The organism is Okeania sp. KiyG1, from assembly GCF_014132355.1.
Classification (GTDB): Bacteria; Cyanobacteriota; Cyanobacteriia; order Cyanobacteriales; family Microcoleaceae; genus Okeania.
On record NZ_BLZO01000121.1, the window covers coordinates 1 to 115,343 of the forward strand.

General features: G+C 36.9%; 89 protein-coding genes and 5 pseudogenes. 47 read left to right on the forward strand and 47 right to left on the reverse strand.

Annotation, left to right across the window (positions count from 1 at the left end; all coding sequences use genetic code 11):
• Window positions 1-84: 84 nt before the first annotated feature.
• The 3 genes from SAGCYANO_RS48180 to SAGCYANO_RS28990 all read right to left on the reverse strand — a co-directional run bounded on the left by SAGCYANO_RS48180 (window position 85) and on the right by SAGCYANO_RS28990 (window position 2,543).
• Entirely contained in the window at window positions 85-267 is a 183-nt protein-coding gene (locus tag SAGCYANO_RS48180; protein WP_255502751.1) for an HNH endonuclease, read from the reverse strand.
• Complete coding sequence (ltrA, locus tag SAGCYANO_RS28985; protein WP_237396818.1) at window positions 268-1,773, reverse strand: group II intron reverse transcriptase/maturase; 1,506 nt, start codon at window positions 1,771-1,773, stop codon at window positions 268-270.
• Between the two features lie 608 nt (window positions 1,774-2,381).
• Window positions 2,382-2,543, reverse strand: a complete 162-nt coding sequence (locus SAGCYANO_RS28990) for a pentapeptide repeat-containing protein (RefSeq protein WP_202223240.1) — start codon at window positions 2,541-2,543, stop codon at window positions 2,382-2,384.
• Window positions 2,544-3,476: 933 nt separating this feature from the next.
• On the opposite strand from SAGCYANO_RS28990, the gene SAGCYANO_RS28995 reads away from it, so the two are divergent.
• The 3 genes from SAGCYANO_RS28995 to SAGCYANO_RS29005 all read left to right on the forward strand — a co-directional run bounded on the left by SAGCYANO_RS28995 (window position 3,477) and on the right by SAGCYANO_RS29005 (window position 12,749).
• Complete coding sequence (locus SAGCYANO_RS28995; protein WP_202223241.1) at window positions 3,477-5,216, forward strand: HlyD family secretion protein; 1,740 nt, start codon at window positions 3,477-3,479, stop codon at window positions 5,214-5,216.
• Between the two features lie 550 nt (window positions 5,217-5,766).
• Complete coding sequence (locus SAGCYANO_RS29000) at window positions 5,767-9,228, forward strand: CHAT domain-containing tetratricopeptide repeat protein (protein WP_237396819.1); 3,462 nt, start codon at window positions 5,767-5,769, stop codon at window positions 9,226-9,228.
• Window positions 9,229-9,638: 410 nt separating this feature from the next.
• On the forward strand, window positions 9,639-12,749 hold the full coding sequence (locus SAGCYANO_RS29005; protein ID WP_202223242.1) for an efflux RND transporter permease subunit: 3,111 nt from the start codon (window positions 9,639-9,641) through the stop codon (window positions 12,747-12,749).
• A gap of 631 nt (window positions 12,750-13,380) precedes the next feature.
• Here the strand turns inward: SAGCYANO_RS29005 and SAGCYANO_RS50765 are convergent.
• The 4 genes from SAGCYANO_RS50765 to SAGCYANO_RS29020 all read right to left on the reverse strand — a co-directional run bounded on the left by SAGCYANO_RS50765 (window position 13,381) and on the right by SAGCYANO_RS29020 (window position 15,907).
• The gene (locus SAGCYANO_RS50765) at window positions 13,381-13,641 is read right to left on the reverse strand and encodes a HEPN domain-containing protein (RefSeq protein WP_375340015.1); all 261 of its coding nucleotides are present in this window, start codon (window positions 13,639-13,641) and stop codon (window positions 13,381-13,383) included.
• Window positions 13,560-14,987 (reverse strand): HEPN domain-containing protein, encoded by a 1,428-nt coding sequence (locus SAGCYANO_RS29010; protein WP_202223243.1) that lies wholly within the window; start codon window positions 14,985-14,987, stop codon window positions 13,560-13,562. The genes SAGCYANO_RS50765 and SAGCYANO_RS29010 overlap by 82 nt, the downstream gene beginning before the upstream one ends.
• A 176-nt stretch (window positions 14,988-15,163) precedes the next feature.
• Window positions 15,164-15,454: a PIN domain-containing protein gene (locus SAGCYANO_RS29015; protein ID WP_202223244.1), complete on the reverse strand. Its 291-nt coding sequence runs from the start codon at window positions 15,452-15,454 to the stop codon at window positions 15,164-15,166.
• Between the two features lie 234 nt (window positions 15,455-15,688).
• Window positions 15,689-15,907, reverse strand: coding sequence for a CopG family transcriptional regulator (locus tag SAGCYANO_RS29020; RefSeq protein ID WP_202223245.1), 219 nt, complete (start codon window positions 15,905-15,907; stop codon window positions 15,689-15,691).
• 801 nt (window positions 15,908-16,708) lie between these two features.
• Here SAGCYANO_RS29020 and SAGCYANO_RS29025 point away from each other — a divergent pair.
• On the forward strand, window positions 16,709-19,819 hold the full coding sequence (locus SAGCYANO_RS29025) for an efflux RND transporter permease subunit (RefSeq protein WP_202223246.1): 3,111 nt from the start codon (window positions 16,709-16,711) through the stop codon (window positions 19,817-19,819).
• 1,109 nt (window positions 19,820-20,928) lie between these two features.
• Here SAGCYANO_RS29025 and SAGCYANO_RS29030 read toward each other — a convergent pair.
• The 5 genes from SAGCYANO_RS29030 to SAGCYANO_RS45885 form a co-directional block, all read right to left on the reverse strand.
• Complete coding sequence (locus SAGCYANO_RS29030) at window positions 20,929-21,576, reverse strand: peroxiredoxin-like family protein (protein ID WP_202223247.1); 648 nt, start codon at window positions 21,574-21,576, stop codon at window positions 20,929-20,931.
• A gap of 446 nt (window positions 21,577-22,022) precedes the next feature.
• On the reverse strand, window positions 22,023-22,601 hold the full coding sequence (locus tag SAGCYANO_RS29035) for a TetR/AcrR family transcriptional regulator (RefSeq protein WP_202223248.1): 579 nt from the start codon (window positions 22,599-22,601) through the stop codon (window positions 22,023-22,025).
• Between the two features lie 685 nt (window positions 22,602-23,286).
• Window positions 23,287-24,387, reverse strand: coding sequence for an aldo/keto reductase (locus SAGCYANO_RS29040; protein ID WP_202223249.1), 1,101 nt, complete (start codon window positions 24,385-24,387; stop codon window positions 23,287-23,289).
• A gap of 614 nt (window positions 24,388-25,001) precedes the next feature.
• Window positions 25,002-25,199, reverse strand: coding sequence for a DUF3768 domain-containing protein (locus SAGCYANO_RS29045; protein ID WP_237396834.1), 198 nt, complete (start codon window positions 25,197-25,199; stop codon window positions 25,002-25,004).
• Window positions 25,118-25,942, reverse strand: a complete 825-nt coding sequence (locus tag SAGCYANO_RS45885) for a hypothetical protein (protein ID WP_237396820.1) — start codon at window positions 25,940-25,942, stop codon at window positions 25,118-25,120. The genes SAGCYANO_RS29045 and SAGCYANO_RS45885 overlap by 82 nt, the downstream gene beginning before the upstream one ends.
• Before the next feature lie 818 nt (window positions 25,943-26,760).
• Between SAGCYANO_RS45885 and SAGCYANO_RS29050 the strand changes: the two genes are divergently transcribed.
• A complete protein-coding gene (locus SAGCYANO_RS29050; RefSeq protein ID WP_202223250.1) occupies window positions 26,761-27,132 on the forward strand; it encodes a hypothetical protein in 372 nt (123 codons plus the stop codon).
• A 191-nt stretch (window positions 27,133-27,323) separates the two neighbouring features.
• Here SAGCYANO_RS29050 and SAGCYANO_RS29055 read toward each other — a convergent pair whose 3' ends face one another.
• Entirely contained in the window at window positions 27,324-28,529 is a 1,206-nt protein-coding gene (locus SAGCYANO_RS29055) for an RNA-guided endonuclease TnpB family protein (RefSeq protein WP_202223251.1), read from the reverse strand.
• 1,115 nt (window positions 28,530-29,644) lie between these two features.
• Between SAGCYANO_RS29055 and SAGCYANO_RS29060 the strand changes: the two genes are divergently transcribed.
• From SAGCYANO_RS29060 to SAGCYANO_RS45890, 4 genes and pseudogenes are all read left to right on the forward strand, one after another.
• Window positions 29,645-30,052 (forward strand): PleD family two-component system response regulator, encoded by a 408-nt coding sequence (locus SAGCYANO_RS29060; protein WP_237396821.1) that lies wholly within the window; start codon window positions 29,645-29,647, stop codon window positions 30,050-30,052.
• A 99-nt stretch (window positions 30,053-30,151) separates the two neighbouring features.
• Entirely contained in the window at window positions 30,152-30,313 is a 162-nt protein-coding gene (locus tag SAGCYANO_RS29065; protein ID WP_202223253.1) for a hypothetical protein, read from the forward strand.
• Window positions 30,314-30,984: 671 nt separating this feature from the next.
• Window positions 30,985-32,006: pseudogene (locus SAGCYANO_RS29070) on the forward strand (transposase).
• Between the two features lie 852 nt (window positions 32,007-32,858).
• On the forward strand, window positions 32,859-33,119 hold the full coding sequence (locus SAGCYANO_RS45890; RefSeq protein ID WP_237396822.1) for a hypothetical protein: 261 nt from the start codon (window positions 32,859-32,861) through the stop codon (window positions 33,117-33,119).
• A gap of 16 nt (window positions 33,120-33,135) precedes the next feature.
• Here SAGCYANO_RS45890 and nadB read toward each other — a convergent pair whose 3' ends face one another.
• Window positions 33,136-34,845: an L-aspartate oxidase gene (gene nadB / locus SAGCYANO_RS29080; protein ID WP_202223255.1), complete on the reverse strand. Its 1,710-nt coding sequence runs from the start codon at window positions 34,843-34,845 to the stop codon at window positions 33,136-33,138.
• A 106-nt stretch (window positions 34,846-34,951) separates the two neighbouring features.
• Entirely contained in the window at window positions 34,952-36,469 is a 1,518-nt protein-coding gene (locus tag SAGCYANO_RS29085; protein ID WP_202223256.1) for a transposase, read from the reverse strand.
• A 93-nt stretch (window positions 36,470-36,562) separates the two neighbouring features.
• On the opposite strand from SAGCYANO_RS29085, the gene tnpA reads away from it, so the two are divergent.
• Entirely contained in the window at window positions 36,563-36,958 is a 396-nt protein-coding gene (tnpA, locus tag SAGCYANO_RS29090) for an IS200/IS605 family transposase (RefSeq protein ID WP_202223257.1), read from the forward strand.
• Window positions 36,959-37,684: 726 nt separating this feature from the next.
• Here tnpA and SAGCYANO_RS29095 read toward each other — a convergent pair.
• Window positions 37,685-38,428 (reverse strand): isochorismatase family protein, encoded by a 744-nt coding sequence (locus SAGCYANO_RS29095; RefSeq protein WP_202223258.1) that lies wholly within the window; start codon window positions 38,426-38,428, stop codon window positions 37,685-37,687.
• 759 nt (window positions 38,429-39,187) lie between these two features.
• Window positions 39,188-40,159, reverse strand: coding sequence for a quinolinate synthase NadA (gene nadA, locus SAGCYANO_RS29100; protein ID WP_202223332.1), 972 nt, complete (start codon window positions 40,157-40,159; stop codon window positions 39,188-39,190).
• 402 nt (window positions 40,160-40,561) lie between these two features.
• Between nadA and SAGCYANO_RS50770 the strand changes: the two genes are divergently transcribed.
• The 5 genes from SAGCYANO_RS50770 (at window position 40,562) to SAGCYANO_RS29130 (ending at window position 43,230) form a co-directional block, all read left to right on the forward strand.
• Window positions 40,562-40,747 (forward strand): transposase, encoded by a 186-nt coding sequence (locus tag SAGCYANO_RS50770; protein WP_375340016.1) that lies wholly within the window; start codon window positions 40,562-40,564, stop codon window positions 40,745-40,747.
• Window positions 40,668-41,402, forward strand: a complete 735-nt coding sequence (locus tag SAGCYANO_RS29110; protein WP_375340014.1) for a transposase — start codon at window positions 40,668-40,670, stop codon at window positions 41,400-41,402. Before SAGCYANO_RS50770 ends, SAGCYANO_RS29110 begins: the two co-directional genes overlap by 80 nt.
• A 665-nt stretch (window positions 41,403-42,067) precedes the next feature.
• Complete coding sequence (locus SAGCYANO_RS48845; protein WP_305081058.1) at window positions 42,068-42,346, forward strand: transposase family protein; 279 nt, start codon at window positions 42,068-42,070, stop codon at window positions 42,344-42,346.
• 241 nt (window positions 42,347-42,587) lie between these two features.
• Window positions 42,588-42,761, forward strand: a complete 174-nt coding sequence (locus SAGCYANO_RS29125; protein WP_202223338.1) for a hypothetical protein — start codon at window positions 42,588-42,590, stop codon at window positions 42,759-42,761.
• 307 nt (window positions 42,762-43,068) lie between these two features.
• The gene (locus tag SAGCYANO_RS29130; RefSeq protein WP_202223261.1) at window positions 43,069-43,230 is read left to right on the forward strand and encodes a hypothetical protein; all 162 of its coding nucleotides are present in this window, start codon (window positions 43,069-43,071) and stop codon (window positions 43,228-43,230) included.
• A 944-nt stretch (window positions 43,231-44,174) separates the two neighbouring features.
• Here SAGCYANO_RS29130 and SAGCYANO_RS45900 read toward each other — a convergent pair.
• From SAGCYANO_RS45900 to SAGCYANO_RS45910, 4 genes and pseudogenes are all read right to left on the reverse strand, one after another.
• Window positions 44,175-44,483, reverse strand: coding sequence for a transposase (locus SAGCYANO_RS45900; protein WP_307785986.1), 309 nt, complete (start codon window positions 44,481-44,483; stop codon window positions 44,175-44,177).
• A gap of 43 nt (window positions 44,484-44,526) precedes the next feature.
• Window positions 44,527-44,748: pseudogene (locus SAGCYANO_RS50775) on the reverse strand (hypothetical protein); the annotation flags it as partial.
• A 128-nt stretch (window positions 44,749-44,876) separates the two neighbouring features.
• Window positions 44,877-45,122, reverse strand: coding sequence for a hypothetical protein (locus SAGCYANO_RS45905; protein WP_237396825.1), 246 nt, complete (start codon window positions 45,120-45,122; stop codon window positions 44,877-44,879).
• Between the two features lie 4 nt (window positions 45,123-45,126).
• Entirely contained in the window at window positions 45,127-45,423 is a 297-nt protein-coding gene (locus SAGCYANO_RS45910; protein ID WP_237396826.1) for a helix-turn-helix domain-containing protein, read from the reverse strand.
• A 114-nt stretch (window positions 45,424-45,537) separates the two neighbouring features.
• Here SAGCYANO_RS45910 and nadC point away from each other — a divergent pair, with 114 nt between their 5' ends.
• Entirely contained in the window at window positions 45,538-46,437 is a 900-nt protein-coding gene (gene nadC / locus SAGCYANO_RS29140) for a carboxylating nicotinate-nucleotide diphosphorylase (protein ID WP_202223262.1), read from the forward strand.
• Window positions 46,438-47,260: 823 nt separating this feature from the next.
• Here the strand turns inward: nadC and SAGCYANO_RS29145 are convergent.
• Window positions 47,261-47,617 carry a hypothetical protein gene (locus tag SAGCYANO_RS29145; RefSeq protein WP_202223263.1) on the reverse strand — a complete coding sequence of 119 codons (357 nt, stop codon included), beginning with the start codon at window positions 47,615-47,617 and terminating at the stop codon, window positions 47,261-47,263.
• Here SAGCYANO_RS29145 and SAGCYANO_RS50780 point away from each other — a divergent pair.
• A complete protein-coding gene (locus tag SAGCYANO_RS50780) occupies window positions 47,608-47,739 on the forward strand; it encodes a DUF3134 family protein (protein WP_202223264.1) in 132 nt (43 codons plus the stop codon). The two genes, SAGCYANO_RS29145 and SAGCYANO_RS50780, sit on opposite strands and share 10 nt — an antisense overlap.
• Before the next feature lie 558 nt (window positions 47,740-48,297).
• Window positions 48,298-48,519 carry a hypothetical protein gene (locus tag SAGCYANO_RS29155; RefSeq protein ID WP_202223265.1) on the forward strand — a complete coding sequence of 74 codons (222 nt, stop codon included), beginning with the start codon at window positions 48,298-48,300 and terminating at the stop codon, window positions 48,517-48,519.
• 821 nt (window positions 48,520-49,340) lie between these two features.
• Here SAGCYANO_RS29155 and SAGCYANO_RS29160 read toward each other — a convergent pair.
• The 5 genes from SAGCYANO_RS29160 to SAGCYANO_RS49540 form a co-directional block, all read right to left on the reverse strand.
• Window positions 49,341-49,829 carry a DNA-binding protein gene (locus SAGCYANO_RS29160; RefSeq protein WP_202223266.1) on the reverse strand — a complete coding sequence of 163 codons (489 nt, stop codon included), beginning with the start codon at window positions 49,827-49,829 and terminating at the stop codon, window positions 49,341-49,343.
• Between the two features lie 244 nt (window positions 49,830-50,073).
• Window positions 50,074-50,226: a zinc ribbon domain-containing protein gene (locus SAGCYANO_RS49525; protein WP_202220076.1), complete on the reverse strand. Its 153-nt coding sequence runs from the start codon at window positions 50,224-50,226 to the stop codon at window positions 50,074-50,076.
• A gap of 58 nt (window positions 50,227-50,284) precedes the next feature.
• Window positions 50,285-50,581 (reverse strand): transposase, encoded by a 297-nt coding sequence (locus SAGCYANO_RS49530; protein WP_307785987.1) that lies wholly within the window; start codon window positions 50,579-50,581, stop codon window positions 50,285-50,287.
• Complete coding sequence (locus tag SAGCYANO_RS49535) at window positions 50,565-51,197, reverse strand: transposase (protein WP_307785865.1); 633 nt, start codon at window positions 51,195-51,197, stop codon at window positions 50,565-50,567. The genes SAGCYANO_RS49530 and SAGCYANO_RS49535 overlap by 17 nt, the downstream gene beginning before the upstream one ends.
• Window positions 51,190-51,297 (reverse strand): helix-turn-helix domain-containing protein, encoded by a 108-nt coding sequence (locus tag SAGCYANO_RS49540; RefSeq protein WP_202220519.1) that lies wholly within the window; start codon window positions 51,295-51,297, stop codon window positions 51,190-51,192. Before SAGCYANO_RS49540 ends, SAGCYANO_RS49535 begins: the two co-directional genes overlap by 8 nt.
• A gap of 346 nt (window positions 51,298-51,643) precedes the next feature.
• Here SAGCYANO_RS49540 and SAGCYANO_RS29180 point away from each other — a divergent pair, with 346 nt between their 5' ends.
• Window positions 51,644-52,012 carry a GAF domain-containing protein gene (locus SAGCYANO_RS29180; protein WP_307785988.1) on the forward strand — a complete coding sequence of 123 codons (369 nt, stop codon included), beginning with the start codon at window positions 51,644-51,646 and terminating at the stop codon, window positions 52,010-52,012.
• A gap of 1,391 nt (window positions 52,013-53,403) precedes the next feature.
• Here the strand turns inward: SAGCYANO_RS29180 and SAGCYANO_RS29185 are convergent.
• From SAGCYANO_RS29185 to SAGCYANO_RS29210, 7 genes are all read right to left on the reverse strand, one after another.
• On the reverse strand, window positions 53,404-54,528 hold the full coding sequence (locus SAGCYANO_RS29185; protein ID WP_202223268.1) for a Gfo/Idh/MocA family protein: 1,125 nt from the start codon (window positions 54,526-54,528) through the stop codon (window positions 53,404-53,406).
• Between the two features lie 647 nt (window positions 54,529-55,175).
• Entirely contained in the window at window positions 55,176-55,310 is a 135-nt protein-coding gene (locus SAGCYANO_RS48185; protein WP_255502745.1) for a hypothetical protein, read from the reverse strand.
• 62 nt (window positions 55,311-55,372) lie between these two features.
• Window positions 55,373-56,389 carry a glutathione synthase gene (gene gshB / locus SAGCYANO_RS29190; protein WP_202223269.1) on the reverse strand — a complete coding sequence of 339 codons (1,017 nt, stop codon included), beginning with the start codon at window positions 56,387-56,389 and terminating at the stop codon, window positions 55,373-55,375.
• A 292-nt stretch (window positions 56,390-56,681) separates the two neighbouring features.
• Entirely contained in the window at window positions 56,682-56,942 is a 261-nt protein-coding gene (gene grxC, locus SAGCYANO_RS29195; RefSeq protein ID WP_202223270.1) for a glutaredoxin 3, read from the reverse strand.
• A gap of 946 nt (window positions 56,943-57,888) precedes the next feature.
• Window positions 57,889-59,610, reverse strand: a complete 1,722-nt coding sequence (gene hflX / locus SAGCYANO_RS29200; RefSeq protein ID WP_202223271.1) for a GTPase HflX — start codon at window positions 59,608-59,610, stop codon at window positions 57,889-57,891.
• An 821-nt stretch (window positions 59,611-60,431) separates the two neighbouring features.
• The gene (locus SAGCYANO_RS29205; RefSeq protein ID WP_202223272.1) at window positions 60,432-61,187 is read right to left on the reverse strand and encodes a HEAT repeat domain-containing protein; all 756 of its coding nucleotides are present in this window, start codon (window positions 61,185-61,187) and stop codon (window positions 60,432-60,434) included.
• 11 nt (window positions 61,188-61,198) lie between these two features.
• Complete coding sequence (locus SAGCYANO_RS29210) at window positions 61,199-61,654, reverse strand: hypothetical protein (RefSeq protein ID WP_202223273.1); 456 nt, start codon at window positions 61,652-61,654, stop codon at window positions 61,199-61,201.
• A gap of 597 nt (window positions 61,655-62,251) precedes the next feature.
• Between SAGCYANO_RS29210 and SAGCYANO_RS50785 the strand changes: the two genes are divergently transcribed.
• The 6 genes from SAGCYANO_RS50785 to SAGCYANO_RS29240 all read left to right on the forward strand — a co-directional run bounded on the left by SAGCYANO_RS50785 (window position 62,252) and on the right by SAGCYANO_RS29240 (window position 67,018).
• Complete coding sequence (locus SAGCYANO_RS50785; protein WP_202223274.1) at window positions 62,252-62,476, forward strand: helix-turn-helix domain-containing protein; 225 nt, start codon at window positions 62,252-62,254, stop codon at window positions 62,474-62,476.
• Entirely contained in the window at window positions 62,463-62,894 is a 432-nt protein-coding gene (locus SAGCYANO_RS29220; RefSeq protein WP_202223275.1) for a hypothetical protein, read from the forward strand. The genes SAGCYANO_RS50785 and SAGCYANO_RS29220 overlap by 14 nt, the downstream gene beginning before the upstream one ends.
• Before the next feature lie 521 nt (window positions 62,895-63,415).
• Window positions 63,416-63,961: a transposase gene (locus tag SAGCYANO_RS29225; protein ID WP_202223276.1), complete on the forward strand. Its 546-nt coding sequence runs from the start codon at window positions 63,416-63,418 to the stop codon at window positions 63,959-63,961.
• Window positions 63,954-64,118: a transposase gene (locus SAGCYANO_RS29230; protein ID WP_202223277.1), complete on the forward strand. Its 165-nt coding sequence runs from the start codon at window positions 63,954-63,956 to the stop codon at window positions 64,116-64,118. Before SAGCYANO_RS29225 ends, SAGCYANO_RS29230 begins: the two co-directional genes overlap by 8 nt.
• A gap of 213 nt (window positions 64,119-64,331) precedes the next feature.
• Window positions 64,332-64,739, forward strand: a complete 408-nt coding sequence (locus SAGCYANO_RS29235) for a transposase (RefSeq protein ID WP_202223278.1) — start codon at window positions 64,332-64,334, stop codon at window positions 64,737-64,739.
• A gap of 1,070 nt (window positions 64,740-65,809) precedes the next feature.
• Entirely contained in the window at window positions 65,810-67,018 is a 1,209-nt protein-coding gene (locus SAGCYANO_RS29240) for a WD40 repeat domain-containing protein (protein ID WP_237396827.1), read from the forward strand.
• A 4,571-nt stretch (window positions 67,019-71,589) separates the two neighbouring features.
• Here SAGCYANO_RS29240 and SAGCYANO_RS29245 read toward each other — a convergent pair.
• Window positions 71,590-74,106, reverse strand: a complete 2,517-nt coding sequence (locus SAGCYANO_RS29245) for a hypothetical protein (protein WP_202223280.1) — start codon at window positions 74,104-74,106, stop codon at window positions 71,590-71,592.
• 864 nt (window positions 74,107-74,970) lie between these two features.
• Here SAGCYANO_RS29245 and SAGCYANO_RS29250 point away from each other — a divergent pair.
• From SAGCYANO_RS29250 to SAGCYANO_RS29280, 7 genes are all read left to right on the forward strand, one after another.
• Complete coding sequence (locus SAGCYANO_RS29250; RefSeq protein WP_202223281.1) at window positions 74,971-75,579, forward strand: PEP-CTERM sorting domain-containing protein; 609 nt, start codon at window positions 74,971-74,973, stop codon at window positions 75,577-75,579.
• Between the two features lie 962 nt (window positions 75,580-76,541).
• Entirely contained in the window at window positions 76,542-77,279 is a 738-nt protein-coding gene (locus SAGCYANO_RS29255; protein ID WP_202223282.1) for a hypothetical protein, read from the forward strand.
• Window positions 77,280-77,333: 54 nt separating this feature from the next.
• Window positions 77,334-78,563: an ISAzo13 family transposase gene (locus SAGCYANO_RS29260; RefSeq protein ID WP_202218595.1), complete on the forward strand. Its 1,230-nt coding sequence runs from the start codon at window positions 77,334-77,336 to the stop codon at window positions 78,561-78,563.
• A gap of 674 nt (window positions 78,564-79,237) precedes the next feature.
• Window positions 79,238-79,972 carry a PEP-CTERM sorting domain-containing protein gene (locus tag SAGCYANO_RS29265; RefSeq protein WP_202223283.1) on the forward strand — a complete coding sequence of 245 codons (735 nt, stop codon included), beginning with the start codon at window positions 79,238-79,240 and terminating at the stop codon, window positions 79,970-79,972.
• Window positions 79,973-80,083: 111 nt separating this feature from the next.
• A complete protein-coding gene (locus SAGCYANO_RS29270) occupies window positions 80,084-80,296 on the forward strand; it encodes a hypothetical protein (protein WP_202223284.1) in 213 nt (70 codons plus the stop codon).
• A gap of 4 nt (window positions 80,297-80,300) precedes the next feature.
• Window positions 80,301-81,137 (forward strand): PEP-CTERM sorting domain-containing protein, encoded by an 837-nt coding sequence (locus SAGCYANO_RS29275; protein ID WP_202223285.1) that lies wholly within the window; start codon window positions 80,301-80,303, stop codon window positions 81,135-81,137.
• An 18-nt stretch (window positions 81,138-81,155) separates the two neighbouring features.
• A complete protein-coding gene (locus tag SAGCYANO_RS29280) occupies window positions 81,156-81,731 on the forward strand; it encodes a hypothetical protein (RefSeq protein WP_202223286.1) in 576 nt (191 codons plus the stop codon).
• A gap of 113 nt (window positions 81,732-81,844) precedes the next feature.
• On the opposite strand, the gene SAGCYANO_RS29285 is transcribed toward SAGCYANO_RS29280, so the two are convergent.
• Window positions 81,845-82,015: a DUF29 family protein gene (locus SAGCYANO_RS29285; protein WP_202223287.1), complete on the reverse strand. Its 171-nt coding sequence runs from the start codon at window positions 82,013-82,015 to the stop codon at window positions 81,845-81,847.
• 256 nt (window positions 82,016-82,271) lie between these two features.
• Window positions 82,272-82,373, reverse strand: coding sequence for a cytochrome b6-f complex subunit PetL (locus tag SAGCYANO_RS29290; RefSeq protein WP_202223288.1), 102 nt, complete (start codon window positions 82,371-82,373; stop codon window positions 82,272-82,274).
• A gap of 80 nt (window positions 82,374-82,453) precedes the next feature.
• Between SAGCYANO_RS29290 and aroB the strand changes: the two are divergent.
• The 4 genes and pseudogenes from aroB (at window position 82,454) to SAGCYANO_RS29310 (ending at window position 86,204) form a co-directional block, all read left to right on the forward strand.
• A pseudogene (gene aroB / locus SAGCYANO_RS29295) lies at window positions 82,454-83,544 on the forward strand (3-dehydroquinate synthase).
• Window positions 83,545-83,561: 17 nt separating this feature from the next.
• Window positions 83,562-84,270, forward strand: a pseudogene (locus tag SAGCYANO_RS29300) (RNA-guided endonuclease InsQ/TnpB family protein); the annotation flags it as partial.
• A 380-nt stretch (window positions 84,271-84,650) separates the two neighbouring features.
• The gene (locus SAGCYANO_RS29305; protein WP_202223289.1) at window positions 84,651-85,466 is read left to right on the forward strand and encodes a KilA-N domain-containing protein; all 816 of its coding nucleotides are present in this window, start codon (window positions 84,651-84,653) and stop codon (window positions 85,464-85,466) included.
• 504 nt (window positions 85,467-85,970) lie between these two features.
• Window positions 85,971-86,204 carry a hypothetical protein gene (locus SAGCYANO_RS29310; RefSeq protein WP_202223290.1) on the forward strand — a complete coding sequence of 78 codons (234 nt, stop codon included), beginning with the start codon at window positions 85,971-85,973 and terminating at the stop codon, window positions 86,202-86,204.
• Between the two features lie 325 nt (window positions 86,205-86,529).
• Here the strand turns inward: SAGCYANO_RS29310 and SAGCYANO_RS29315 are convergent, their stop codons facing one another.
• The 5 genes from SAGCYANO_RS29315 to SAGCYANO_RS29335 all read right to left on the reverse strand — a co-directional run bounded on the left by SAGCYANO_RS29315 (window position 86,530) and on the right by SAGCYANO_RS29335 (window position 93,400).
• The gene (locus tag SAGCYANO_RS29315; RefSeq protein ID WP_237396828.1) at window positions 86,530-87,630 is read right to left on the reverse strand and encodes an NB-ARC domain-containing protein; all 1,101 of its coding nucleotides are present in this window, start codon (window positions 87,628-87,630) and stop codon (window positions 86,530-86,532) included.
• 141 nt (window positions 87,631-87,771) lie between these two features.
• A complete protein-coding gene (locus SAGCYANO_RS48190; RefSeq protein WP_255502748.1) occupies window positions 87,772-87,906 on the reverse strand; it encodes a hypothetical protein in 135 nt (44 codons plus the stop codon).
• Window positions 87,907-89,970: 2,064 nt separating this feature from the next.
• Window positions 89,971-90,282, reverse strand: a complete 312-nt coding sequence (locus tag SAGCYANO_RS49545) for a hypothetical protein (protein ID WP_307785989.1) — start codon at window positions 90,280-90,282, stop codon at window positions 89,971-89,973.
• A 1,411-nt stretch (window positions 90,283-91,693) separates the two neighbouring features.
• Window positions 91,694-92,095, reverse strand: a complete 402-nt coding sequence (locus tag SAGCYANO_RS29330) for an alr0857 family protein (protein ID WP_202223292.1) — start codon at window positions 92,093-92,095, stop codon at window positions 91,694-91,696.
• A gap of 798 nt (window positions 92,096-92,893) precedes the next feature.
• Entirely contained in the window at window positions 92,894-93,400 is a 507-nt protein-coding gene (locus tag SAGCYANO_RS29335; protein ID WP_375340017.1) for an HNH endonuclease, read from the reverse strand.
• A gap of 666 nt (window positions 93,401-94,066) precedes the next feature.
• Between SAGCYANO_RS29335 and SAGCYANO_RS29340 the strand changes: the two genes are divergently transcribed.
• From SAGCYANO_RS29340 to SAGCYANO_RS29365, 6 genes and pseudogenes are all read left to right on the forward strand, one after another.
• A complete protein-coding gene (locus SAGCYANO_RS29340) occupies window positions 94,067-94,402 on the forward strand; it encodes a ribbon-helix-helix domain-containing protein (RefSeq protein ID WP_124144708.1) in 336 nt (111 codons plus the stop codon).
• Between the two features lie 845 nt (window positions 94,403-95,247).
• Entirely contained in the window at window positions 95,248-99,348 is a 4,101-nt protein-coding gene (locus tag SAGCYANO_RS29345; protein WP_202223334.1) for a CHAT domain-containing protein, read from the forward strand.
• Between the two features lie 151 nt (window positions 99,349-99,499).
• Window positions 99,500-99,868, forward strand: coding sequence for a hypothetical protein (locus SAGCYANO_RS29350; RefSeq protein WP_202223294.1), 369 nt, complete (start codon window positions 99,500-99,502; stop codon window positions 99,866-99,868).
• A 478-nt stretch (window positions 99,869-100,346) separates the two neighbouring features.
• Window positions 100,347-101,930 carry a hypothetical protein gene (locus SAGCYANO_RS29355; RefSeq protein ID WP_202223295.1) on the forward strand — a complete coding sequence of 528 codons (1,584 nt, stop codon included), beginning with the start codon at window positions 100,347-100,349 and terminating at the stop codon, window positions 101,928-101,930.
• A 1,096-nt stretch (window positions 101,931-103,026) separates the two neighbouring features.
• A complete protein-coding gene (locus SAGCYANO_RS29360; RefSeq protein WP_202223296.1) occupies window positions 103,027-104,130 on the forward strand; it encodes a DNA polymerase beta superfamily protein in 1,104 nt (367 codons plus the stop codon).
• A 266-nt stretch (window positions 104,131-104,396) separates the two neighbouring features.
• Window positions 104,397-105,572, forward strand: a pseudogene (locus tag SAGCYANO_RS29365) (RNA-guided endonuclease InsQ/TnpB family protein).
• A gap of 87 nt (window positions 105,573-105,659) precedes the next feature.
• Here the strand turns inward: SAGCYANO_RS29365 and SAGCYANO_RS29370 are convergent.
• The 4 genes from SAGCYANO_RS29370 to SAGCYANO_RS29385 all read right to left on the reverse strand — a co-directional run bounded on the left by SAGCYANO_RS29370 (window position 105,660) and on the right by SAGCYANO_RS29385 (window position 108,707).
• Window positions 105,660-105,866: a hypothetical protein gene (locus tag SAGCYANO_RS29370; RefSeq protein ID WP_202223297.1), complete on the reverse strand. Its 207-nt coding sequence runs from the start codon at window positions 105,864-105,866 to the stop codon at window positions 105,660-105,662.
• A gap of 370 nt (window positions 105,867-106,236) precedes the next feature.
• Window positions 106,237-106,575, reverse strand: coding sequence for a hypothetical protein (locus SAGCYANO_RS29375; protein ID WP_202223298.1), 339 nt, complete (start codon window positions 106,573-106,575; stop codon window positions 106,237-106,239).
• Window positions 106,572-107,342, reverse strand: a complete 771-nt coding sequence (locus tag SAGCYANO_RS29380; RefSeq protein ID WP_202223299.1) for a glycoside hydrolase family protein — start codon at window positions 107,340-107,342, stop codon at window positions 106,572-106,574. The genes SAGCYANO_RS29375 and SAGCYANO_RS29380 overlap by 4 nt, the downstream gene beginning before the upstream one ends.
• A 702-nt stretch (window positions 107,343-108,044) precedes the next feature.
• A complete protein-coding gene (locus SAGCYANO_RS29385) occupies window positions 108,045-108,707 on the reverse strand; it encodes an NAD(P)H-binding protein (RefSeq protein WP_202223300.1) in 663 nt (220 codons plus the stop codon).
• Window positions 108,708-109,131: 424 nt separating this feature from the next.
• Between SAGCYANO_RS29385 and SAGCYANO_RS29390 the strand changes: the two genes are divergently transcribed.
• Together SAGCYANO_RS29390 and SAGCYANO_RS29395 are read left to right on the forward strand one after the other, a co-directional pair.
• A complete protein-coding gene (locus SAGCYANO_RS29390; protein WP_202223301.1) occupies window positions 109,132-109,311 on the forward strand; it encodes a hypothetical protein in 180 nt (59 codons plus the stop codon).
• 664 nt (window positions 109,312-109,975) lie between these two features.
• Window positions 109,976-110,674 (forward strand): DUF1997 domain-containing protein, encoded by a 699-nt coding sequence (locus SAGCYANO_RS29395; RefSeq protein WP_202223302.1) that lies wholly within the window; start codon window positions 109,976-109,978, stop codon window positions 110,672-110,674.
• Between the two features lie 56 nt (window positions 110,675-110,730).
• On the opposite strand, the gene SAGCYANO_RS29400 is transcribed toward SAGCYANO_RS29395, so the two are convergent.
• The gene (locus SAGCYANO_RS29400; protein ID WP_202223303.1) at window positions 110,731-111,198 is read right to left on the reverse strand and encodes a DUF4079 domain-containing protein; all 468 of its coding nucleotides are present in this window, start codon (window positions 111,196-111,198) and stop codon (window positions 110,731-110,733) included.
• A gap of 102 nt (window positions 111,199-111,300) precedes the next feature.
• Between SAGCYANO_RS29400 and SAGCYANO_RS29405 the strand changes: the two genes are divergently transcribed.
• The 3 genes from SAGCYANO_RS29405 (at window position 111,301) to SAGCYANO_RS29415 (ending at window position 115,330) form a co-directional block, all read left to right on the forward strand.
• Window positions 111,301-112,779 (forward strand): ankyrin repeat domain-containing protein, encoded by a 1,479-nt coding sequence (locus tag SAGCYANO_RS29405; RefSeq protein WP_202223335.1) that lies wholly within the window; start codon window positions 111,301-111,303, stop codon window positions 112,777-112,779.
• 1,139 nt (window positions 112,780-113,918) lie between these two features.
• The gene (gene cpeB / locus SAGCYANO_RS29410) at window positions 113,919-114,479 is read left to right on the forward strand and encodes a C-phycoerythrin subunit beta (protein ID WP_202223304.1); all 561 of its coding nucleotides are present in this window, start codon (window positions 113,919-113,921) and stop codon (window positions 114,477-114,479) included.
• A 356-nt stretch (window positions 114,480-114,835) separates the two neighbouring features.
• Window positions 114,836-115,330, forward strand: a complete 495-nt coding sequence (locus SAGCYANO_RS29415) for a bleomycin hydrolase (RefSeq protein ID WP_202223305.1) — start codon at window positions 114,836-114,838, stop codon at window positions 115,328-115,330.
• The last annotated feature ends 13 nt before the right edge of the window (window positions 115,331-115,343 follow it).

The following is a 115,343-nucleotide window of genomic DNA, read 5'->3' on the forward strand; positions in this document are numbered from 1 at the left end:
TCGGGTAGGATTAGACTGTTACCAGTCCTCACCCCCCTAAGAACCGTCCGTGACTGTCTCCAATCACACGGCTCAAGCCACACTTCAAGCCTTATTTACTCGTTGTCCATGTACCTGCTTATGACACCCTTTATGAAGATGCTCAAGGTTGTCCATGTCGTCTGAACCACCTTGTTTGACAGGTACAATATGATGGATTTCTAGTTCTTCCCCGTTGAATAGGAAATCACCACAGTTGGGGCATTTATATAATTGTCTCTTGGCTATTTATTCATATTTAGAACCTTTTGCCCAGACGACTTTACCCTCTTTAATTCTGCGGTTTTCCCAGTATTCATGTAATTCCGGGTCATAGGGGGAATGACTCCCTTTGACTTTTATGTGTCTGACGATAGGGGTTTTGGCAATGTCGTAAAGGATGACCTCTTTTTCTTGCCTTTTAAGATCGAGTTTCGTACACATAAATTTCCATTCTTGCCCTTTATATTTGGGGAAGTATTTGTTTTTGATCCATGTTTTTGACTTCATCGGATGCCGTCGTTTCGCCCATTTCCAGAGGTATTTCCACACTCGGTAATTAATGTAATTAAATGTTTCTTTGCTTACCACTCCTTTATAGTAGTTAGCAAAACCTCTGAGGATTGGATTTAATTTAGCGATTAGATTCTCTTGTGTCCATGTGGCACAACCCTTGATGGTTTTTCCGATTTCTTTACAGAATTGGAGAACCTTTTCTTTTTGAGGTTTGATGAGTAACTTTCCGTCGTATTGACGGAGGTTGAATCCTAGAAAATTAAACCCTTTCTCTATGTGGACGATTCGTGTTTTCTCCTCGCTTAATTCAAGTCCTCTTTCTTGTAGCCATTCTTTAATCAGGTATTTGGTTGACTCTAGGGTTTCCTTGTCTTTAGCTGTGACGATAAAATCGTCAGCGTATCGGATTATGCCTAGTTTTGGTCGGTTGTTCCACTTATCTCTTGGGAGTTTTATGGATTTGACGACTTCCTCTAGTCCATGTAATCCAATGTTGGCAAGCAGTGGACTAATTACCCCACCTTGGGGTGTTCCGGTAAAGGTTGGGTGATGTTGTCCTTTTTCCATGTATCCTGCCTCTAGCCATTGTTTAATCTGGTTTCGGGAAGGATGGGAGTCTATCAGTTCCATGACTGATTGATGGCTAATATTGTCAAAGAATCCTTTAATGTCAGCGTCTAGAACCCAGGTATCTCTACCTTGTTTGAGGTTAAGGAAGCATTGGGCGATAGCATCTTGACAACTTCTACCTGGTCTAAACCCATAAGAGTTGGGCTCAAACATGGCTTCCCATTCGGGTTCTAAGGAGTTTTTAACTATTGCTTGGTGTACTCTGTCCTTGATGGTTGGGATACCTAAAGGACGTTGTTTACCGTTGGCTTTGGGAATATAGACTCTCTTGGTAGGAAAGGCTGTTTCTTGTTGCCATTTTTGGACAAATTCAACTCTAGTAGAGGGAGTATTGACGATTTGTTGGTCAATACCTGGGGTTGATTTACCCCTGTTGGTTTGAGTGATTTGCCTAATAGCAAGCAATAGGTTGGCATAGGATTTGTTCATCAGCTTTTGCAGCCGTCTTAACTGCTTCCACTGACCGAGCTTTCTGGCACGAAATATCCGCTTTCTTAGGGAATTAATCAGCTTTTTGGCTTTCTTCCAGTTAATCTGGTTCCAGTCGATTAGCTGTTCTCTTTGTCCATTTACATCATTGTGATGTATCCAACTTCTCATTGAGTTCATTCCTTTCGTAAGGTTTCCTTTTCGTATGTGACCCAAGTGAAGTCTGCTGTTCCTTTCGGTTAGAGGCAAATTTTGTAGCCGAAGGCTTCTCGAAGAGTACCTCTATCCCATCTATTACCGATGGGCTTTCGCTTTTTCACTCATCCTTTACCCTCCAGAGGATTCGGCGTTGATTACTCGACCGCTTACCAGAAAGTTTCGACCTCTTTTCTGGACTCTGTAGGGCTTACCCTGTTGTGTTGGTTGAAGTTTACGAAGTAGTTAGGATGGCTACCTTTTCTGCGGGGGGACTGTGTTTCTACGTTCTTAAGAAAGCTAAACTTAAGAACCGCCCTTCCTTACCGTTTTGGTTTAGGCTTTTCAGGAGTAATTTAGCCTGTTCTCCAATGACGCAGTTTAATCAGTAACTTAGACTGTGTTCATCCTTCTTCTTCTCCCTCTTGCGCCTCGCCAATTAACTCCTATCAGTTTTGGCTACTTTTAGCGTCTGCATTCCATCGTTTTCGTTACCTACTCAGGTGTGACGTACCGTCCAGGGACGGATTACTCTATGAGGGTCTGGGGTAGAAATCCCAGAGAGACTTATTTTCTCAGTTCAACCGACCAGTTCAGGTCGCACTAGCTCCTTGAAGCTTAACTTCTGTTAATGTTGCATGACTGAGGTTAATACCTTTCAAATTAGCACCTCTTAGCTTGCTGCGTGTTAGTTTAATCCCACTAAAATCCCTTTCTCCGTCAGCATAACGTTTGAGTAATTCTTCAGCATCCATAGATTGTCTCCCAATGTAGTCCTACATTATTAACTGTAGTCAAAACTAATCACACAGGCTATCTATTAATATTCCATTTGTCACATTCCTCTGATCAAAAAACAACCCTACCAATGGATAATTGATAATTAATCGAATCTAGGTTTAAAGCCTCATATTCAATTCCGTAACGGTTAAAACCCGAGGTAATTATCCATTATCAATTAATGAACCACTTGCCTTCAGGCCAAAACCTAATTAGCTATCGTTGCAATTATTTCAAACGTATGTTTTAATGAAAATAAATCAAACGATTGTTTTAAATGTCCATTTGAATCTAACTTAAAGGAGCACTCAGCAGTCAGTAGAATCATTTTTTTTGACACCCTGGGAGAGCGGAGCATTCCGGACTGAAAGGGAATTTTCACCCCGACTCAACCATCCAGCGCTTAGGGTTGCTGGGGATTTAAGCCAGAGCTTTAACGCGCATCACCAAGTCAGAAGTCAGTAGGGGTGATTTCTGTTCCGGAATACTTTTGGTGTTCAGATGCTTTGCATAACGTAAACGCGTAATTAGGAGCAAGACAGATGGAAACCACCCGTACAAAAATAACTTCTGACTTCTGACTTGGGGACTTCTGACTTCGTTAAAGAAACCGGGGATTTAAACCCACAGTTGCTAAAAGCTGAAGTTCGCAGTTCCTCTGCAAGAGGCTAGCTGTTTGTGGAGCATTCCTGTACGGAAATGCTAAAAGCTGATAGCTATTTAACAAAAATTTTATAATAGAGTTGTTGGGAATTAAGCTAAAAACATGGCTGAAACCCTTATTAATCAAAGCTTATAGTGATTTTCAATCCTAAAATCCTGAAAACCTTATAGAGTAAGCTTTTGAGCATTTTAATTTTTTATTTCCCAACAACTCTAATATCTACTTAAAGCTAAATTTTAAAGCAATGAAAGAGAATAATTTGCTAGACTCTAAACCCCATGAAACTAATGGCAAAGTGGAAATCTTAACTGAGAAGATGGAAACTTTACCAATTCAGTCAGAAGTCACTAACTTCAAACCTAAAGTCAAGGATAGAAAATTTCTTCGCGTTGGCCTCGTGTTACTTACTTTAGGAATAGCTTTTGGCGGTCTAAAATTTATTCAGGAACGGAATATTTCTGCCAAACCAAACTTAGAAACTACTCTTCCCAATATTCTATCGGTTCAAGCTATCCCCATTAAATTAGTAAACTCCTATTCCGTTTCCCAGAGTTACACAGGAATTGTAGAAGCCAAAAGAACCAGTGAATTAGGTTTTGAACAATCTGGTTTACTCACATCTATATATATAGAAGAAGGAGAAGAAGTAACTAAAGGAACAGCGATCGCTCAACTGGACACTAGCCAAACAAAAGCTCAAAAAGCAGTATTAATAGCACAGAAAGATAGAGCGATCGCCACTCTCAGAGAACTAGAAAATGGAGCAAGGCCAGAAGTAATTGCAGCGACCCGTGCATCCCTGGCCCAAGAACAAGCAAAATTACGGGAGTTGCAAACCGGACCGAGACCAGAAGTAATTGCAGCGACTCGTGCATCCCTACTCCAAGAACAAGCAAAATTACAGGAGTTGCAAACCGGACCGAGACCAGAAGTAATTGCAGCGACTCGCGCATCCCTACTCCAAGAACAAGCAAAATTGCAGGAGTTGCAAACTGGACCGCGTAGTGAAGATATTGAAGTTGCTCGTTCGGGAGTTTTGGACTTAGAAGAACAATTAAATCTCGCTCGCCTTCAGGAAAAACGACGTGAAGAACTTTATAACGAAGGAGCAATTTCTCAAGAACAGTTTGACGAAGCTTCAACTCAAGCAGATACTTTACAAGCAAGACTGGAACAAGCAAAGAGCGAACTAGAGAAACTGGAAACAGGTACTCGTAGGGAACAGATAGAAGCTCAACAAGCGCGGGTAGGTCAGGTGCAAAGTCAGTTAGACGAACTTATTGCTGGAACTCGCAGGGAACAAATAGAGGCTCAACGAGCTAGGGTAGGTCAGGTGCAAAGTCAGTTAGACGAACTTATTGCTGGAACTCGCAGGGAACAAATAGAGGCTCAACGAGCTAGGGTAGGTCAGGTGCAAAGTCAGTTAGATGAACTTATTGCTGGAACTCGCAGCGAACAAATAGAGGCTCAACAAGCAGAAATTAGACGTATTGAGGCACAAATTTCTGAAATTGACGTTGTTCTGAGAAAGAGTACTCTATTTGCACCTTTTTCTGGTACTGTTTCAGTCCGACATTTAGATGAAGGAGTTGTGGTTAATGCTGGTCAGGGTGTTGTGCGTTTGGTTGAGGGTGGTGAAAGGAAGGTTAGGGTTGGGGTGCCGCCTGCGAATACTTCCAGTCTGAGAGTTGGTAGTCAGCAGGAGGTTAGGGTGGGAGAGAGAATTTATAATGCAAGAGTGCTGTCGATATTACCGGAAGTAGATTCTATGACTCGGACTCAAAGTGTGATTTTGGCACTACCTCAAATTATTGCTCCTGGTACTGTTGTTCGTCTGGGATTAAATCAGACTTATGAGATGGAAGGATATTGGTTGCCTACTTCTGCTTTAGTTTGGGGAGAGCGGGGGGTTGTTGGCAAGTTATGCTCTTGTACCCCCTTCGCAGTCAGATTTGGATTTACCTGCGGGAACTTATCAGACTGAAAAACGAATGGTGGAAGTGTTGCATACCGAGGGAGACCGGAGTCTGGTGCGGGGGGGTATTGCAACCGGGAGATTTGATTGTGACTAATGGAACAAACCAATTAACACCAGGGCAGTTAGTGAAGTCAGAAGTCAGAAGTCAGAAGTCAGAAGTTAGATGAAATTTAGGCAACTTTGTAGGTTGGGTTGACATAGGGAAACCCAACAAAGAGAAGTCAGAAGTTAGAAGTCAGAAGTCAGATGAAGTTTTGGTCACTTTGTAGGTTGGGTTGACAAAAGGAAACCCAACAAAAAGTTGGATAGTCCTGCTCGCGTAATGGTATACAGCAAAAAAGAATACCTAGTATGGGAGCAAGATGCTCCCACTGTTCTGGTAACAAATATTGCTGGATAATTCACAAGCATTATAATGCACCAACACAAAGAGTTGTAATTGTTGGGTTGCGCTGCCGCTTAACCCAACCTACTGGATACTCATCTGCATATCTTTCTTCAAACAAGAAGTATATTAATATGAAATTTTTTAGTTGCTTAGAAAGGGGTAATATCTATGGTTTCTCTGATGCGATGGTTGTCTATTCTGAGTGTTAATAGTCTGATGTTATTTAATGTCGGTTTTCCTGTATTAATGTTGCCAAGTATTTTGAATAAGGGAGAAGTTGCTGCTCAAACTAACCCTGATGCTGAAGCCAAAAAAGTCTTTGATGAAGGAATGAAACTGTATGAGGAAGGAACAGCAGAATCTAGGAGGGGAGCGATCGCTAAATGGGAAAAGGCACTATTACTATTTAGAAAAACGGGCAACTTAAGAGGGGAAGCAGTTATACTTACTGGTATTGGCAGTGTCTACGATCTCTTAGGAGAAAAACAAAAGGCACTCAATTACTACAATCAAGCTTTACCTCTATATCAGCAAGTAGGCGATCGCCGTGAAGAAGCAGTTGTTCTTAATAATATTGGTAGTGTCTACGATAGCTTAGGAGAAAAACAAACAGCACTCAATTACTACAATCAAGCTTTACCTCTATATCAGCAAGTAGGAGATAAAGGTAGGGAAGCAACGACTCTCAATAATATTGGCAGTGTCTACAACAGCTTAGGAGAAAAACAAAAGGCACTCAATTACTACAATCAAGCTTTACCTCTATATCAGCAAGTAGGAGATAAAGGTGGGGAAGCAACGACTCTCAATAATATTGGCTTTATCTATAATGAGTTAGGAGAAAAACAAACAGCACTTAATTACTACCAACAAGCTTTACCTCTATCTCAGGAAGTAGGCGATCGGCGTAGGGAAGCAACGACTCTCAATAATATTGGCGTTGTCTATAATGAGTTAGGAGAAAATCAAAAAGCACTCAATTACTATAATCAAGCTTTACCTCTCAGACTGCAAGTAGGGGATAAAGGTGGGGAAGCAAGAACTTTCAATAATATTGGCCTTGTCTATAATGAGTTAGGAGAAAAACAAAAGGCACTTAATTACTACCAACAAGCTTTACCTCTATTTCAGCAAGTAGGAGATAAAGGTGGGGAAGCAATAACTCTCAATAATATTGGCAGTGCCTACCATAGCTTAGGAGAAAAACAAACAGCGCTTAATTTCTACCAGCAAGCTTTACCTCTATATCAGCAAGTAGGAGATAAAGGTAGGGAAGCAACGACTCTCAATAATATTGGCAGTGTCTACAACAGCTTAGGAGAAAAACAAAAGGCACTCAATTACTACAATCAAGCTTTACCTCTATCTCAGCAAGTAGGAGATAAAGGTGGGGAAGCAACGACTCTCAATAATATTGGCTTTGTCTATAATGAGTTAGGAGAAAAACAAACAGCACTTAATTACTACCAACAAGCTTTACCTATACTTCAGAAAGTAGGCGATCAGCGTAGGGAAGCAATAACTCTCAATAATATTGGTACTGTCTACGATGAGTTAGGAGAAAAACAAACAGCACTTAATTACTATAATCAAGCTTTACCTCTCAGACTGCAAGTAGGCGATAAAGGTGGGGAAGCTACCACTCTCAATAATATTGGTATTGTCTACGATGAGTTAGGAGAAAAACAAACAGCACTTAATTACTATAATCAAGTTTTACCCCTATATAAGCAAGTAGGGGATAAAGGTGGGGAAGCTACCACTCTCAATAACATTGGTAGTGTTTACGATGACTTAGGAGAAAAACAAAAGGCACTCAATTTCTATAATCAAGCTTTACCCCTATATAAGCAAGTAGGGGATAAAGGTGGGGAAGCTACCACTCTTTCTAATATCGCTTGGCTCAAACGTAGCCAAGGTAAACTAACCGAAAGCCTAACTTTCATAGAAAAATCCCTAGAAATAATCGAAGACCTCCGTACCAAAGTTGATAGTGCTGAACTCCGCGTCTCTTACTTTGCCACCGTCCAGACTAGATACCAATTCTACATCAACTTACTCATGCAACTGCACCAACAAAACCCCAACCAAGGCTATGACTCCAAAGCCTTCCATGCCAGCGAACGCAGTCGGGCCCGTACCCTCCTCGAACTCCTCAATGAAGCTAGTGTCAATATCCGTCAAGGAATAGATCCCCAACTCGCCACAGAAGAAAGAAAACTCCAACAACAACTCAATGCCATCGAAACCCAACGCATCAAACTCCTCAGTGGAGAATACACCCCCGAACAAAAAGCCAGCATCGAACAAATAAGAGACAAACTCATAGATGAATACGACAAACTCCGCGACACAATTCGTACTACCAGCCCAAATTATGCAGCCTTAACCCAACCTCAACCCCTAACTCTCAAGGAAGTTCAACAACAGGTATTAGATGACGATACCTTACTCCTACAATATGCACTAGGTGAAGAAAGCAGTTATTTGTGGGCAGTCACCAAAGACAGCATCCATAGTTATCAACTTCCTCCCGAAGCAGAAATTAAAAATGCTGCTATAGAGTTGATGCTGAGAATAACAAGTCCACGAGAACGCAACGATATGACAAAAGTTGATAGTGCTGCTGATGCTCTGACAGAAATTCTGATCGAACCAGTTGCCGATAAATTAAACAAAAAACGTTTATTAATAGTTGCTGATCGCTTCTTACAAGAAATTCCTTTTTCTGCCTTATCAATACCAAATACCGATGGAGAAAGTGATGGCTATCAACCTTTAATAGTTAACTACGAAATAGTAAATCTCCCTTCAGCTACTACTATTGCAAATATCCGCAATGGTACAACATCTCGAAAACTTGCCCCGAAAAAAGTAGCTATTATTGCTGATCCAGTATTTAGCCCGGAAGATAGTAGACTCATTTCAGTGAACAGTGATCAGTTATCAGTTATCAGTGGTAAAACTACTACAGCATCTACGTCAGAAAACCGCAGTCGAGTTTTTCCACTAGAGGCAAAACAATTAGACAGGGCAGCTAGAGATGTTGGTATTAAGTGGGATAGACTTCCTGCTACTCGCACTGAAGCAAAAGCAATTATGGCTTTAATACCAGAGTCAGAACGCACTCAAGCTTTTGATTTCCAAGCTAACCGAGAAAAAGCAACCAGTCAGGAATTAGGCAAATATCAGATTGTACATTTTGCCACTCATGGTTTTGCTAACGGTAAGCAACCAGAATTATCAGGGGTTATCATGTCGTTAGTGGATAAAAATGGTAACTGGCAAAACGGTTTCTTGCGACTGAATGATATTTTCAATCTGAACTTGCCAGCAGAATTAGTAGTATTGAGTGCGTGTCAAACAGCTAAGGGAAAGGATATTAAAGGAGAAGGTTTGGTAGGGTTGACAAGGGGATTTATGTATGCAGGAGCAAAACGGGTGGTAGGTTCGTTGTGGGTTGTGGATGATGTTGCAACGGCAGATTTGATGTCGCAGTTTTATCAGGGGATGTTGGACCAGGGGTTATCGCCTGTGGAGGCGTTGCGGGCAGCGCAATTGCAGATGTGGGAGGGTGGGATAAGTCCGTATTATTGGGGAGCATTTATATTACAGGGGGAGTGGGAATGATATCAAATTCGGTGGCATTGGTGTAATTAGATAGAGAGTGTGGGGAGGGTGGGAGGTGTGGTAAGCACAGGACTACCAAAAAATATAGGGTTGTCATTCTCTGACGACTACTTTGTAGGTTGGGTTGACGTAAGGAAACCCAACAAACAACAAAGATGTTTCATTAATTGATAATGGATAATGGATAATGGATAATGGATAATGGATAATGGATAATGGATAATTACCTCTGGTTAAAACCGAGAGGATTGAGAATAAGGAAATATTATTTTTTTTTCCCCTTAAAAGGGGAGGCTTTAAACCAGAATTATTTAATTATTAATTATTAATTATTAATTGTTAATTGTAATTGTTGGGTTGCGCTGTCGCTTAACCCAACCTACTAGATACTGATAACTGATAACTGAAAAATGACTACTTTATTTTATCGCAATTTTCGCTTATTAATTCTGGCAATATTGGTAATTCTCACCTGGGGAATTTCAGCTTTTTTCACGTTGCCACGACTTGAAGACCCTGAATTAGTTTCTCGCGTGGCGGTCGTAACAACTTTTTTGCCTGGAGCTGATGCTGAACGAGTTGAAGCTTTAGTTACAGAAAAAATAGAGGAAGAATTATCTGAAATTGAGGAAATTAAAAGCTACGAATCAGACTCTAGGGCGGGTAGTTCAATTATCAATATTGAATTGTTAGATTCTGTTGAAGAGGCTGATGCTGATGCAATTTGGTTAAGAATTAGAGAGCGATTAAATAGAGCTGCTCCTGAATTACCTGTCGGTGCAAGTCCGCCACGACTAGAAGAGGTTGAAATTAAGGCTTATGCTTTGATTGCAGCTTTAATTTGGGAACAAGATAGCGAACCTAATTATGCAATTGTCAATCGTTTATCTGAGTTATTGAAAGATGAATTGTTGGGATTATCGGGAACAGAAAAGGTTGATATTTTTGGCAAGCAAGATGAAGAAATTGTAGTAGAAATTGACCAGGCTCAGTTGGCTAGTATTGGGCTAACACCTCAACAATTATCAATACAAATTCAACAGAGCGATGCTAAGGTTTCAGCAGGTTTACTACGCAGTCAAAATAATGATTTACTATTAGAAATAGAATCAGATTTAGATTCTTTAGAAAGGATTCGGAGTATTCCAATTAACTTTAGTGAACAAGGACAATTTGCTCTACTGGGCGACATTGCTGAAGTGAAGAAAACTATTATTAAACCGCCTAGAGAATTAACTTTAATTAATGGTCGTCCTGCTGCTGCGTTAGGGGTATTTGTAGAATCAGATTATCAAATAGACCTTTGGGCAAAAACAGCAGAAGCAGAAATTGATAAATTCCGCAAACAACTAGGTGAAGGTCTCAAACTAGAGATTATTTTTAATCAAAGTAATTATATTGAAAACCGTCTAGACAGTCTGATTTTCAATTTGTTTATTAGTGGATTTCTGGTATTTGCAATTACAGTCTTTTTAATGGGTTGGAAATCTGCAATTGTTGTTGGTTTAGCCCTACCTTTATCAACTTGTATAGTTCTAGGTTCGATGGGATTGTTAGATATACCTCTACATCAAATGTCAATAACTGGAATAATTGTAGCTTTAGGGCTATTAATTGATACAGCAATTATTGTTGTTGATGAAGTTAGTCAAGGTGTAGCTTCAGGTTTAAAATCGGAAGTAGCAATTACTAAAGCAATTCATCATTTATTTATGCCTTTAATGGCATCAACTTTAACTACAGCTCTGGCATTTTTACCCATTGCAATTATGCCTGGTCCTTCAGGAGAATTTGTTGGTAGTATCGGTATTAGTGTGATTTTAGCTGTGCTTTCTTCACTATTAATATCAATTACAATCAGTTCGGCAATAACTGCAAAGTTATACCACAATCCCGGTCGTAATTCCTGGCCAAAAACTAAACAGCAATGGTGGAAAACTGGATTTTCAAATTCTTATTTAACTCAAATTTATCAACTAAGTTTACGCAGTGTATATAGTTCTCCTTTGTTAGGAATATTATTAGGTTTAATTTTACCAATAACTGGTATAGTTCAGCTAGGAACTCTGCCCCAACAATTCTTTCCGCAAGTAGATAGAGACCAAGTACAAATTGAATTAGAATTACCTGCTCTCACCTCAATTGAAAAAACAAGAAATACTGCTCTACAAGTCCGAGAATTAATTTTACAATACCCAGAAATTGATGAATTACAATGGTTTTTAGCCCGTAGTGCACCCAAGTATTACTATAACTTAAAAGTAGGTAAAGAACGATATCTCAATTATGCTCAAGGATTTTTGCAGCTAAATACGATCGCTAAACCAGAATTAGTAAACAAAATTCAAGCAGAAGTCGATCGCGCATTTCCTGAAGCTCAAATTTTGGTGCGGCTATTGGAACAGGGACCTCCTTTTGATGCACCAGTAGAACTGCGAATTTATGGTCCCAACTTAGAGGAGCTACAACAAATAGGAGAACAAGCAAGAGCGCTATTAGCTCAAACTCCGAAAGTAACTCATACCCGCAGCACCTTAAACGACGTTCGACCTCAACTAAAACTTCTAGTGGATGAAGAAGAGATTCGTTTAGCAGGACTCGATCGCGCTACTGTTTCGGAACAGTTAGATACTTTACTAGAGGGAAATTTGGGAGGTTCTGTTCTCGAAGGTGTTGAAGAATTACCAGTGCGGGTGCGAGTGTCAAATTCTCAAAGAGGAGACTTTAGCCAAATTAAATCCTTAGATTTACAACCGACTGGTTCCAGTCTCAATCAAAATCGCCTGAATGCAACTGACACAATACCTCTATCAGCTTTAGCAGAAGTAGAATTAGAACCACAATTTTCAGTTATTAGAAGACGTAACGGCAGACGAGTAAACTCTGTTCAAGGTTTTATCGCTGCTGGTGTTTTACCTTCAGAAGTTCTGACAAAATGGCAGCAAAAATTAAATGATTCAGGTTTTGAAATACCATCTGGGTATTGGTCTGAGGCTGCTGGAGAGGCAGAACAACAAGGGAATGCTCAAGGAAATCTTTTCTCAACTCTGCCAGTTATATTAGTGTTATCAGCCTCAATTTTGGTGTTATCCTTAAATTCATTCCGAGCAGCTTCCATAATTGGTTTAGTTGCTATTTGTGCCGTAGGATTAGGATTTTTTAGTTTATGGCTATTTGGCTATCCCTTTGGGTTTATGAGTTTGATCGGCACATTTGGTTTAGTGGGAATTGCCATTAACGACTCAGTTGTAGTTATGGCTGCCATCCAGGAAGACCCGGAAGCATCTCAAGGCAACCGTCGAGCTACCCGAAAAGTAGTCCTACGTTCAACTCGTCACGTAATTGCTACAACCTTAACTACAATGATTGGGTTTGTTCCCTTATTGTTAGGAGGCGGTAGTTTTTGGCCTCCTCTAGCTGTAGCGATCGCTGGTGGTGTTGGTGGTTCAACGTTGGTAGCTCTTTATCTTGTTCCTTGTTCGTATTTACTTCTGGCGAATTTTGGGAGAAGAAATAATTGATAATTGATAATTAGGGTTTGCTGATTAAATCTCAAATAATTACCATATAAAGGTTTTAGCCTTTTTAGGCATTGAAAAAATACATGGTTTTCAGCTCTTCATGTTCAAAAAGTTAGCACTTTTAGCGCATAGTTGGGCAAAAAAATTCTCCCCTACTCCCCTACTCCCCGCTCCCCTACTCCTTAAAAAAGACTTTTTCAGCAAACCCTAATTAGATGTAGCTTGGGTTTCCGCTTCCTCAACTCAACCGACATCTAATACATATTGGTGTTTTTCTAATGGCAAAATACGCCATTTATTGAGTAATATTTGTTCGTTTGGATTCTATATAATACCAATTTGAAAAAAGAATGTTACAAATAATAAGGAGTATTAAAATAATTTATAGGAAATATCTATTGGATGAAAAAGATAAATTACTATATAAAAAATGGTGTAAAACTTATTTATTCTGTCTCCTGACTCTTGTCTCCCCCTCCCCTCCACGGTCGGGGTTAGGGTGGGTTGGGAGGGGTTAGGGTGGGTTGACTCCTAAGCAGTAACCTAAATATTTGTAGCAAAGATTTATCAAACTGGTATAACTCATCTGTCAACACGAAATAAGAAGTCATAATTTATATCAAGGCATTTTTCATAAGTTTTCTTTAGGACAATCAAAATACTTCTTTTTTCTTACTCTCTCGACTGTATATTGATATCGAAGATTTCTGTTAAGTAACTGGTAACATTCCTTTGAATCAAAACCTAGTTCCATCAAAAAGCAAGCTTGCAAAATGAAAGAAAGTAATTCTATTAACTCAGGTAATCCTTCTAATTTAGCTGATTTTTTATTTTTATTTTCATTATCGTGAACAAAATCGTTTCTCGTTGCTGTAATTTTAGCACAAAAAATTTTTTATTCTTATCATTAATTTGCTGAATCTCATTAATTTGCTGAATCAAGGTATGAAAATAAAAATTGAGCAGTCTGAAATATTCCTTATTCAAGAGTTTAGCAACTGCTAAAAAATACAAATCATACCCAAAATTATCAACACCAATTAATTGATTGGTTACGTATGGTATTAATTTAGTTAAATCTATTAACCTTTGTTTTAGTGTTAAGCCATCATTCTCAAATTTGTCTTTTGCCCATTTTTTATACTCCTCATTAGTGAGATTATCTAGACAATCTAGAACTGCTAGACGCTTCTTTTCACACTCATCATCTGGCAAATTTGTTTTGTCTGTTCGACGATTGTATTTTCGACGATGATAAGATTCCGCAGCTTGAACAAGATTTACAAATTTATTTTCTAAGTACATATCTGGTTTGTATCTGATACTGAAGAATAAATTAAAAATACTAGCTAATTTTTCCCAAGAATCAAACCATCTTTCCAGAGTCGAGGGAAGGTTATCAATGTCAGATATAGAGAAGAGCATTTCATGTTTATAAAGTAATCTGCCTTGTTCTTTTCTGTCAGGATAGTAGGTATTATAAATAGCTTCTATAGGAAATTGTTCTTTCTTGTAATGAGTATTTTCTATATCTACATTTACATCACCGTCATAGGAATAAACTTCTAATTTAGTAATGGAGTTTGCTCTATCAGTTGCAAAAGTTAGAAAGTTATTGAGAGGATGTATGAATTTAGAGTGAAAATCTTTAAGTGAAAGTTTTTCATTCTTTGGTTGAATGATGAATGATGCAAATTGCTTAAAGTCAATATTTACAAAAGACTTGTTGGAGTAACTATAATCAAGAGAAAATTTTCCATCTTTTGTAGTTCCTTCAATCGTTTCAGGACAAGTATATATAAATCTTAATTCTTCTTCTTTATCCTGATATGGTAATTTAGGTTCTTCTCTAATACGAGGTAAGTCAGCCCAGTCAGATAAATAACTATACTGTACCTTAGCTTTATGAAAGAATATTTTGTCTGGGTTGCTAGTAAAATGTCTGCCAATCAAAGCAAGGTCTGAGATATATTCTTGACTTGAAAAACCTGATGAACTTATTGTGGAAAAACAATTCAGACTACGACACAAAGTAATAATCTTTCTATCTGCAAATCCTAAAATAATTGGAATCAAATGTTCCAATTCTCCAGTAAATGAACCCTTTAGTCGCAGTTTAATTCCCTCATCATTTGTAAATGTCAGAGTACCATGTATTTTTTTCTCTGGCTTTCCAGCTATTTTTTCATCTTCCTTTAAGGGCAACCACCAATATCCTGAATATTCTATATTTTCCATTTTTAAACCTCTAATTAATTAAGTATCCTTCAACAATGAATAATGAATAATGAATAATGAATAATGAATAATGAATAATTACCTCTCCTTGAAAAGAAGAGGATTGACTAATCATGAAAATTTTTCTTTATTATCCCCTTAAAATGGGAGGCTTTAAACCAAAATTTTCGGTAAAATTATGGCAATATTTCTAGGTATTTAACTTGTTCCGATTGAATTAAATTAAAATGTCTTCTATCTAGAGTTAAAATTATTTTTATTTGATGATGTTCTGCTAAAATAACTAAACTAGCATCAACAAATCCGAGAGGTAAATCTTTATACTTTTCCATAAGTTTTGTAATTTTATTAATATCTTCTAACTCAAGAGTAAGATAATTAAAATATTCATCTCCTAAATCTTCTATAAAACTTCTAGCGACTTTTTCTCCTAAATATTTAGTAGCTAAACAATCAACTTCTGGCAAAACAGTTACCGAAATATTGTGGTTTAAAGCCTCCCCTTTTAAGGGGATAATAAATAAAAATTTTCCTGTTCGTCAATTCTCTTCTTTTCAAGGAGAGGTAATTCTAAATTCTAAATTCTAAATTCTAAATTCTTGAAAGGGATATAAATTTGATAATTAGTGACAATATCAACCCTTAGGAATGGTAGCGATCGTCCCTATCTAAAAAAGCAATAATTCCACTGGTATCTGCTATTACTCTTCTGTCCATAATAATTCTTCCGCTTTAGAAGATAAGTCCGATCTGCCACTTGACCCCATTCCAACTGATTTAGGTAATTTTTGAGTTTTTTTAGTAAGATAATCGGTGATTAATTCTTGGATAATTTCAGGAATAGATTTTCTTGTTTGAGTAGCTAATTTTTGTAGATTAGCTTTAGTTTCTTCTGGCAAATAAATCGTTGTTGATTTCATTAGTAAGATTCTCAATAAAAACAAATACTTTAATTATAGATCATTATTGAACACTATCTTCAATTATCCTAATTTCTTCCTCTGTTAACCGATACAATTGTAGGGTTTGGTGTCCCAAGTCCTACATTTTTCGGCGTTGGTGATTTGAGGTATTATACCAATTTGAAAAAAGAATGCTATATTTAAGTGACACTTCAATTATTAAGTAATTAACAAAGACTGAATATTTTTTTGATAATTATTAGCTAGTCATTGTTAATTATTCTTATTTTTACCTCTCCCCTACTCCCTCACTCCCCTACTCCCCCGCAATGCAAAAATGTAGCAAACATTTATCAAATTGGTATTATATCATGTCCGGTAGCATCGGTATTGTATAGCAAAGGTAGGGAACAGGGAACAGGGAGGAATACTTAAGAGCAAGAAAAAAAACTTAAATTTCCTATAGATATTCACCTTTGAATTTACACAAACGATACCAGCGGACTTAACGAAGTCAGAAGTCAGAAGTCAGAAGCGGTGCGACCCCGCGACGACGCCAGCTCGCTTGCGGAACGCGCACTCCTGTGAGTCAGAAGTTATTTTTGTAACGTGGATTAGAGCAACGCTCCAAAAATATTACGCCTTAAAAGGCGGGGTTTTAGACCCTGATGATTTTGATAATATTATTTCTTGTCCGGATAAGAGTACAAACAAAAAACTTTCTTCTTCTACTATTCTTTCTTCTTCTTTCTTTCCTCCTGACTCCTGTACGGGCGAGCAGAAAAACTGATAACTGTTAACTCTTAACTGATAACTGAAATGGCTACCTTATTTTATCGGAACTTGCGATTATTAATACTAACCATACTAATTATTGTGGTCTGGGGAATATCATCTTTTTTGACACTACCACGACTTGAAGATCCAGAATTAACTTCCCGCTTTGCAGTCATCACAACTTTTTGGCCGGGAACTGATGCAGAACAGATAGAAACATTAATCACAGAAAAAATAGAAGAAGAACTATCTGAAATTGAAGAAATTAAAACTACAAATTCAACTTCTAAAGTAGGAAGTTCAACTATTAGTATTGAATTATTAGATTCAGTTCATAAAGCAAAGGTGGACACAGTTTGGCTAAAAATTAGAGAGCAATTAAATCAAGTTACTCCCCAATTACCTGCTAGTACAAGTCAGCCACGATTAGAAGAACTTGAAGCTAGAGCTTATACCATGATTACTGCTTTAACTTGGGAACAAGATACAAATCCCAATTATGCGATTCTTACCCGTTTATCTGAATCATTAAAAGATAAATTATTAGCATTGCCAGGAACAGAAAAAATCGCTGAAATTGGTAATCCTCAAGAAGAAATAGTAGTAGAAATTGATGCCGCTCAATTAGCTAGTCTTGGTCTCACCGCTCAACAATTATCAGCACAAATTCAACAAAGTGATGCTAAAGTTTCTTCCGGTCAGTTTCGCAGTCAAAATAATGATTTACTTCTAGAAGTTGATTCAGATTTAGATTCCCTAGAGCGGATTAGAAATATTCCAATTAGCTTTAGTAACCAAGGGCAATTTACTCTACTTGGAGACATTGCTAAAGTGAGGAAAACAATTGCTGAACCAGCAAATGAACTAGCATTAATTAATGGTCATCCTGCTTCTGCTTTAGCTGTATTTGTCAAATCAGATTATCAAATAGACCTCTGGGCAAAATCGGCAGAAGTAGTGATAGAAAAATTCCGGCAAGAGCTTAGTCATGGTCTGAAACTTGAGATAATTTTTAATCAAAATAATTATATTCAAGCTCGTTTCAACAGTCTGATGTTAAACCTGTTAGTGACTGGAATGCTGGTATTTGGAATTACATTATTTTTAATGGGTTGGAAATCTGCAACTGTTGTGAGTTTAGCATTACCCTTATCAAGCTGTATGGTTTTAGGGATGATGAAGCTTCTGAATGTTTCTGTAAATCAAACCTCAATAATTGGATTAATTGTAGCTTTAGGATTATTGATTGATACAGCAATTATTGTTGTTGATAAAATTACTAAAAATATGGTTTCTGGATTGAGCGCTGAAACTGCTATTAATGATGCAGTTAATCATTTATTCCTGCCATTAACAGCATCAACTTTAACTACAGCTCTAGCGTTTTTACCAATTGTTTTAATGTCTGGTCCTGGTGGAGAATTTGCTGGTGGTATTGGCATTAGTGTAATTTTAGCTGTTATTTCTTCTTTAATATTTTCTCTAACCATAGGTTCTGGTGTAGCAGGCAAACTATATCATATCTATCATTATTATTCGCATTATATTCAACGAAAATGGTGGCAAACTGGGTTTGCAAATTCCTATTTAACTAAACTTTACAAAGTCAGTCTACGAAGTGTATTTCGCAGTCCATGGTTAGGAATATTATTAAGTTTAATTTTACCGATAACTGGTTTCATTCAAGTCAGAACTCTCCCCCGACAATTCTTTCCTCCAGCAGAAAGAAATCAACTGCAAATAGAATTAGAATTACCTGCTTTAAGCTCGATTGAAAAAACAAAAAATACGGCTATAAAAGTCAGAAACCTAATGTTAAAAAATCCAGATATTGAAGAAATACAGTGGTTTTTAGGACGTAGTTCCCCTCGGTATTTCTACAACTTAGCATCAGGTAGACAAGACCCAAATTATGCTCAAGGAATTTTACAGTTAAATTTAATTGCTAAACCAGAATTTGTTAATGCACTCCAAGCAGAAGTTGATGCTAAATTTCCTGACGCTCAAGTTTTGATTCGACAATTAGAACAAGGACCTCCCTTTGATGCACCAGTAGAAATGAGAATTTATGGTCCTAACTTAAATCGTCTACAAGAATTAGGACAACAAGCAAGAAGTATCTTAGTTCAAGTTCCTAACGTAACTCACACCCGCGACACTTTGAGCGAAATTCGACCCCAACTACAACTACAAGTGAATGAGGAAGAAGTTCGTTTAGCAGGATTAGATCGTGCTACTGTTTCACAACAGTTGGAGAGCTTGCTAGAGGGAAAGTTAGGAGGTTCAATTATTGAAGATACTGAAGAATTACCAGTGCGGGTGCGAGTATCGAATGCTCAACGGGGAGACATTAGTCAAATTACATCTCTAGACTTACAACCAACTGGTTCCAGTCTCAATCAAAACCGATTTAGTGCAACAGATACAATACCCCTGTCAGCTTTAGCAAAAGTAGAATTAAAGCCAGAATTTTCTCTGATTAAAAGACGAAATGGCAGACGGGTAAACTTGATTCAAGGTTTTGTTGCTGCCGGGGTTTTACCTTCTCAAGTTTTGCACGAGTGGCAACAAAAGTTGAATGATTCAAACTTTGAGTTACCATCCGGGTATTGGTTGGAAGTTGCTGGAGAGTCAGAAAAACAAGGTGAAACTGAAGCAAATTTGTTTGCTACGGTACCTCTAGTGTTGTTGTTAGCAACTTCAATTTTAGTTTTATCCTTAAATTCTTTCCGAGCAACTGCCATTATTGGTGGAGTCGCTATTTGTGCTATTGGTTTAGGATTTTTCAGTTTATGGTTATTTGGTTATCCCTTCGGTTTTATGAGTCTGATCGGAACATTTGGTTTAGTGGGAGTTGCCATTAATGATTCAGTAGTAGTTTTAGCTGCTATCCTGGAAGACCCCAAAGCATCTACAGGCAACCGTCGAGCTATGCGTCAAGTCGTTATGGCTTCCACTCGTCATGTAGTTGCCACAACCTTAACTACAATGATCGGGTTTGTTCCTTTATTGGTACAAGGTGGTAACTTTTGGCCACCTTTGGCGATAGCGATCGCTGGTGGTGTAGGTGGTTCAACACTCGTTGCTCTCTATCTTGTTCCCTGTTCGTATTTATTGATAGCTAATTTTGGGACTTTAGGGAGTAGGGAGTAGGGAGTAGGGAGTAGGGGAGTAGGGAGTAGGGAGTAGGGGAGTAGGGAGTAGGGGAGCGGGGGAGCGGGGGAGTAGGGAAAAAAAGATTAATCTTAAAACTGTACCTCTAATTCTGACTCCTGTTTGCGGAGCATTCCGTCGGCAATTCTGTTTGCGGAGCATTCCGTAGGAAATTCTTACGAAATACCCTAGCTATTTGTAGCAAACATTTATCAAATTGGTATTATATCATGTCCGGTTAAACAGTGATAATAAATAACTACGGAGGAGTCAGAACTCAGGAGTCAGAACTCAGGAGGAAAGAGGGAAGAAACAAGAACAACAGGAGAAAAAGGAGAAAGTTTTTTTATAACTAATTATCCGGACATGATATTAGATATTTATATCTATCGTTTTTCCCTTTTTTTCAATATTTACCCCCTCTTCCTTCTTCCTTCTTCCTTCTTCCTTCTTCCTTTTAAACAGTGATAATAAATAACTACGGAGGAGTCAGAACTCAGGAGTCAGAACTCAGGAGGAAAGAGGGAAGAAACAAGAACAACAGGAGAAAAAGGAGAAAGTTTTTTTATAACTAATTATCCGGACATGATATTAGATATTTATATCTATCGTTTTTCCCTTTTTTTCAATATTTATCCCCTCTTCCTTCTTCCTTCTTCCTTCTTCCTTCTTCCTTTTAAACAGTGATAAATAAATAACTACGGAGGAGTCAGAACTCAGGAGTCAGAACTCAAGAGGAAAGAGGGAAGAAACAAGAACAACAGGAGAAAAAGGAGAAAGTTTTTTATAACTAATTATCCGGACATGATATTAGATATTTATATCTATCGTTTTTCCCTTTTTTTCAATATTTATCCCCTCTTCCTTCTTCCTTCTTCCTTCTTCCTTCTTCCTTTTAAACAGTGATAAATAAATAACTACGGAGGAGTCAGAACTCAGGAGTCAGAACTCAGGAGGAAAGAGGGAAGAAACAAGAACAACAGGAGAAAAAGGAGAAAGTTTTTTATAACTAATTATCCGGACATGATATTAGATATTTATATCTATCGTTTTTCCCTTTTTTCAATATTTATCCCCTCTTCCTTCTTCCTTCTTCCTTCTTCCTTCTGCTATTTAACTTTTTTTAGCACATTAATAATCTCTTCTGGGTCGAGACGTTGTGTATAATCTGGGTTAACAAAAGCATGGATAATTGTACCATCTGAGGCAACTACATAAGTGGCAGGAATTGGTAATTCAAAACTTTTATCACCGTTATAAGCTGGTAAGTCAATACCAAAACTTTGATATATTGGGCGTAATTCTTCGGGCAGTTCAAATACTAAACCAAATTCTTTAGCAACTTGATTTCCCCCATCGCTTAAGACTTCAAAAGTTAATTCGTTTTTCTCTGTTGTGGAAAGAGAGTTGTCTGGTGTTTCTGGAGAAATTGCTATTAATTTTGCTCCTAATTCTGCGATTTGTGGCAAATACTTTTGTAAACCTCTTAATTCCATATTGCAGTAAGGGCACCATCCGCCACGATAAAAGGAAATTACTACAGGACTTTCTACAAGTAATGAATTTAATTCTACTTTTTTACCTACTGCATTTGGCAAACTAAAGTTAGGAACTTTTTCCCCTACTTTTAAACTATTATCAACAATATCGGAGTTAGCTAAATCAACTACCGCTTTATTCATTTTTGCCTTGGCATTTTCTGGTAGTTGGGCTTGTATTTTAGCTTGGAGTTCTTGTAAGTTTTTGGTTAATTCCATGGAATTTTCTCCTATTCTTTAGAATGATTGTTCCAATTAAGGTAAAAAAATCAAAGCTAAGAAGTAAATTAATCTATAGCAACAAACAAGTTGCTTAGGATATAGACTAATGATGAATCTCAAACAGGAAAATGTTTTTCTCCCTATACCCTGTTATATCAAATCCGGTAGTATCAGTATAATTCAAGACCGTAGGGGTTTGGTCTCCAAACCCTCTACAAACTAGGAATTTTCGCCAATATTGATGGTAGAACCTTATTCTCCAAAGCAAGGGTATTTGATATTCCGAATAATTAAGGTTTAAAGCCTCTCATAAGCAAGGAGAAGCCAGAAAAAGTTTTCCTTTGAATCAATCCTATCCGTTTTCAAGGAGAGGTCATTATTAATTATTAATTATTAATTATTAATTATTAATTATTAATTATTGAACTATTCCCTATTAACTGCTATAAAACAGAAAGAGCCATTTTAGCTATATCTTGTAATGCTTTTCGGTCAGGATTAACTTTAGAAACTACCCGTAAACCTTGTAAACAACAAGTAAGAAATCTAGCTACAGCAGTGCAGTCATGTTTCTGATTAATTTCACCTTTTTCTTGAGCTGTAGTTAAGGCTTTTTCCAGTGCATTTTCAATTCCTTGAATCTTCGCAGCAATTTGTTTAGCACTTTCTGGGTTGTTGCCACCAAGTTCAACAGCAGTGTTTGTGACTAAGCAGCCTTTACGATCTTCATCTGTTACGGCAGAATCAATCATACCATAAAAGATATCTACAATGGTTTGTTTAGAAGCATCATCAGCTTCCAATTTACTAATCATCGGTGCCACAAGTCTAGAATCGTAATAGGCGATCGCTTCATGAAACAGAGATTGCTTATCGCCAAAAGTATCATAAAGACTGCCTCGGTTGATACCCATCTTATCAACTAAGGTTTGTATGGAAGTCCCTTCATAGCCATAACACCAGAAGGTTTGCATTGCCTTCATTAATACTTCATCTCTGTTGAACTCTTTCTGCCTACCCATCACCTTTGATTTTAACTGCTGATATTTTTAATATAGCAATTCTGGAATGATTAGTCAAGTATCAAGTATCAAGAATTTAGAATTTAGAATTTAGAATTTAGAATTTAGAATTACCTCTCCTTGAAAAGAAGAGGATTGGGTTAAAAGGGAATTTTTTTCTTCTCTTGGTCGATTGGATATGGTTAGGTAACCCATCCATCCCTCAACCGTTTTTTTCTCCATGAATGGAGAGTCAAGTAGTGGACTGTTTCATCTTAAATGTTGCATTAGAAAATGGGGTGATGGGGGATGGGGTGATGGGGGATGGGGTGACGAAAAAAGCGCTCTGCACTATTTTAGGTGAAACAATCCAGTAGGGTGCGTTAATGAAATGTAACGCACCATCTAGATTTTAATGAGGAGTTACGCACTGACAATATATGTAGGGTTGTGGTGTGTTACGCTCACGCGCTTCACACCCTACTAGACTGACACAGCTAAAACTGTGCATTAGCTTTTAACTTGAAATTCTTAATGCATGACTTTTGAATGCATGACTTTTGAATTGAATCTAATGCACCATTTAAGGTGTGTCAGTCCACTACTGTACTACTACTCCCCATCTCCCCACACTCCCCTACTCCCCATACTCCCAGACCTATCCGTTTATCCGTGTCATAATCCGTGTGAGCCACTCCCCTACTAATCAACCTATTAACTGGTCAAAGTCCGCAGCATCTAATGGAGGAATGCTAGTTAAAGCCAGATTTTCTGCTGTATGCTTAGGAGATTTCATTCCTACTAAGGCCGAAGATAAACCAGGCACGCTGCGGGTAAATTGGAGAGCCCGTACTGCATCTGTTTTCAGATTTTCGCCAAGGCCATCAATGATATTTTGGGGAAGTTGCACGAGATTTTTAGCTTGGGCAATGGAGGCACTGGCGATCGCATTAATACCCAATTGGTTTGCTGCGGTAATAGCGGGTAAAATTTTGCCGTCTACAGGTTGAGTAGGAGTGCTAACTGCTTCTTGCATTGTCAAGTTTACTGGCAGTTGAATAAATTGGAAGCGATCGCCTTTTCCACCTGCTATTTGTTGAGCAATAGATTTAGCTTTAGCTAAGTCTATGTGTTTAGCATCTGTTGGTGGCACTCGAAAACCTTGCCAAGTAGCTATTCCATAAGCAGTTATTTTTCCCGCATCAGCAGCTTTTTCTAACACTGCAAAAACAGCTTTCAGACGACGATAAAATTCCTCTAAAGGAATAATTCCCAGTTGAGTTTCTGGATTATGTAAATAATAAATATCAATAGTTTCCACTCCCAAATTTGTTAAACTACGTTCTAGTTGGTCTTGAATATATTCTGGGTGCATGCAGTGAATTCCTGCCACCATATCTGTCATTTGAATATTAAATTTGGAGTTATCTACATACTCTTGTTTAAACCATTTTTCTCTTTCTCTGTTAGGAATAAAACCGCCCTTAGAACAAATAATTAATTCTGCTCGCGATACTATTTGTGATTCTATTAACTGAATAAGAGCTGCTTTCACACTCATTTCACCATGTTGAGAACGATAATTAATAGCAGTATCTATTAAATTTATCCCGCTTTTTACTGATTTAATAATTGCTTCTGTGACTAAATCATCTGTTGCGACATCTGACGTTCCAAGATATGTGCCGATACCTATTGAACTCATTGTTAAGCTATTAATTTCTCGGAAGTGTTTTCGGGTACATTTTGTTTGATGAAGTTGGGCATAAGACTTAGTTGCCGTTATTGTTGCTTTTCCTGAAATCACTATTTTATTCCTTAATTTTTTCAGTTATTAATATCTTGAATACTGTTTTGCATTTATGAAAAAATCTATCTTATCCATCAATTAAACGCCAAAATCAGCCGTTTTTAGTAAGCTACAACTAATAGATAATTGGAGCTTATTGTAGATAATACCAGATTATTAGGTAACAGTTACAAGCCGCTAAACTTATTGATGGCACAGGAAATAATTGGTGAGGAAATAAACTGAATAATGAACCTTAGACAGGGAAAAACATTTCTTACCGAATAATTAATAATTAATAATTAAATAATTCTGGTTTAAAGCCTCCCCTTTTAAGGGGAAAAAAAAGAAATAATGTTTCCTTATATTCAATTCCGTAACGGTTTTAACCAGAGGTAATTATCAATTATCCATTATCCATTATCAATTAATGAATGTTGTCTCTACCGAGTGCGCTACCAGGTGTGTCTAACGTGCGTTGTGCGCCAGCTAAACAAAAAAACTTTCTCCTTCTATTCCTCATTTTCAATATTTCAATCCCAATACTTTCCTAGGTCATCCTGCACAAACAGGCAGAAGTACTGATAACTGATAACTGATAACTGATAACTGAAATGACTCCTGAGTGATATCTAATATTCATCAGCTCGTATTACCAATAATACTCTAGTAGTTTTATTAATATCTTCTGGTGCATCTGAGAGCATAATCATACTTGTGTCTAGATAGTCAATTTTCCAAACATATTCTACACCATCCATGATAACTTGACCCACATTATGTTCACCTCTAGGATCATTTTCTGAAGTAAAATTAGAAAAATCTTGAATTTCTTTAAAAAGTTGTTTTTGCTTTTTCTTGGCAATGCTAATACTTGCCTACTCATTTTGTATTCTCCTAAACTTTTATCCCCATTTCTAAAGCGATCGTTTAATTTAGCTATTGTTGTTTTTTTTACTTGTTCTTCTGTTGTTCTATTCCACAATTCTTGAGCCGAATATGCTAAAGAATTAAACTTCTCAAAGACACCTCTATCCCAAGATGAAACTGATTCAATTTTTGTTATTAAACTTGACCAGTTTATTTGATTCTCAATTTTGATTGCTCTTTCTGGCTGAGTTTTATCTTCTATTAACAGTAGAGTTAAATATGGCATTTTTTGCAGCTTGTATAGAGGAGAAGGTAAAATATCTCCACCATAATGATTAATCCAGATGTGATAAATATAATCATTTCCAGATAACTTGAAAAGTACATATAGTGGTGCAACAAATATAGAACCTACTTTTGTGATAAAAACTCCTGCTTTAGCAGTCACTTTTACAGAACTTTCTAAGTTCCAACTTTTCCCTGAAGACACTTTTAATAAAAATAATGGTTCATAATCTGTTGTTAACCCTGTTCCTGTAGATAGAGGCAAAAAAATTCTATCTTTTCCAGAACGAGAGTGAGTTAAAATCCAATTCCAAGTTGACGTACCTACTGGAGACTGACTAAATACCTTAAAAAAATCATCTAGTTGAGGTTCAGGAAGTTGTTTACGTTGATTTAATAATTGTTTATTTTTGCTCATTTTTTCTGCAATAGTTTGATTTTAAAGATTTTTTTAGTTTCCCGGTTTTTATAGTTAACATTAACTGTGCCTTAATTTTTATACTTTGATTGGCACTAGAACTAAGCTATAGAATAGCAACTTACCTCTTAGATTTTATAATAGCTTAACTATAGAAGAAAGTAGAAAGTAGAAAAATTAATTAAGATTTCAGTTGATTTTGGCTACTAGATTTTATTATGACCAAAAAATTGTGGGTATGCGCCTCCCCTTTTAAGGGGAGAAAAAAAAGAGCATATTTTTTATGTCAAGCCTCCTTATTGCAGAGGTACTGATAACTGATAACTGAAGTCCGCAGTTACGACCTTATGGGGCTAACTGATAACTGAAATGACCAGCTTTATAGCTAAATTTATGTTGAGTATTTTGGCCAAAATGTCCTGTTGATTAACTTAGTTTAAGTAGTGAAATTTTTTCTTGGTGTAGGTATTAAGTATTACAGAGTAAAAATATTAAAATTTTGGAAAAATATGGATTCAAATTTATTTGATTGATTTAGGTCAGTAACATAACTTAAAATTTGATATTTTTATACATAGCTAAAACTTATAACTACAATGGCATTTAATCTTTTATAAATCATAGTATTTATTAATTAATTCGATCGTTATTTGCAGATAAATACTTTTAATTTATTTGTTTGATATATAGCTGTCGATCAACTAAGATGAAAAAAAATTGCTAAAGATAATTTTCAATAACTTACTGAGATATAGCGTTTCTTAGTAAGCGTGAGGTACACTCAGGAAAGTAAGAGGGCAGGAGGCAGATTAACTCTAATGGTAAATTTAAGTGGAAGTTGGTTAGGTACTTATTGGCAACAGGGAAATCCTACAAGATTTGAAGCTACTTTGATTCAAGGTGGTAATACTTTGAGTGGAAATATATTAGATGACAGTTATTTAGGAGAAGCTATACTAAAGGGTGAAGTTATTGGACGCAAAATTAGTTTTACAAAGCTTTATCTTACAAATTCACAATACATTATTTATTATGTTGGAACTGTTTCTGAAGATGAAAATTTTATGGAAGGAAAATGGCAAATAGGTAGATCGACTTCTGGAATTTGGGAAGCCAGCAGAAGCAATGAAGACCTAATGATTGAGTTGAAAAATTTTCTCTCTAAAAAGTTCCCTGTTTCTTTGAGTTAATTGCTAATAATATATAGTTATAGTGAATATAAAGAAGTTGGAAGATTGAAGAAGGCAGAAAGCAGCGGGAGCTGTTTGCGCAGCATGACAAACTGAAAGGCAGAAGTTCTAATTGCTGATGGATAGTCAACTACTGGTCACTTCATATCTACAAACCGTACGAAAAAAACTGTAGAAAATTGTAACAGCCTTTATCTTGATATTGGATTAACCAATACTGGCTGTACGGCGCAGCTCACTATTCCCTCGGCAGTAAATGCCCCTGGGAATTTCTTTCTAATTATTTGAAGACTGCCATTAACATCGGCATTAATAACTATACCAGTTCCACTCCTAAATAAACCACGTTTTACTCGTTTACCTACATAGTTTTCATGGCATATCGGTTTTTCTAAGTCAACCGCAGATGTTTTACTGGTGTAACTTTCTTCTGTTTCAATTACCTTGATTCCTGCCAGTTGACATTTATAAGTTATCTGTTCAATTAGCTTGGAGTGAGGTATTTGAGTAAATTTTTGGTTGTTGATTTTGCCAATGTTTGCACCTTGTTTCCAATTATCATTTTTTCCAATTACTACAGTACCAATATTACTCTTCACTAAATAATTTACGACTAACTTGCTGGTGTTATGCAGGTAATTCTCCACAAAACGATTTCTATGATAACTTAATGCTTCAATCTTACGGCTAGTTTTTCTGTTCCCTTTGAGGTTACTTTGGTACTTGGCTTTTCGCTTGTTATATAGTTGATTGACGCTTTTTAGTGGCTTCCCATTAATCAGCAGTGGTTTAACACCAGGCTTATTTGTAGATAGAGCAACTAATCTGTCAATTCCTAAGTCTATTCCGGCTACATATGTTGAGTGTATTTGTGGCTGAAGAGTTTTTTCATACACTACTTCAATTATATAGCAGGCAGTAGCAGGTACTATCCTTACTTCGATTACAGTATCCACAACTACAGGTATTTTGATATCACTCATTGATAAGTGACAAATACCATCTTTTAAAGGGGCTTTATAGACTGATTCCTTTGAATATATAACTACATTCCTACCTTGAGTTTTATTCTTATACTTTGGTATTTTGGGTTTACCTAAAAACTTCCCTGGATATTTTAACCATTCTTTTATAGCTTGAAAATAGCCACGCCAAGTGGCAACCAAGCATTTTATTATTTGTTTTGATACTTTAGTTGGCAAGGCTCTATAAGCATCGCTATCTTTGGTGGCGTGGTACAGTTTAGTTAGTGAGAGACTTTTACCAGTACAGAAAAAATGCTGACGACAGTGATAGTTAGCCAAGTTATATAGGTTTTTTGACTTAAAAGCTAACTCATCACACACCTGCCAAAAGTTATGTGTTCGTCTAATTATATGTCTGTCAACAACTTTCATGGGTCTGTCTACTCAAATTTTATGGCCCTCGCCCGTGATTACTATAATGCTCGAAATCATTCATTGCCTAAATTTACGTTTTCTATTAACTTGTTTAATATTACAATACTTTTCTACGTTTGACAACTATTTTCTACAGTTTAAGTTTAACAGTTAATAACCCCAAATAATTTTAAGCTCCCCCGTTAACGGTGGGTTATTAAAGGAGTATTCAGCGGTCAGCTTTTCCTGCGGAATGCTGCGCAAACAGCGATCGGTAAATTTTTTTTGAGATGTTGATCGAGAGATTTAAACTCCTCCGAGGGCCATCCTGCTGACTCAGAAGTCGGGGAGTTTTATACCAATTCCCATGCATTATATCAAATCCGGTTGAATACTTATCGTATATTTGGGGGTGGGGAGTGTGGGAAGTTGGTTCGTGTGGGAAGAAGGGGAGGTCAAGAGATTGAAGGCGAGAAAGTGTGGATAGAATTATAAACATATACTGTATAACTGGATTCTATATTATTGCTATACTTGGGCAGTACTTCAGTTGTCAACTGATCGGTACAAGCAAAATCACTTTGCATACTAATTTCAGCTTGCGTTAATGTTAATTATTCTTATGTTTGCTTCTCCCTGTACGGACGCCCTTATGCAACGTCCCTACCCACTCCCTATTTCCCCTCCACGGTCGGGGAGGGGCTAGGGTGGGTCCCCTGCTCAACAAAATGTAGAAAAGTTTTTGAGAAATGGTTTTACCTGGAGCTACGCTTAAGCTGAAGTCCGAAGTTCCTCTACAAGAGGCTAGCTGATAGCTAAAAGCTGATAGCTAGTTAAACCTGCCATATTACTAAGTGACTAAAGTCACACAATTACAATCGAATTATCACTTTTTATTTAATACATTTCTGTTTAATATTATATCATTACTACAAAAGTATTCGTTCAAACTAATAAATGAATAGGTAGGCATAAATAAACCTAAATATCTAACGAAATGTTGATGCACCTCATACCCTTGAGATTGCTTCCTTACTTACTGATATAGAGCAGCTACATAAACAAACAACTTCTCTATATATAGATATATAAACGAGGATAATTATAGAAAAATGCTCAAGAAAAGAATTTTATTGGTAGAAGATAATCCTACGGATAAGAAGATTATTTCTTACTCTCTTATAAAACTAGGATTAAAAGTAATAGAAGCTAATAATGGTGTTGAAGCCATAGAAAAAATTTATTGTGAAAAACCAGATCTAGTACTTCTAGACATTATGATACCAAAATTAAATGGCTATGCTGTATGTACTCAAATTAAGTCCGATACTCAACTACAGAAGATTCCTGTCATTTTTTGCACTAGCAAGAATGATGAAAGTGACTACCATGAAGCAATGAAATATGGTGCAGATGGCTATCTTAGTAAACCTTTCAAACATTCTGAAATTATAGCTATGATTTTAGAGTTAGGAATTACTAAAGCAGAAATATCTGAAAATAAATATATACCTACCTTAAAAAAGGTTGTATTAGATTGATAAATATTGCACGCAAAAATTACACTAATAAATTTGCTTAAATGTCAACTCTAAACTGAAATATTTATAACTTGAAACAATACAACAAATATGAGACTGATGAGAGATAAAGTTATAGGTTTTGGAAATATAGAATCGATAATCAAAATAGGTGTATCTTACCAACCTGAAATTGATTTAACTATTTCAATAAAATCAGCAAAAATTGTCGGTTGGTTGAAAACCAATATAGTGAATGAAGTTTCAATTTCAGAGATTTGAGACTAGGAAATTTCCAAAAATAAAACGTACAATTAGCAATAATACTAATAATAATTAGTACGATATTATCCGGTTGAATAGCAATCTATTAAGGGTTCAGAGTGTAGAAAGAAGTTCAATAATTTAGAATTTATAATTTAGAATTACCGAATAATTAATAATTAATAATTAAATAATTCGCGCCTTGAAGCCTCCCTTTACCAAATGAACTCTCCTTTAAAACGGATAAGATTGACTCAAAGGAAATTTTTTCTTTTTATCCCCTTAAGAGCTGATTTATAAAGTAAATATTAAAAGGCTTAATTTATTACAGGACAAAGGTTTTGCCGATTTTCGGTCAGTCAACCATAAATTCCTGAGACCTAGATAGCATAAGAGTTTTAGCTCAGTTTATAAATCATATCATGTCCGCTGCTATCGTTTGTGCAAAACCAAGGGTGAATATCTAGAACAGGACTTACGCACATACACTATATATAGCGTCTATTGATCTAGGCGATCGCTTGACAAATTATAGCGATCGCCTGAACATCAAAATTACAATAACTAATACAAAGATACGCTAATATAATTTATTTTCGCTCTATTTAGATGTTGCTAATTGTAAATCATTTTTGCCAAAATACTCTGATTATTGTAGGATTACATTATTGTTAATTTTAGCTAACAGGATGAACTTCAGCTATATTGATTATTGTCAATATCTACTCAATTATCATACAAATTATACCATTACAAATTTAGCAAATCACCTAGAAAATGTTAGCCATGACATGATAAATCGCTATTTAAAAATAGAAAAATTTGATAGCCAGGATTTATGGATAAATGTTAAAAAAGAAATTATAACTAATACAGAAGGTTATTTAATCTTTGATGACACAGTTCTTAACAAAAAACATAGTAATAAAATTGAGTTGGTTAGGCGACAGTACAGTGGTAATGAGCATAAAGTAGTCCGTGGTATAGGGATTGTAAATTGTATATATTTTAACCAAACAATTGAACAATTTTGGCTAATAGATTATCGGATTTATGACCCAGATAGTGATAAAAAAAACAAAATAGATCATGTGGAAGAAATGATTCTCTGTGTGGTAAATAATAAAAATTACCATTTAAGACTGTGTTAATGGATAGTTGGTATGCAACACAAAGGTTAATGGGATTGATAGATAATATGGAAAAATTTATTACTGTCCCTTAAAAAGAAATCGTTTAGTAGATGATAGTGGTCGCAAGTGAAAAATATAAAAACATAGGAGAATTAAGTTGGAATGAGTCGGAAAAAATATCAGGTAAAATAATTAAAATTAAAGGTTTTCCAAGAGATAAAAAAGTCAAGCTATTCTGGGCAACTGTTTCTACCAACAGAACAGAATATGTTGTTACTAATGACTTAAGTCAATCTTCAGTAGATGCTGTAGAATTTGAATCTCAAACTAGGTGGAAGATTGAAGAATTTCACAGAGAAATTAAGCAATTAACAGGTATTGAATTTTGTCAATGTCGTCTCAGGGACATTCAAAAAAATCATATAGCCTGTGCTATGTTAGTCTGGAATTTCTTAAAAAGATTAGCAGTGAAAATAGGAAAAACTATTTATCAAGTTAAACATGAATTACTCTCAGATTATCTGCTCCAAGAGCTGAAAAAGCCCACAATAAAATTCAGGGCTATCTTGATTTTATAGGTGTTTTTTTACCCTTGTTTTAACAATGGTAATTGTCTTGAGGCGCCATTCGGAGCTTTGCGTCAGCAATCGCTATAATTTTTTAAGCGATCGCCTAAATTAGTAGACGCTATATATAGTGCCTTTGCGTAAGTCCTGTAGAAGAAATTTACGTTTTTTCAAGCTTTTAAGCCTTCTTCCCTCTTCCTTCTTCCTTCTTCCTTCTTCCTTACTTTAGCTATACAATACCGATGCTACCGGACATAATATCAGCTCTAAAAGGGGAGGCTTTATACAACAATTTTTAGGTCAATAGGGCGTGACCGATCTAATCTAAAAGCATTTACAGATAAATTTGACTACTCCCCGGACTTAAGTCACGGGGATTCTAAGTTGATACTACGCAACAGGATAAATCCGTGTTGCTCCGTCTGTTCTTAGCTGACCAAAGATATATTCTTTGGGGACAATTTCCGCGGTGCCCCTACACAGTCAGCTCAAGTCTAAACCTAGCTTTCTGCTTACTTTTGTCTAAACATTTGTATATCCAGATAATAGCACAGGACAACTAAAGTTGTATAGTCTAAACGACTCCCTTGTTTTCATCCCCCGGTTAAAACACGCTTGCTCTCAACGTGGCTTTTCGGTAAGTGCCTTTTTTAGAACGAAAAAAAGTGCAACTTTTTAAGCTTGAGCGACCAAAAAGTTAGAATTCAAGGCTCACTACGGCAAAAAAAATAAAGGGATAAATATATCCGACTACCTCCTCTAAATTCTCCATTACTCCTGACTCGGTCCTCCTGAGTTCTGACTCCTACCCCTACCATGCAGACTTTTTCAGCAAACCCTAAATAAGCATACAACAGGAGAAAGTTGTTTTTTCACTCCAGTGTCACAGAGTTCGATCGCTATTTAATTTATAAGTATTCAACCGGACATGATAGAATTATAATATCATCTCCGGTAGCATCGGTCTTGTATAACAAAGGTAAGGAAAAAGGAAGAGGTCCGAAGGAAGAGGAAAGAGGTCCGAAGGCTACCCTCGCAAGAAAAAAACCATTATTTCCTGTAGATATTCACCCTTGGTTTTACACTAACGATATAAACGGACATGATAGAATTATAATTCAGTAGTTAACCTGAGGTAATATTATGCCTCAACTGCCATACTTTTGATTTTTAACTCTTCAGAATTAATCGTCATTGATGATTTCCAGGAGCGATCGCCCTGTACCAAAGTATGTACTCTCCAACGGTCGGTAGTTTGAGGATAATCGCTACGATAATGTCCACCTCTGCTTTCAGTGCGCCATGCAGCACTTTTGAGAATTAAATATCCTAGATCCAAAAGATTGAGAGTTTCTGTAACCATCCGCAATTGTTGTTCTGCATCAGTCGAACTTAAGTCTATCATCTGGTTAGGTAATAGATTTGTTAAAAATTGAACTACATCCAAACCTGTCAAACTTTCTCGCCAATTATTAATTTTATGTAGCGCTCTATCTAACAAATCTCCTTCACGACAGATACCCGCACTTTCCCACATTAAACTCGGTAACATTTTGCGAATCAATTCTATCTTTTCCATATCCCCACTCCAATTAAAGTCTACCTGTGACACCTCAGAATTAGGCGCAACTAAATTTGGCTGAATTTCAATGCGAGATAGTTGAGAAGCAAAGACTAAACATTCCAACAAAGAATTACTCGCTAAACGATTTGCTCCATGAACCCCTGTACTTGCTGTTTCCCCGATAGCATAGAGTCCACGAATTGAGGTTTGACTCATTAAGTCGCAAGCAATTCCACCCATCCAATAATGAGCAGCAGGAGCAACCGGAATAGGTTCTTGAAAAACATCAATACCCCATTGTTTGCAAACATTGATAATATTGGGGAAGCGATAACGAATGCGTTCGGGAGCAATAGGTCGCAAATCTAAATAAACATGAGCTTGGGTAGGGTCATCTGTAGTTTTTTGCAAGTGATGAAAAATAGCTCTACTGACAACATCTCTTGGTGCTAACTCTCCAGCAGGATGATATTCAAAAGCAAAACGGTTTCCGCGTTCGTCAATTAGATGTGCTCCTTCTCCCCGCACAGCTTCACTAATCAAAAAATGAGGAGCGCCTGGTTTAGTTAAAGCAGTAGGATGAAATTGGAAAAATTCCAAATCTCGTAAAACAGCTCCCGCACGCCAAGCTATTGCTACTCCATCCCCGGTACTAACTTCCGGGTTAGTTGTTTGAGCAAATATTTGACCGCCTCCACCCGTTGCCAACACAACTACAGAAGATTTTAACCACTGAATTTTACTTTGATGGAGAAGACTAATACCTTGGACGCGATTTTTCTGTGGAGTTAGCCATAAATTTAATGCTACTGCCTGAGAAATAACTTGAATGTTTTGACGTTCTAAAACTTTTGCTGTAAGTGTATCAATAATGGCTCTACCTGTAGTATCTGCGGAATGAAGTACACGAGGATGTGAGTGGGCAGCTTCTAAAGTCATTGCCAGTTTTTCTCCTTTGCGGTCAAAAGCAACACCCATTTCTACTAGATGAGCGATCGCTTCTTCTGCACTTTCCACCATAAATTTTACGGATTCGGGGTCACACAAACCTGCACCAGCTTTGAGGGTATCTTCTAAGTGTAAGTTCGGGTTGTCCGACGGGTCAATAGCTGCAGCAATGCCTCCTTGAGCGCAGTTACTGGAACCCATATTTATGACACCTTTAGTAACTAAACCAACTCTAAGATGAGTAGGTAAACAAAGTGCAGCATAAAGTCCTGCCGCACCCGAGCCTACTACTATAACATCAAAGTAGGGAGAAATACTTGGAGATTGTAATTTTGGCATTCGTATAAAGTTATTTATTTGATCTAGAAATAAATCATTGAACCCTCCCCGTGCTGAAGCAGCGGGGAGTCCACAGAAATTACCTCAACTTTTAGTCCGCACTGACTTATCTGGTTGAGAGCTTCTTAAGGTAACAGGAGAATTGCTCTGAGGGCGAATGAGCCGACCTACTTTCAGACAAGCTTACTTGTTTGCAATTTATTTGATAATGCTCCCATGCCTCCTGCAAGACTGGTTCCAACCTTTGATACTCTTGTAGTGCATCATGCAATGAAAGCTCATCCTCATTAATGTGTCTAGCCAAAAAAGCACTAAATAAATCGCGGTGCATAACTACACCTGTTTCATCTGTGTGAACTCTTTGAGATAAAGTTTTCTTCACACGATTACCTGTCAGGTGAGTTTGAGATAGTGCTGTTTTTTGGGTAGAAAACTTGATGAACTGACCGCCAGCATTTTCGGCTTTGCGGTGTAGTTCTGAAATAAAAAATCCTGGCGACTTATTAGAAATAGCTTTTCCCCATATTTTCTGCCACGCTTTTACAGAAACATTTTCTGTTTTAATTGTGCTACCATGGCGTAAAATATCATTAACTAATCGACGATTTTGACTTTTAGTATAAGCAGCTTTTTTACGCTCTAATTCACGTTTTTTAATGGCAGTTTTATAGTAATGTTTTGAATGGCACCACTTGGTTTGTTGCCCTTTTTTTAGCTGGCCTTTCTTTGTGACAATTTTACGACCTACACGCTTCTGGAAATTAGACTCATATTTGTCAGGATTGTTAGCTCTTCTAGAACGTTCCATCTTACGCTGTAGTTGCCTGATTTCCTTTTGATAAGTAGGAACTTTATCGGCCAATGGTAATAATCCTGCATAGTCATCAGCTACAATTGCAACATTAGAAATATTTAAGTCTAGTCCTATAGTTCCTGAGCTGACATAATTTTGAGGTTTTTCATATGGCTGACCTTCACAGATAAGCTGAACAAACCATCGCTTTTTACCGTTTAATTCTCGCCAGACTAATCGAACATATTTAACTTTGCTGTTTAAGCCATGTTCTATGACTGGATTATTTTTAGGAATTATAGGTAGTAGTTTCAGCTTCCCCCAAACTACTAAACTGCTTTTCCAGCGTAACCCTTGCTTGTTAGATTTGCCTTCTATTGACCTAAACCTAGTAGTTATCTTAAATCTAACTTTTTTAGCCTTGTTGAACAGAACTTTTTCTACAGCATTAAAAGCACGAGTAGCTAGTTTTTGTTGAGTATTAGAATCAATTTTTTCAGCAATCCATTTAGCTCTATTAGCAGTTAATGTGGCAAAAGCTTGTAGTCCAAAGTCACTAAAACGATATTGTTTTCTGGCTTCATTAAATAACTGTTTCCGTTCAGGATTTGCTAGTTGTTTGTTATTTCTAGTAACAAATAATGGCAATGATTTTGCCTGTTGATAAGCGCTTGAGTTTTTGACCAATTCCATCCTAACCTTAGCTTCATTTAAGCAAGCATTATAAAGTCTCATAGCAGCATTAAACCTAGCTTCTAGTTCTCGGTTTTGTTGACTACTGACCTTTAATGGTAGCTCTGTTATAAATGATGGAGTGGTAGCTCTAGACATTATGAACGCAAAACATGAATTGTATAAGGAAACTTGCTATCTACAATATCTGAGCTACAATATTTTGTCAATAGCTAAAAGACATCAACTATTATGGCTAAAACATACAGACATAATAAACACTCAGTTGGTTCTGCAACAGTACATTTAATTTGGATACCTAAACGTAGAAAACCTGTTTTAGTAGGAAAAGTAAAAACTCGATTAAGTCAGATACTTGAGGAAGTAGCAGTAGAGCATGAATGGATTATTAAAGCTTTAGAAATCGCTCCTGACCATCTACACGCCTTGGTCGAATTTGGCCCAAAAACTCCTATTAATAGTATTGTGAGAGCTTTTAAGGGTCGGTCTTCCAGACTGCTAAGACTAGAGTTTCCACATCTGATGAAATTGCCTACTTTATGGACTCATGCTTATTTTTATGATACTACTGGACAAGTTAGTTCGGCAGTTATTCAAAAATACATTAATGACCCTCACCATGATTGATTTACGCTGTGGCTCAAGCCACCATATTGTATTTCCACCCCGTGCTGTTTGCGCAGCATTCCGTAGGAAAGGAAAGCAACAGGGCTACCATATTCCCGTCTACTTTTAGGTGTAGAATTTTTTTGAGCAAAGCTTTTCTATGGGAAATTTCAGATAAATATTTATAGTTAGCAGTAGACTATCCCCTGCAATTAAGAGAGGACAAGAAGAGTACTTGCTCATTGTTTACATATTAGAGAGATTATAATTGCTTTCTCAAAATTCGGCTACTTTTTTACAATTTTTTCCCTTACTGATCAAAAATTGTTTAGATTAACTTATATTTATATTCAGAGGTTATTATGTTTCGGTTTGACTTTTCAATTTTCAACTCGACGTTGCATAAATGCGGGATGATTTTAATAGTTTTGTGGAATGGGCATCTTGCCCGTTCCTTATATTTTCCCCACTTATATTCATCCTGCCCCTCAGCAGTGCCTTCAATTCTAACAGCATTTGAATAAATAGACATCTCCAGAAAAGAGGGAATAGGTAATAGGGGGAATGAACTGATAAGTTATGTAGAATAATTGATTTTATTTTTGATTTTTGGAGATGTCTAATATAAAATTCGTTTATATCGTATATCTTTATAATTCTATTCAAACTTCAATATTCAATCTCCCCATCTCTCCTAACTATAATAATAAGTATTCAACCGGATTTTATATAACAGTTGATCGCCCTCTAAAGTTCAATAGTAGAAGCAATAAATGCACCGCGTTCGGCCATTTTATATAATCCGATATGGTGTGATACTTTCTGTGGATGAATAGCAGTTTTTGGTAAACCTTGCTCCGCTACCATTTCTGCTGTGAGGTCAAAGGTCGCACAACCTTTTTCATATACAGCCACATCTTTTAAAGTAGGCACTAAACCATGATTACGAACCGACAGAATAGTTACAACAAAATCCATCACACAGATATCGGTGCAAATTCCTACCACAACTAAGACTTCCAGTTTGTATTCATTTATCCAGTTTAACAATACATTACGTTGAGTATTAACCTCAATAGAACCGATAAATCCATTAATACAATCCTTGGGAATTAATGTTACTAGGGGGTGATCGTGTAACCATTTAAGTTCTGGGACAAGTTCTTCTTCTCCAGTTCCCTTTTCGCAATGAGGAGGATAAGGAGGTTCTGGCTTCCCTGGTTCGTGAGTATCTAAAAATGCTAAAACTGGCCAACCTCGTTCAACAAAAGTTCTGGCTAGGCGATCGCTCTGTGAAATCATTGCAGCAATTTGTTCGTTAGGTTCTTGCGGTGCTAATGGACCAAAACCAACAGTGCAAAAACCGTTAATTACATCTACTACAATTAATCCGGCAGGGCGATCGCCAATAATATAAGGTTGTGGATCGATGGGTAAAGCTGCTTGAATTGTTGCTAAGGTATTATCAGGAGTAGCTACAGTTGTTGTCATAATAATTTACTAAATGAAAGAATACTTTAACGAAGTTAAAAGTCAGTAGGGCAAGGTACAGAAGTTATTTTTTCATACTATTTCTCAAAAACAATGCTATACTTATGCAAGACTTCAACGATTAAGTAATTAGTAGAATTCAATAATGTTTTGAGCAATTATTAAGCTAGCGATCGTATATTTAGACATCTCCATAAAAGAGGGAACAGGGAATAGGTAATGGGCAATAGACATCTCCTCCAAAAGAGGGAGCAGGGAGTAGGGAGAAATGATTGATGAATAAGAGTAGGATAATTGATTTGATTTTTGACTTTTTGAGATGTCTAATTGGGAGAAGTAATTGATAATTTATTGATAAGAATTGATTTTACTTTTGACTTTTAGAGAGGTCTATTATTCTTATGTTTACTACTCCCCCACTCCCCTAGTCCCGTACTCCCTACTTTCTGAAGATGTCTATTATTTTGATTATTTCTATATTACTGCTTCTGTTATTTTTACTTTTGCCTAATTAGGGTTTGCTGATTAATCCTCAAACCATTGACTGGTTTTGGTTTTAGTTTTATTGGATTCCTCACGGGGTGCGCTTGTTTTAGTCTAAAACCCTCATGCATGGAGCGCATAAAAGGCAAACCTTCGGACAGAAAAATCTCAGGACAATTCTTACTCCTAGCTCCTCTCAATTCCCCGTTCCTCCAGTATAGCTGTCTCCTGTCTCCTGTCTCCTACCCCTACCACTCATGCTTTATTCAGCAAACCCTAATTAAATGAAAGTTCTAACATCTTTTGAATAGGTTTCAATGCTGCTACTCGGGTTTCTTCAGGAATCGTAATTTCAGGTGTCTGATTTTTCATTGCCAGATACAGTTTTTCCAAAGTATTCAGTCTCATGTGAGGACATTCGTTGCAAGCACAGTTATTCATTACTGGTGTAGGAATAAAGTTTTTGCTAGGTGCATTCTTTTGCATTTGATGAATTATTCCTGGTTCGGTTGCCGCAATAAATGTTTGGTTTTGGTTTTCCTGACAATACTTCAATAAAGCAGTGGTCGAACCAATATAATTAGCATGACGCAACACACTCGTTTCGCATTCTGGATGAGCGATAATTTCAGCTTCGGGATGCTCTATTTTTAATTGCACCATCTTTTTTTCAGAAAATGTCTCGTGAACAATGCAACTTCCTTCCCACAAAATTAAATCTCGTCCGGTTTGCTCCATAACATAACGACCCAGATTCCGGTCTGGGGCCAAAATTATAGGTTGGTCTGCTGGTATTTGTTTAACTATTTTGACAGAGTTGGAACTGGTGCAGATAATATCGCTCATTGTTTTAATAGCAGCAGTACAATTAATGTAAGAAATAACTATTGCATCAGGATGGACTGCTTTAAATTTGGCAAATTCTGCTGGTGGGCAACTATCGGCGAGAGAGCAACCTGCATCTAAGTCTGGGAGGAGTACCAGTTTATTGGGGTTGAGAATTTTTGCTGTTTCCGCCATGAAATGAACTCCGGCAAAGACAATTACATCTGCATCTGTTTCTGCTGCTTGTTTGGAAAGACCGAGAGAGTCACCAATATAGTCAGCAATATCTTGAATATCCGGTTCTTGATAATAGTGCGCTAAAATAACAGCATTTAATTCTTGCTTGAGGTGGGCGATCGCTTCAAATATATCGTTAGGTATGTTATCTAAAGTTTGGTTAGTTTTAATTTGAGTGGCAAACATTATTAAATCTTTCTGTAATTTACTTATTGGTGGCAAGTTTAAGAATTTTTAATCTGTCATTTTGTGATAGATTTATTAATTATAGTGAAATTCATCAAAAATGGGAGTTATATTATGTCCGGTTGAATACTTAATAAGTAACAACGGAGCACTCAGGAGTCAGGAGTCAGGTAGTAGGGGCGCCATTCGTCAGCTATGCGTCAGCAAACGGCCGAAAGCTTGCGCATAACTATCGTTAACGCCCGTACAGGAGTCAGGAGTCATATAGAATCCGATTATATAGAACCCCTAAGCGTATCTTTTCCGTCCAAGGTTATACTAAGTAGCGATCGCCAATTATCCTAAAAAGAGTTAGGCAAATGCCGTATTCAAGCAGTTTAACAGATAAAGAATGGGTTCTTGTTGAACCATCCCATACCAAAAAAGAAGAAAACTTGTCCAACAAAATGGACGAAAAGGCAAATACTTGATGGTATCCTATACCAACTTAAGAATGGTTGTAATTGGTGTGATTTACCCTGCATATTTGCCTCCTTATTCCACAGTTTTTTGGCATTACAAACAGTGGCGTTCTCAAGGAGTAATTGAGAATATTAGAGATGTTTTACAGGCTCAAGTACGTCAACAGGTAAAAAAAAAGCGCTCCGGGACAACTTTAATCATTATTGATTCCCAGGCAGTGAAAAATACTTGCAATGCTAGTATCAAGTCCAAAGGATTCTGTTTTTACAAATCTACAAATGGAATTAAGAGGCACTTAGCAGTTGATAGTCTCGGTTTTCCCTTTTTTACTCACTGTACTAAAGCATCAGTTTCTGATGATGTAGGATTAATAGAAATGATATCAAACAACATCGAGTATTTTAAATCCAAACCAGTCAATATTCCTAAGATTACTATCTTACTTGATAATGGATACCATCCCGAAAAGATAATAGAGGAGTTAAAGAAAATTTATCCGGCAATTATGACTAAGATTCGGTTTAAACTATCGCCAAAACCATCTCTTTTAGAGAAAGAGAATCTTGGAAAAAAAGGGTTTGTTCCCGTTAAAGCAAGGTGGGTGATTGAAAGAACCAATTCCTGGATGGACAGGTGTAAAAGCTTGACTAAAAATTTTGTTTGCGTTTGCGTAGCATCCCGTAGGGAAGCATTCCGCAGGAAAAGAACCCTGGAAAATGCTACTGCCAAGATTAATATGTGTTTTATTCGACTAATGCTTAAGAGATTGGCGATCGCCTAAATTTTTAGAGATACGCTTAGGGGTTCTATAGTATATGTGTATAATTCTATCCACACTTTCTCGCCTTCAATCTCTCCACCTCCCCTTCTCCCCACACGAACCAACTCCCCACACTCTCCACCCCCAAATATATGATAAGTATTCAACTGGATTTGATATCAGGAGGAAATAAAGAAGGAAGATAAGAAGAAAGTTTTTGATCGCGCTACTAAGCGGACATGATATTAGTTATCAGACAAAGAATTTAATCTGGTTGAGTAAACGAATGTAGGCAAAAAAAATGGACAAATTGATTCTCACTCTACTAGACCTCTCCAAAATAGAAATTAAGGTAAAATTGTAGTGCCCAATTATATATATACTGTCCCCAAATGAATAATGTATTAGAATATATTTATAATCATCCACTCATAAACAAAAAGGATTATTGGTATTACAGATAAACAACTAATAAAATTAATAGAAAATGCTCAAAAAGTTGAAGACAAAAAAAGACAGGCGATAATGCTCCGCATCGCTAACGCGAACGCCAGTGAAGAAAAAAGATTTAAATAGGGAGGAGGAAGAAAAAAATCTTTAGGCAAGGCGAAAGAGATAATGTTGACATTATATTATTTGCATCATGTACCAACATTTCAACTGCTAGGAGCAACCTAAGGGAGTTAGTGAATCAACAGCAAATAATATTTTTCGCGCTTTGGAGCGATATTTTGAGGGAATTATTACCATCTAGTTTACTAGAGGAATTCTCGGGAAAAGAAAACGAATATTTATGGATAAAAGAAGCTTTGACAGAAATAGAATTGAGAGTTGATAGTACAGAACAGGATATATTTAGGCCCAAAAATGATGAAAAGCAGAAAAAATATTACTCAGTCAAGCCAAAAAGTCATACGTTAAAAAATCAAATAGTAATCACTAGCTTTGGGAAAAGAAATAGTTGATTTAATAGTAGGAGAAAGAGGTCCAGAGAGTGATATAAATTTATTCAAAAAACGTAAGCATTCAGCTATCAGCAGTCAGCTATCAGCAATTAGTAATGAATAATTACTTCTGAGGTTTTGTCCAGGAACTTTGGTAGTAACTTTTTATTATTTTTCAATTTCAAAGGTTGCTTTTACCTTCCCTAAAATTAATAGCTGATAGCTAATAGCTGACGGCTGTTTGCGCAGCATTCCGGAGGAAATGCTTACCAAAAAACAACAAAAAAAGTTTGATAAAGAACAAAGATTTCAAAGAGATAAAGGTGATCAAAGTGGGGAAATAATTGACAGGCCAAAGAAAAAAAAAGAAACCATAAAATGTCATACAAAGTCAAGAAAGAGAATCAAAAAAAAGCTCAAAAAAGAAGATTTGTAGAACATGTAATAAGACTGATAAAAATCTGCGCGAGTGGCACGAGAAAGATTCAGATTAAAAGAGAGTAACCCGTGAAAAAGTAATTTTAACAATATGTGGTTTAGTGAGATTAAGAATAGGAACACTAATGTTAACATAAATCATAACTTTAGGTATAGTAAAAAGCCAGAAATAATTACATAAAAATGCTAAAGAATTAACAATAACTATCTGTAATACTATAAATCTCATAAAAAATGACTATCTGGAGGAGCTGGCGATCGCTCTCTCAAAGATAGTTACAGTAAGTGCTTGATAATTTTTGGAGATGTCTACTGATGTAGCAAAAGGAAGAAGAAAAAATATTTCCCTGTCTAAGGTCGATCGTCAGTCTATGTCAGAACTCGCTCTCAACAAGTGCTATAGCTCAAAGATTTTAGCTGGAAACTGCCGTTCTTATAAACCTACGATAATCTATAAAAATCTATGATTATCTGTTATAGGTACAGTCGATGGGAATATCGCTATCCCTCACCTCTGATTCAAAACCGTGCATGAGAGTTTCCAGCTCACACGGCTCCTGATAACTAAGGATACTTCGAGGTTAGGTTCACATACTTCCTTCTTCCCACCTTTGATTTCAAGGGTTAAGCGGGTTGGGAACTTATACGCAGGTGCATTTAGGCTCTTAACCATCGACTTCTTATTTATAGTGGGCACGGTTTCCACTTCACACCTTGGGCGCTAAGTTTTACCTCCCGACAGTTTCTGATTTTACCGCCTACCTTAATTACCTCCCCATGTCTGCACATCCTAGACATTACTCCAGGCTTGCTTGTTGGGGAATCCTCCATCCTAATCGACATTGGTTAAGCTTTCCCTACTCTAGGCCGAGGTCGAGAGTCGAAAAGGGGTTACTTCGTTCCCTGATATCATTTTATGTTAGCTTTAGGCTCCCAGTTTAGGCCGACCTCTAATTAGATACGAAATCAACCAAGAATATTTGATTTCAATTATATGAGGCACACCTTTTGATTTAGGAGTTGCAATGTCTTTCTCCTATTGTAGATGACGACCCATAATACTGAGTTCTCTGTACGAGCGCCTTGGCCAACTTCCCTGGCAAAGGATTGGGATGACATTACCCTTACTTCGCTTTATCCCCATGCACTGAAAGACAGACTTGCGCTTTGCCTGAATTCTGGGAGATTGGAGTTACACGGTATCCGTGCGGGAAGGAATTTAACCTCCATGAGTATCAGAGTTATCCCGATAAAGGGACTGGCTGTTCGTAAACTTAGTTTACTTAGGCCAAACGAGTCGCACTTCCTGCTTCTACCTGGCCACGTCGGTGCCTGTCCAGTCCACAGGCTGACACGGACGTTTGCTTTTGCTTCGCAAAGCTAGCGCAACGCAACGCTAGCGCGAAACGCGTTAGCGTTGCGGAGCAAACTGCCCGCCATAGCTAAATTTAACGCTCTTATCAAGTCTCGATCGCGCTAGCGTTGCGGAGCAATCGCAGCTAAAATTGCAATGTTCGCACTCTATAACTCTCTCAGATAAAGATAGAGACTCTTTTACAGTTCCACACCTACTGCAAGTCTTGGAACTAGGGAACCATCTGTCAACAATTATTAGTTGAGAACCGTATAACTCACACTTGTACTCGCGCCTGTCTACGAAATTCGTAAAACCCCATATCAGCAACAGCCTTGTAGGGGCGTTAACGATAGTTATGCGCAAGCTTTCGGCCGGAAAGCTGACGCATAGCTGACGAATGGCGCCCCTACTTATGATTGGCCATCAGTCCTGATACATTAAGGTCTTCACCCACCCCTCTAGCTCCCCTCCCGGGAGGGGATGGGGGTGGGTTGTGGTTTTTAGCCAAATAAGTAGTCAGTTTATGCAATGTATCTTTCCTGATGTTAGCTAGGCTGCACAGCAGGATAGCTATCTTGAGTTGTGCTTTTTTCCAGTTATTAGAAAACTTGACTTTATGTCGGTTAAGGTACTGCCACCGAGAAAGTTTTACTTCTAACCTTCTGTAAGATTTAGCACCAACAAAAACCTCAGAGCGTGGATAACGTAGCTAGAGATTTTATTCCTAAGTCTACTCCAACTACATCTACTGACTTCTCAGTAATCATGGAAGCTGAGTCTCAGAGCGAAACTAACAAACCATCTATTAGCTTTTTTGCTAATAGTTACAGACTTAGGAGTAACATGATCTGGCAGTATTTCGTATGTTTTAATCCATCCAATTCGAGGTAGTTTGATACGATTAAAATCTACTGTGATTGAACCATCTAGAGTGTTTGCGTAGCATTCCGTAGGAAAGCTATCATCCCTACCTTTTTTCTTGAATTTAGGTTGACCAGACACTTTGTTAAAACAGCGCTTCCAGGCTTCTGATAAATACCTCAAAGCATAGCTCGGCGCACCCGATCGAAACTTCATAGTACCAGCAGTTTTTCGGTTTTACCATTGCTACTAATAGTTTCTGCAGGTCAATTGCAGTAGGAAACTTAAGTTTACTGTCTGGATTATGCTGATTATGATTCAATATATTTCGGGTTAACCATAATCCCCAATTATAAGCATGACGGGCTACACCCGCGTGTTTGGCCAGCAATGTTTTTTGCTGGTTTGTAGGGTGCAGTTCAGTTTTGAATCCTAGTAGCATAAAATAAAATATAGATCCAGCAGAGATTATTATAGATAATACCAGATTATAGCCAACAGTTACTAGCCCTCAAGATTATGTTCAATCAGCAAAACTTAAAAAAGAAGTAAAATTATGAAAGCAGTTTTACCTCCAAACATAATATTAGACAACTTATTAAAAAATTGGCTGCTAGAAGATATTGGCAGGGGCGATCGCGCTACTGCAAGCTTATTTTCAGCAGACCAAGTAATTCCAGGCGCAGGTTATTGGTTGGTCAAGGAGTCAGGAGTTATTGCCGGGTTGCCTATGGCAGCTAGGGTGTTTCAACTTTTGGATGAAAAGGTCAATTTTGTACCTACTGTTACAGAGGGAGAATGGTGCGAGTCGGGTACTGTAATAGCTAAATTAGATGGGCCTTTAGATAGTTTATTGACTGGGGAAAGGGTGGCCTTAAATCTGGGGATGCGTTTGAGTGGGATAGCGACTATGACTCGTAAATATGCAGAGAAAATTGCCGATCTGTCGGTGCAACTGGTTGATACTCGCAAGACAACTCCAGGACTGAGAATATTAGAAAAATATGCCACTCAAGTTGGTGGGGCGAAAAATCATCGGATGGGTTTGGATGATGCGGTGATGATTAAGGATAATCATATTGCTGCTGCTGGGGGTATTGGGGAAGCGATCGCTAAGGTCAGAGAAACAATACCTTATCCTTTAACTATTGAAGTGGAGACAGAAACATTGGCAGAAGTAGAAATTGCTTTGGAGTATCAGGGAGATATTATTATGCTGGATAATATGTCTGTTGAAGTAATGCAGCAAGCAGTTAAAATGATTAGGCAAAATAATAGTCGTATTAAAATTGAAGCTTCAGGAAATATTACTTTAGAAACTATTAGAAATGTGGCTGAAACAGGTGTAGATTATGTTTCTACTAGCGCTCCTATTACTAGGTCTACTTGGTTAGATTTAAGTATGAAAATAGAAAAGAATATTACAAATACAGGAGGAGGAAAAAATTTGGAATAGGGAATATTCAACAATTTAATTTAATAATTAATAATTACCTCTTCTGTTCAAGGAGAGAATTGACTCAAAGGAAAATTTTTTATTCTCTTGAAATATTTTACAGATAAAGGTTTTAGCCTTTTTAGGGTTGAATTGCAGTGCGGTTGTTTCAGTCTAAAACGCTCAAAAAGTTAGTATTTTAGGCGCATAGTTGTGCAGAAAAATCAAGGGATAATTCTTACTCCTACCTCCTGTAAATTCCCCGTTGCTCCTGTCTCCTACGCCAGGGCAAACGCATCTTATTTTGAAGTTCTGACAGGGCAAGGGTGTTAGGTTTCTAAGTATTTATACTGATTACTTCTCTAAACCTTAACAGTAGAAACTTCCAGAATTTAAATGCTTTTTCCCTGCCTCTTTATGTACTACATTTTGTCGTGCGGAATGTGGGTTATGAAAACCGCTATAACTAAAATCTAAAAATTTTAGATTAATTTTTTGTGTAGGATTCAGAATTTTATATACATCAATTCATCTAATCCATTAAATAAGGGCAGGAAAAACATTTACATATATTATTTGTCTGGCAAATTTCAAAAAAAATCCCCTAAAATCTAATAGACCGGATAGAGGATATAAGCAAATATAAAAGTATAAAGTATTAGTGAGACTTAAACAAAATAGAGCCAGAAAATAGGCTCAAGTATAGACAGGCAAAGGTTTTTACGTCAAAAAGGTATAAATCCTGAATAAGCACGGGTTCTAGCCATTTTTAGGGCATCGACGTAATTCCCTTGTCTAGAGTGGCTTTGACGCATTTTTTCGACCAGAAAATGTTTAAGTACCATTAGGATAGATTTACTAAAATTCCTTGCTGAGGATATATGGAAGAAAAATAACAAACAAACAACCCATCACAACCTGTAGTGCTACAACCAATTACGGTACAGGAAACAGTAAATCCACAACCTGTAGTGTCACAACTAACTACGGCACAGGAAACACCTGTAGTGCCACCAACAACTACGATATAAGAAATACTTGTAGTACCACAACCAACTACGGTACAGGAAACAGTAAATCCACAACTTGTAGTTGCTTCACCTATAGTAGAGGTAAGGGTAGAACAACCAGTAGGAGTTATTAGTCGTAGAAATAACCAAGTTACAACCAGTTCTAGTTTATCACCCCTCCTTGCTTTCAATACCTCGTTATGAGCTAACAGATGTAATTCCTAGCCAACGAGACTCATTTATAGTTGACTGGTTAGAAACATCAGGCAAAATGTTACCTTGTGCTAAAAACAGAAGCTTTAAAAATAAATAGCACCCAAAAAAGTTTACCAGACCTCTGAGTGCTATTTATGAATTTAGTTAGTTTGTTCCATGTTCATTTTCATGCTTATGAAACACACCTATAAGTTGAAACTATAGGAAAAAGCTTATTCTATAAAGCTTATGGTTAAGAAATAGCCAACTTGTTAATTATCTTGACTATAACTTTATTATAATCATGTTGGACATAATTTTAAAGTTTGCTCCTGATGAATTTAAAAAGCTTTCTGAAAGGATTCTCCTAAATATCAACTTTTGGTCAAACTGTAAGCATGAAAAATTACCTGATTTTTCATCATGCAAAAACAACCAAAACGTCCAATTATCAGAAGAAAGAAAGTAAACTTTATAAACAGAGTTGCTCCGTACTTGATAATTCTTTCTTTCGTTGTGCCATCCAGTATTATTTTGGAGATTCAGTTTCCAAACAGCATCAAAATTGAATTGCATAAAAACTTTGGATACTTTTTCAACTTAATCTAATTTAACTTTACGCAGGCGGTCTCAAGGCTGTCTGCACACTTTTTGTTTGTGAATAAATTGAGCTGTTATGAAAAATTTAAATAGAGAAGAATGTGAATATTGTATTTATAATGCGCGTCATCATTTAATAGTTTGTGCCTTACACCCCAAAGGCTCTAATGATAAAAATTGCCCAGACTTCAAACTAGACTTTGAATTAGAAGGTAAAAATTTTAGAGATTTCGTAGGGATTGGTGAACCTGTTGAAATCAACGGCAGTATAAATAATCCCCAGGGCCTACGCATCTAATTTTTTTGACAAATGACCAAGAAGATAATTTCAAATGGAGACTATGCGATCGCGTAGCCAATCATCATCAAAAAATACCCAAACTTTCAACCGTAAAAACTATCAAATAAATTTCATAATTAATACTTAAAAAAACTAATTAAAACCGAATATTAGAGTTTCCTTGAGAATAATTATCCTAGTAATAGCAGAATTATTATTGATTGTGCTTTGATTACTGAAGCGTGATTGCAGACTGTAATATTTGGAATAAAATTCAAGGCTATTTCTATTTTATAGGTGTTTTTACCCTTGTTTTAACAATGGCCAAAATCTTTAGACGTTAGCGGAGCTTTGCGTCAGCAATCGCTTAAAAAACTATAGCGTTAGCGGAGCTTTGCGTCAGCAATCGCTCTATTTAGCATACGCTATACATAGTGTCTTTGCGTAAGTCCTGCTATAAATACTCCCGTATCAGTTATCGTTCAAGGTTGGACGCGATCGCGTCCGCTCGAAAATAGCGTTTGTGGAGCGTCAGCTAAGATGTCTCACAGTCTCCATTCTCGGAATGTACCTCTTGGTCATTTGTCAAAAAAATTAGATGCGTTGACCCTGTCTCCTACGCCTACTAAAAGACTTTTTCAGCAAACCCTATTATAGATAAGGGCGATGGCTCACTCAGGCTATAGAGAGGATTTTGAGGAAAGTTGGTATTGCTAGAAATATAAGAATTATTTCCATAAGAATCTGTAGTGTTAGCCCAAAAGTCAAAGAAGGCAACACCAATACTATTACTATTAAATAGAGAAAAATTTGGTTGAACTTAATAATCAGACTTAAAGCTAACCAAAACCTTTAGGTTTATTTTCCTCTGGCTCTGTATCTAGGAAAGACTTGCGAATTATTTGAGTATCAGGCTCTACCTCAATCCACAGGCGAGCACCACCAGCTTGACTCTTGTTAGGTTTATGAGGACGATACACTATTTTGCAGTTTCCCAGAATTTCTGCTTCGTGACAACGATAATTTCTGTTTCCCTGTTTTACAGATATCGCTGGCAAAGATGTGCCGTTGTCTCGGTTATAGTCAATTTCTTTGCGCAGCACATGGATAAAAGTATTGCCTGTACGGAATCCTTTATTCCAAGTTCCTTGAGGGCCTCGACGACCTGGAGTAATTTCTGGCATTCCTCGACTATTCAAAGGAATTATCCAGAATCGTTTGACCTTTTTGGCCCCTTTGAGACGACCTTGCCTGAGAAGTAACCTGAGTCTGGCGGTAGAAATATTCAGAAGAAAAGCTGCTTCTGTTGTACCTACTGTATCTGTCATAAACTATTCCGGAATATATAATTTATCATCTGAATAACTTTTGATGATTAAACCACAAAAATTTAGTTTGGCAATAATTTTGATTTTTCAGTATTTATCAGTATTGATTCATAGTAGTAAGGTTGATAGACAATTTTGCAACTCCTCAAAATCTCAACTAAGATAACCCTCTTTTTTGACATCCTCCCCGGCCTAAAGGCGCGGGGATTCCTACCGAGCCGAAGCCCCTCGGTGGGTTGACGCTTCACAGGCTGCTGCTGCCAGATGCGGTAGTCTTACGCTTGCCTCCACGTCCGTTTAATGTCTCGGACTGCCCGCCCGCGACTAATATATTTATGGCTGCATTTTCGTCTCTATCATGTTTTGCACCGCAGTTTAGACACTCCCATTCTCGCACTTCAAGGTCTAACTTTCCACCTTTGAATCCACAGCTAGAGCAAGTTTGAGATGTGGGTTCAAGGGCGACTAATTACTCTGAAATCGCGACCATATTTTTCTGCTTTTCCTTCTAGGAATGTTCTGAAAGTTCTCCACCCTAAATCTGAAATTGCTCTGGATAATTTACGGTTTTTCACCATACCAGATACATTCAAATCTTCTAAAACAATTGTTTGGTTTTCACGAATTATTTCAGTGGATAATTTATGTAGAAAGTCTGTTCTTGTATCTTTCAGTTTGCCATGGAATTTAGCTACTCTAATCCGTGCTTTTTCATACCTTTTAGAGCCTTTAGTTTTATGAGATAATGACAAACTTTACCTTTCTTAATTTCTTAATTCGTTTCTTCAGTGGCTTAGGAGCATCAACCTTTGTACCATCACTAAATGTAGCAAAGGTTTTAATACCTAAATCTATACCTACTGAATTATCAGTTTGAGGTAAGATTTCTGGTTGTATTTCTACTACAAAACTCAAGAAATATCTATGTAGGGGCGAACGGCCGTTCGCCCCTACGTCTTTAATTACTGTTACTGATGATGGAGCAGCAGGTAACTCTCTTGACCATACAATTTTCAGCTTTCCTATCTTTGCTAAATAAACTTTATGTTGACCAACTTTAAACCCTCCCTTTGTAAATCTAGCAGTTGCGAGCGACTTTTTACTTTTAAATTTAGGAGGTTTAACAGGTTTACCTTTTCTCTGGCCTTGAGTTGATTTAAAAAAGTTTGTAGGGGCGAACGGCCGTTCGCCCCTACGGTTTAAATCATTCAAGGACTGCTGCAGTGGTATATTAGAAACCTCTGACAACCATTCTCTGCATTCAGTCTTTTTAGCTTGAGTAATAAAAAGCTTTTGTAGTTCAGAATTAGTGGGCTTATTTTCTCCCGATTTATACTTCTGTTGGCAACAAGCTAGACTATCATTCACTCGCCACACGGACACAGCCAAATAGCTTGGCTAATCGGTATTTTTGTCCCGGCGTTGGATATATACGGTACTTAAATCTAGCTTTCATAACTTGACGCATCAAACTAACAACATAATAACATATTTATTGAAAAAATCAACCCGCAAGCAATAAAAAGTCGCCCTAGAAGGGCGAGGCTTGAGACCCATTTTTTCGGTCACTATCCGAAAAATCTTATAATTTCTAAATTATAGAGCTTTTCTACATCAGGTGATCGCCAGCTTTTTTCTTCCTGAAAATTCCTGAGAGCCGTGAAATTGCCAAAATTCGATTATCAAACTTTGTATTTTTTGTTATAGCTGCTTTCGGTGGAAGTTCAAATAATATAAAAAACTGGAGAGTTACAAAAGAGGATTAATGTAACTTGATATAAGTCCCTGTTAAACAGAATTTACTAACTTCCTTTTTGTCTTATCGCATTTTTGAACGTCTTGCTCAAAATGTAGCTCGAAACACTTTTATCCAAGAAACTCTTGATAATATTAGAAGCTATATTCAATCAGAAAGAGTTGTATTATATTATTTTTATCGTGAGTGGAAAGGACAGGTAACATTTGAGTTTTTGAGTAATGGGAAACTATCGATTTATGGTTCAACAGGAGCTGATGAATGTTTTAATGATGAATATGCTGCTATGTATCAAGAGGGAAGAGTCCGGGCGATCGAAGGTATTGAATTAGAAGCAATACATCCTTGCCATCGAGATTTTCTCCGTAGTATAAGGGTTAAGGCTAATTTAGTAGTGCCTGTTCTAGGAGGTTATGGGGGTTGCTAGTTGCTCATCAATGTCAGGATGCACGCTCCAGGTCAAAGTCAGATATAGAAGTTATGCAAAAGGCAGCAGTCAGTTTGGCAACTGCACCAGCTATTAGAGATAGCTAATATTTAATATTAAGGGAATAGGGAATAGGGAATAGGAAGAAATATTTGAATATTTATCAATAAAAATTGATTTTATATGAAATACTAAAATTTTTGCTACAAATACTTAAGCTGTTTCAAGGAGCCAGGTAGGGGGACCATCGGTAGGGCGACCTACAGGAGTTAGCTAGAGCGTCGATTCATCTCACACCAAATTTTCAATTATGGTGTGAGATGAATCGACGGTAAATTAATGGGAGGAGATGTCCCATTAATTTACAAATTTTATGTTATGATAGATTTAAGCTGGTTTGAGTTAACAACCGCCAGTGATCAACCATGAAAATCAAATCAGATATGGGGTGAGATCCCAGAAATCCTAGTAATCCGTTGGGAATGTCAAATCTGATGGTGGCCCTAGGTGAGCAGCTTTTTGATTGGCCAAAAGGGCGGCGGGGCATCCCGTCCTTAAAGCTCATGGAGTCCGACGGAATACCGGGACTGTGAAACGAGAGAGCTTACACTATACCGTCAGGTTAGTGTGGGAGTATGTCACTAAGAATAGCCTATATATCATTTATTAGAGTAAAACTCTGTTTTTAGTCAAGCAGTAGGGACGTTACATGCAACTTCCATACAGAGAAGTAAATAGGGTTTGCTGAAAAAGTCTTTTAGTAGGGGTAGGAGTCAGGAGTCAGGAGACAGGAGAAATGGGAATGAGCGAAGAGGTAGGAGCAAGAATTGTCCCAAGATTCTTCTACCATAGTCAGCCCAAAATACTAGCATGCATGAGCTTTTCGGTGCAAAAAGCTAGCACTTTTTTGAAACCTAAAAAGGCTAATACCTTTATTTCTCAATACTTTTAGATTTAATCAGCAAGCCCTAAATATAATAATAATTAATGCTAATTAGCGTTTGCTCAATAAAGTCTTTTGGTAGGGGTAGGAGTCAGGAGAAACAGGGAATTTAGAAGAGGTAGGAGTAATAATTGTCCCTCAATTTTTCTGTCCGAAGGTTTGCCTTTTATGCTAACTTTTTGAGGATTTTAGACTAAAATAAGCGAACTTTTTGGAAATCCAATAATTCTCAAACCCTTACTTGTAAATGGTTTGAGGATTAATCAGCAAACCCTAATGATCAAAAAGGTTATTCTGTTTGAGAGATTGAATTATGGCATTATTATCATCTATAGTGGTTTTCACAAAGGTAGACTACAAAACTTCTGCCCTCTACCCTCAGCATAAGTGCCTTTAAGCCAAAATCTCTGTATTCTATGTTAGTTAATGAAAACTGCTATAAATTCAGTTAAAAGCTCCTACTATTTTCCAGTAATTTATCTAAATCTGGCACATTGACCCAAGTACCTGTCATATTAGATTCATGGGTTAAATCCATTAATAACTGAGAATAAACACCTTCTCTCAAAGATGGAACTACAGATTTTCCTACCTCTATTGCTTTTACCCAATTATCAACTACTCGAATAAAAGGTGCAATTCTACCATCAGGATAAACTTGAGGAAATTCTAACCAGTCGGGAATTTTTATTTCTGCTAAAGTCTCTCCATTTTGAGAACCCCAAACTTTGAACCCATGTACATAATCTTTTTGATTATCGCTACCTATAATTAATGTACCTTTACTACCATAAACTTCTACCCAATGACCACGCCCTTGATAGGTGACAGAACTAATACAAATTTGACAGGGAGTACCATCTACTAGCTCTAGCATAATATTACAAGTATCATCTGAATCTACTGGTTTTAACTTATTATCCTCTGTGGGGTCAGGACGAGTTTTAATTGAAGTATTCAGTTGTCCCCAAAGTTTTTTCGCAGGCCCAAATAACCAGTTAATATAATCAAAAGAATGAGAAGCGATCGCTCCTAATGCACCGCCGCCTTTATCTTTTTGAGCATACCAATTCCAAGGACGATTTGGATTAGCACGACTTGATGCTAACCAATCAATTTTTATTAGGCGTTTATCCCCCACATATCCATCAGCTAAAAGTTCTGCAAATAATTGCCAAGCAGGAACATAACGAAATTCAAAATCCATAGTTGCTACACATCTATTAGTAGCAGTAATCTGATATAATTCTTGGGCTTCTTCTACTGTTAAAGTTGTGGGTTTTTCTAACAATAAATGTTTGCCTGCGGATAATACTTTTTTTGCCATTTCATAGTGTAAAAATGGTGGAGTAGAAATTGTTACTGCGGTAATTTCAGGTATAGAAATAATTTCTTCTATAGTGTTAAAAGCATGAGGAATATTATGTTTTAATGCAATTGATTTAGCTTTTTCTAAATCTGGGTTATAGACAGCTAATACTTGGGTTTTGTGATGTGCTTGTAAACCTGGTATATGTACTTTTTGACCAAATCCTGTACCGATAACTGCGACACCAATAGTTTTATTAATCATTGTTATTTATTAGAAGTAAGAGGGAAGAAGGAAGAGGGAAGAAGTAAGAGGGATTAAATATAAATTTCCATAATAGTTTCATTAATCATTGTTATTTATTAGAAGGAAGAAGGAAGAAGCAAGAGGGAAGAAGTAAGAGGGATTAAATATAAATTTCCATAATAATTTCATTAATCATTGTTATTTATTAGAAGGAAGAAGGAAGAAGCAAGAGGGAAGAAGCAAGAGGGATAATTCATTAATTGATAATTGATAATGGATAATTGATAATTACCTCTGGTTAAAACCATTACGGAATTGAATATAAGGAAATATTATTTCTTTTCTCTTGGTCGATTGGATATGCTTAGGAAACCCATCCATCCCACCCTTCGGGAAGCTCCGAAGATCGACAGCTTTTTTCCCCTTAAAAGGGAGACTTTAAACCAGAATTATTTAATTATTAATTATTCGGTAAGAGGGATTAAATATAAATTTTCATAATAGTTTCATTAATCATTGTTATTTATTAGAAGGAAGAGGGAAGAAAGAAGAAGGATTAAATATAAATTTCCATATAGGAAGAAGTAAGAGGGAAAAAGCAAAAAGGATAAATATAAATTTCCATATAGAAAGGAAAAAGTCATTTTATGTCAAATAATTAGCGATCAAAAAACTTTTTCTCCTAATACCTTGTAACTCCTTCTTCTTCCCTCCTGACGTAAGCATTTCCTACGGAATGCTGTGCCAAAAGCTTTTAAACTTAATAACTTTCTAGGGTTAGCTAAAGGTAACCAATTCATTCATAAATTTTAATTCTCTTTGGAGACTAATTTCTCCTGAGCGTGTGATAATAAGTTAATAACTAATAGCTGATAGCTGATAGCTTACTCCTGACTGGTACCTTATTATTTTTGAATTGATTTTTATTAATTATCCATTCTATTACTTGTTTACCCAGATTAACATTATCAAGCAAATCAATTTCTCTAATTCCTGTCGGGCTCGTAACATTTACTTCTGTCAAATAACCACCAATTACATCTATACCAACAAAATATAAACCATCTGCTATTAATTTAGGTGCTAAATACTCGCAAATTTCAGATTCTCGTTCCGTAATTTCTGTCTGAGCAACTCGCCCACCTACTGCCATATTTCCTCTAAATTCTTTACCAGTAGGAATCCTATTTACTGCTCCAATAGACTTACCATTAAGCATAATAATTCGCTTATCTCCTTCTTTTGCCGCTGGTAAATAACTCTGAATCATCACAGGTTCTTGACCTTGTTTTGTACTAATTTCTATCAGAGAATTAAAATTGCGATCGCTCGGATCTAAAAATAAAATTCCCTCTCCAGCTTTTCCTCCTAAAGGTTTTAAAACTGCTGCTCCTTGTGACTCTAAAAAGTTTCTAATTACCTCTTTTTCTTGACTAACAATTGTCTCTGGAATTACTTTTTTAAACTGCAAAGCATACATTTTTTCATTAGCAGCGCGTAACCCTTGAGGAGAATTTATAACTAAAGTTTTTTCTGGATTAATATAGTCTAAAATATAAGTAGCATAGAGATAAGGAATTGTTACAGGGGGGTCTTTGCGCATAAATACAGCATCCATTGACTCCAATGGTTGTAGCATCGCTTTTCCCAAATCATACCAAGGGTTACTAGCAACCCAATGATTTTCTACCCTTTCAACTGGCATTAAATGTGCCCGCTTGAGAGTTGCCCAGGCTTTACTTTCAATAGTACTTAATTGATTAACTTCCGTTATCCAGACTTCGTGACCAAATTCTTGAGCAGCTTCCATCAGTGCAACGGTACTATCGTGAACTGGGTTTAGTCGTTCTATGGGGTCTATGATGAATGCAAATTTCATCTTTATTTGGTTTATTATTTCAAAATATTTTTAATAGTAGGGGCGAATGCCATTAGCCCTCTTTGACACACCTAATATGTTGCAATAGTAGGGCAGGTTCCACGTTAAATTCATAAGTCTCAACCAATTAGATGAACCCGCCACAAAATAATCAATAGACATCTCCACCAAAAGAGGGAACAGGGAATAGGGAAAAGGGAACAGGGAGAAATAATTGACAATTTATGGATAAGAATTGATTTTATTTTTAATTTTTGGAGATGTCTAATAACTACAGAAACAGTAAATTATACTAAACTTCTAGTAATTGGTCTAGTTTACCTTGGTCTTCTAGTTCATATAGATCGTCACAACCGCCGATATGTTGGTCTTTGATAAAAATTTGAGGCAAAGAGCGACGGCCATTAGCTCTTTTAGCCATTTTTTCTCGTTCTACATCATCGCCATCTATAGTATATTCTTGATACTCTGCTTGCTTTTTATCTAACAGAGCTTTAGCGCGGATACAAAATGGACAAGTTGACCAAGTGTAAATTTCTACGTTAGCTGCCATATTTTATAGATTAGATTTTCTATATGAAATATTTATTTAATAATTTTAATATTAATTTGCTCTTAAAAAAATTAGATTTTAGATTTTAAGCCTGCTGAAAAATTCTAAATTTTGAGGTTAAGGAATAGGGAACAGTTGAACTACCCCGCGCTACTTCGTGGAGCGCAGGGTTTCTGACGCTTCCTTGTCCATAGTTGCTTCATGCTTCCGGAATCAGTAGAGCTATGCGACTCACCGTCTAAAGAGGCCAGTTCCTGACCCCTTGCCCAAGTTAAACATACCTGAAAAGTCTGTGAACCTAGTTTTTGGTATTCTGTCCATACCTTCTTAAATTCAGGCAAGCAATTTTGTTGCTCGTAATAGTCAACAGAGTGGTTGAACTTCTGATACTGTGTTCTTCTATTAGTTACAGCAGCATTGTACAAAGAGCAGTGCATACATCTTGCCCAGTGCATCAACGTTTCTTGTTGCTTATTCGGATAAAGTCTATAGAACCCATTTGAGGTCTATATAATTATGGTAATTAAGCCTTTTCGCGCATCAATGAGTGAGGAAAAATCATCAGCAAGGAGTGTTGAATTTTTTGTATTATTTCTCCCCACATCTTCCCTCTTCCCCTCCACGGTCGGGGTTAGGGGTGGGTTGTCTCCTGTCTCCTGTCTCCTAGCTAACGTGCATATTTATGAAGATACGGTTAGGGGTTAGAAATGTTAGGAGCAATAGTAAACAGTACCGAGGGGCACGCCTCTTACAGAGGAGCTGCGCTAACAGAATCTGGGGGAAACCTGTTTGCGGAGCATTCCGAAGGAAAAGCTACGGGAGAGTCCGACCTCTGGATTAGCTGGCTAATTTAAGTTGTCTCTGTGAGCGTAGAATCATCAATGATGAGAATCCCGCATCATAATCTCTGATTTGATGCCGGGAGTATGTCAATTTGTCTACTTCTTCAAGAAGCAATAACATAATCAATAAGTTGTGCAAGTCGCTGACGCAAAGTTTCTAGACCGAGAGCTTTAGCAGCAGAAATAAATACTGCCATCGGATATTCTTCGTGAGCAAATCTCAAAGTATCTCCATCTACTTCATCGATCTTGTTAAAAGCAACTAAAGCAGGTCCTGGTGTTTCTGGCATTTCTGCCAAAATAGTCATCACAGAACGTATTTGACTTTGCCAAGCAGGATGAGACAGATCGACAACATGAAGTAAAGCATCTGCTTCTGTCACTTCTTCGAGGGTTGCCCGAAAAGCATCAATTAGGGTAGGTGGGAGTTCGTGAATAAATCCTACTGTGTCAGTTATCACAATAGGAATTCGCTTACCCGTAACTGCATCAGGAATAATCAGACGACGAGAAGTAGGGTCTAGAGTTGCAAACAATTGGTCTGCAGCATAAACCTCTGATTTAGTAAGTGTATTCAGTAATGTAGACTTGCCAGCATTAGTGTATCCAACTACTGCCACCGTTGGTACTTCTTGACTTTGACGATGTTGACGTAGACGGGAACGATGTGCTTGTAACTGATTCACCTCTTTCTGTAACCGAGATATTCGAGCATTAATTGCCCGACGTTCCGTTTCTAACTTAGTTTCACCAGGTCCTCTAGTACCAATACCACCACCAAGACGAGACATTGCCTCACCTCGACCTGTTAGACGCGGGATAGTATATTCCAGTTGAGCAAGTTCGACTTGCAATTTTCCAGCACGAGACTGAGCGCGTTGAGCAAAAATATCAAGAATAACTTCAGTACGGTCTACTACTCTCACACCAACCTTAGTTTCTAGGTTACGAACTTGAGCAGGAGAAAGGTCGCGGTCAAATACAACTAAATTAGCTCCCACAGTTTGAACAGTCAGAGCAATTTCTTGGACTTTACCCTCTCCCACCACAGTTTGAGGATGGGGTTGCGATCGCTTCTGTTGCATTGTCTTTAAGACCATACCTCCCGCAGTATCAACAAGTCTAGCTAATTCTGCTAACCCGTCTTCAAATTCCCTATCCTTCATTTTGTCTGTTTTTAGCCCCACCAACAGAACCTTATCTTGGTCAGAATCAACTTCTTGAGCAATAAATTCTCTTTGAAATTCTGCTTCTAATCCATCAATCAATTCAATAAAGTCTTGTTTGGCAAGCATATCCAGACTGAGAGGGGGTGATACCGTCCAAAACGGCAATTCTTGGATATTGGTATCTGTCCGGTCTGTTTGAGTAGGTAACAAGTGAGCTAAATAAGCTTGTTTAACATAACCAGTAGCTCCACCCCCTTTGCGTTTAAATCCTTCTCCTGTGAGGGTAAGCACCACCAGAGCATCAAGTCGTTGAATAACCATTGCAGTCAGAGCAGCTTCTGAAGGCACTTCTGGTTTTAGGTTAGTAGCGATGCAACGAATACCACTCAGGCGACTTGCACCGTAACGGGGTAATTCCAGAGGAGGAATTTGGGTTTGACGGGGTGTGCCAATTCCCACCCGGATAATTTTTCCTCTACGATTGATATAAACGCAGACTGGTTGGCCAACTTCTTTGCTGATTGAGGCGACTCTTTGGGCAAATTCTGAGGTAGTTAGACAATCGCTTGGTAATCGCTGATGGTACAACCGTTGCAGTTGTTTGAGTTGGCTAGATTTTAGACCTTGAAGATTTCCGTAGATGGTTTCGATAGGCATTCCTAGCCACAAAAATGTGGCCCCTCTCTAATACTACTTTAGAATTATAAATATTCTATTATAGCCCTAATTTTTAAGTTCAACATAGTCCACTTGATACATTACTTCTGTACAATTTTTGTGGAAACATAAATAGGGTTTGCTCAATAAGTCTGATGGTAAATAGGGAGGAGTCAGGAGTCAGAATTCAGAATTCAGAAGGAATGGGGAATTTGGAGGAAGTAGTTGAATATTTTATCCCTTGATTTTTCTGCCATAGTCAGCCTAAAACTCTAACTTTTTGCTTCCTCAAGCTGAAAAAGTTATACCATTTCTCAAAAATTTTTCTACATTTTGTTGAGCAGGGGAGTGGGGGAGTGGGGGAGTGAACCCACCCCTAACCCTCCCTGGAGGGGAAGCAAACATAAGAATAATTAACATTAACGCAAGCTGAAATTAGCTTGCATTGTGATTTTGCTTGTGTTGATTAATTGACAACTGAAGTATTGCTATACTTTGGCAATACTTTTGGGAATTGGTATAATACCATTTTGAAAAAGAATGTTACGAATAATAAGCACGATAAAAAGACTTTCAGATAAAGTCTGTTTCACGAAAAAGGTAATTTGCAACATCAAAAATGGTATTAAATCTATCCATTCTGCATTCTAAATTCGCGCATTAAAATAAATACCCTAACTATTTGTAGCAAACATTTATCAATTTGGTATTACACCTTTCTGCGAGCTAAAAAGGCTAAAACTTTTACTTGTTAATTCTTTGAGAGTTAATCAATAAGCCCTAATTATTAATTATTAATTATTAATTATTAATTATTAAATTTACCTTGGACGAATTCTATTTAACTGTTCTAAAGCCCATTTTGCTGTTTTTTCAACTTCTGGATCTGAGTCATATTCTGCTTGTTGCAATAAGCTAGTTGTTTGAATGATTAACTCATAAATTCGAGTTAAATCTCTAATCGCATTTTTTCTGACTTCTGCATTATCATTTTGTATTGACATAGCCAAAGCTCTATTCATTGGTTTTAATGTTTTAGTTCCTATTTCTGAGAGAGTCGCTAAAATTAAACTTTGCTGTTTAGAATCAGAATCTATCAGTAAATTAACTAATGGTTGAACAGCTCTAGAGTCTCCTCTTTGACCTAATTCCCATATAGCATGATGCCGTTTTTTCGGGTCAAAATTTTGTAGATCGCTAATTAATTCTTCAACCACATTAACTTCAGGTAGAGGATAGTTATTTGGCAGAGTAATATCTCTAGAGTCTTCAACTGTAGAATGTTTGTTATTTGTTTCTGATAAATTCACTTGAGTTTCTGGAGAGTCTTCAACTGTAGAATGTTTGTTATTTGCTTCTGATAAATTCACTTGAGTTTCTTTAGTTTCTGGTTGCTCATAGTGATTATTTTCTTCACTCTCAACTGTAGAAAATTTTTCAGTTTTAATATCTAAATTATGATTATGGGGTTGTAAACTATGTTTTGAAATTTCTACAGAATTATTTTCTCCATTATTTTCTCCAGACTCCTGTAATGAGGGGACAAAAGAATCTAAAGAATCGTTTTTATTGGCCAAAGAAGATTTTTCTAGGGATGTAGGCCATCTAGGGGGGGGGGCAGTTCGGAATCGTTAGTCTCTAAATCTAAATCAGTTGAAGTTGTTTCTGGTATTAGATCTTGAGATTCTAAGTCTTCTGGATCTGAGTCTTTTGGCTGATGATCGTCAAAAAGCTTAAGTAAGACAAATACCGCTGTACCTGTGACAAGAACTGATGTTATGCTTAAAATAAAAAGTGCTTTTCGTCCTCCTAGAGCTTTGAGTATGACACGAACAGGTTTCGGAACTTTTGAGTCTGAGGATTTAGATTCTTTTTTGTTATTCTTTTGAGATTTATTGGCCTCTGAATCAGTATCTTGAGCAATATGCAGAGGAAATGAAGATTTGGCTACTGATACTGGATAATTAATTGGGTTGGTTGATTGTAAATTTTCTGCCTCTGTAGAGCTACGATTATTTAATTTTCCTGTATTGTAATCATCCACGATAGCTCTACTCGGGGTCGGAGAAGAGTACAGGAAAGTCAACGACGTAATGATCAAAAAGAAGGTTTGGTAATGGGCCATGATGTTCTCTTAGGAGTTTTCAGAGGCAACTTTTACAAAAAAGGTAGATAGGTAACTATAGTTTAGTTCGATCATAGCTGCTGTTAGTTAAGAATAGTCAAATTATTTAAACTTTAGCGACAAAATTACTATTTTACGAATATTATGGTATGCCTAGCACAATGTAGAATGCACTCAAAGGAAACTAACAATTCAAAAAGACTATACTACGATAATATAATAAGTTTAGGTTAGTGCCAAAATCTGCTAATTTCTTGGGTTAGATATAATTTTAACTGTCCCGGCAGGAAGTCCCGCGCTCTCCCGTTTTGCTGGCGCATAACTTTCCTATGGTCATGCTGCGCAAACGTTAACGGCTGTCGCCGACATGGCAAGCGGAGCATTCCGTCAGGAAAAGGCGGAGGAAGTGCGGCAGCTATTAGGGGAGCGTCCTATGGGAAAGCTGGGCACTATGTGTGTGGTCGATCCTGCATTTTTGATATAATAGCTAATGTAGAGATAAAGGTCGATTCTGCAATGTTGCTGAAATACAAGTACAAGCTAAAACCTCAAAAAAACCAAGCAATTATAATATCTAATTGGTTGGAATTAGCACGAAAGCAATATAATTACCGTTTATCTCAAAGGTTGAATTGGTTTGAATCAACACGCACACCAGTAAACGCTTGTCCTCTTAATGTTTCAGTAGTAGGGGCGTTGCATGCAACGTCCCTACAGCTGATTTATCATGCACATTCCTGAATTTAGAGTACAAACACGAGATGGCAGAAAAAAAGACAGTAATGGTAATCCAATAACAAAGAAAGGGGATAAACATCTGAATCTAGTCAATGGTTATGTTTTGTGGGAAACTGTTCAACTAGCAGACTTAGCACAAACAAAAAAACTATTCCCTGAGTATAAGTCTATCCACTCCCAGGTTTTGCAGGATGTTATCCAAAGAGTACAAACTACTATGGATAACTTTACCTTACCTGATAAAAACGGCAAAACTACTGGTATAGCTAAATTCAAGGGAAAACATTACTATAATTCGTTCAGTTATCCTCAGTTATCAAATACCAGTATTGTCAAAAATGCTAACGGTCTTACCAGTGTTAATTTACTTAAAATTGGTTTAGTCCCTTTTGTCTTCAATCGGCAAATACCAAAGGGGTGATTAACTGTTAAACTTAAACCGTAGAAAATAGTTGTAAAATTTACACTCATTGTTGTAATATTAAATAGGTAATAACTTAAGATGAAAAATAGCGGGTGAATGCGACTTGTTGACAAACATATTATTAACCGAACACATAACTTTTGGCAGGTGTGTGATGAGTTAGCCTTTAAATCAAAAAACTTGTACAACTTGGCTAACTATTATTGTCGTCAGCATTTTTTCACTTTTCTCAAAAAGTCTAGATTTAACTAAACTGTACCACGCTACCAAAGATAGTGATGCTTATAGAGCATTACCAACTAAAGTATCAAAACAAATAGTAAAATGCCGGCGTTGCAACTTGGCGTGGTTATTTTCAAGCTATAAAAGAATGGTCGCGCACATCCAGGGAAGTTTTTAGGTAAACCAAAAATACCAAAGTATAAAAATAAAACTCAAGGTAGGAATGTAGTCATATATTCATGCATAATCAGTTTATAAAACCCCTTTAAAAGATGGTATTTGTCATTTATCCATGAGTGAAATCATGCATACCTGTAGTTGTAGAAACTGTAATCGAAGTCAGGATAGTACCTGCTACTAACTGCTATATAATTGAAGTAGTGTATGAAAAAGCTCTTGAGCCACAAATACACTCAACATATGTAGCTGGAATAGACTTAGGGATTGACAGTAAGGTAGCTCTATCTACAAACAAGCCTGGCGTTAAGCCTATGCTTGTTAACGGGAAGCCACTAAAAAGCGTCAATCAACTATACAACAAGCGTAAAGCCAAGTACCAAAGTCATCTCAAAGGGAACAGAAAAAGCAGCCGTAAGATAGAAGCATTAAGTTATCATAGAAATCGTTTTGTAGAGAATTATCTACATAACACCAGCAAATTAGTTGTCAATTATTTAGTAACTAATAATATTGGTACTGTAGTCATAGGAAAAAATGATAACTGGAAACAAAGTGCAAATATCGGCAAAAAAAACAATCAAAGTTTTACTCAAATACCACATGATAAGTTACTCAAGCAAATAACTTATAAATGTCAGCTAGCACCGAATCAAGGTGATTGAAACAGAGGAAAGCTATACAAGTAAAACATCTGCCCTTGACCTAGAGCAACCAGTTAAACATGAAACTTATGGGGGTAAACGAGTCAAACGTGGTTTATTTAGGAGTGCAACTGGTATAGTCATTAATGCTGACATTAATGGCAGTCTTCAAATTTAAGATAAGAAATTCCCAGGGGCATTTACTGCCGAGAGAATAGTGAGCTGTGCCGAGAGCGCCTGTATTGGTTAATCCAATATCAAGATCAAGGCTGTTACAATTTTCTACAGTTTTTTTCGTACGGTTTAAGGTTAAGACAGGTACAGTAATACGCGCAAGCAGACGGATGGTATATCAGCTTCACGATAGAATATCAAACCATACCTTTGAGGCGTGCAGAAATTCAACCCACCGAAGATAACTCATGCATGTATTGATTTAGGACTGTTGCATTATGCTCTCACCAGTGATGGTGAGTTTATAGAAGTCCCTAAGTTTTTTAGAAAATCTGAACACAGATTATCTAAACTTCAAGTTAGATTAGCCAGGAAACAAAAGCATTCTAAGTCTTGGAAAATTCTCAAACGTAAAATAGCAAAACTTTATCAAATAATAATAGCTAGACAACATTTAGACTGGCAATTCAAACTTGCTTATTATTTTTTTAGTGATGTAAGCGTGATATTTGTAGAAGACTTACAAATAGCCAATTTAGTCCGACGTTGCAAAGCTAAATTAGCTAATAATGGTCAATTTTTACCGAAAAATTGTGGGTATGCGCCTCCCCTTTTAAGGGGATAATAAGCGGTCGTTTGCGGAGCAGTCCGTTAGGATGGGATGGCGAGGTCTCGGAGCCATATCCAATCGACCAAGAGAAGAAAAATTTTCATCTCTTTGTCAATCCTATCCGTTTCAAGGAGAGGTAATTATTCATTATTCATTATTCATTATTAATTGTTGAACAAATGGTCAGTCAGCTAAGTCAGGATTAAATAAGTCTTTGCAAGATGCAGCTTTTGGTAAGTTCATTCAAGTCTTAGAGTATGTTGCCTGGAAGTTAGGCAAGAGAATTATCACGCGTAGACCCAAAAGGTACATCTCAACATTGTTGGGAATGTTTGAATAAAGTCTCAAAAAGCCTATCTGAACGTTTCGCTCCGCGACATGAAAGGCATTCATGTTCTAAGTGTGGACAGGAACTAGACAGATATTATAAACTCACCCACCCCTCTAACTCCCCTCCCGGGAGGGGATGGGGGTGGGTTGGATGCTATCAACACAGGGGGAGGATATCACCTCACACGAAACTGCAGTCAGGACTTCCTTGCCTGAAGAATCCCGCGTTGTCGCGTAAGCGAAACGTCGGGAGTATGTCAAAACATAAAAAACGACGGGAGGAAAGTTCCCGGAAGATTTATCCCCTGGTTGAATAACGACGCGCGGGTAATAAAGCGGAGTAAAAGTCTGTTATAATGGTTGGAATATAAGTAAGAACAAGGTTTGTCGCTATGACCTCTAGCTAGTGCGGTGAGATTCCAGCGGACAGGAGACGGGGAATTAATTTCCTACGACGGCTGTTTGCGCAGCATTCCGCAGGAAAAGTAAGTAATGCAGCTAAAGCAGCGAGAAGATTGCTCCAATATCTTGAGTAAAACCACTCTGAAAGTAAGCTCACAGCTAAATGTTTGATTGACGCCGAGGAGTCTAGAAGTCTGTCCTTCAGACTTTAAGCAAATGCGGATTTATGAGGGGCTGCGTGCGGAAGTAAATTCCGCACATTTTTCGCCCCGTCCCATTTGCGGTGTATTTGCCACAGAATCCAGGGTGTTTCAACCCCTGGAGATGTCAAAGAAGAAACCACTATGCAGAAGTTGAGCAAGATAAAAAATGATTTATCTCCATCTTTAATGCCAAAAAAATATCATCCACTAAAAAGCAAATTATTATTAGGTAGTATAATTTTATTTCTAGGATTGGGTGTAACTCAAATTATTAGTTATTTGCCCAAACAATTTAATACTGATTTACTGCCTCCAGAACAGTCAAACGAAATTCCATCTGACAATCTAGAGAATTTTTTCTCTGAAAATAAAGGTAAATTTCTAGTAGGTGGAATAATTTTTATCCTCGCCATAGGAGGCAGTCATTTTGTTGGTTATTTTCAGATTCATCCCAAATATTTAAAATTAAGTCTGCCCAATGGAGTTTCCTTGGAAGAAACTTTTAATACAGATTCAGAAAGAGTTTATTCTGTAGTTATTAGTCAAGACGGTCAAATTTTAGCCTGTGGTAATGGTAATGGTACTATTCAAGTTTGGAATTTAGAAACAAGAGAAGAATTAGGCATAATTGAAGGTCATACTAATGACGTAGTAGCGATCGCTCTCAGTCAAGATGGAAATATATTAGCTAGTGGTAGTTATGATGGGACGATAAAAATTTGGCATTTAGCAACAGAAACAGAACTAACTTTGCAAAGTCATTTTATGCGAGTTACTTCCATTGCTATTAGTCCTGATGGAGAAAAATTAGTGAGTGGCAGTAGCGATGATTCTATCAAAATTTGGCATATTCCTACAGGTAAAATGCTGCATACTTTTCGAGGTCATTCTGACAGTATTTATGCAGTTGATATTAGTCCGAATGGGGAAATATTAGTCACAGGTAGTCACAATAATATTAAAATTTGGAATCTGGAAACTGGAGCTGAAATTTACATATTAGTCGGTCATCATGGCAGAATTTTATCTGTGAATGTTAGTCCTGATGGAGAGAAAATAGCCAGTGGTAGTAGCGATAAAAATATTAAAATTTGGCACCTAGAAACAGGAAAACTTTTACGCACTTTAAGCGGTCATACTAATGATGTTAATTCTGTAGTTATTAGCCCAGATAGTCAAACTTTAGTTAGTGCAAGTAGCGACCATACTATCAAAATTTGGCATCTAGAAACAGGGAAACTTTTACGCACTATAAAAGGGCATTCTCGATGGGTTAATTCTGTTGCATTTAGTCCTGATGGAGAAATTTTAGCTAGTGGTAGTTTTGATCGAACTGTTAAACTTTGGAAATTGGGATAAGAAGGAAGAAGGAAGAAGGAAGAAGGAAGAAGGAAGAAGTTATACCGTTTCACTGAAGTTATAATTCAAAAGTCAAAAGTCAAAAGTAAGATTTTATCAGCTCTGGTTGAATACTTAGGGTTTGCTGATTAAATCTCACAGAACTGATCAATAAAAGTAAGTGCTTTTTTGGAGCAAAAAAAAAGTGCAAATTTTTCAGCTTGAGTGACCAAAAAGTTAGGACTTTGAGCAGACAAGCACAGTAAAGATACAGCTACAATTATTCCTCCCACTTTCAAAGTTAAAAGTCAAAAGTCATCCATTCAAAAGTCAAAAGTTAAAAGTTAAATTTGATTAGCTCTGGTTGAATACTTAGGGTTTGCTGATTAAATCTCACAGAAATGATCAATAAAGGTAAGTGCCTTTTTGGAGCAAAAAAAAGTGCAAATTTTTCAGCTTGAGTTACCAAAAAGTTAGGACTTTGAGCAGACAAGCACAGTAAAGATACAGCTACAATTATTCCTCCCAGTTTCAAAGTTAGAAGTCATGCATTCAAAAGTTAAAAGTTAAAAGTAAGATTTGATTAGCTCTGGTTGAATACTTAGGGTTTGCTGATTAAATCTCAAAGAACTGATTAATAAAGATAAGTGCTTTTTTGGAGCAAAAAAAGTGCAAATTTTTCAGCTTGAGTCACTACAAAGTTAAGACTTTGAGTAGACAAGTACAGTAAAGATACACCTACAATTATTCCTCCCACTTTCAAAGTTATAGCAATTGTCAAAGCGTTTAGGACAGAGAAAAGCTCAAATTATTAGACCATCTCAATGAGGAGATATAGCTGCCGCATTTACTGCCCCAACGCTATATTTGTCTTTTATGTCCCAAGCGCCTTGGCGACTGCTATAAAAGTCAAAAGTAAGATTTGATTAGCTCTAGTTGAATACTTAGGGTTTGCTGATTAAATCTCAAAGAACTGATTAATAAAGATAAGTGCTTTTTTGGAGCAGAAAAAAGTGCCAATTTTTCAGCTTGAGTCACTACAAAGTTAAGACTTTGAGTAGACAAGTACAGTAAAGATACACCTACAATTATTCCTCCCACTTTCAAAGTTAAAAGTTAAAAGTAAGATTTGATTAGCTCTGGTTGAATACTTAGGGTTTGCTGATTAAATCTCACAGAACTGATTAATAAAGATAAGTGCCTTTTTGGAGCAAAAAAAAGTGCAAATTTTTCAGCTTGAGTCACCAAAAAGTTAGGACTTTGAGCAGACAAGCACAGTAAAGATACACCTACAATTATTCCTCCCACTTTCAAAGTTAAAAGTCAAAAGTAAGATTTGATTAGCTCTAGTTGAATACTTAGGGTTTGCTGATTAAATCTCAAAGAACTGATTAATAAAGATAAGTGCTTTTTTGGAGCAGAAAAAAGTGCCAATTTTTCAGCTTGAGTCACTACAAAGTTAAGACTTTGAGTAGACAAGTACAGTAAAGATACACCTACAATTATTCCTCCCACTTTCAAAGTTAAAAGTTAAAAGTAAGATTTGATTAGCTCTGGTTGAATACTTAGGGTTTGCTGATTAAATCTCACAGAACTGATTAATAAAGATAAGTGCCTTTTTGGAGCAAAAAAAGTGCAAATTTTTCAGCTTGAGTCACCAAAAAGTTAGGACTTTGAGCAGACAAGCACAGTAAAGATACACCTACAATTATTCCTCCCACTTTCAAAGTTAAAAGTCAAAAGTAAGATTTGATTAGCTCTAGTTGAATACTTAGGGTTTGCTGATTAAATCTCACAGAACTGATTAATAAAGATAAGTGCTTTTTGGAGCAAAAAAAGTGCAAATTTTTCAGCTTGAGTCACTACAAAGTTAAGACTTTGAGTAGACAAGTACAGTAAAGATACACCTACAATTATTCCTCCCACTTTCAAAGTTAAAAGTTAAAAGTAAGATTTGATTAGCTCTGGTTGAATACTTAGGGTTTGCTGATTAAATCTCACAGAACTGATTAATAAAGATAAGTGCCTTTTTGGAGCAAAAAAAAGTGCAAATTTTTCAGCTTGAGTCACCAAAAAGTTAGGACTTTGAGCAGACAAGCACAGTAAAGATACACCTACAATTATTCCTCCCACTTTCAAAGTCAAAAGTCAAAACTCATCCATTCAAAAGTCATGCATTTAAAAGTAAGATTTGATTAGCTCTAGTTGAATACTTAGGGTTTGCTGATTAAATCTCACAGAACTGATTAATAAAGATAAGTGCTTTTTTGGAGCAAAAAAAGTGCAAATTTTTCAGCTTGAGTCACTACAAAGTTAAGACTTTGAGTAGACAAGTACAGTAAAGATACACCTACAATTATTCCTCCCACTTTCAAAGTTAAAAGTTAAAAGTAAGATTTGATTAGCTCTGGTTGAATACTTAGGGTTTGCTGATTAAATCTCACAGAACTGATTAATAAAGATAAGTGCCTTTTTGGAGCAAAAAAAAGTGCAAATTTTTCAGCTTGAGTCACCAAAAAGTTAGGACTTTGAGCAGACAAGCACAGTAAAGATACACCTACAATTATTCCTCCCACTTTCAAAGTCAAAAGTCAAAACTCATCCATTCAAAAGTCATGCATTTAAAAGTAAGATTTGATTAGCTCTAGTTGAATACTTAGGGTTTGCTGATTAAATCTCACAGAACTGATTAATAAAGATAAGTGCTTTTTTGGAGCAAAAAAAAGTGCAAATTTTTCAGCTTGAGTCACCACAAAGTTAAGACTTTGAGGAGACAAGCACAGTCAAGATACAGCTACAATTATTCCTCCCACTTTCAAAGTTAAAAGTCAAAAGTAAGATTTGATTATCTCTGGTTGAATACTGAGGGTTTGCTGATTAAATCTCACAGAACTGATTAATAAAGATAAGTGCCTTTTTGGAGCAAAAAAAAGTGCAAATTTTTCAGCTTGAGTCACCACAAAGTTAAGACTTTGAGCAGACAAGCACAGTCAAGATACACCTACAATTATTCCTCCCACTTTCAAAGTCAAAAGTCAAAACTCATCCATTGAAAAGTCATGCATTTAAAAGTTAGATTTGATTAGCTCTAGTTGAATACTGAGGGTTTGCTGATTAAATCTCACAGAACTGATTAATAAAGATAAGTGCCTTTTTGGAGCAAAAAAAGTGCAAATTTTTCAGCTTGAGTCACCACAAAGTTAAGACTTTGAGCAGACAAGTACAGTAAAGATACACCTACAATTATTCCTCCCACTTTCAAAGTTAAAAGTCAAAAGTAAGATTTGATTAGCTCTGGTTGAATACTTAGGGTTTGCTGATTAAATCTCACAGAACTGATTAATAAAGATAAGTGCCTTTTTGGAGCAAAAAAAGTGCAAATTTTTCAGCTTGAGTCACCACAAAGTTAAGACTTTGAGCAGACAAGCACAGTAAAGATACAGCTACAATTATTCCTCCCACTTTCAAAGTTAAAAGTTAAAAGTCAAAAGTAAGATTTTATTAGCTCTAGTTGAATACTTAGGGTTTGCTGATTAAATCTCACAGAACTGATTAATAAAGATAAGTGCCTTTTGGAGCAAAAAAAGTGCAAATTTTTCAGCTTGAGTCACCACAAAGTTAAGACTTTGAGCAGACAAGTACAGTAAAGATACACCTACAATTATTCCTCCCACTTTCAAAGTTAAAAGTCAAAAGTAAGATTTGATTAGCTCTGGTTGAATACTTAGGGTTTGCTGATTAAATCTCACAGAACTGATTAATAAAGATAAGTGCCTTTTTGGAGCAAAAAAAGTGCAAATTTTTCAGCTTGAGTCACTACAAAGTTAAGACTTTGAGTAGACAAGTACAGTAAAGATACACCTACAATTATTCCTCCCACTTTCAAAGTTAAAAGTTAAAAGTAAGATTTGATTAGCTCTGGTTGAATACTTAGGGTTTGCTGATTAAATCTCACAGAACTGATTAATAAAGATAAGTGCCTTTTTGGAGCAAAAAAAAGTGCAAATTTTTCAGCTTGAGTCACCAAAAAGTTAGGACTTTGAGCAGACAAGCACAGTAAAGATACAGCTACAATTATTCCTCCCACTTTCAAAGTTAGAAGTCATGCATTCAAAAGTTAAAAGTTAAAAGTAAGATTTGATTAGCTCTGGTTGAATACTTAGGGTTTGCTGATTAAATCTCAAAGAACTGATTAATAAAGATAAGTGCCTTTTTGGAGCAAAAAAAAAGTGCAAATTTTTCAGCTTGAGTCACCAAAAGTTAGGACTTTGAGCAGACAAGCACAGTAAAGATACAGCTACAATTATTCCTCCCACTTTCAAAGTTAGAAGTCATGCATTCAAAAGTTAAAAGTTAAAAGTAAGATTTGATTAGCTCTGGTTGAATACTTAGGGTTTGCTGATTAAATCTTAAAGAACTGATTAATAAAGATAAGTGCCTTTTTGGAGCAAAAAAAGTGCAAATTTTTCAGCTTGAGTCACCAAAAAGTTAGGACTTTGAGCAGACAAGCACAGTAAAGATACAGCTACAATTATTCCTCCCACTTTCTCTGTCTCCCCACACTTCCCGCACTCCCCCACTCCCCCACTTCCCTATTCTCTTTCAGACAATATTAATTCCACTTCTTTAGCAATATTTTTAGCTTTTTTCAGATGCTTGTGAGCTTGTTGTTGTTGCTCAGGATGAATTTGTAAAATAGTCAGACCTAGATAATAGTAATTATAGGCTTGCATAGAGTAAAACTCAGTTTCTTGCAGTAACTCTTCTAAATGCCTATATTTTGCTAGAGCTTCCGAATATTTACCTTGAGTAAAAAGCCAATTAGCATAACATTTTAGTGGATGAGCTCTTGACCATTTTTCACCTTGATTGACAGATAAATCTAACGCTTTTTCATAACATTCTTGTGCTACTTGTATTTGCTTTTTGGCAGAGTAATAAATTGCCAATTCTAAAGCTAATAAACATTGTTGATTATTATCTTCTGTCTCCAGCAATTTTTGAGCTAAATCTAAAACTTTCTTAGCCACTTCAAAAGATTTCATTGCATTGAAACATCTAGCAATATTCCAGAGAATATTAAACTTTTTAATCCGGTCTTCTCGCTCATTATGATTATATTTTTGAAAGAATTTTTGAACTTCAGCTATTTGGTCATTTGTCGGATTAAATAGTAATCCAAATAGCTTTTTCATCTCCCTTTTCAACTCTTGAGTAATTCCACCGAGTTTGGCATAAATTGCTGCAGCAAAAAAATGACGCAAAGCTTTCCTTGGTCTATCTTTTTCCAGATAAACTGCTCCTAAACCATAAAAAGCTATGGCTTGCCAATAGTTTTTACCAGATTTTGAAGCAATTTTATTAGCCTGTTGACAAGCAACTTCAGCCTTGTGTAAATTCCCTAGATAACGATAAGCTTTACCTGCTATTGAATAAGCAGACATCCGAGCAAAACCAACTTGTTCGTCTGACTCATCTTTTTCCCTAGTAATAGCAATAATTTGTTCGCTAATATTCAGTGCTTGACTATTTTTACCCACTTCTGAATAAATTGTTCCTAGAGGAATAAGAAGAAGCGCTCTTTGTATTCCAGATAAGCGATCAATGATTTTTTCGCTACTAGCAATAAACCGCGACATATTATTCCAGAGGTTAGCTGTACCCCTAAGATTTTCAATTTTATCTGCTGCTAAAATCTTATATAATAAGACCTTACAACATTCCTCAAAATCTCCAATAGTTGCTAAATGCTCAATAGCCTCAAAAGCATATTTCTGAGTTATTTCCGACTCAACTTCATGGACCTCAAGATAAAATTGCGCAGCCGCACGGTTAGCTAATAACCATTCCTGACACTCTTCCTTACCTGTTTCTACTGCCTCCAACTTACCCACAATATTATTCCTAAATTCCCCCTTCAACCTTTCCCTAGCCTTAGCGTGCATTACCGGATGGAGGTAATAACCATCCTCACACCAATCAATTAAAGCGCGATCGCGTAAAGCTTTGATGACCCTTTCTCGACGGAATATTGGCACATCCCACAATAAACATAAAAGTGCTGCCTTGGGTAAAGTAGGAATTTCTTGATAACGGTAACACCCTAAACGAAACAGGAGTCGAGCAGCTTGGGGGCGATCGCTCTGAAGTTTATCAAATTGTCCTTCAATCAAATTTTCCAAGGTCGGATCGACAAGCAAGTCGTGGCGGTTTTCTTGCCAATAAGCCTTTAAATTTCTCTCAAAGTCAACGCGGATGGCATTAGCAAGAATACACATTGTTTCCGCATTACCACCATAAGCATAGTGCATTTCCTTTAAAGCAGCAGTATCTATCTCAACCTGGTGACTGCAAAAAAACTCTTGCCAAGCTACCTCACTCAACCCAGTCAAACGATAAATTTCCACCAGAAAAGCAGGTTCAGATAACTTTTCGCGACTGGTAAGCAGGGTGACAGAGTTTAAATTTGGGCTAGCTAGCATCCTCAATAATTCTGCGTAGCAGCGATGTTGAGGCACAAAACGACCTCTTTGCAACGCTGGTTCGAGGCGATCGATAAGTATGCCAATCTTTTGTGTACTATTTCGGAGCTGACGTCGTAAACGGTCTAAAGTAATGCCAAATTCTCTTCCCGGCTCTTCCGCAAAATAGCATTGCAACCATTCCTCTATTACCAACTCCACCGAGATGATATTTTCTCTCTCCATGGCAATATGCAATTTAATAGTCAAATCAAACCCTTGAGTATCAAAAAAGTAGCGGGCCAAAGTAGTTTTACCTATGCCTCCCTCCCCTTGAATGAGAATTAATTTAGACCCTTGGGCGATGAGTTGGTTCAGACCATTAATGGCCTCTTCCCGGCCAACAAAATTGGAGTCTGGTACTGTAGATTTGCTTTGCTCTACTATTTCTTGCCAATTAACATTGACAGCTTTACAGATATCTTGAAAAGTTTTTTGTTTAATAGGTTCTCTGCGCCAAAACCTTCTCAAGGTTGCTTCGGAGGTATAAGCAGCCTTTAGCCATTGGGGAGCAGCTTTTGTCCAGTTTTTCTGTTTTCTAGCCTGCTCCACTATTTTTAGTCCCTGTGTAGATGCTCTGAGGGCCATAATGTTTATTTTTAAATAAATTGGTACTAATACTTAAATCAGACTTTTCAGGAGCTTTTATGAAATCGACTTTGATTTTTATAGATAAGATTTTTTCAAAACACCCCATTTGTAAGATTATTATGTTATCTATACTACTTTATATAAACAATTTTACTTAGTTATGTAGTGGAATTGTACAAAAAATTAACAATTTGAATCAGTAAAATAAGTAAATTAACGTATAGGTGAACAGAAAAGTGAACCACCGTGGGATTGTTCTGAGAGAGTCATTTCAGTTATCAGTTAGCCTCGTCCTGAGGAACTGCGCCCTTCAGTTATCAGTACCTCTGCAATAAGGAGGCTTGAAATCTGGAATGTTCTCTTTTTTTATCCCCTTATACCATTTATCAAAAACTTTTCTACATTTTTTAGAGCAGGGGAGTAGGGGAGTGGGGGAGTGAACCTACCCCTAACCCCTCCGGTGGAGGGGAAGCAAACATAAGAATAATTAACATTAACGCAAGCTAAAATTAGCATGCAAAGTAATTTTGCTTGTGCTGATTAGTTGACAACTGAAGTATTGCCCGAGTATAGCAATAATGCATGGGAATTGGTATTAAAAGGGGAGGCTTTATACCACTGTCTTTCTTTTCGTAAAAATATAGATAAGCCCTACCGATATATGAAGAATGTGAAGGTTATATATGAAGAATGTGAAGGTTATATATGAAGAATGTGAAAATTATAGACAAATTCATAGAAAACTATTAATCTAATTTAGAACCGATATTTAACCATCAATTAACACTAATTTAAAATCAGGAAATTTTCAATGAAAAAGCTCAATTAGTAAAGTTCTCCACAGCATTTGCTACTTTTTCTATGATGCTATTAGCTCAACAGCAATCCACAAAAGCTGCCATTTTAAAAATTGTTAATCCGATAGATAAACCCCGAAACGCTACATTTGTAACATTTTTTGATGGCGAATTTCTCAACGGAGTCACAAAAACTGAAGAAGGAGAAAATTGGAGCCTTACTATAACTGAGGAAAATAGCCCAAATGATGGAGTATTTCAATCGTGTGATAATCTTCCATCTGACCTCACCCCAACAACATTTGATTGTATTAAGATAGAAGGTGTCCATAAAATTGCACTTAATCCTGGACAAATACCTAATAACCCATTGGGTCCAATATATATTGATAGATTTACTGCCGACCAAAATGGAGGTCGTGTAGAGGATGGAAATTCTTTCGATATTGGCTTTGGAACTTTTAACAGTGTAGCTGGTTGGTCAGCACTGGATAAAATTGTAGACTCTGAATTTCAGGTTGCTGGCGTGGATGGTATAGATATACCTGTAGGTACTGAGTGGATTTTAGAATCAAAGTTAGCTCAGGCTCCTGAACCAACATCCTTAGTTGCCTTATTAGCATTAGGAGGATTAGGGTTAATGTCTCGCTTGAAAAAGCTTAAACAAGGATAGAATTGAAAATAATTTGTGTGTGTAGTGCGATCGCCGATAGGGTGCGTTAATGAAATGTAACACACCAAATTAGTAGTCTTTTAACTAATAGTGCGATCACCGATCTTGTCAGGTGCGTTAATGAAATGTAATACACCAAATTAGTAGTTCCTGAGCTAATAGCAGTGGACCGACACATATTCAATGGTGCCCGGCGACGGATTTTTCAATACTTTTCACAGCTTATATTTTGGCGTTGCACAGTGACAAATGATTTGAGATTTTTGATGAACAGGATTTTAGATTTGAGAATTGCTAGAATGATTAATATTAGGTTTTTTTAGTCAAAATCTAAACCAATTTTTTGTAGTATCATTCCATAATGTGCAACCCCTATATTTTTGGTCTTCATGGCAAACCCTACAATAATGAACTGAAGGCCATAATTTTGATTTTGAAATTGATCTTAATATTTAAATCGAACTTTTCAGGAGCCTTTATAAAATCGGCTTTTATTTATCTTTATTCCTTATGGGTTTAATACCCTAGCGTCACCCGCGGTGCAAATGCGGTTGGTGGGGTGAGAATCCCCATCGACCCCATTCTCCTGTACGTCGCCAATCCGACGGCTCCCCTACCTGACTCCTGACTCCTTCTTCAAAGACAATATTTTTTCCAAGCACCCCAGAATAGTCTAAGTCTTGGTCCAACTTTGCCAGATAATGTTGTCCATAGTACTTGAAATTGAAAATTTTGCTCAGTTGTGCAGTTAAATTGAACAAAAAGTGAACAATTTGGATAGGAAAGTGAACAGAAAGTGAACAATTTGAATCAGTAAATGAACGGATAGGTGAACAAAAAGGTGAGCGATCGCTAGAGCATAAATTCTGTATTGTGAATAATATAGATTTTGAATTCTACCTCCCACCAGAAATAGGTAGTCTACTTTAGAACTTTCTTTTGAGCGAGACTCAAAAAAGCCCATGAAAAACACTGAAAAGCCAAGTAACAAACTAACTAACTTTGCCAGAATAGGAAAAACATTGGCAATGATGACTGCTGCTACTGTTTTCCTAGCTGAACCTGTACTAGCTTGCACAATGGTTCCTCCTATAGAGGAACCACCCAAGATTTGGATTGAAAATCATGGTGATGAAAATGGAATAACGAGTTTCTGGATTGGACTTGAACTACCAGGAAAAGAAGAAGGGTTGTTCAGTATTGGTGATACCCAAATATGTGACTGTGGTTTAGCGTTTTTCCCAGAACCAGATATGACGTTACCTTCTATTTCTGTGAAAGATGCAATGGTTGCTAAAACTAACATTGTTACTCATGAAGTTATGGAGTTGTTAGATGAGGATGGCAATCCCATATTTGATTTTGATCTGAACTCAGAAGTAAGCGCAGACCTGACAGGGGATGCACCTATGGGTGGAGAATGGTCTGGTTTACGGGCAATGGTCAATCCATTTGATATCCCTAATCTTGGGGACAATGAGGTATTTAAGTTATGGTTTGAGGTTGAAGTTCCCACTGTAGATGTCCCTGGTTTTAATTGGCTATCTGCTCAGTTTGCTGCTGGATCTAATCTGGAAGACCATCCCATTGTATTCACCGATCAAGTATCACTTAAGCCTACTCCTGAGCCAACTGCCATTTTATCGCTTCTAGGTTTAGGTGGAATGATGGTACTTAGGAGCCGTGTAAAAATAACTTGAACAAATTACCTCCAAAGCTAAATAATAAAAGTATCACGTTTATTGTTGGGTAATATGTCTGATAACTCTGTAGTCAAAACTATTCAAGACAAGTATGAATTGTTGTGGCCTTACTTAAACGAAAAAACACGACGTATATGGGCAGCTATTGAAGCTCAAAGCCTGGGTTGGGGAGGTCTCACCTTGGTGGCCAAAGCAACTGGACTTTCGCGGACAACAATTCATGCTGGTATAGATAATCTCTGTAAATCAGATGGAACAACAAGATCGGACTACAGCGATCGAATTCGTGAATTTGGTGGTGGCCGTAAACTACTAGAGGAAAAAGACCCAACTCTGTTAACAGATTTGGAATTACTGATTGAACCCGCGACTTTAGGAGACCCAGAATCTCCTCTGAAATGGACCTCAAAAAGTGTAGCTAAATTAGCAGCAGGATTGAATCAAGGGGGACACAGAATCAGCCCTAAAAGTGTTTATAATTTACTGGAGTCTCTTGGTTACAGCCTACAATCAAATCGTAAGACTCGCGATCGCTCATCTCACCCAGATCGAGATGCTCAGTTTTTACATATTGCTCAACAAGTTAGATATTTCCAATCTGAAAATCAACCAGTCATTTCTGTTGATACCAAGAAAAAAGAATTAATTGGGGATTTTAAGAACTCTGGTCATGAATGGTGTGTTCATGGACAACCAATAGAAGTACGAATGCACGACTTTGCTGACCCGAAATTGGGTAAAGCAATTCCCTATGGAATTTATGACTTAACTTTGAATACTGGATGGGTGAATGTTGGCATTGACCACGACACAGCCTGCTTTGCAGTGGAGTCGATTCGCCATTGGTGGTACTCAATGGGTGAAGAACTTTATCCAGATAGTCAAAAGATAATGATTACAGCTGACTGTGGTGGTAGTAATAGTTATCGCTCCCGACTATGGAAGTTAGAACTACAAGAATTTGCTGACGAGATTAATCGAACTATTCATGTGTGTCATTTCCCTCCCGGTACCAGTAAATGGAACAAAATTGAACATCGCTTGTTTTGCCAGATCACCCAAAACTGGCGTGGCAGACCCCTAAGTAGCTTGCAAGTCGTGATTAATCTTATTAACAATACTACTACCACACAAGGATTGAATGTAGTTGCTCACCTAGACGAAAATTTTTACGAAACAGGAATTAAAGTAAGTCGCGAAGAATTTAATGCCATTAGAATTGAGCCAGACTTTTTTCATGGTGAATGGAATTATATGATTAAGCCGAGAACAATAGCTTAAATTGTTCAAGTTATTTTTACACGGCTACTTAGCAAAAAGAAACAACACAGATCGGGAAACAAAGCTACCAGTGAAATTTAGAGTTAGGTGGGGTTGGGAAAGGTAGCAAAGTCCCACAAAGGTAAGCAAAGAAAAATATGTATCTGTTGGGTTGCGCCTCACTTGACCTATCTACAGCATTAGAATTAATTATCCGCAAGCGTACCTCCTCTGGAGGCGGCACTTGATATTAGTGAATTTAGGAATAAAAGTTAGTTTTTAATAATGGAGCGTTAGTATCGGCAAAACGAGCAGCACTCCATTATTTTTATCTGCTCTATCAACGAAAACATGTCGTCATAGCACACTCTACAATAATGAACTGAGGGCCATAATTTTGATTTTTTTTAATATTTACAGCAATTTTCATAAGCTTTGATGAAATTGGCTTTTATTTATAGACAATATTTTTTCAAAGTACCCCAGAGTAGTTCAAGTCTTGGTCCAACTTTGCCAGATAATGTTGTCCATAGTACTTTAAATAGAAAATTTTACTTAGTTGTGCAGTGAAACTGAACACAAAGTGAACAATTTTAATCAGTAAATGAACGGATAAGTGAACAAAAAGGTGAGCGATCGCTGCGACATAAATTCTGTATCGTGAATAATACTTAGATTTTGAAATTTATCTCACTATGAAAAATTATCAGTTTAAAAGTTTTACTCGTACTTCTTTAATTGCATTTGGCCTTTCTTTACTTGGAGCGCCAGCTTTTGCTTTCGATCTGACTATTAATCCACCCCCCAGTTTAACGATAGATGGCATGGATATCACTGCGGGTGTATTCACTTTGGAAAGTGCTATAGGGTATTCTCCCACACTTAATGGCGATCCACTTATCAATGATATTGTGCAAATCAATGCCACAATTGATGAGAATAACTCACCTATTAATCTTCTGATTGCAGATGTGCCTGATGATATTGAGGTACTTCGACTAATGGGCAATTTTGATGCAAGTAACCCGGACAAGCCACCAGCCCCTTTTGATATAACTCTTTTTGGCTTCAATCCTGGTATTGATGACTTTACTTATTTTTTACCCAGTATGAGTGGTCCACTTCAAGTATACCAAGTAACCGACCTTGGACCTACGACAGCTCTTGGTGACAATAAAAATATATTCACTAGCGCTGCACCAACAATTGTGGCTAATACTGGCGGTGGTTTTACTGTAATTCCCAATAATCCTATTGGTATGAGTACTGGTAATTTTTGTGGACCTCCAGCTGTTAGTTTTCACGGAGGTGCTGGTGGTACTCCGCCCCCACGTTGCGTACCAGTTCCGGAACCTGGTTCTGCCATGGGTATTTTTGCTCTAGGTTTGCTGGGGATAGGTTCAATGTTGAAGCGTCAACAGAAAAGCTAAGAAACTCTTAGTGAATTTAGGAATAAAGGTTAATTTTTAATAGTGGAGCGTTAGTATCGAGAAAACGAGCAGCGCTCCATTATTTATATCTGCTCTCTCAACGAAAACAATTTGAATATATCTGAAGGAATTGTCGGAAAAGTGAACAATTTGAATCAGTATTTGAATATATCTGAAGGAATTGTCGGAAAAGTGAATAATTTGAATCAGTACAATGAACGGATAGGTGAACAGAAAGGTGAGCGATCGCTACAGCATAAATTCTGTATTGTGAAGAATATACTAAATTTTAAATTTTACCTACCACCTACTACGGAGAATTAAGAAAATGAAGTGGTCTACTTTAAGTGTTACCGTGCTAGTAGCTTTAGCTGCTGTAGATATGGAAAGAGCTTTAGCAGTTGATATCACAGCTAAAGTTAATGGGATGGATATGGTGATTGGTACTCTCGATGCCAAGATAGATACAGAGGATTCTGGCCGCATTATTGGAGAATTTCTTTTTGCTCCTGAGAAGGCATTTCTAGATGATTGGTATGACTTTCGATGGGTGAACGTAGAAACAAAATACACTGTTGATGACGTAATGGAGATGACTGACCCCGTACTCGGTAAACTACCAGCCATAGATCCAGCCCCATTTCCATTTGATATGAACGAAGATAATGAACCCTACTATTTCAACGACACTGAATGGGCGAATGGTGTATTTAACGGTGTCAAAATTCACGAAGAAGGCAAAGCATCTCGGTTTGTTGACCGTCCAAGGGATGGGAATAAAAATAGCATGATTGATTTTACAACCTATCTAGTTGTGGACAACCTTACTGACCCTACATTTCCGAAAACGACTTTCGACGTACTGGGATGGTTTGACTGGACTTACGATAACAAGGGGAATTTCGTTAACGGAATGTCAACTATTGGAACTATTTCCTCTGTGGTTACGGATGGTAACTCCATTAATCCAATTAATACAGCAATAGGAAATGCAGAAGCTAATGGTTTTCCCGGTTGGAAAGCAGCGAAGGACATTAATTTAACAGCCTGCGTTCCTGAACCATCAACTACTCTTGGTATAGTTTTATTAGGATTAGGGGTGTTGTCAACCAAAAAGAAGAAAACTAAACACTTAGCCAACCAGAATGTATCTAAAGTGGCATGATTTCAAGGAGAATTTATTATGAAAAACGATGGCTTTCAACGAAAAGCATTAGCATTGCCCATCGTTATGTTCAGTTTAGGCTTCATCTTGACTGTTTCATTATCGTTCCTTTCCATTAATCATCTAGATTTCTTAGCAATGAAAAACCATAGTCAAGCTGATGAGTACGGTGCAGAAGTAGCTGGATTACGAGCTAGAGTAAGTCTTATACAAACTAGATTTGCGGTCGGTGAAGCCATTATTCCCACTTTCTCGATCAAGAACGTCTCCAAAAAACAACTAACAATTTGGCAACCTGGTTTCTGGTTTAACCATCTGGTTATTGTTAAGGACATTAACGATAAAGAAATACCTTTGACAGAATTAGGAGAAGCAACTCGCAGAGCTTTCTCACCTGGCGGTCCTAGACGAAAAAACTTGCCTATCGATCTAGCACCTGGAGACGAAAATACGGTCGAAGTTCCGCAAGATATTACATTGTTATACGAACTCTTAAAACCTAGTTACTATACCATCCAGATAATTTACGAAGAACAAGGGGAAGGATGGCAAGGAAAACTTCCCTCAAATGTCTTAAGGTTTGAGGTATTCTGACAGGTGGAACTGGAAACGATGGCTTTAAATTTGATTTACCTAATGAAGGTTTAGTACGATTTCTTATCTGGTAGGATAATTAATGAAATGTAACGCACCAAATTAGTAGTTAACTACAAGAAAAACCATCTTTCACTTCTACCCAAGGCTTTTAACTCTGCAATTAAATTATCATAATCTATGTTCTCTAATTGACGATTATTTAGCAGTTTAATCATCTTTTTTAACCAATCAAAATAATCTGTATCATAAAGTAATTTTAAATCAGTAACTTGATTATTCATATTTGATTTTTGTCTTTTATAAATTCCCGCTAAACTATTAAAAACGTCTAACGGGAGAGCTAATAAAATGTAAGTATTTCCTGCGGAATGCTGCGCAAACAGCTATTAGCTCTCAGCTCTCATAAGCAGGTTTCAATTAATATAGCCAGCTTTTGTAGTAAGATTTAATTCCGACTCAATTATTAAAGCTTTTATCTAAAATTAAAACCAATAGCTGATAGCTGATGGCTGACTGCTGAATGCTTACTATACAATTCTAGATTAACTTAACAGCACGCAAGCCAAACATTAAAACTGTAGCTACACCTAAGCCACCAACAAATAATACAAAGAAAGCAATAATTCCATCAACAGTCATTAACTTTTCTCCAAAATGGCGAATAATATAAAATTAAGTCTAATATTTAATGTTCAAAATAGCAAAGTCTGAAATTATCTATGGCATCTATCACTGTTCAACTACCCTCCAAGTCTTATGAAATAGCGATCGCTCCTGGCAACCTGGACCAACTTGGCCAAAAATGCAACCCCTCAACTTGGGCAAAAAGGTCTTGCTGGTCTCCAACCCAGAAATATTTGGTCATTATGGTTCTAGAGCGATCGCCTCTCTCCAACAAGCGGGTTTTGATGTTTCTCACTGCATCCTCCCTGCTGGAGAACAATACAAAAACTTTCAAACCCTAAACACTATTTACGATGCAGCTTTAGCACACCGTATGGAGCGGTCTTCGACAATGGTTGCTCTTGGAGGTGGAGTAGTTGGCGATATGACTGGGTTTGCAGCAGCGACTTGGTTGCGGGGTTTGAATGTGGTGCAAGTTCCCACTTCTCTATTAGCAATGGTGGATGCTGCTATTGGCGGAAAAACGGGAGTCAATCATCCCCAAGGTAAAAATCTCATCGGCGCTTTTCACCAACCACGTCTGGTATTAATTGACCCGGAAGTATTGAAGACTTTACCTGTGCGTGAGTTTCGGGGTGGAATGGCAGAAGTTATTAAATATGGAACTATCTGGGATGCGGAATTATTTGCCAAGATGGAGAATAGTCAGAAGCTTAATGAAATTAATCATCTCACGGCAGGGTTATTAGAAGAAATCTTGATTAGGTCTTGCCAAAGTAAGGCTGATGTGGTAGAGAAAGATGAAAAAGAATCGGGATTAAGGGCAATTTTGAATTACGGTCATACTATTGGTCATGCCGTGGAAAGTTTGACTGGTTATACTATGGTGACTCATGGTGAAGCGGTGGCTATTGGGATGGTGGCTGCGAGTCGGTTGGCGGTGGAGTTGGGGATGTGGGATGAACAGAGCGATCGCCGTCAGTTAGCTTTGATAGAAAAGGCTGCTTTACCGACGAGGTTGCCGAGTGGGTTGGATATTGAGGAAATTTTGGTTTCTTTGCAGACTGATAAAAAGGTTAAAGCGGGTAAAGTTAGGTTTGTGTTGCCGACTGGGGTGGGTGTGGTCAAGATTACAGACCGGGTAAGTGCAGATGTATTGAGAGGAGTATTGGCAGGAATGGGTTAAAGAAAAAGTTAGAATTCATAAACGATAATGCTATTGTTTATCCTCAATATTTGAGGAAGTCAGAGAAAAAATTAAAACGTCGGCAACGACAATTAAGTAAGAAGTTTGTGAAGGGCAAAAAACCTCAATCAAACAATTACCACAAAGCCAGAAAAAGACTAGGCAAGTGCCATTTGAAGGTAAGTAGGCAGCGTAAAGACTGGAGCATTAAGCAAGCCCGGTGCGTAGTAGCATCTAACTATGTTGTCGTCTATGAAGATCTAAAGATACAAAACATGGTCAAAAATCATCATTTGGCAAAGTCAATATCTGATGCAGCGTGGTATCAATTCACTCAATGGCTAGAATATTATGGAAAAATTTGGGACAAAGCGGTTGTCTCCGTAAATCCCAAATTCACTTCTCAAGATTGTTCTAATTGTGGGCATAGAGTTAAGAAAACTTTATCAACTCGTACTCATGTTTGCCCCAGTTGTAATGCTGAAATATGTCGTGATACAAACGCAGCACGAAACATCTTGAGCCGTGGATTAGAAATAATAGGTATTGAGTGGAATCAAGGTACTGTAGACGCGGAGCGGCGCGCCGAAGGCAGGGCATTCAGAAACCTCCTAGTAATAGGGAACGCTTTGGGAGACAACAGTCTCTGCTAATGATGGGCAACTTAATTTAGTAAGCTGTGTCGATGAGCAAAGAATCACTTTTTGTGAGAATCCCCGTGCCTGATAGCCGGGGAGTATGTCAACATTAAAGAAAATCATAGGATTTTAACCCTAAATCATACAGATATAAAATCACATTATGTCTATCCCAATTATGCTGGAATTATTATTTATCTATACGAGCGTTATTGGGAAAATTTTGCTCATTGTATTCATAAAGTTATTAGCGGATTTGAGATATTCAAGGGAGAGTTAATTCGTGTCAATAATATTTTTCATAGATTAAAATTATAGTAAATTACCCCCACAGCAAAAATTTATTCTATGATTAGTGGTTGACGAACTTTTCAGTTCGGAAAATGCTACCTAATATTTACTTTTATTTGTTATAAACAAATGTTATTTTACAAATTAAGTAAATTATTTCAAAAAGGATAAATTAGAATGAACTACATTGAACACCCTGTTGGGGAATTAGTAGTTACTCAGCGCAATTATGATGGCTATATTAATGCAACTAAATTAGCGAGAGCATATAAAAAGAAAACAGGAAAGTACAGAAATCCTAATAGCTGGTTTGAAAAGAATGGAACAACTGAATACATAGAGCTTTTATCGAATAAAACTAAGCTAGAGGTTTATGAGCTTGTGGAAAAAACAGGAGAAGGTAAACATCAAGAAGTTTGGATTCATCCTAAGCTTGCTGTTTCTTTTGCTATGTGGCTCTCACCTGAAATTGAAATGATGGTGTCTGAGTGGATCGAGCAATGGCCTTTCACAGGTCAAAAACCTGCTACTCAAGAACCTATAAATTTGCATCCTTACCAACGTGTTTGGTACGAACGCTTAAAGTTATTTGAACAGAAAACTGAACTACCAAAAAGTACATGGTGTGTTTTTGAAGAAATTGGTAAATTAATGAGGAAATTGGAATCTAAAAATGTTCCTTTACATGATAAAGCAACTATTGACATTTCAGTAGGTCTGACTTGGTGTTATTGGCTAAGACAGAACGGATATGAAACAGATTTTGAACAGTATATTCACCATTATCCAGATAAAAGAGGTGAACAGCTTGCTAATATTTATCCCTATGAATTACTCGGAAAATTTCATCAGTGGTTAGAAGAAACTTACATCCCAGAAAAATTTCCTGAATATGTCAGAAAATTTGTTACTCCAGAAGAATGCAAGTTAATTTCAGAAGCTATTGGTTATGAAGTTAAGCCAGTTTTCAAAAGACTTAAAACAAAGGTTTAATTTCACAAATAGTGAATGTTTATGTTTGCTTCATTTGCCCTCAGGTGGAATAGATATTTTGGTTTTATCTTAATTATAAAATTATTTTGAGATTAGGATTTACAAGTTCTATATACTTAAATAATTCTACTCATTACTATAGTAATTTTACCTGCTAGCAGTGTACTTGACTGATATGAAACTCGCTATAATACCCCATGTTTTACGAAACAATCAATTAGAAAAACTATTTTCAATGATATAAATTAAAATTCCAAACAGAGATTCCAAATTCCCAATAAAATGCTCTCCTGCTTCAATCTCAATTTGATTTTCTAGCAACCTTCAAAACTTCCAATTACTTCCTGTCGTAACAATTCCATAAATACAAGAAATTTGATTTTTTTTCTGTCGATTAAACAACTGAGCAGCAACCATTTCCGCAATACACTGAGCTAATCCAGATTTAATATTATCGTTTTTGCCTCAACAATTGTCACTACAGGAGCAGTTACCTCTAACTGTTTGGGAGAAGAACTAATTATAAAATCACATCTTCCCGTTAATCCCTTACTTTTATCCACATTAAATTCTGTGCCAGAAAATCAACTAATTTGGCGGTTAAAGTATTTTCTGAGTTCCACAATAATTGGAGAAATAATCAATATTGCTGAAACAACGCAAGTGGGTGAAATATTTTGTAACGATCTGGGAAAAATCAGAGTTTTTTTGATTAGAATAAACAATTTTAATCGCTGATTTGATAAGTTAAATCTATATCTTGCTCTCCTTGTCTAATTTTGGGTTTGAAACTACTTTTGATGATTCGTAATGGTATTCCTGACAAAAAATTAAAGATTTTAACTGGCGATCGCTAAATTTAATTAATATAAAAACATCTCAAGTAAATAAATCAACTTTTGCTGAAACTCTTGTAATATCATCAGGACTTACGCACGAGATACGAAAGATTAGGATTTGAGATAGCTTTCCGTCCCGGAATGCTCCGGGAAACCCTGTCGGTCGCTTCGGACGAAAATTTGAGTTCTTAAAACTAGAATTAATTCAGGTTAATAGAGTTTTGTCATTGATGAAAATTATTACCTTGTTTAAGATATTCTCGAAAGACTGGAGAAAGTTGAAACATTTTTTTATTTTGAGGATTTGTTCGTAAAATATATCGTCTGGATAAAGATTGTAAACCATTAATCAAATCTGCCGATGATAAAGATAAATGTTCTTTTAAAGTCTCTATGGAAAATTCTTGGTTTTGTTGACTCATTTCCACAATAATTTTTTGTTCGACCTTAGATAATTTATCGAATAATGAATTAAATAGATCTTTCAAATCTTCTGTTAAAATCAATTCGTCCCCATTGACAAAACTTAAAACATCACCTTGAAATACATCTTTAATTAAATCGGCTATATTCTGTAAATATAAAGGATTTCCTTCATAGAGTTTGATTAAGGTAGACCAAGATTCAGGATTCTCTAAATCTTGATGATTCAAAAGCTCTGTTTCGTATAAACCTATTAACTCTAAAACTTTAATTGGATATAATTCCTCATTTAAAGATTTCATTTCTTGAGATTTCTCTTGACTGACTAAAATTAAACAGCTTTGATGTTCAATCTCAGTCATCATTTTCAAGAATGTTTTGTAATCTCTATATTCTGGTTGATACTGTCCTGCTAATTGTTTTTCTGTAAAAATATTCTGAACGTCATCCAAGATAATTAAGCATTTTTTATGGCGTAAAATATCAAACAACTTTCTCCAGGTTTCTTCATTAAGACTGACACTATCATTTACCAGAGAAAAATTATTGAAGATTTCAGTTAAAAGCAAATTTAACGGTTGAGGAAATCTTAAACTTTTCCACATCAGAACATCAAAAAAATTACTGTTTAGATCGACGAATCTTTTCACTAAAGTTGTTTTACCAATTCCACTTAATCCTAAAACACTAATCAAACGAGCTTTTTGTAAAAATATCCAATCATGGATAATTTTCAGTTCTTCGTTTCTGCCATAAAAAAAATTAATTTTAGGTGCTATTCCTAAATCTTCATAGCAGGATTTAGGTTCAACTTGATTTTCAATATCTGGTTGTTGTTGTGGTTGCTCAGATATCGGCGAACAGAAATTAAAACTATGGTGATGATTTTTATGATTAAACAAATTAATAAACGATGAATTTATAAATAATCTTTCTATGGTTGAACGAAAATTATTTTTATTAACATCTTCCCCTAACTGCTCCGATAAAATTTGCCATAATCTATAACCGACATCTCTAACTCGACTCTCACTACGATGATATTATTCTCCAATTTGACTATAACTTTCACCTTGCCAGACTCCTTGGATAACTACCTGTTGAAGATCATCTAAGTGTTTACCAGTTTTCGAGAAAACTAACCGATCTGCTAATTGTAATACCTCTGCAATAGTCATAAACTCCAGATATAGTTAAGTTTCAGGTATTATAGCTTGATTTTACACGGCAATTTACGATATTTTCAGACTTTAATATTAGTATTCGTCTATAAAACATAAGATTTAATAGGATATTTTACGTTAGCTATGCCTAAAGATAAAAGATTATACTGAAAGGAAAGTTAAGCTAAATTCATATATTAAAAATTCTTTTATGTATAGCTTCAACAATTAATAATGAATAATGAATAATTAATAATTACCTCTCCTTGAAAAGAAGAGGATTGACTCAAAGGAAAAATTTTTCTCTCTTGGTCGATTGGATATGGCGAGGAGACCTCGCCATCCCTCGACCGCTTTTTTCTCCTTGAAAGGAGAGGCTTTATACCAAATTGATAAATGTTTGCTACAAATAGTTAGGGTATTTATTCTAATGCGCGAATTTAGAATGCAGAATGCAGAGTGGATATATTTAATACCATTTTTGATGTTTTAAATTACTTTTTTCGTGAAAAAAACTTTCAGATAAAGTCTGTTTATGGTGCTTATTATTCGTAACATTCTTTTTAAAAATGGTATTAAACCTTAATTATTCGGTAAATAAATTCAATATTGTCAAGATATTTGTTTTAGTCGGGGTAATTCTTTCCTCCTCATCATGTGAAAGTATTGCAAATATGCAAAGTGAGAAGAAAGAGCAAGAACTTTTGAAAAAAGTAGAGTTAGCATCAGCAATGTACTATTGTGAAGATTAATAACCTTATCCTAATAATGAGACTGACCAGGATTATCAAATAAGACGAAATAGAATTGAGGCTGAACGCCAGAACTTAGAACTTACTGAAACTAGAGCCAAGCAAGGAGGTTTAACAGAGGAAGCAATTCAAGAAGCTAGAGATGCTGGGGAAGCTAAAGGTCGTCGATATATTGCTCAAGAAGATCGCCAGTAACAATTACAACATATATTGCAAAGGTTCTTATACTTTCGCCGGGGAAGACTAAGTATAATCCATAAAGTAATAGGAAAATACTCAATTACAGTTAGGTTTCTCTTGTGCATAAGAAAGAAAACTAATCATTACAAATATGTTTAAGTCAGAACCAAAAATCTTAAATTGTGTAGGTTGGGTTGAAGAAGCAAAACCCAACATTTTTATAATTTTTGTTAGGTTATACCATTTTCAAAAAATATTGCTACATTGGCTATTCAAGGTATTAGGTGTTAGGTGTTAGGTGGTAGGTATAATAAATAAAAAGTGAAGATTTTTCAATTCCGTTAAGCATCTATATTTTACTGTAACAATCTTTCTTGAATTTGGTATTACTCCTATGGATAAGTCTTGCTAAAAGTTTATTCTAAGCAACCGATGATTTTTAACTCTTAAAAGATTTGTCTTCTCGTTGAACAGTCAGAACCAAAAATCTTAAATTGTGTAAGTTTGCTTGAGGAAGCAAAACCCAACTTTTTTCTACTTTTTGTAAGGTTAATGTGAATAAGCCTTCCTAAAACTTTGTTCTTAACAACTGATGATTCTTAATTCTTAAAAATTTTGTTTCTCAACCAGGTTTTTTCAGTGGCGCAGAAATAATTTTTCTACCACTAACAGCTTGTTTTTTTAATCTCCAACTATAAGCTTGTAAATTATCATCAAAATATTTAGGGCTTGCTGATTAAATCTAAAAGTCTTTATATATAAAGGTTTTAGCCTTTTTAACTATCAAAAAATGCGAGGTTTTAAGTGATAATGGTTCAAAAATGAGCCGATTTTGGTCAAGATTTGGGCAGAAAAATCATTCTTACAAAACTTAGCTCCTACCTCCTCGCTAATTCCCATTTCTCCTGTCTCCTGTCTCCTCAAACCCTATTTAACAGATTCTTCTCGGTATTTATAAATTCCTGCTAATACTTCATCATTATATACAGTTTTACCCACAAATTTAATACTCCATATTTTACGAAACAATCAATCAGAAAAAGTATTTTCAATTATATAAATTAAAATTCCAAATAGATATTCCAAATTCCCCATAAAATACTCACTTATATCAATCTCAACTTGATTTTTGTCAACCTTAAAATTTTTAATTACTCCCTGTTGTAACAATTCCATAAATACAATAAATTTGATTTTTTTTCTGTCGATTAAACAATTGAGCAGCAACCATTTCTGCAATACACTGAGCTAATCCAGATTTAATATTATCATTTTTTGCCTCAACAATTGTCATCACAGGAGCAGTTACCTCTAACTGCTTTGGAGAATAACTAATGATAAAATCACATCTTCCCGTTAATCCCTTACTTTTATCCACATTAAATTCTGTGCCAGAAAATAAACTAATTTGGCGGTTAAAGTATTTTCTGAGTTCCACAATAATTGGAGAAATAATCAATTCTGTTTGCGGAGCATTCTGTCAGGAAACGAGCTTTTTCTGTATCAATTTCTAATGCCAAAGGAATATTTTCAGCCAAAATTTATTTCAATAAGGTACTAGGATTTACAGATTTTATAGACTTAAATAATTCAACTCGTTCCTGAAGTACAAAATTAAATTCAAATTCTAATTGTGAGAGAGTAAATTCGCTGTAAGACATATTCTCAGAGGGAAGGAAGAATTCATTAATGGATAATTGATAATGGATAATTGATAATTACCTCTGGTTAAAACCGTTACGGAATTGAATATAAGGAAATATTATTTCTTCTCTTAGTCTATTGGATATGGTTAGGAAACCCATCTATCCCTCTACCGCTTTTTTCCCCTTAAAAGAGGAGGCTTTAAACCAGAATAATTAATTATTAATTATTAATTATTAATTATTAATTATTCGGTAATACCAAATTGATAAATTTTTGCTACAAATAGCTAGGATATTTCTGATGATTTTAATAGTTTTGTGGAATGGGCATCTTGCCCGTTCCTGTTCTTTATATTTTCCCGTTCTCTATATTTTCGGATCGGCAGGATACCCACCCCAGTTATATTCATCACTTAACTCAGCAACACCCATTATTTTTGACAACTGATAACTGACAACTGAAATGACGATTCCTGAAATATTCGGTTTTGAATCACTACTTTCCTACCTTATAAACATTAATCCGTCAATAGCTATGATTACTTAAGCACTTCTACTTATCTAAAATTTGTTTTTTTCAAGTTATCCAACCAGACAAAAAATGTGAATATTGGAGATGATATTAACGTAAATACTAAGTTGTAGCTTGATTAAATAGAGGATTTTTTACTTTTAGCTACAAGAATAGCATTATATACTATGTACTAATTATGATACCAAATCGCTGAAACAACGCAAGTGCGTGAAATATTTTGTAATAATTTGGGAAAAATCAGAGCTGTTTTGATTATAATAAATAATTTAAATCATTGATATGATAAGTTAAACCTATTATTTATGCCTCTTGTCTAATTTTTAATTTGAAATTACTTTTGGATGATTAGCGATCGCATTTCTGACAAATAAAGAGAATATTGCCTGAAATTCTTCTAGAGATGTTCCATGTAACATCCCTACATTATTACTTATATAGAACCCCTGAGTGGAATCTTTGCAACCGGTATATGCTTTTGCTTGCAGTCCTCAGTCATCATAAATTGTGGAAATTCAGGAACGAGAATAGGGGAAAAAGCTAATGTTATCCCGCGCCACCCGATAGCGTAAGCAGGTAGAAAAATTCTCTCATCTCCCCATCTCCCCATCTCCCCATCCCCCATCTCCCCATCTCCTTCTCTATTTTTAAATAGATACCAAATGGTTTCTATATATTACCTATTGACAATTTCAATAATCAGTTGCTTCCTGACTCACTGACGCATTTGCCTCAGCCGCTTGCCATAACTTAAAAAGTAACAACTCAATCCGATCACTCAACGCAGTAATAAAAATCCCATTCTCATATTCTGGATCTACTGTTATCCAAGTTCCTCCTAAACTAACTTCCACAAACTCATCATCAGCAACACAAAGGGCAATATCATCTCCACCCTCCTTTTGCACAGCCATCTCCAACATCGACAACTCAGGTAAACTTACAGGTAGCAAAAAAGCTGCAGAACTTGGTTCAACTAAAATTTTTTGACCAACTCGCATAGCCAAGATTACCCGCAGTGCTACCAACTGTTCGGGAGATTGAGCCAAACGCTCCATATAAAAGCCAGATTCAGTATAAGTTAACTTTAGCATTCCCGGTGGTCTCTCCTTTTTTAATTGGAAGAGCTTCGGATGTTATTGAGTAATTAATCCATAACTCAAAACTCAAAACTCTTTGCAGTTATTGAAATTAGTTTTGTTAGCAACATCTGGCGCAAATACCGTTTCACGGAAGTTAAAAGTAAAAATACCGTTGCACCGAAGTCAAAAGTCAAAAGTCAAAAGTAAGATTTTATAGGCTCCAAACTTTTTCACGGAAGTTAAAAGTCAAAAGTAAGATTTTATAGAATCCAAACTTTTCTGCCACAGTAATTTCAGGAAATTATTTAACTTATGTAATTTGAAACTATTTGTGACATCTTTAAAGTAAATTGGTATAGGATCATTATTTTGACTGTTTTCTGCTCAAATAACGACATCAAAATTTAGCTCTAGTTACCGAAAAATTGGGTTTAAAGCCTCGCCCATAAGCGGGGACTTTTTATTTGCAAGTAAATTGAATATATGCTACATTATTAGCAGTTGCCGGGGGGCACTCGGAAACTCTAAACGGACGTGGAGGCAAGCATAAGACTACTGTCAAAGTAGCAGCAGCCCAGGAAGCGTCAACCCGCCGAAGAGCTACGGCTCAGTAGGAATCTCCGTGCCTTTAGGCTGGAGAGGATGTCAATTCCTAGAACTAACGAAACTTATACAGGACTTACGCATGGGCACTAAATCCAGTGAGGGCAAATGCCATTCGCCCCTACATATGGTGTTTTAAAGGTTGATTTGCGTAAGTCCTTTTATAGACAACCTTTTAGGTCTGCTTCAGTAACAAAATAAGAGCTTCTAAACTTCGTGTTGTCGTTCGCGCCAGAACTGTTCAGCAAATGCAATAGTCGGATGTATTGGTGTTTTCGGTTGGTGTGATAATTTCATCCCTGCCTCAGTAGGAGTACGATTACCTTTCATTGCATTGCACCTTTCGCAAGCCGTAACTACATTATCCCAACTATGTTTACCACCCCTAGACCGAGGAATAACATGATCTAAGGTGAGACGTTTAGTAGTCCCGCAATATTGGCAACGGTGATGATCCCTCTTTAACACTTCCCTGCGGTTGACTGGGGGGACTTTCCACACCCGTTCTTGGGAGGCCATCGTTAGGCGAATTTGTTCCGGCACATATAAGACCAAACTAGGAGAACGCACAGCCCAGCCACTACCATTATCAAAATTTAGAGGTTCAGCTTTGCCAGTCACCAGCAGAGCGATCGCCCGCTTGATATTTACGCGGGTCATGGGTAAGTAGTTCTGAGAAAATACGACTACAGATTGGTTTAATACTTGAGTCATGCTGGTCACTGCTTTACCTCCTAAATTTTAAATTTTAGATTTTTTATAGCAACTGGTTTTTCAATTAACTAGCTATCAGCTATTAGCATTTCAGCACTTCAGCCTAAAAATTTGCCCATATAATTAGGTATCTGTTTGAGCAGTCCGCGCCAAGCTGACCGCTGATTGCTGAACTACTGAAATGCTTAATGCTTTTTAATTGTCCGAATTCAAAAATTAATTTTATTTTTCTATTTCTCGGTCCTATTTAAAACTAACAACCCCTGCTTCTACTTATTCGGAAGCGGGGGCTAGAAAAAAGATTTTTATACCTTTTAGTCTGATTTATGTACAGATTTTTTTGGTCTGTACCTCCCGCTTCTGAGAAATTGATTTGACCTAATCTTTGGCCCTTCAATTTGAAAAATATGATTAAATTTTTCGAGTAGCTCCAAACCTCCATAATCAATGCCAAAGCTATTTCCATTACATAATATTTTTCCCAATATCAGCCACGAAATAGTCCCACAACCCTTAAATAGGTTGTTTTTTGACTGATCGATGGCTTGAATAAATGAATGGTTCACAGGAAAGCTCTCAAAAAGTTGGGGTTTCAAATCTAACCTTTTTTATACTACACTAATATTACAGAGATGTCTACCTAAAATTTTAAGGAGAAAAAAAATCATGTACACAATACCCAGAACTTCAACTACTGATATGGAAGTTACTAGCATTCGTTTGGAAAGGGAGTTAAAGGATAGGTTGAAAAGACTGGCTAATAATAAGGGCTATCAAGCTTTGATTCGAGATATCCTCTGGAACTATGTCCAGCAAAAGTCTGGAGATTATCGGCCACAGTTTTCCCATTCGGATATTCGAGCTAGTCTTCCTGCAACGGCCCAACAGGAGGAACGATGTGTGCTTACTGGCAAAGTGATACGAGCAAATGAATCTATGTTATTAGGACTTACGAATAATGGTGATATGGTGCCCCTCAGTATAGATAGTATGGACGATTAACTCAAATTTTTATTGGTGATGGGCTATGGGCAATTGAGAAGTATATTTAAAGATGACGACGCCCAATTTTATTTATTTGTCTGCTAGCCCATCACCTGCTATTTCAGTTATCAGTTATCAGTACCTCTGCAATAAGGAGGCTTGACATCAGGGATATTCTTTTTTTTCCTTTAAAAGGGGACCTTTAGACCCAATTTTTCAGTAAGTAGAGGGTAGGGAGTAGGGAGTAGGGAGAAATAGTGAATTTGTCAATAGCTACAATTACTTAAGTACTTATACTTGGATAAAATTTGTTTTTTTGAAGTTATCCATCCTCGCGAAAAATTTAGATAATGAGGCTGATACTTAACGTAAATACTGAATTACAGTCTTTTAAAGATAGGAGTTTTTAATTTTAGGTATAAGAAAACCATGATATCTTATGTACAGGGTATGATACCAAATTTCTGAAATAACGCAAGTACGTAAAATATTTTGTAATGATTTGGAGAAAATCAGAGCTGGTTTTATAGGAATAAATAATTTTAATGACTGAATTAATAAATTAAATTTATGCTTTTGTTGATGATTAGCGATCGCATCTCCTGAAAGAAAGTTAACATTTTGGTAGTACTGGTGAGAGATGTTTAAAGAATTTAGGGCTTATAACGTTTCACGGAAGTCACAAGTCAAAAGTCAGAAATAAATTAGCTATCTTTAGTCATCTTTAGATGACTTCTGCTTTGAGCCAAGAAATTTACTTCTTGGCGGATGAATTGAGTTGTATGCCATCTTTGTTCATATTGAAATAATTTGACAAAATTGCATATATATGGTGATAGCAAACTTACTGTTTAATGAACTTAATGGACGAAGAAAGGTTACAAGCTTACATTTCCCTAATTCAAGAATTGCTGAATTGCCCCAGTGGGGAAGAAGCGGAAATTCTCAACAGACACCCGGAACTTATAGATGAGGGTTTGGTGCAGGTGTGCAGGCAAGTAGTGGAAAATTTGCAGCGGGAAGGGCAAGAAAACCAGGCGCAATTTCTACAGCATTTGGCACAACAATTGGCAGAGTTGCTTAATCTCCAGTCTCCCGGTGGTGGGGTAGCTCCCAAAAAGGCGACACCTGAAGAATATTTGAGATTTTTGATGGAGGTTTTGCAAGCTGAGGTTGACAGTAATAGTGACCCTGGGGTTGTCTATCCACTTCTAGCAAAAAATCAAGATAAACTCGACTTGACTTTTGCAGAGGTTCTCAAAGAGTGGTTTGAGTCAAAGCTTGACCCTGATAATTCTGAGAGAAACCAATTTCTGGCACAAATTCTTAATGATTTTGCTGTTAATATTTTTAACTTTCCTTTAGGCAACGGAGCAAATAATCTGGAAATAGCTATCGCCTCCTACAAAGAAGTTTTACAAGTTTTAACTCTAGAAGCTTTTCCCCAAGACTGGGCAATGACTCAAAATAATTTGGGTCTGGCTTACGGTAACCGCATTAGAGGAGAGCGTTCAGAAAATCTGGAAATAGCGATCGCCTTCTATCAAGAAGCTTTACAAGTCTATACCTGTGAAGTTTTTCCTCAAGACTGGGCAATGACTCAAAATAATCTGGGGAATGCATACTCAGAACGCATCAGAGGAGAGGGATCAGAGAACCTGGAGAAAGCTATCGCTTGCTACAAAGCAGCTTTACAAATTCGGACTCGTGAAGTTTTTCCCCAAGACTGGGCAATGACTCAAAACAATCTGGGAGAAGCTTATCGTACTCGCATTAGGGGAGAGCGTTCAGAGAATGTAGAGAAAGCCATTGCCTTCTACCAAGAAGCTTTACAAATTCGGACTCGTGAAGCTTTTCCCCAAGATTGGGCACTGACTCAAAATAATCTGGGTATGGCCTATAATGACCGCATTAGAGGAGAGCATTCAGAGAATGTGGAGAAAGCCATCGCCTGCTATGAAGCAGCTTTACAAATTCGGACTCGTGAAGCTTTTCCTCAAGACTGGGCAATGACTCAAAACAATCTGGGTATTGTCTACAATGACCGCATTAGAGGAGAGCGTTCAGAGAATGTGGAGAAAGCCATCGCCTGCTATGAAGCAGCTTTACAAGTCTATACCCTAGAAGCTTTTCCCCAAGACTGGGCAATGACTCAAAATAATCTGGGACAAGCCTATCGCACTCGCATTAGGGGAGAGCATTCAGAAAATGTGGAGAAAGCCATCGCCTGCTATGAAGCAGCTTTACAAGTCTATACCCTAGAAGCTTTTCCCCAAAACTGGGCAGCAACCCAAAACAATTTGGGTATTAGCTACAATGACCGCATTAGAGGAGAGCGTTCAGAGAATGTGGAGATGGCCATCACCTGCTATGAAGCAGCTTTACAAGTTCGTACTCGTGAAGCTTTTCCTCAAGAGTGGGCAATGGCTCAAAATAATCTGGGTATTGCTTACTCAAACCGCATCAAAGGAGAGCAGTCAGAGAATATAGAAATAGCTATTGCCTACTACGAAGCAGCTTTGCAAGTCCGTACCCGTGAAGCTTTTCCCCTAGACTGGGCAACAACTCAAAATAATTTGGGGAATGCCTACAATGACCGCATCCAGGGAGAGCGTTCAGAGAATGTGGAGATGGCAATCGCCTACCACAAAGCAGTTTTACAAGTTCGTCGGACTCGTGAAACTTTCCCCCAAGAATGGGCAAGAACTCAAAATAATCTGGGGAATACCTACCGTAACCGCATCCAGGGAGAGCGTTCAGAGAATGTGGAGATGGCGATTGCCTACTACAAGGCAGCTTTACAAGTCCGTACCCGTGAAACTTTTCCCCAAGAGTGGGCAACAACTCAAAATAATCTGGGTATTGCTTACTGGAACCGTATCAAAGGAGAAAAGTCAGAGAATATGGAGAGGGCGATTGCCTGCTACAAGGCAGCTTTACAAGTCCGTACCCGTGAAGCTTTTCCCCAAGAATGGGCAAGAACTCAAAATAATTTGGGTCTTGCCTACTCAGACTGCATCCAAGGAGATCGCTCAGAGAATATAGAAATAGCTATTACCTACTACGAAACAGCTTTACAAGTCTTAACCCTAGATGCTTTTCCCCAAGAGTGGGCAACAACTCAAAATAATTTAGGAAATGCTTACGAAAACCGCATTCAAGGAGAGCAATGGGAGAATATGGAACAAGCGATTGACTGCTACCAAGCAGCATTACAAGTCCATACCCCTGACTTTTTCCCTCTCGACTGCCTCCGAACAGGTCGCAACCTGGGCAACCTGGGCATTGATATGGAAAACTGGGAAATTGCTATCTCTGGTTACAACCAAGCTATCCTTGGTGTAGAGAAAAGTCGCTATTGGGCAGTCTCCGAACTTACTAAAAGGGAAATTATAGAAAATAACCTAATCATTTATGAAAAAATGGTGCAAGCGTGCATCAAGCATCAAGACTATCGCCAAGCTATCCTCACTGTTGAGCGTAGTAAATCTCAAACATTAATCGAACTCCTCAACAGTGCCAACCTCTATCCCAAAAATGCCACCGATGACCAAAAACAAAGCATCAGCGAATTACGTCGCCAAATCGCCTCCTACCAACAACAACTTATGGATAGTAGGCAACAGGCAACAGGCAACAGGCAAGAATTAATAGGAGGAGGTTTGGCAGAAGAAAGAGGAGAAAATTTTTCTTACGTACCCGAAGCCAACATCCGTACCCAACTCCAAACTGCCAATCAAGAATTCCAACAACTCCTAGAAGAAATTGGCGACTCAGACTTCGCCCTTACCCAACAAGTTACCCCCCAACTGCCAGACTTCAGGCACCTGCTCAACTCCGAAACTGCCATCCTGGAATGGTATCTCCCAGCCAATAATGAATCTAACTTTTACCTTTTCCTGATTACTCCTACCCCAGACAAAAATTTCCAAATTCACCACCTCACCTTCACACCCGAAGACCATCAGCAACTCCAAGAAGCCATTCGAGATTACCGCAGCGACTATGGCGAAACCACCTGGGAAACCCAACTAGAAAAATATTTACAAATCCTCAGCCAAGCCTTGCAGCTACCAAAAATACTTTTGCAACTTACCAACTATCAACGATTAATTCTAATTCCACATCGGGAACTCCACCTAATTCCTTTTCACGCTCTTCCCATTTCCGAAAGTGAAAGCCAACTTCTAGGGGATAAATTTCTTGTGCAATATTCTCCTAGTTGCCAAATTTTTAATAATCTCTCTCAACGACCCCCTCTTGACCCCCATTCGCCTCCTTTTTTCGCCATTCAAAACCCTACACAAGACCTTACTTATGCAGATTTAGAAGTGGAGCAGTTGTGCCGTCAGTTCGACCCGCAACAAATTCTCGTTCTTCCCCATGACAAAGCTACTAAAACTGCCCTCAACCAACAAAAAACCAGGAATTTCTTGGGTCAGACTACCTATATCCATTTTTCCTGTCACGGAGAGTTCGATGAGGAATTTCCCCGCAACTCTTATCTGCGTCTAGCAAATCGGGAAAAACTGACATTTCTCGACATCTTCGAGAATCTGGATATCCCTAACTGTCGCCTTTTAATCCTTTCTGCCTGCAAAATGGGTTTAGTAGAAACTCCTCCTACTGATGACTATGTAGGTTTAGCCAGTGCTTTTTTTTATGCAGGAACTCGGACAGTTGTGGGTAGTTTGTGGGAAGCTGATGATTTAGCAACGGCGTTGTTGATGATTCGCTTGTATCTGGAGCTACCAAAGTTTGGTTCAGTGGTAGAGGCATTACGAGAAGCTCAATCTTGGTTACGGAATGTTTCCTGTGAGGAGGTTTTGGCTTGGTTGCGGGGTGGTCTGAAACTGAGTGAAGATTCTTTAGAAGAATGCGAGTTATACTTAGAGTTGTATGATGACGACCGCCCCTTTGCAAATCCTATATATTGGTCAGCATTTACAGCGATCGGGATATAAGGCGAATGGCGTTGCTGATTTTGGGTATAAATAAATGGGTAAAAGTTATAGACCTGATTGAGAACCTAGTCAAATCATATAGTCATTTAGTAACAGTTATATAATTGATAATTATGTCTGATGTAGATATTAATTGGAGTGAAAATAAACAATGGCAGTTCCACAAACCGAAGAGATTATCCGTAAATTCATCAGTGTTCTGAACCAAGAAAGTAAAAAACCAGATAGCCAGATTTTTCCTGAAAGTGCTTGGCAAAAATTAGAAGACCTGAAAAAAAATTTAGAGCAAACAAATGACGAACCCAAAAATATCTATTTAACAATTACTAAATGGTGTAAGGAAAACCAGTACAAAACTATTACAAACGCTTTAAAAAGTGCAAGGAAAGACCCTATAAAAGATGACGAATACCCACCACCTCCCGACCCCAGAGACCAACCAATTACAAATATTTCCCTACGCTCGGCAATTGAAGACGCTCAAGAAAACCGTCAACAATTAATAATTAATAATGAATAATTAATAATTAACAATTATCTCTCCTTGAAAAGAAGATGATTAACGCTGAAGGAAAATTTTTTCTCCTTTAAAGGAAAGGTTTTAAACCTTAATTATTCGCCAATAATACCAATTTAATAAATGTCTGTTACAAATAGTAGAAGTAAGAAAGAAGGAAGAGGGAAGAAGGAAGAAGGGGTAAGCATTGAAAAAAAGGGGAAAACGATATAAATAACTATATAAAATGAACTGAATTAGCTATTTTTAAGCATATGTGTTATAGATATACTTTTTATAGCATTCTTTTTTCAAATTGGTATAACCAGTAATAATTCAGCCTTCATTTATCAGGGGTGAGCAGAGTTAACTCAGATTAAATACAACGCTTTCCACTGTTATGAGGTACACCCATCGCGGGCAAGATGCCCGCACCACAAGATTAGCTGATAGCTGAATGCTGATAGCTGTTTGCTTACAATAACCAACCTTTATAATTAGAATGAATATCAATCAAGAATTTATTTATGCTCCTAATATTCGCTTGTTTACCTATCATTTAAAAACGGTAAATTTGACGAATTACCAACAGTTTGAACTAAAAATTACAGACATTCAAACTTTCTATCAAATCCTCTTAGATTATTATGGCGCATTAGACCAAAACCAGAATCCATCAAAATTAAAATTACGCTCTGATTTCTCAGACTTCCTCAACTCCGGTCTACCGAATTTAGACTTAATTTATCATCCTCAAGGCAGAGGTTGCCAAAGAATTACTCTAGCAAATAACTCCCCATACAAAGGATTTATCTATCCTCAATTTCTTAATGATACATATAGTTTTTCTCTCACCATTTATCATCCCCAAAATCCAGGAAAAGACAAAGTTGCCTTTGCCAACTTATCTCAATTAAAACCACCCCGTCAGTTTTTTTCAGGAATTAATCACAACTCAGACCAAACATTACAAAAAACACAAAAAAAAGCCTTTTGGGGAAGCACAATCATGTTAAGCGGTTTTCTCCCAGAAAAACCCGAAACTCCCGCAGAATTAAAACCCCTTGCTGACCGTTACTTACAAAATTTTCTTAATCTCGAAAACCTCGAAGATGCACCACCCTTTTATACCAGTGGCGAACTTCTAGATGGCTATATTTACGAATATCAAAACCCCAATAATTATCATCCCTACGGACACATAATTATCCTATTTATCTTTGCGGAAATTACCACAGAAAAACTCAACAAAATTCAATGGGATTTACCAGAACTATTTTTATATCATCATAAAAACAAGCAAAACTTTGCCGACAGCAAAAAAGAATATAAAACTGCCCTAGAAGATATCAAAAAAATCGAAGATCTTATTCAAAAATTTCCAGTTTATCTTCCTACTATTGGAGAAGAAAAATTGAGAATTGAGAGTGCGGAGTCAAAAGCAATATTAGCCACTTCCAATCCCGTAGAAATATTACATAAAACTTCCCTAGCTAACTCATCTACCCTTTCAGACCAACAACTAAAAAACCTCAAACAACAAATCAAAAATCTGCTAGACCTCTCCCTAAAAAATTCTCAATACCTCCGCAGTTTAGGAAACTTTCAAAACACAATAGATATCAACCGTGAAAATTATCTCAACAAAATTAACCGCCTAGAAAAATTAACCCAGAGCCAACTAAATATTTGGCAAGACTATGCCAACCTAGACTTTCAACGCTTCCAACGACAAATTCAAGCAGACCTAACCTATCTCCATCAAGGCTCACTTTTACTAGATAGAGCGATCGCTACTATTCGCGGTTTAGTAGAAATAGACCAAGCAGAACGGGACCAACAACGACAAAAAGCCGAACTATTACTGCAAGACAACATTCAAGCGATCGGTCTAGGGGTAGGAACGGGAGCTATTCTGGCCTCAACTTTCGGTTTAGTTACTCAACCTGCTACTTGGCCATGGCAAAAAAACCATAGCTTACTTCCTCATCCCTTTCCAGCAGCAGTTGTGGTTAGTAGTTTAACGGCTTTGCTGGTATGGCAATGGACAAAAAATCATTTAAAGAAAAAGCGCAATTTAAAGTAGTGGACTGAAACGCCTAAAATGGTGCATCGGGTAGGGGCGAGTTCTGCGGGTAGGGGCGGGTTCCGCGTTAAGTTAATGGTTTTACCCACGACTGAGTAAACCCGCCCCCGCCCCAATAATCTAATTTTATGAATTAGATGTGTCAGTCCAGTAGGGTGGGCAAATTTTACTTGATTTTCTGCAAGTCTTGATTGCTCTACAGAAATTATCAGTCATTTGTTATCCGATCAAAACACTCTGACGCAACATAAAGGATAATACTTATTTAAAATTAAAAATCAGAAATAAAAAATATATTCATTACTATTGTGACATACGCAATAGTAGAGTCAAACCTCTATGAATTCTGAACTTGAAGTTATTTACCCTCTCATCAAACTACTCTGAGCAATCAGCCAACAAAAATCACTCTAGTTATTATAAATCAGAAATAAAAAACATATTAATCACTGTTGCGACATACGCAATAGTAGAGTCAAACCCCTATGAGTTCTGAACTTGGAGTCATTTGCACTCTCATCGAACTACTCTGAGCAATCAGCCAACAAAAATCACTCTAGTTATTATAAATCAGAAATAAAAAACATATTAATCACTGTTGCGACATACGCAATAGTAGAGTCAAATCCCTATGAGTTCTGAACTTGGAGTCATTTGCGCTCTCATCCAACTACTCTGAGCAGTCAGTCAACAAAAATCACTCTATTTATTAAAAATCAGAAATAAAAAAGATATTCATTACTATTTTGATATACGTAATAGTAGAAAATTGCACTATCACAACAGCCACTTGACATCTTTCTGGCAAGAATTTAATTTTTATATTACATTGGTAGCATAAGTAATACGCGAAGCGATCACCCAGACAAAAAGCTATTAAAAAAAGTTTTAGAGGATATCTGAAAAGTTGTTTAATGCTGAATTTTGCCCCCCTAGCCCCCCAATTCTGGGGGGAACAAGAATCCATTAGCTGGTAAAAGTCCCCCAAAATTGGGGGATTTAGGGGGCGCGTGATTTAGCAAATGAGACTTCTCAAACAACCTCTTAGGAGTCTTCATTATATAACTTTTGACTTCTGACTTAATTTAATTTAGAGATGAATAGAAAAACAGTAGAATCAGGATTAATATTACTCGCCCTCACAGGTTCTCAAGCTTACGGTACTTCTACACCTTCATCAGATTTTGACTATAAAGGAGTTTTTATTGCACCTAAAGATTATTATTTAGGCTTCAAATCTTTTGAACAAAAAGACCAAGGTTGGGATGAACCAGGAACAGGTTTATATCCGGTATTAGATAATGTCAAAGATTGTGTGGTTTATGAGTTAAGAAAGTTTCTGACCTTGGTCTACAACAATAATCCGAATATATTAGAAACTCTCTGGTTAGATTCAGAATTTTACTTGCATTTATCGCCAGTGGGAAAAAAGCTAATTTCCTATCGTCAGGCATTTATTTCCCAAAAAATCAGAGCTTCTTTTGCGGGCTATGCTTACTCTCAAATTAAACGAGTGGAAACTCATAGAAAATGGCTATTAAATCCTCCAGCAAAAAAGCCAGAACCTCAAGATTTTGGACTGAATAAAAATAGCTATCGACCTTTAACAAAATCAGAGGTTAATGCTTTTATGGAATTCCTTTATATGTTGGTTAGAGACTGTATAGAATTTTTAGAACCAACTCAGCAACTACGAGATTTGTTGTTAGAAAAAATTGATTATAAAGCGATTATTAAACAGCACCCTATTTCTGAGGAATTATTACCAAAAGTGCAAGAATATACCCGAGCAAAAAACGATTTTATTCATCTGTTGCACTTAACTCAAGCTTATCGGCAAGGTTTAAGTCAATGGGAAGCTTATTGTAGTTGGAATAAAGGTAGAAATTTGCAACGGAAGGAGTTAGAAAAGAAGTGTGGATATGATGCCAAACACATGAGTCATTGTATTAGGTTGTTAAGAATGGGAATTGAAATTTTGCGGGAGGGGGTACTTTATGTGAATCGGAAAAAAGTGGGAGATGCGGAGTATTTATTATCGATTAGAAATGGGGATGTTATTTATGAGGATGTGAAAAGATTAGCTGATGATTTGTTTGATGAGATTAAAGAGATAAAAACTGAATTACCAGAACAAGTAGACCGGGAATTTTTGAATCAAGTTTGTGTAGAGTTGGTGGAAATGGCGGGAATTTGTTAATGATTTAGCTCTCAAAATAAAAGACGAGTAGGGGAGTAGCGGAGATTGAATATTGAAGTAATTAGGGTTCGCTGAAAAAGTCTTTTAGTAGGGGTAGGAAACAGGATAAATGGGAATGAGCGAGGAGACAGAGTGAAACTCTCAATCCTCCCCCTAATTTAGCTGAATCTGGCATTCATCCCGACACCATAAACTTGTTTTGGTGCTCTCCTGAATGCCAGTGTTTTTATGATATACTGCTTGACAGCAAATAAAATTCGCTCCTTATGCTTAAAGTAGTCAAAGTAAGACTTTACCCTAATAGCCAACAACAAGAAGCCTTAAGTCAATCTTTTGGCAATTGTCGCTGGTTGTGGAATTACTGCCTGAATTTGATGAACCAAACATATAAAGAAACGGGAAAAGGATTGTCAGGATATGAAATTAAGAAGCTAATACCTCAACTTAAAAAAGAGTATGAATGGTTATCCTTGGCTTATTCGTCTTGCTTACAACAAGTGTGTTTAAATCTCGGTGGAGCTTTCAATAACTTCTTTGAACGTAGAACTCGCATATCCTAGGTTTAAATCAAAACATGGAAAGCAGTCAATTCAATACCCTCAAAATGTTAGGGTTTTATCTGATTACTTAATAATCCCCTGTTAGGGGAGAAATAAAAGCTGTTATTCATCGTCCCATTGAGGAGAAAATTAAGACTGTAACCATCAGTAAAAACTGTTGCGATCGATACTTTGCTTCAATTTTATTTGAAGATGGTAAAGAGAAACCATTATCATCAACAGAAGGAAAAGCTGTAGGGGTTGACGTTGGGTTAACTCACTTCTGTACAACGTCATCAGGTTTAAAATATGATAATCCCAGATTTTTGACTAAACATGAAAAGAATTTAAAACGAAAACAACAGCAACTATCTAGAAAAGAAAAAGGGTCTAATAACCGTAATAAAGCTAGAAAGAAAGTTGCTAGAGTCCACCGCAAAATAACTAACTGTCGTGAGGATTTTCTACACAAACTATCCCGTAGAATAGTTGACGAAAACCAAGTCATAGTAACAGAAAATCTAAACGTTAAAGGTATGATGAAAAACCATTGTCTAGCTAAAGCAATAGGGCAAGTAGGATGGGGAATGTTTACTCCTCATGCTTAAATATAAAGCAGAAGAAAATGGTAAAACCTATGTTGAAGTTGATAGGTTCTTTCCTAGTTCTAAGACTTGTCATGTTTGCTTAAATCAGGTGGGTAGCTTACCCCTTGATATCAGGCGATGGACTTGTCAATCATGTAATACTACACACGACAGAGATATTAACGCAGCTATTTCTCTCAGAGACGAGGGACTACGAATTATTTCCTGTGGGACACGGGATCAAGCTGATCGCCAAACTGTAAGACGTAGCAGTAGAGGACGTAAGAAATCTAGTACTACGCTAGTTTCTGGGTAAGAAGCCGACGCTTTATCAAAGATTTAAGCGTTCGGTAGTTCACAGGATACTCGACGTTGATGAGAGTGCATTTTGCCATCAGGAAACCTAGACATCCAAGCTCTCTTTGAAAGTACCTTGCCAATTCAGACTTTTATCGCCCCACCATTGTTCTTGAAAAGAATAATAATTATCGTAATATTTTAGATAATCTTTCACTAAATCTGAAAGAGTTTTTTTCTGAGGAGTAAGAGGTTTACTATGGCATTGATTTGAAGTTTTTACTACTCTTTTTTTTTCGTTGTAGCAGTCCATAATCGTACTCACAATAACTGTATTTATACAATTCTAGAATAGAAGTTATTTAATTATTGAAATAGCTTAATATAGTATGTGGATAATTAATTAATGAATAAATACTTCTAAGGTTTAGGAAGGGAAGTTTGACAATAACTTCTATTTTTTGCTCAATTTCAAAAGTTGCTTTCACATTCCCCAAAATTAATGGCTGATAACGCAGTTCTTGCGCAGGAGGCTAGCTAATAGCTAAAAATCCAAAGTTTAAGTCCCCCACTATATTTGAAAATTAGTGGTGCCCCTTTTATGGAGGTTTTAATTCCCCATTATACACCTTGAGAAGCTGATAGCTGACCGCTGACCGCTGACTGCTATTTCAATTTTTGAATTAATCATCTCTAGTAAAACTAGATTTTCCCCTAACTTCCTCTAATGTTAAAGACGGTCTATTTTTTACCTCTGGGTCAGCTCCTACTCGAATCAATAAATCTGAGAATTCTACTTTTTTATTAAAAGGTCGAATAGCTTTAATCTTCACACCTGAACTAATTAATTTTTCTGCGACTAACTTAACTTCTTTTATACTTACTTCTGAACCAAACCAAATTGAATTACTAGGCATATCTGCTACTACAGTTGGTCGAAGTATTAACTGATAATCTAAAGTTCTTAAAGCTTTTTCAACCACTCCATTGTCAACATCTTTAGGAAAATACTCAACTATCAAAGATTGTTCATTTTTATCAAAAAATTATCCCCTGAAAGACTTAATTCATTCTCCAAAACTTCCCGATATACTCTGGGTAAATTCTTACTCATAGAATTAGTTTCAATTCCATATCCTAAACTCGTCCATGTTCCAGATAACAACCGCAAAACTCGGTCTAATTTCCCCCTTCTTAATAACCCAGGAATATCTGCCTTCCAATATTTGCGATCGCTTAACCAACCATGTACAACAGCATCTTGATATTTTGGCTCAAAACTGTAAGATTCCCAAAACATAAATCTGCCACGTTGTGGATGATAACGTTTTGCCATGAGATACCAAGTACTTGTTAACATTTGATATCGTCCAGCTGCAGTAGTACAATTTCCTTTATTCGGACCAGAAACGATAGTAATACACCAGTCTGGATGTTTACTCAGATTAGATACATTTTTACCTGTATAAACAACATGATAAGGTCGAGGATAATTAGATTCGCTAGCTGAAATAGTTCGCATTAATGCACGAATATAAGGATCTCCACCTTTCATTGCTAGCTGAGGCCATTTTTTGCCATTATTGTAATTATATTTATTAGGAGTAGGAGAAATTAATTTAGTTATTTCCTGTTTAGCTATGTTGAAACTTCCCTTAAAAGTTCGGGAAAAAGAAACAAAAGAGATGATAACTATAAATATAACAATTAAGCGTTTGAACAACATAAAACGAGCATGAAAAGGCGTTGACTTCTGTGTTCTGATAATCTGAGGTTTAACCCTATGCATCTAAATAATCAAGGAGGGATTTTCTAAACATTTTTTTTGCAGCTTTCTACAATAAATTTCATGCAGTAAACTTTCCTAATAAATGTCTAGTTTAAAAAGTAGCCCTCCCCCTTTTTTAACCGAATAATTAATAATTAATAATTAAATAATTCAGGTTTAAAGCCGACCCTTTTTAGGGGAAAAAAGCGGTCGAAGGATCGCGTTAGCGGAGTGGCTCTGTCAAGAGTTTGTCTCCTCGTCATATTCAATAGACCAAGAGAATAAATAATATTTCCTGATATTCAATTCCGTAACGGTTAAAACCGGAGGTAATTATCAATTATCAATTAATGAAAATAGCTAATTTTTTTACAACAATTACTGTATTGAAATAATTCTCAAATTTGCTGTGGCATAACTTAAAAATTATCTTAACTTATTACTGTAAGCATTTCCTGCGGGATGCTACACAAACAGAAAATAATGAATAATTCCTTCTCAGGTTGAATGAGTGTACCTTACTAATAACTTTGAATTCTCTCTCAATTTTTCAATTGCTTTTACCGAATAATTAAGGTTTAAAACCTCTCCTTTAAAGGAGAAAAAAGCGGTCGTGGGATGGATAGGTTTCCTAAGCATATCCAATCGACTAAGAGAAGAAAAAATTTCCTTAAGTATCAATCCTCTCCTTGAAAAGAAGAGGTAATTATTAATTATTAATTATTAATTATTAATTATTTTGAATAGCTCTTCCCAAGATTTTTCTGGTGCTTCTTCCTGAGTAACAATTTCCACAATTTTATTACAGGCTGCTGATTGAAATATTGCCTCAACAGAAACTTGTGCTACTTTTGTTCGAGGAATACTACCCTCAAATAAGCGATCGGCAGATTCCATAACAATAGGAAATTGATTATCATCATTTTTCAGACCCCCAGGGCGAACAATAGTATAATTCAGACCACTTTTCTGAATATATCCTTCAGCTTGTTTCTTCCAGAACAAAATTAGCCAGAACAAATTTAGGGGATGAAAAAATTTAGACACACATAGGGATGAAACTAAAATAAAACGTTCAATACCTTTCTGTTTAGCAACATCCACTAAATTTTTAGTTCCTACATAATCCACCTTATATGGACCAGTAAAGTCAAAACTAGGTTTAGCACCCGTAGCACATAACAGTACTGTGCTATCTTCAATAGCAGTGTCAAGACCTTGATAATTCAGGACATCTCCTATTACCAACTCTGCTTCTGGAGGCAAAATTTCTTTAGCTGTTTCTAAATCACGAACCAGAGCTTTTACAGGAATATCTCGTCTTACTAACTCTTGTACAATCCGACGACCTGTTTGGCCAGTTGCTCCAGCAACAAATACTTTCATTTTTCAATCTATATTAAAGTTATAAATTTTAACAATTTTTGACTCGAAGTTAGTAGTCAGTGGTTAGAAGGGAATTTTATCAAACAGGATTGGGTCGCGCAACCCCGCCTTTTAAGGCGAAATATTTTTGGAGCGGAACTCAAATCTCCTACTTCCCCTCCTGGGAGGAGGAGGGCGAGGTGGGTTAACTTCTGACTTCTGAGTTCTAAATTTTGACTTCTGACTTGGTCAAAGATAGGGTCTTCGGATAGCTCGGTCTCTCTAGTTAAGAGACAACTTGGGTTTTCAAATCCTGATCGTCTTTACCTAAATAACACGGGAGCATGAAAGCCATCGTCTTTTAAGCGATGGATGAAAAGCGAGGAGCCGGATTTTAATCCGAAGTATTTTATTTGACCGAGGAAAGTTATACTTGTAGGGGCGAATGGCATTCGCCCCTTCATTTTTAGATGGTGACAATCTACCTAATTATGGTGAGAAACCCAATGATTGGAAACCGTCAGGAAAGAGAATAAAGCGATGCAGCGCCGCCAAAGGGGGTTTCCCCCATGAGCGACTGCATCAAGACAGCGTGGTTTGTATAGAACAGGTAATAATTGCTTGATTAATGCAGACTGTAATGGGGCTGCAAATATAATCACAAAAGTAAGCCGCAAAGCCAGGGTTAAACTTAAGCCGACTGTGTAGGGGCACTGCGAAATTGTCCCCAAAGAGTATATCTTTGGTCAGCGCTCGAAAAACGAAGCAACATGGATTTATCCTGTTGCGTAGTATCAACTTAGAATCCCCGTGACTTAAGCTATCCCTTACCCATAACTCCTGAAACCCTTGTGGGAGGGTGGGGAGGATGGGGAGGATGGGGAGGAGCGGGAGGAAGAATCCTGTCTACAGTTATCAAAAAACGTATTTTTCAATACATTTTCTCCCGAAAAGACGAACTAAGACTTACCCATAACTTGTCAATAATGTCTACGTTTTATGTCAAGAAATATGTGGGTAAAGCATAGGTGACTTAAGTCCGGGGAGTAGTCAATAACTCTCAACTTTTAAAGATAAATATAAATTCTTTGTATAGGAATTAAATCATTTGTGATAATTTTATTGCTTCGGTTTTTCTCCCATACCTGTTCCCTATTCCCTATTCCCCATTCCCTAAAATCTAGAATATCTCACAACTCAAATAAGATTGCTATCTAGTTTATATAGCAATTTGGAAATCCTCAAAATATTGGATATAGTGTATATATATATACATGGGAGAATGAATCATGGATCGCAACTTGGCAGGACATCAAACTTTAGAGATGGACAAAAACTTAGTTAGTGATTTCTACGCAAGCGCAACAGAAACAGACCTCTCGGAAACTAGCTCAATTACCTGGTTTAAGACAAAATATAATGACTGCATGAAATTATATGCAGATGTAGATACTGTAGCAAAGCACTTTGCGTCTCATAGAAGTTGGTTTTGTCAATGCGCTCATCCGATGAAAGTTGAGCCTCTTGGAGAAAATGGCTATGATTTGTTGATTGGAAAATTTGGTTCTTTTGGATACCAGGTTGAAGCTAGAGTCGGTCTAGAATTGGTGCCACCAGACTCCGCAGGAATATATAAAATCAGAGATATTCCAGTGCCTAATTATACACCTCCCGGATATCAAGTAAACTTTCAATCAGAAATGAAATTGCTAGAGTTACCCACAGAACAGTTTTTTACTCACAAGGAGATTCAAAAGTTTGGACTGCCTCCTGTGATTACTGGTGCAAAATGGGATTTAGATTTGACTGTAGGTGTAAAATTTCCCCAGTTTATTCAGAAAATGTCCCCTAGTTTGATTCAGAAAACTGGCGATAGTTTATTACTTAAAGTAGTACAACAAGTATCTAAATGCTTGAGTCACAAAACTCAAATAGATTTTCATACCACTCATAATTTGCCATTTCCCAAACAAAGAAAACGAAAGTAAAGATATAGAACCTGAAAATCAGGGAAAATATTAATCCCCTGATTGATTCCAATCTTTTACATATTGCTAATAATCCTTAACAGAATTTGGACTCCCGTTACCGCTTGCCAGCTAAAAAGACCAAGAATTGACACATTAAGAACAATATGACTGTAGCGAGCCCAATCTTGCCCTTTCTGCATAAAAGGAGTTAAAGAGGCAGAGATAGCGATCGCTCCTGTCATCCCTAACCCTGCTAACAGATGAGGGCCAAAAAATAATTTTCCATTATTGATATAAGTGACGGCCATTCCACCAAGAGACCCTAAAACCATAAAAGCTAAGATAAAAGAGCCAACTTGGTGATGTTTGATTTTAAATTTAGCAAATTCTTTTTTCTTTTCTGTATCTGTAGCAGTTCTACTATTACGAACTTTGATGCCGAGATATAAGGCATAAATTGTCAAGGCCAAAAGTACCCACATAATGGCGGGATGAAAAAAATTGAGCCATGGTTTAATAGATTCTGGAATTGGCAGATCCATAATTAATCTTCTCTCTGGGATTAGTAAAAAAACTTCATAAAAGTTAGCATAACAGCAAGTTAATCTTATGTGATCTTAAAAACGTAGATTATGGTTGTCGGTATGGCTTCGCAAAAAGAAGAAATTTTCTTAGTCCAGGCTGTTAAAAATGCTAATTTGGCCCAAGTATGTACCTTACTGGCTCAAAATATTGATGCTAATGCTCAAGCTCTAGATGGTACAACGGCTCTAATGATTGCTGCAGAAAAGGGGTACACTCAAATAGCCTCTGCACTACTAGATAAAGGCGCTGATGTCAACTATATAAGAAAAAAGTTTGGGTCAACAGCTTTAATGTTAGCTGCAGCTCATGGACGGGTGGAAATGGTAGAACTTTTGCTAAGTAGGGGTGCTGATGTCAATGCCAAAAATGATGATGGTAGTTCCCCACTAATGGTTGCTTCAATGAATGGTTATATTGCAGTGGCCAAGCAATTAATTGCTGCTGGAGCTGATGTTAATGTAGTAGATAAAGACCATGATACAGCTTTGGGTTTAGCAACGAGTCAAGGTTATCAAGATGTAGTTAAGGTCTTGCTAGATGCTGGGGCTGGGGTAGATGAGTCTACTTTATCTATAGTTGCTGATAGTAATTATGCAGAAATGAGAGAAATTTTGATTAATCATGGTGTGAATGTAAATACTAGAAATTTACAAGGTAAAACATGGTTAATGCAAGTAGCAGAAACAGGCGATCTATCTGCTGTAAATACTCTATTAAAAGCTGGTGCTGATATTAATTTTAAAGATAAAGATGGAGAGACTCCACTTATTTTAGCTGCCGATCTAGGTCATTTAGAAGTAGTAAAAGTTTTGTTAGAAGCAGGGGCAGATGTAAATATTAAAAGTAGAAATGGTGGTACAGCTTTGATGGCTGCTGCTGCAGAAGGAAATGTAGCGATCGCTTCTACTCTATTGGATGCTCATGCTGATGTTAATTCTCAAGATTTAGAAGGGGAAACAGCTTTAAGTTTTGCTGTAGTAGAAAATCATACTGAAATGGTAAAACTACTGCTTAATTATGGGGCCGAAATTGTTACTAAAAATCAAGCAGGCGATACACCTTTATTTGGAGCAATTTTTCATGGGTATACAGATATTGTATCAATTTTATTGAACAACATAGAAAAGCAAAATTTGACATCTTTATTGAATAGTAAACATCTTGGAGAAACAGCTTTAACTTTGGCAATATGGCAAAAACATCAAGAAATTATTAATGTTTTGCTAGATGTAGGGGCAGATGTGAATATTCCTGCTCAAGGTGGCTCTACTCCTATGATGAAAGCAGCATATCAAGGTGATATTGAAACATTAAAAATACTCTTAGAAAAAGGAGCTGATATTAATCTTAAAGATGATAATGAAGCGACAGCTTTAATGTGGGCAGCATATCAAGGTCATGCTGAAGCTGTAAAACTATTAATTGATTATGGTGCTAATTTGAATGATAAAAATCAAGGCGGTTGTACGGCTTTAATGCTTGCAGAATTTAATGGTTATCAAGATATTATCAGCTTACTTAATAGCGCTGGTTCATAGTAAGCATTCAGCAGTCAGCCAGCCTCCTATGGTCGGAACTGCGGACTTCAGCTATCAGCTATTGCTTTTAGTTTAGGATCAAAGCAATATTTAATTGTCTTACTACAAAAGTTGCCTTTCTTGTCCTTAAAGTCAGTTGTTAATTTAAACACTGTCCTATAAGAAGAGAATCTTGTTGCTGAAGTCCGCAGTTCCTCCGGAGGAGGCTAGCTGACAGCTAATAGCTGAATGCTTACGGTTCATAATCCTCAAATTAAATTGGTATAACGTTGAATTATAGCAGGGAACTCTTAACAGAGCACAGTGGGAAAAGTGTTTCTCTGTGTTATGGTTCATCATCAATCTATATCAAACACTAACTTGTTTCTTAGTTATAGAAACAGAAAAATATTTATTTTATTTTGAAGAGGGGAGTTATATCATGTCCGGTTGAATACTTATAGGACTTATGGATTACAACCTAACAACCTATTTTCGTCATTGTTATATCAAATCCGGTAGCATCGGTATAATTCAGCATTAAGAAAAAATAGTCAATATTGTAGGGGCGAACGGCCGGAAAGCTGACGCAAAGCTCCTGTACGGGGTGCCCGTACAAAAGTTAACCCACCCTTAACCCAACCCACCCCCGCCCCTCCCAGGAGGGAGCCAGGAGGGGAAGTAGGGGATTTGAGCTTCGCTCCAAAAATATTTCGCCGATCAAGGCGGGGTTGCGCGACCCAATCCTGTTTGATAAATAGGGCTTGCTGAATAAATATCAAAGCATTTACAGGTAAAGGTTTTAGACTTTTTAGGTCTAGAAATTGTACCTGGTTTTCAGCCCTTCATGCTCATGCATGGAGCGTATTTTGGGCAAGAGTTGGGCAAAAAAATACTCCCCTACTCCCCTACTCCCCTCCTTGGAGGGGTTGGGGGTGGGTCCCCTACTCCTTAAAAAAGACTTTTGAGCGCAAACCCTAAATATTTGGTTTCGAGCGTAGCTTCTGGACATCCCATTGGCTAATTAGCTGGAAAATCGTAACAAATATTTACTTGTTTACGAATTATTACTTTCTTCCTCAGAAAGCGAGACAAAAGAGACCTTCTTATTAGAAACTTCAAATCAAGGTTACAAAAAATCAATTTTTAAGGAGAGCTCAATGTTAGATGCTTTTTCGAAAGCTGTAGTTTCAGCAGATGCCTCAACTTCCCCTGTTAGTGGTAAAGAGTTAGAAAGCCTCAAAGAATTTATTGCTAAAGGCAACAGACGTCTTGATGCAGTTAACGCCATTGCTAGTAACGCAAGCTGCATGGTATCTGATGCTATTGCTGGAATGATCTGTGAAAACCAAGGATTAATCCAAGCTGGTGGAAACTGCTATCCTAACCGTCGTATGGCTGCTTGCTTGCGTGATGGTGAAATCATCCTACGCTATGTTACCTACGCACTACTTGCTGGTGATGCTTCTGTTCTCAACGACCGTTGCTTAAATGGTTTAAAAGAAACCTACACTGCATTAGGTGTTCCTGCTACATCTACAGTTCGCGCTGTTCAGATTATGAAAGCTCAAGCTGCAGCTCACATCAAAGATCAGCCCAGTGACGAATTTGCAGGAGATAAGAAACGCATAATGGGAGCTACTGTAACAGAAGATCGTTGCGCTACCTTAGTTGCTGAAGCAAGTGGCTATTTTGATCAAGTAATTGCTGCTCTAAGCTAATTACCAAATTAACACGGGAGCATGAAAGCCATCGTCTTTGAAGCGATGGATGAAATGGGACTCGATGGATTAAAATCTATCCTATCTTTTTCTTTCTTGGGAAAAGCCGTGCACTGCATCAATTCGTAAGCACGACACTTAATTTTGATTTAAGTCGAGTGTCTAGGGGCGTTTTGACTCGTCCTGTGAAGTTAAAATTCTGGTCAGCTAAAAAGACATTACCCAATGCGGTTTTAACCCCCAATCGCAGTATCCTTTTAGAATCCCCGTCGATTTATCGCGGGGAGAAGTCAAGATTAGCCAAGTAAGTTTCAATACCAATCTAACTAAAGTCAAACAGAGAAGAGAATAAAGACATGAAATCAGTTATTACCACAGTAGTTACCGCTGCTGATGCAGCAGGTCGTTTTCCTAGCAGTTCCGATCTAGAATCCGTACAAGGTTCTATCCAGCGCTCTGCAGCTCGTCTGGAAGCAGCCGAAAAGCTAGCTAGCAATCTTGATGCAGTTGCGAAAGAAGCCTATGATGCTTGCATCAAGAAGTATCCTTACTTGAATGATGCTGGTCAAGCTAACTCTACACCAGTTTTTAAAGAGAAGTGCGCACGCGATATCAAACACTATCTGCGCTTAGTCAGCTACTGCTTAGTAGTTGGTGGAACTGGCCCTCTTGATGAGTGGGGAATTGCTGGTCAGCGTGAAGTTTATCGTGCTCTGAGCTTACCTACTGCACCTTACGTTGAAGCTTTAAGCTTTGCTCGTAATCGTGGTTGCGCTCCTCGCGATCTTTCTCCTCAAGCTTTGACAGAGTATAATGCTCTCCTAGACTATGCAATCAACTCCTTATCCTAGTAAATAGGGATTT

Bases quoted from the DNA above. Each gene is read 5' to 3' on its own strand.
- grxC (WP_202223270.1), bottom strand. From the start codon at position 56,942: ATGGCAGCTAACGTAGAAATTTACACTTGGTCAACTTGTCCATTTTGT.
- SAGCYANO_RS29385 (WP_202223300.1), bottom strand. From the start codon at position 108,707: ATGAAAGTATTTGTTGCTGGAGCAACTGGCCAAACAGGTCGTCGGATT.
- SAGCYANO_RS29285 (WP_202223287.1), bottom strand. From the start codon at position 82,015: ATGAATAATCAAGTTACTGATTTAAAATTACTTTATGATACAGATTAT.
- SAGCYANO_RS29010 (WP_202223243.1), bottom strand. From the start codon at position 14,987: ATGGAAAATATAGAATATTCAGGATATTGGTGGTTGCCCTTAAAGGAA.
- SAGCYANO_RS29245 (WP_202223280.1), bottom strand. From the start codon at position 74,106: ATGGCCCTCAGAGCATCTACACAGGGACTAAAAATAGTGGAGCAGGCT.
- SAGCYANO_RS29095 (WP_202223258.1), bottom strand. From the start codon at position 38,428: ATGACAACAACTGTAGCTACTCCTGATAATACCTTAGCAACAATTCAA.
- SAGCYANO_RS29130 (WP_202223261.1), top strand. From the start codon at position 43,069: ATGTCTACTGATGTAGCAAAAGGAAGAAGAAAAAATATTTCCCTGTCT.
- SAGCYANO_RS45885 (WP_237396820.1), bottom strand. From the start codon at position 25,942: ATGAGCAAAAATAAACAATTATTAAATCAACGTAAACAACTTCCTGAA.
- SAGCYANO_RS29020 (WP_202223245.1), bottom strand. From the start codon at position 15,907: ATGAAATCAACAACGATTTATTTGCCAGAAGAAACTAAAGCTAATCTA.
- SAGCYANO_RS29340 (WP_124144708.1), top strand. From the start codon at position 94,067: ATGTACACAATACCCAGAACTTCAACTACTGATATGGAAGTTACTAGC.
- SAGCYANO_RS29380 (WP_202223299.1), bottom strand. From the start codon at position 107,342: ATGCATAGGGTTAAACCTCAGATTATCAGAACACAGAAGTCAACGCCT.
- SAGCYANO_RS29370 (WP_202223297.1), bottom strand. From the start codon at position 105,866: ATGGACTGCTACAACGAAAAAAAAAGAGTAGTAAAAACTTCAAATCAA.
- SAGCYANO_RS29065 (WP_202223253.1), top strand. From the start codon at position 30,152: ATGAGAGATAAAGTTATAGGTTTTGGAAATATAGAATCGATAATCAAA.
- SAGCYANO_RS29290 (WP_202223288.1), bottom strand. From the start codon at position 82,373: ATGACTGTTGATGGAATTATTGCTTTCTTTGTATTATTTGTTGGTGGC.
- SAGCYANO_RS29390 (WP_202223301.1), top strand. From the start codon at position 109,132: ATGGCATTCGCCCCTTCATTTTTAGATGGTGACAATCTACCTAATTAT.
- ltrA (WP_237396818.1), bottom strand. From the start codon at position 1,773: ATGAACTCAATGAGAAGTTGGATACATCACAATGATGTAAATGGACAA.
- SAGCYANO_RS45910 (WP_237396826.1), bottom strand. From the start codon at position 45,423: ATGCTACTAGGATTCAAAACTGAACTGCACCCTACAAACCAGCAAAAA.
- SAGCYANO_RS50785 (WP_202223274.1), top strand. From the start codon at position 62,252: ATGTTGCTGAAATACAAGTACAAGCTAAAACCTCAAAAAAACCAAGCA.
- SAGCYANO_RS29255 (WP_202223282.1), top strand. From the start codon at position 76,542: ATGAAAAACACTGAAAAGCCAAGTAACAAACTAACTAACTTTGCCAGA.
- SAGCYANO_RS29355 (WP_202223295.1), top strand. From the start codon at position 100,347: ATGAATATCAATCAAGAATTTATTTATGCTCCTAATATTCGCTTGTTT.
- SAGCYANO_RS29350 (WP_202223294.1), top strand. From the start codon at position 99,500: ATGGCAGTTCCACAAACCGAAGAGATTATCCGTAAATTCATCAGTGTT.
- SAGCYANO_RS29360 (WP_202223296.1), top strand. From the start codon at position 103,027: ATGAATAGAAAAACAGTAGAATCAGGATTAATATTACTCGCCCTCACA.
- SAGCYANO_RS29265 (WP_202223283.1), top strand. From the start codon at position 79,238: ATGAAAAATTATCAGTTTAAAAGTTTTACTCGTACTTCTTTAATTGCA.
- SAGCYANO_RS29220 (WP_202223275.1), top strand. From the start codon at position 62,463: ATGCACATTCCTGAATTTAGAGTACAAACACGAGATGGCAGAAAAAAA.
- SAGCYANO_RS29125 (WP_202223338.1), top strand. From the start codon at position 42,588: ATGCTTACCAAAAAACAACAAAAAAAGTTTGATAAAGAACAAAGATTT.
- SAGCYANO_RS29160 (WP_202223266.1), bottom strand. From the start codon at position 49,829: ATGACAGATACAGTAGGTACAACAGAAGCAGCTTTTCTTCTGAATATT.
- SAGCYANO_RS29405 (WP_202223335.1), top strand. From the start codon at position 111,301: ATGGCTTCGCAAAAAGAAGAAATTTTCTTAGTCCAGGCTGTTAAAAAT.
- SAGCYANO_RS29400 (WP_202223303.1), bottom strand. From the start codon at position 111,198: ATGGATCTGCCAATTCCAGAATCTATTAAACCATGGCTCAATTTTTTT.
- nadB (WP_202223255.1), bottom strand. From the start codon at position 34,845: ATGCCAAAATTACAATCTCCAAGTATTTCTCCCTACTTTGATGTTATA.
- SAGCYANO_RS28995 (WP_202223241.1), top strand. From the start codon at position 3,477: ATGAAAGAGAATAATTTGCTAGACTCTAAACCCCATGAAACTAATGGC.
- SAGCYANO_RS29335 (WP_375340017.1), bottom strand. From the start codon at position 93,400: ATGACTCAAGTATTAAACCAATCTGTAGTCGTATTTTCTCAGAACTAC.
- SAGCYANO_RS29185 (WP_202223268.1), bottom strand. From the start codon at position 54,528: ATGATTAATAAAACTATTGGTGTCGCAGTTATCGGTACAGGATTTGGT.
- tnpA (WP_202223257.1), top strand. From the start codon at position 36,563: ATGGCTAAAACATACAGACATAATAAACACTCAGTTGGTTCTGCAACA.
- SAGCYANO_RS29155 (WP_202223265.1), top strand. From the start codon at position 48,298: ATGAAAAATTTAAATAGAGAAGAATGTGAATATTGTATTTATAATGCG.
- SAGCYANO_RS29055 (WP_202223251.1), bottom strand. From the start codon at position 28,529: ATGAAAGTTGTTGACAGACATATAATTAGACGAACACATAACTTTTGG.
- SAGCYANO_RS29005 (WP_202223242.1), top strand. From the start codon at position 9,639: ATGACTACTTTATTTTATCGCAATTTTCGCTTATTAATTCTGGCAATA.
- nadA (WP_202223332.1), bottom strand. From the start codon at position 40,159: ATGTTTGCCACTCAAATTAAAACTAACCAAACTTTAGATAACATACCT.
- SAGCYANO_RS28990 (WP_202223240.1), bottom strand. From the start codon at position 2,543: ATGGATGCTGAAGAATTACTCAAACGTTATGCTGACGGAGAAAGGGAT.
- SAGCYANO_RS29395 (WP_202223302.1), top strand. From the start codon at position 109,976: ATGGATCGCAACTTGGCAGGACATCAAACTTTAGAGATGGACAAAAAC.
- SAGCYANO_RS29345 (WP_202223334.1), top strand. From the start codon at position 95,248: ATGGACGAAGAAAGGTTACAAGCTTACATTTCCCTAATTCAAGAATTG.
- SAGCYANO_RS29250 (WP_202223281.1), top strand. From the start codon at position 74,971: ATGATGCTATTAGCTCAACAGCAATCCACAAAAGCTGCCATTTTAAAA.
- SAGCYANO_RS29275 (WP_202223285.1), top strand. From the start codon at position 80,301: ATGAAGTGGTCTACTTTAAGTGTTACCGTGCTAGTAGCTTTAGCTGCT.
- SAGCYANO_RS29000 (WP_237396819.1), top strand. From the start codon at position 5,767: ATGGTTTCTCTGATGCGATGGTTGTCTATTCTGAGTGTTAATAGTCTG.
- SAGCYANO_RS48185 (WP_255502745.1), bottom strand. From the start codon at position 55,310: ATGAATTGGTTACCTTTAGCTAACCCTAGAAAGTTATTAAGTTTAAAA.
- SAGCYANO_RS29035 (WP_202223248.1), bottom strand. From the start codon at position 22,601: ATGGGTAGGCAGAAAGAGTTCAACAGAGATGAAGTATTAATGAAGGCA.
- SAGCYANO_RS48190 (WP_255502748.1), bottom strand. From the start codon at position 87,906: ATGACTATTGCAGAGGTATTACAATTAGCAGATCGGTTAGTTTTCTCG.
- SAGCYANO_RS29030 (WP_202223247.1), bottom strand. From the start codon at position 21,576: ATGGAATTAACCAAAAACTTACAAGAACTCCAAGCTAAAATACAAGCC.
- SAGCYANO_RS29415 (WP_202223305.1), top strand. From the start codon at position 114,836: ATGAAATCAGTTATTACCACAGTAGTTACCGCTGCTGATGCAGCAGGT.
- SAGCYANO_RS29280 (WP_202223286.1), top strand. From the start codon at position 81,156: ATGAAAAACGATGGCTTTCAACGAAAAGCATTAGCATTGCCCATCGTT.
- SAGCYANO_RS49540 (WP_202220519.1), bottom strand. From the start codon at position 51,297: ATGCGTCAAGTTATGAAAGCTAGATTTAAGTACCGTATATATCCAACG.
- SAGCYANO_RS29085 (WP_202223256.1), bottom strand. From the start codon at position 36,469: ATGTCTAGAGCTACCACTCCATCATTTATAACAGAGCTACCATTAAAG.
- hflX (WP_202223271.1), bottom strand. From the start codon at position 59,610: ATGCCTATCGAAACCATCTACGGAAATCTTCAAGGTCTAAAATCTAGC.
- SAGCYANO_RS29050 (WP_202223250.1), top strand. From the start codon at position 26,761: ATGGTAAATTTAAGTGGAAGTTGGTTAGGTACTTATTGGCAACAGGGA.
- cpeB (WP_202223304.1), top strand. From the start codon at position 113,919: ATGTTAGATGCTTTTTCGAAAGCTGTAGTTTCAGCAGATGCCTCAACT.
- SAGCYANO_RS29260 (WP_202218595.1), top strand. From the start codon at position 77,334: ATGTCTGATAACTCTGTAGTCAAAACTATTCAAGACAAGTATGAATTG.
- SAGCYANO_RS29330 (WP_202223292.1), bottom strand. From the start codon at position 92,095: ATGCTAAAGTTAACTTATACTGAATCTGGCTTTTATATGGAGCGTTTG.
- gshB (WP_202223269.1), bottom strand. From the start codon at position 56,389: ATGAAATTTGCATTCATCATAGACCCCATAGAACGACTAAACCCAGTT.
- SAGCYANO_RS29025 (WP_202223246.1), top strand. From the start codon at position 16,709: ATGGCTACCTTATTTTATCGGAACTTGCGATTATTAATACTAACCATA.
- nadC (WP_202223262.1), top strand. From the start codon at position 45,538: ATGAAAGCAGTTTTACCTCCAAACATAATATTAGACAACTTATTAAAA.
- SAGCYANO_RS29305 (WP_202223289.1), top strand. From the start codon at position 84,651: ATGAACTACATTGAACACCCTGTTGGGGAATTAGTAGTTACTCAGCGC.